This window comes from Pseudomonas sp. AMR01, from assembly GCF_041946035.1.
GTDB lineage: Bacteria > Pseudomonadota > Gammaproteobacteria > Pseudomonadales > Pseudomonadaceae > Aquipseudomonas > Aquipseudomonas antarctica_B.
The window spans coordinates 1-112,262 of record NZ_JAUTYR010000005.1 but is presented as its reverse complement, the minus strand read 5'-3'; the positions used below and the strand labels follow the sequence as shown (position 1 = coordinate 112,262).

Here is a 112,262-nt window from a genome sequence, read left to right as displayed (position 1 = left end):
TGAAGTCGGCACCTGGCTGACCGAGCACCCGCGCATCGAGAAAGTCTCGTTCACCGGCGGCACCGACACCGGCAAGAAAGTCATGGCCAGCGCTTCGAGCTCTTCGCTCAAAGAAGTGACCATGGAACTGGGCGGCAAGTCCCCGCTGATCATTTTCGACGACGCCGACCTTGATCGCGCCGCCGACATCGCGATGATGGCCAACTTCTACAGCTCCGGTCAGGTCTGCACCAACGGCACTCGCGTGTTCGTGCCAAAGCACCTGCAAGCAGCGTTTGAAGCCAAGATCGCCGAGCGTGTTGCGCGTATTCGCATCGGCAGCCCGCAAGACGAAAACACCAACTTCGGCCCGCTGGTCAGCTTTGCCCACATGGAAAGCGTGCTGGGTTACATCAGCAAGGGTAAAGAGCAAGGCGCCCGCCTGCTGTGCGGCGGCGACCGCCTGACCGAAGGCGACTTCGCCAAAGGCGCCTTCGTGGCCCCGACCGTGTTCACCGACTGCACCGACGACATGGTCATCGTGCGTGAAGAAATCTTCGGCCCCGTGATGAGCATCCTCACTTACGAGACTGAAGAAGAAGTGATCCGCCGCGCCAACGACACCGACTTCGGTTTGGCCGCAGGCCTTGTGACCAAAGACCTGAACCGCGCCCACCGCGTGATTCATCAGCTGGAAGCGGGTATCTGCTGGATCAACGCCTGGGGCGAGTCCGACGCAAAAATGCCGGTCGGCGGCTACAAGCAATCGGGTGTTGGCCGTGAGAACGGCATCAGCTCGCTGAACAACTTCACCCGCATCAAATCGGTACAGGTTGAGCTGGGCGATTACGCCTCGGTGTTCTAAACCACTGGAATGGCCCCTGTGGCGAGCGGGCTTGGCGAATCGTCGCACCGCCCGCGTTGGGCTGCGAAGCAGCCCCATTCCAGACACCGCCGTCTTTTCAGATAGAACTCGAGCGCTGACTTTGCGACTGCTGCGCAGTCGAACGGGGGACAAGCCCCCTCGCCACAAAAGCAGCCTGAACCAACTTTTAAGAGGGTGCATTTTATGTCCCAAGAATACGATTACATCATTGTGGGTGCCGGCTCCGCCGGTAACACCCTGGCGACCCGTCTGACCGAAGACGAAGGCGTCACCGTTCTGCTGCTGGAAGCCGGCGGCCCTGACTACCGTCTCGACTTCCGTACCCAGATGCCGGCCGCCCTGGCGTTCCCGCTGCAAGGCCGTCGCTATAACTGGGCCTACGAAACCGATCCAGAGCCACACATGGACGGCCGCCGGATGGAATGCGGTCGCGGCAAGGGCCTGGGTGGTTCCTCGCTGATCAACGGCATGTGCTACATCCGTGGCAACGCCATGGACTATGACAACTGGTCGAAACTGCCAGGTCTGGAAGACTGGACCTACCTCGATTGCCTGCCGTATTTCCGCAAGGCCGAAACCCGCGACATCGGCCCGAACGATTGGCACGGCGGCGATGGCCCGGTCAGCGTGACCACGCCCAAAGCCGGCAACAACCCGCTGTTCCAAGCGATGGTTGAAGCAGGCGTACAGGCCGGTTACCCGCGTACCGAAGACTTGAACGGCTACCAGCAAGAAGGCTTCGGCCCGATGGACCGTACCGTCACGCCTAACGGCCGTCGCGCCAGCACCGCGCGCGGTTATCTGGACACGGCTAAAAAGCGTTCGACTCTGACCATCGTCACCCACGCCCTCACCGACAAAGTCTTGTTCGAAGGCAAGCGTGCCGTCGGCGTGCGTTACCTGATCGGCGCCGCTGAAGAGCGTGTTGAAGCCCGCGCGCGCAAAGAAGTGTTGGTGTGCAGCGGCGCCATTGCTTCGCCGCAACTGCTGCAACGCTCCGGCGTCGGCCCGGCCAAGCTGCTGGAAAGTCTCGATATCCCGGTGGTCCACGACCTGCCCGGTGTCGGCGAAAACCTGCAGGATCACCTTGAGCTGTACCTGCAATATGCATGCACCCAACCTGTCTCGCTGTACCCGTCGCTGCTCTGGTACAACCAGCCGGCGATCGGTGCCGAGTGGCTGTTCAACGGCACCGGTATCGGCGCCAGCAACCAGTTCGAAGCCGGCGGTTTTATCCGTTCGCGTCCGGAATTCGAATGGCCGAACATCCAGTACCACTTCCTGCCGGTGGCGATTAACTACAACGGCAGCAAGGGTGTGAAAGAGCACGGCTTCCAGGCGCACATGGGTTCCATGCGTTCGCCGAGCCGTGGCCGCGTGCACCTGAAGTCGAAGAACCCACGGGACTACCCGAGCATCCTCTTCAACTACATGGCCACCGAGCAGGACTGGCAGGAATTCCGTGACGGCATACGCCTGACCCGCGAAATCATGCAACAGCCGGCACTGGACCAGTACCGTGGTCGCGAAATCAGCCCCGGTATTGAAGTGCAAACCGATGAACAGCTGGACACGTTCATCCGCGAGCACGCCGAAACCGCGTACCACCCGTCCTGCTCGTGCAAGATGGGCACCGACGAGATGGCGGTGGTGGATGGCGAAGGCCGCGTGCACGGCATGCAAGGCCTGCGCGTTGTGGATGCGTCGATCATGCCGATCATCACCACCGGCAACCTGAACGCGCCAACGATCATGATCGCCGAGAAAATCGCCGACAAGATCCGCGGCCGCCAGCCGCTGCCGCGCAGCACCGCCGACTACTACGTGGCAGGCGATGCGCCAGTGCGTGGCAAGCCGCTGCGTGAAGTGGGCCCGTTGGCGCAGTAACTGATACACCGCTAAACCTTGTGGCGAGCGGGCTTGCCCGCGTTGGGCTGCGCAGCGGCCCCAAAAATCTTGGGAGCGCTTCGCACTCCAGCGGGAGCAAGCTCCCTCGCCACAATCCTTCATCTGCCACAAATGCTTGCCTCTCCTTGATCAGCTCACCAGCCCAGGCCTACTCTGTCTGCCTGCCCGCGACGAGCCGCCCACAAGGAAGGCCCCATGTTCGACAAACACGCCACACTCAAACAGCATTTCAGTGCCCTGCGCACCCGTGCCGAGTTCTTCTCGCTGCGCTACGTTCGCGAATCCGGCCAGTACCTGTCGGTACGCAAAAACGTCGCCGAACCGCCCCACCTGAACCACGACGAAGGCGCGATGCTCACCGTGCGCCTCAACGGTGTGGAAGCCTACGCCGCGACCAACGACATTTCCCTGACGGGCCTGCAAGCCGCCCTTGAGCGTGCCGAACACCAAGCCCGGCAGATCAAGCCCCACGCCTTGCTCGACCTGCGCGACCAGCACGTCTCCAGCGACGTGGCCGACTACCTGTCGCCCGACCTCGACCAGCCCTTCCCGTCCCTGAGCGACTGCTACCACTTGCTCGGCAGCGAATCGGCCGCCGTGCCCAAAGACGAGCGCCTGGTGAACTGGGAAGTCAGCCTGGGCCTGACCCACGTCGAGCAGATCTACCTCAACAGTGCCGGCGCCGAACTGCGCCAGGCCCAGCGCTTTGTATTCCCCGGCGTCAACGTCACCGCCTACGACGGCAATGACAGCCAGACCCGCACCCTGGGTGGCAGCAACTTCGGCCAGCAAGGTGGCTTTGACGTGATCAGCCGCTTTGGCCTGGTGGGCGCCGCGCCGCGCATCGCCGACGAAGCCTTGCAACTGCTGCTCGCGCCGAACACACCCCACGGCCCGCGCGACCTGTTGTTGATGCCCGACCAGATGATCCTGCAGATCCACGAGTCCATCGGCCACCCGCTGGAACTCGACCGCATCCTCGGTGACGAGCGCAATTACGCCGGCACCAGTTTTGTGAAAGCCAGCGACTTCGGCCACCTGCAATACGGCTCGCCGTTGCTCAATGTGACCTTCGACCCGGATATCCCCGAACAGCTCGCCAGCTACGGCCATGACGACGAGGGCAGCGCCGCCAGCAAGCAATTCCTGATCCGCGAAGGGCTTTTGCTCAAACCCTTGGGCGGTGCGTTGTCGCAGTTTCGTTCGGGCATGAGCGGCGTGGCCAACAGCCGCGCCAGCAGCTGGAACCGCCCGCCGATCGACCGCATGGCCAACCTGAATATCGAGGCCGGCGACAAGAGCCTGCAACAACTGGTCGGCGGCATCGAAAACGGCATTCTGATGTCGACCAACCGTTCGTGGTCCATCGACGATGCGCGCAACAAATTCCAGTTCGGCTGCGAATGGGGCCAACTGATCGAAAACGGCGAACTCAAGGGCGTGGTGAAAAACCCGAACTACCGCGCGATTTCCGCGCAGTTCTGGCGCAACCTCAGCGCCGTCGGCGACGCCAGCACCTTCAAGGTGTTGGGCACGCCGAACTGCGGCAAGGGCGAGCCGAACCAGGTGATCCGCGTCGGCCACGCCTCGCCGGCCTGTGTGTTCAGTAACGTCGACGTATTTGGGGGAGATGCCTGATGACTAACTTCAAGGCACTGGTGAGTTGGCTCAAAGAAGCCGTCACCGACAAGGAACAATTTCACTTGGGCTACGCCGATGAAGCCTCCGAGTTCGTGCGTTTCAACCATGCTCAGGTGCGTCAGGCCGGGCAGGTACAACAGGCCAGTCTCAACCTTAAACTGATCGACGGCGGCCGCCACGCAGACTTGGGCATCACCCTGTCCGGCGAGCCGGAACTGGACCGCCAGCGCCTCGCCGATGGCCTGCAACAATTGCGCGAAACGCTGCCATTGCTGCCGCAGGACCCGTACCTGCTGCTCAATCACAACGCCTGGCAGAGCAACAACGAACAGACCCGGCCCTTGCCGGAACTGGCCCGGGTACTGGAAGACATCAGCCGCGCCGCCGACGGCGTGGACATGGTCGGCTTCTACGCCGCCGGCCCGATCACCCGTGGCTTTGCCAGCTCCGACGGCGCGTTTGGCTGGCACCGCGCGAACAGCTTCAACTTCGATTTCAGCCTGTTCCACGCCAATGGCGAGGCGGTAAAAGCCAGCTACGCCGGGCACACTTGGGACAGCGCCGAGTTCGCTGCGCGCTTCCAGCAGGCCCGCGAGCAGCTCGAATTTCTCGGCCGCCCATTGCACCCACTGGCGCCCGGCCAATACCGTGCCTACCTCGCCCCGGCGGCACTGGAAGAAATTTTCAGCATCATCACCTGGGGTGGCTTTTCCGCCCAGGCCATCGCCAGCAAAGGCAGCTCGCTGCAAAAGCTCTACGCCGGTGAGCAATCGCTGAGCCCGTTGGTGACGGTCAACGAGCAGATCAGCGGCTCGTTGAGCCAGGCATTTTCCACCGAAGGCTACCCGCGCGGTGACGTCACGCTGATCAAGGCCGGCAAGGCCGAGGGCCAGTTGATCAACTCGCGCAGCGCCGCCGAATACGGCCTGAGCACCAACGGCGCCAGCAGTGATGAATCCCCCAGCGCCTTGCAAGTGGCGGCGGGCAATTTGGCCCAGGCCGATATCCTCAAGCAACTGGGCACCGGGCTGTACATCAGCAACCTGTGGTACCTGAACTACTCCGACCTGCCCGCCGCCCGCCTGACCGGCATGACCCGCTTCGCGACGTTCTGGGTGGAAGACGGCGAGATCAAGGCGCCGGTCAGCACCATGCGCTTTGATGACAGTGTGTACAGCCTGCTGGGTTCGCAGCTGGAAGCGCTGACGGCGGAGCGCGAGCTGTTGTTGTCGGCGAGTACCTATAGCCAGCGCAATACCGCTTCCAATCTGCTGCCCGGCGCGCTGGTCAAGCGCCTCACGCTTACCTTGTAAACAACCACTTGCCCCGTCTTGTGTGGGGCTGACTTGTGTGGGAGCTGGCTTGCCTGCGATAGCATCACTGCGGTGCTACTGAGATACCGAGGTGTCTGCATCGCAGGCAAGCCAGCTACCACACAAGCCCTCTCCCACACTGTTTTGTGTTGATTTCCGACATCCCGCTTTACCCCTTCCTACCGCAAAATCTCATCTAACACTTATCACCGCTCGGCCTGTTGTCGCCTGTAAAAAACCTCGCTATAACGGTTAGTGGCATTCCGCCACCTAAACCCGCGTGCGCGCGTGTGTGTGCACGACCTTGCCCAGGATAGGGCAAGCTGGAGCGTTGACATGAATCATGGAAGTTTTGTCATTCACAGGCTGTTCAAGCACTACAACGTTCACATCGAAAGACTGGGTAACGACCCGAGCAAAAAAACCGTCCTGCTGGTCAACGGAGCCCTCTCCACCACCCGCTCATTTGCCCGCACCAGCAAATGCCTGGCGGAACACTTCAATGTGCTGCTGTTCGACCTGCCGTTCTCCGGCTACTCCCGCGAACACAACGCCGACCTCGACCTGGTGACCAAAGACGACGAGGTGCAAATCCTCAGGGCGCTGGTGGAGCGTTTTGAGGTCAACCACTTGGTGTCAGCCTCTTGGGGCGGCATCTCCACGCTGCTGACCCTGGCCCACAACCCGCCCTCCATCGAAAGCTCAGTGGTGATGGCGCTGGCGCCCAACCTTAACCAAGCCATGCTCGACTACGTGGAACGGGTGCGCGTGCTGATCGAGGCCGATGACAAATCCGCCGTCGGCCATTTGCTCAACGAGACGGTGGGCAAGTTCCTGTCACCGCGCCTCAAGCGCAACAACCATCGGCACCTGTCGAACATGGCCACCACCGAGTATCGCCAGGCGCGCTTTCATATCCATCAGGTGCTGGCCCTGGGCGATGGCAACTACTTGCCGACCCTCAAACAGATCGAAACGCCCGTGCATTTCCTCAACGGCACGCTGGATGAATACACCCCCGCCGCCGATGCGCAGTTGTTTAAAAGATACGTGGGCCGCAGCACGTTTGCGGTCGCCGAACATACCGGGCATTTACTGGATTTGGAGTCTCGCGAAGCCGCGTTGTCGGTACACCGGGCGCTGTTGGATTTTCTGGTGGGAGAGCACGCAACGTTGTCGGACTTAGACGAACAGCCAGTGGGAAAAGGAGTGACGGATGGCGCATAATCGCCAACACATAGCCTGCTAACAAAAGGTTCTCCATGCCGAATCCCGTCCCGCTCGATGCCAAGACCGCCCGCTGGTTACCCTGGGTCGTGGCGATTGCCTTCTTCATGCAGTCTCTGGACGGGACGATTCTCAACACGGCGCTGCCGGCCATGGCCCGGGACCTCGCGGAAAACCCGCTGCGCATGCAAGGGGTGGTGATCGCTTACATGCTCACCGTCGCCTTGCTGATCCCGGCGTCGGGCTGGGTAGCCGACCGCTTCGGCACCAAGAAGATCTTCTTTGGCGCAATCATGCTGTTCAGTATTGGCTCGCTGCTGTGCGCCCTGTCCAGCAGCTTGACCATGCTGGTGGGCGCGCGGGTGATTCAGGGCTTGGGCGGCGCCCTGATGTTGCCGGTCGGGCGATTGGTGGTACTGCGCGCCTATCCCCGCTCCGAACTGGTGCGCATCATGGGCTTCATCACCATTCCCGGCCTGCTCGGGCCTTTGCTCGGCCCGACGATGGGCGGCTGGATGGTGCAATACCTGACCTGGCACTGGATCTTCCTGATCAACCTGCCGGTGGGCATGATCGGCTGCTACGCCGTGTGGAAACTCATCCCCGACCTGCGCGGCAGCGAGCGCACGCGCTTTGACAGTATGGGCTTCCTGCTGTTTGGCGCGGCGATGGTGCTGATCACCATTGCCATGGAAGGCTTGGGCGAACTGCACCTGCCGCACCTGCGGGTGATGTTGCTGCTGTTCGGCGGGCTGGCGTGCCTGGCGGCGTATTGGCTGCGCGCCGGGCATATCGATAACCCGCTGTTTTCGCCGGTGCTGTTCAAGACGCGCACCTTTGCCGTGGGTATTCTTGGCAACCTGTTTGCGCGGCTGGGCAGCGGCGCATTGCCGTTTCTGGTGCCATTGCTGTTGCAGGTGGCGCTGGGTTATTCGCCGTCGGAAGCGGGCATGAGCATGTTGCCGTTGGCGGCAGCGGCGATGTTTGCCAAGTCCATTGCGCGCACGCTGATCGAACGCCTGGGCTACCGCGTGGTGCTGACCGGCAACACGCTGTTGCTGGGCATCATGCTCGCCAGCATGGGCCTGGTCAGCGAGCACACACCCTACCCGCTGCTGCTGTGCATGCTGGCAGTGTTGGGGGCGGTCAACTCCCTGCAATTTACCGCGATGAACACCGTCACCCTCATCGACCTCGACGACGCCCAGGCCAGCAGCGGCAACAGTTTGCTGTCGGTGGTCGCGCAATTGTCCTTGAGCCTCGGCGTAGCCTGCGCCGGTGCGCTGCTCGGCGGGTTCACCCTGGAGACCGGCAACGATGGCGTGGAAAGCGTGCTCGGCGCCTTCCAGCTGACCTTCCTAACCGTGGGCATCATGGCGATGCTGGCAGCGGCGATCTTCCTGCAACTGTCGCCTACAGACGGCAAACGGGTGGTCAGCCGCGAGCACGATATCGAGCATTAACAGGCTTCTCGTCTAGAACTTGCGGGGAAAATCCCACAGGACTGGTACACTGCGCGACATTTTGTTTTGCAGAGCCAGTCCCGTGACTACCATCGCCACCGCTTTTAATACTTTGCCCCTGTCCGCCGCCATGCTGGCTAACCTCGACTCGCTGGGTTATGTCGAGATGACGCAGATCCAGGCGCAAAGCTTGCCGGTGATCCTCAAGGGGCTGGACCTGATTGCCCAGGCCAAGACCGGCAGCGGCAAGACCGCCGCCTTCGGCATCGGCCTGTTGAACCCGATCAACCCGCGCTACTTCGGTTGCCAGGCGCTGGTGATGTGCCCGACCCGTGAGCTGGCCGACCAGGTTGCCAAGGAAATCCGCCGGCTGGCGCGTGCCGAAGACAACATCAAGGTGCTGACCCTGTGCGGCGGCGTGTCCCTCGGCCCGCAGATCGCCTCGCTGGAACACGGCGCCCACGTCATCGTTGGCACTCCGGGCCGCATCCAGCAGCACCTGCGTAAGGGCTCGCTGGTACTTGATGGCCTGAACACGCTGATCCTCGACGAAGCCGACCGCATGCTCGACATGGGCTTCTACGACGCCATCGAAGACATCATCAGCAAGACCCCGCCGCGCCGCCAGACCCTGCTGTTCTCGGCCACCTACCCGGTGAGCATCAAGCAGCTGGCCTCGAAATTCATGCGCGCGCCGCAGCAAGTGAAAGCCGAAGCGTTCCACTCCGACGACCAGATCGAGCAGCGTTTCTACGAGATCTCGCCGGAAGAACGCATGGACGCCGTGACCAAGGTATTGGCGCACTTCCGCCCGGCCTCCTGCGTGGCGTTCTGCTTCACCAAGCAGCAAGTGCAGGAAACCGTGGATCACCTGACGTCCAAGGGCATTTCAGCCGTCGGCCTGCATGGCGACCTGGAACAGCGCGACCGTGACCAGGTGCTGGCGATGTTCGCCAACCGCAGCACCTCGGTACTGGTTGCCACCGACGTGGCTGCGCGTGGCCTGGACATTGACTCGCTGGACATGGTGATCAACGTCGAACTGGCCCGTGACTCGGAAATCCACATTCACCGCGTGGGCCGTACTGGCCGTGCCGGTGAGACGGGCATCGCGATCAGCCTGGTCGCGCCGTCCGAAGCACACCGCGCCCAAGCCATCGAGCAACTGCAGAAGTCGCCGTTGAACTGGGACCAACTGGACAACCTCAAGCCGCAAAGCGGTGGCCCGTTGCTGCCCGTGATGAGCACCCTGTGCATCGCCGCCGGCCGTAAAGACAAGGTTCGCCCAGGCGATATTCTCGGCGCACTGACCGGTGACGCCGGCATTCCGGGTGCTCAGGTTGGCAAGATTGCGATCTTTGATTTCCAGGCATTTGTGGCAGTTGAACGCGGGATCGCCAAGCAGGCGCTGCAGCGTTTGAACGACGGCAAGATCAAAGGCCGCTCGTTGCGCGTGCGTATCCTGTAACGATCTCCCCCTTCAATGGAGATCTAGTGTGGGAGGGGGCTTGCTCCCGATGGCGGCCTGTCAGTGGGTATATTTCTGACTGACACACTGCCATCGGGAGCAAGCCCCCTCCCACATTTAACTGTATTCCAAATCAGAAAATGTATGAGGACACCGCTGTGCGCTCGACCGAAGTTGTGATCATTGGCGCCGGCGCCGCAGGTTTGATGTGTGCACTGACCGCCGCCGGGCGTGGGCGCAAGGTGATGTTGATCGACCACGCCAACAAGGCCGGCAAGAAGATCCTTATGTCGGGCGGTGGCCGCTGCAATTTCACCAACCTGTACACCGAGCCGGCCAATTTCCTCTCGCACAACCCGCACTTCTGCAAGTCCGCCCTGGCCCGCTACACACAGTGGGATTTCATCGGGCTGGTGGCCAAGCACGGCGTGCCGTACCACGAGAAGAAACTCGGCCAGCTGTTCTGCGACAACAAGTCCAGCGACATCCTCGGCATGCTGCTCGACGAATGCATCCAGACCGGCGTGAGTATGCACCTGGACACTTCGATCGAAGAAATTGCCAAAGTCGAGGGTGGCTACCAGTTGCAGACCACCTTGGGCGAACTGCGCTGCGAATCCCTGGTGATCGCCACGGGCGGCCTGTCGATTCCGACCCTGGGCGCCACAGGTTTTGGTTATCAAGTGGCCAAACAGTTCGGCCACGAATTGCTGCCAACCCGCGCCGGGTTGGTGCCGTTCACCATCACTGACCAGCTCAAGGATATGTGTGGCGAATTGTCCGGCACGTCTGTGGACTGCCTGGTGACCTGCAACGACCAGAGCTTTCGCGAGAATATCCTGTTCACCCACCGCGGCCTCAGCGGCCCGGCGATCCTGCAGATTTCCTCTTACTGGGAACCCGGCGACACGGTGCAGATCAACCTGCTGCCCGATCACGACGCTCACGACTGGCTGCAACAGCAACAGGCAGAACGCCCGAACAGCGAGCTGAAAACCCTGCTGGGCGAAATCTTCACCAAGAAGATGGCCAACCTGCTGGCAGAGACCTGGTTCGTGTCCAAGCCGATGAAGCAATACACCCACGCCGAAATCGCCGACATCGCGCAAAAACTCGGCAGTTGGCAGTTGGTACCGGCGGGCACCGAGGGCTATCGCACCGCCGAAGTGACACTGGGCGGGGTGGACACGCAGGAAGTGTCGTCCAAGACCATGGAATCGCTGAAAAGCCCGGGGCTGTACTTTATTGGTGAAGTGCTGGATGTGACCGGTCACCTGGGCGGGTTCAATTTTCAGTGGGCCTGGGCCTCAGGCTACGCCGCCGCGCAATACGCCTGAACAAACCGGATCAAAAAATGTGGGAGCGGGCTTGCTCGCGAATGCGGTGGTTCAGTCAAAGATGTGCCGACTGACACTCTGCATTCGCGAGCAAGCCCGCTCCCACATTTTTATTTGTAGTGTGCCAGGAATATTTTGCTGGCAGATGTGATCGCCACGCTTGCCGTGACGTCACTGATGGCTCAATTTAGCGGCATTGTCCCGGAAGACTCCAGACTTCATGTCATCGACCTCATTCAAGCAGTCCATGCGGCGCCTGTGGGCGCTGGATAAATTCAGTTACAGCGTACGGGTATTCATCGCCCTCACCGGCAGCATGGCGCTGTGCTGGTACCAGAATGAAATGAGGTTGCTGATCCCGCTGTTCCTGGGGATTATCGCCAGCGCCCTGGCCGAGACCGATGACAGTTGGCAAGGCCGCCTCAATGCCTTGGCGGTGACGCTGGTGTGTTTCAGTGTCGCCGCACTGTCAGTGGAGCTGCTGTTCCCTTACCCCTGGATCTTCGCAATCGCCCTGGCCCTGGCCAGCTTCTGCCTGACCATGCTCGGCGCCCTGGGCGAGCGTTATGGCGCGATTGCTTCAGCGACGCTGATTCTGTCGGTGTACACCATGATCGGCGTGGACCAGCGCGGCGGCGAGGTCACTGATTTTTGGCACGAGCCGCTGCTGCTGGTGGCCGGTGCCGCGTGGTACGGCGTGTTGTCGGTGCTGTGGCAGGCGCTGTTTTCCAACCAGCCGGTGCAGCAAAGCCTGGCGCGCCTGTTTCGCGAATTGGGGCGTTACCTCAAGCTCAAGTCCTCTTTGTTTGAACCGATCCGCCAACTGGATGTGGAAGCGCGCCGCCTGGAACTGGCCCAGCAAAACGGCCGTGTGGTCGCAGCGCTGAATGCGGCGAAGGAAATCATTCTGCACCGCGTAGGCAATGGCCGACCGGGCTCGAAGGTCAGCCGCTACTTGAAGCTGTACTTCCTCGCCCAAGACATCCACGAGCGCGCCAGCTCGTCGCACTACCCGTATAACGCGCTGGCGGAAGCCTTCTTCCACAGCGACGTGCTGTTCCGCTGCCAGCGCCTGCTGCGCCAGCAAGGCAAGGCCTGCCAGGCGCTGGCCGAGTCGATCCAGCTGCGCCAGCCGTTTATCTATGACGACAGTTTCGCCGAAGCCCTGGGCGACCTGAACGCCTCGCTGGAACACCTGCGCATCCAGAGCAACCCCGCATGGCGCGGCCTGCTGCGCTCGTTGCGCGCGCTGGCGGCGAACCTGTCCACACTCGACCGCCTGCTCGGCGACGCCAGCAACCCCGACTCCCTCGCCGATGCCACCGACAGCAGCCTGCTGGACCGTGCACCGCGCAACTTCAAGGAGATGTGGACACGCCTGCGCACCCAGCTGACGCCAACGTCCTTGCTGTTTCGCCACGCCCTGCGCCTGCCGCTGGCGCTGAGTATCGGCTATTGGATGGTGCACTTGATCCACCCTTCTCAGGGCTACTGGATCATCCTCACCACCCTGTTCGTGTGCCAACCGAACTACGGCGCCACCCGGCGCAAGCTTGGCCAGCGGATCATCGGCACGGCCATCGGCCTGACCATCGCCTGGGCGTTGTTCGACCTGTTCCCCAACCCGCTGGTGCAATCGATGTTCGCCATCGCCGCCGGCCTGGTGTTCTTTATCAACCGCACCACGCGCTACACCCTGGCCACCGCGGCAATTACCTTGATGGTGCTGTTCTGCTTCAACCAGGTGGGCGACGGTTACGGGCTGTTCCTGCCACGCCTGTTTGATACCTTGCTGGGCAGCCTGATCGCAGGCCTGGCGGTGTTCCTGTTCCTGCCCGACTGGCAAGGCCGCCGCCTGAACAAGGTGCTGGCCAATACCCTCACCTGCAACAGCATCTACCTGCGGCAAATCATGCAGCAATACGCCGCCGGCAAGAGCGACGACCTGGCCTACCGCCTGGCGCGGCGCAACGCGCACAACGCCGATGCGGCGCTGTCCACCACCCTGGCCAATATGCTGATGGAGCCGGGGCATTTTCGCAAAGAGGCGGACGTGGGCTTCCGCTTCCTGGTGCTGTCGCACACCTTGCTCAGTTATTTGTCTGGGCTGGGCGCGCACCGGGAAACGCAATTGCCGGCTGAAGTGCGCGAGCATTTGATCGAAGGCGCGGGTAATTCCCTGGCGGCAAGCATTGATGAAATCGCCACGGGGCTGGCGAACAAGCAGCCGATTGCGATTCAGAGTGATGCTGAAGAAGCGTTGGCGGCGGACCTGGAGCAGATGCCGGATGAGATCGATGAAGGGCAGCGGCTGGTGCAGACGCAGCTGGCGTTGATTTGCCGGCAGTTGGGGCCGTTGCGCACGCTGGGGGCGCATTTGATCAAAGACACCAGCGCGGCTTGAATCGCTATCGCGGGCAAGCCAGCTCCCACATTTGAACGTATTCGCAATTCAACAGGTGGGAGCTGGCTTGCCTGCGATGGGGCCCTGAAGAACCCTACATCCCATGGGCCTTCATCAACCGCGCATAACTGCCATCAACCTTCATCTTCGCAATCTCCCGGTCGAAACCGGCAACGATCTGCGCATGCTCAGGGTGCTTCAAACTGACCAAAATATGCAGGCTGTTCTCACTCAACGGCTTGTCCAGAAACTCCACCGTATTGCGCACCCGCAGTGACTCGCGGGCCAGGTAATACCGGGCAACGTATTCATCTTCCAACGTCAGCCGAACACGTTGCGCCGCGAGCATGCGCACGGCCATGGCGAAGTTATGCACAGGGACTTTCTTTAATTGCGTGTCTTGGTCAAACGGCGCCGAATAAGCATAGCCGCGCACCACAGCAATGGACTCGTCGTGCAGTTGTTCCAGGTTCTGATAATCGATGGGGTCATCGCGGCGCTTGATAAAGCGCACGCGGTTCAGCAGGTACTCGCCGGAAAACTGCCCCAGCTGTGTGCGGGCGTCGTCGTACCACGCGTTAACCAGCACATCGTAGCGGCCATCACCTACGCCCATCAGCGCACGCGCCCAGGGCACCTGCTCGAAATCGCTGGCGTACCCGGCGCGGGCCAACGCCGTGGTGACGATATCGGTGGCCAACCCGCCATTGATCAAGGTGGCATCGGTAAAGGGAGGCCACGCATCTGCTACCAGGCGCAAACGTTGTGCGAAAGCGGGTTGGGCCACTAGTAACAGTGCGATCAAAGCAACGGCACGAGAAAATCGCGGCATGCTCAAGGTCCTTGGCGGGCAGGCGATGGCCTGATAACAGTAGCTCATCCATGAGCTTTTACTGGAGATTACACAAAGAAGTCCGCGCCGATAGGGCTGAATGGTGGCGAATTGACGCCATTCACAAAAATGCTCAATTTAGACAGAGATGCCCGTCGCGCTTACTATCGGCACAGGCATTCACAAGAGAACACACCATGACCGTTGAATGGGTCTGCAAACATCACGTTGAGTTGGGCAAGGAACAGCTGTACGCCATTCTGCGTTTGCGCAACGAGGTGTTCGTCGTCGAACAGAAATGCGTTTATCAGGACCTCGACGGGCAGGACCTGTCGAGTGACACTCACCACCTGATGGCCTGGCAAAACGATGAACTGTTGGCGTACCTGCGCCTGCTGGACCCGCAGACTCAAGGCGGTGATGTGGTGATTGGCCGGGTCATCGTGGCGCCGGTGGCGCGCGGCACCGGGCTGGGCCATCAGATGATGGAAGAAGCCCTCAAGCAAATAGAAGATATCTGGCCCGAGACGGAGATTTTTCTATCAGCCCAGGCGCATTTGCAGGGGTATTACGGGCGCTATGGGTTTGTAGCGGCGGGTGAGGAATACCTGGAGGATGATATTCCACACATTGGTATGCGCCGGGCTTGAGGGCCTCTTCGCGAGCAAGCCCGCTCCCACATTGGATCGGGTTCACACGGTCAACATGTGGGAGCGGGCTTGCTCGCGAAAGCGTCCGCCCAGTCACCGCCAAATTCAGGGATACCCCAACACCTGCTTGATCACCGCCAGGTTCGCCTCGATCCACCGCCGATCAATCGCCCCCCAACTGCGAATCCGATAGTGCCCGGCATGGTTGCGGGCACCGTCTTCCTGTTCGAATTCACACACAATATCCAGGTCGGCCAGCGCCGCAATGGTGTCCTGCGCCGTGCGCCGGGGCATGCCGGTGGCGTCGGTCAACGCCGGCACGCTGCTCGCCAATTGGCTGTCAATCAAGTACGCCACGTACAGGCGGCGGTAGAAGCTGCTCTTGGTCTTGCTCACGTCCATGGTCGGTCGCCTGATGAGTTAGGGCTTGCCCTGCAAGTCGCGATACGTGAGGTACACCCGCAGGTCAAATTCCACCTGGTGGTAGCCCGGCATCATGTATTCGCAGAGTTTGTAGAAGGCCTTGTTGTGGTCCGATTCCTTGAAGTGCGCCAGTTCGTGAACCACGATCATGCGCAAAAACTGCGGCGCGGCCTCCTTGAACAGTGAGGCAATGCGAATCTCTTTCTTGGATTTGAGATTACCGCCCTGCACCCGCGAAATCGTGGTGTGCAGGCCAAGGGCGCGATGGGTCAGGTCGAGGCGGTTGTCGAACAGCACTTTGTCGATGGCTGGCGCATTGCGCAGGTGTTCCTGCTTCAGGGCCTGCGCGTAGCTGTACAACGCCTTGTCGCTTTGCACCCCATGGCGCTCGGGGTAACGCTGCTCCAGATATGCGCCCAACTGGTCCTTGGCGATCAGTTGGCGCACTTGTTCCTGAAGCGCTGCGGGATAGGCCTGGAGGTATTTCAGCGCGGTCATGGGGTCTGCAACACGGTTGGAATGGGCGCCAGTGTAGCGAATTCAAAGCAGACGAGGGTGGGACCAGGTGACCATTTCCTCCGCCATCAACGGCTGCGCCGCCCACGGCCCCTGTGCAAACGAGCAACCATTGGCCTTGAGCCAGCGAGCTTGTTCAAGGGTTTGCACGCCCTCGGCAATCACCACCACATCAAAATGCCCACACAGTTGAATGATGCTGCGGGCCATCGCCGCATCCCGCGTAGAGCCCGGCAGGCGAGCCACCAGTTGCGGGTCAAGCTTGAGCGTATCGAATTCCAGGTCGCGCAGATGGGCCAGGGAGCAGTGCCCCAACCCGAAGTCATCCAGGGCGATCCGGATGCCAATCTGACGCAACAACTTGAGCTGCTTGGCCGACTCATCCCGGTTACTCATCAGGCTGTCTTCGCTGATTTCCACCTCCAGTTGCCGGCCCTGCAACCCATGTCGTTCAAGGACCTGCTGCAGTTGAGTGGCCAGGTTGGGCATGTTGAACTGGCTGCTGCTCAGGCTCACGCTCAGCACCAACTCTTCATCGAATGTGGTTTGCCAGGCCTGACGCTGGGCCGCCACTTGCTGGTAGATCCACGCGCTCAACTGGCTGATGAGCCGCGCCTCTTCCAGCAACGGCAAGAACAGCCCCGGCGGCACATCGCCGACGCTGGGGTGCTGCCAGCGCAGCAACGCCTCGACGCCGCGCAAGCGTCCGTCCTCGAGCGATACCTGGGGCTGGTACACCAGGGTGAAATCCTTGTTCTGGATAGCGGTGCGCACGCTGTCTTCAAGCATCAAACGCGAGCGGGCGCGGCCGTTCATTTCCTGATCGTAGTAGCGATATTGCTGACGCCCGGCGCGTTTGGCTTCGTACATGGCGATGTCCGCTGCGCGCAGCAGGCCATTCAAATCCGAGCCACAGTCCGGGAACGTTGCAATGCCGATACTGGCGCCAAGCATCACATCCAGGCCGTCGACCTGCTGGCACACCGACACGCGCTCGATCAGTTTTTCCGCAATCTTTGCCGCCTGTTCCGGGAACTCCAGCTCCAGCAACGCGGTAAATTCATCACCGCCCATGCGCCCCAGAATGTCGTAGGAACGCAAACACGCCTGCATCTGCTCCGAAACCCAGCGCAATACCCGGTCACCCGCGTCGTGACCCAACGAATCGTTGACCCGCTTGAACCCGTCGAGGTCCAGGTACAACAGCACCAGCGCATTTCCGTTACGTTCGCTGCGCAGCAGGGTGTTCTCCACGGCCTGGTGGAAACCGCGCCGGTTCAACAACCCGGTCAGCGGGTCGGTCACGGCCTGGAACTCCAGTTGCTGGTGCAGGTGGCGCACCTCGGACATGTCCAGCACCGTGACCACCATCGCATGCTGCTCGGCGGGCAACGGTGCGCAGGACAACGCTACTGGCACTTGCTGGCCACGGCCGGTGCGCAAAATAGCGTCGTGCTGGCGCCACGTCTGGCCTTTGCGATACGCCTCGTACATGGGGAAACTCAGCCAGGCGGGCACGTGGGGTTTTTGCAGGAAACTCAGGAAGCTCTCACCCTGCAACTCCGCCATCGTGGCATTCAGCAGCCGTGAAATGGCCGGGTTGGCGTACTCGATCACACTGCCCTCGCCCACTACCAGAATGCCCTCGGCGGCGTTGTCGAGCACCGAGGCGTTGAAGGCGCGCGCGGACTCCAGGTCATGGCTCAGGCGCTGCAAGGCCCGGCGATTACGCTGGTGCTCGAGCAGAGCCTGCACTTTGGGCTTGAGGATAGTGGGGTCGAACGGTTTGAACAGGTAGTCAATCCCGCCGCTGGCATAGCCTTCCAGCACCGCAGCGGGCGATTGCGCGTTGGCGGTCAGGAAAATAATCGGGGTCATGCGCGTGCGCTGGCTGCCGCGCATCAGCCGGGCGACTTCAAAGCCGTCCATGCCGGGCATCATCACGTCGAGCAGCACCAGGTCCACGTCGTGCTCAAGCAGCAACTCCAACGCCTCCAGGCCTGAGCTTGCGGTGAGTACCTGCCAATCTTCCCGTTGCAAAAGCGCACGCATGCTGATGAGGTTTTCCGGGTAGTCATCGACCACCAGAAGAACCGAACTGCCATCGCCGAGGTGTGGAGCGCAATCCATGCTACGTCTCTTCCTTAAGAAGCTGCACCGGTCATGTCTTATAAAAAGACCGGACAAAAACTGAGGCCTCACTCTAGCCTCGGTTCTAAAAAAGCAGAAGTGACGTCAGTGCCATCATTGCGCCAAAGCTCAGGAAGCCGACTAACGGTAAGGCCCTACAGACCCCGTACCATGGGAAACATGGCTTTTTGGCATTCCGCTGACGCCAATAAATTGCCAGGCAAAGTTTAACAAGTGGTTTAACACGCACTATAAAGAACCTGTCTGGCCCACGGGCCAAAGCCTTCACCTCTGCAATAAGGCCAACGTCATGATCGACCTTTCCACCTGGAACCTGAGCATTCCTGTCGGCTCGCCGCCGGCGACCATCGACACCCCGAAGCTGATGAACGGTTTCAACGACCAGTACTTCCAGGCCGAAGGCAGCAATGTGCAATTCTGGACACCCGTGACCGGCACCCGCACCGAAAACGCTATTTACCCGCGCAGCGAATTGCGCGAAACCTATGCCGATGGCCGCCTGCGCAACTGGACCTACCCGGATGCCGACAACTTTTTGCGCGCCACCCTGACGGTGAATCAGGTGCCCTCCACGGGCAAGGTCGTGATTGGGCAGATTCACGCCTACGACAGCCAGAAGCCGTTGATCAAACTCGAGTACCAGTTCAAGGAAAAAACCCAGTCCGGCAACATCGTCGCCAAGGTGCGCATGCGCCCGGACGACGGCGAAGGCCGCGTGATCACAGTGGCGTCCAATGTGCCGCTGGAAAAAAGCTTCACCTACGTCATCAACCTCAACAAGGCCGGGCTGTTGAGCGTGTATGCCGCTGATGGTGAATGGAACGAGCGCATTGGCGCGGCGTGGGGCGCAAAGCCGTTGTATTTCAAGGCGGGGGTGTATGTGCAGGACAACAGCGGCAACAGCAAGGAAGGCGCGCGGGTAACGTTTGCGAAGCTGGACATTGATCACGAGTGAGCATCGCTCACTATCGTGTAGGTCTTATCCGAACGAACCAGAGATCAATCACTTTTTAGAACACGCCAATGATCCCTGTGGGAGCCGGGCTTGCCCGCGAGGGCGGTGTATCAGGCAACATCTTCAGTGACTGACCCGCCGCCATCGCGGGCAAGCCCGGCTCCCACAGGGGTTCTGCGTCCTACACGGCCGTTGCGACAAGCCAGATGGCCGCTTATAGTTCGCCCCGTCGCTGGCATTGAACAGCGATAGGGTTTCGCAGCCCTAACGATACGTGTGTAACCAAGCATCATGACTGCAACGATGAGCGCTTTTGCGCCCGACGTTTATCTTATGGTGGCTGTGTGTGGGAGACCTTCGGGTCTGCCGGGTTCCTCGTATCCTCGGTCTGCGAACCCGCACACAGCTACCACCCATTCGTTTCGCAGCGAACGGCGGTAGTCCTTTTAGATACGAGGAATATTTGCCATGAAGCCACAACAACCGCCCCGCCGCTTCTACCCCTGCACCGAAACCGCCACCGACTCCGCCGTACTGCTGATCGACAGCGAAGCCCCACTGCCCGACCTCCACGCCTGCCTGCGCGAGCGCCTCAACGCGGCCCTTGAACACCTCAACCTGATGGCCTGCTCCAGCCTGCCGGACTTCGCCGAGCGCGACCTAAATAACGTCGCCAACATTGCACGCATTCTGGTGCAGGACGTGAGCGACGTGTTCCGCGTGATCGAACACCGCGGTTTCGATACACCTGACGCCGCCTGATCAAATCCCGGCCACAAAAAAGCCCGCATCACTGTGGGCTTTTTAATTTCTGGATTAATACACGTCACCCGCAACCTGGCGACGTCCAACCCGCAACTATTTCAAACACCGTTGTGGACGCGGCCCAAAATTAAAAAGCCAAAAACACCCGCCTACCATTCGAAATAAATATAAGTAACTGTCATTTATAACAGGTCACACACAACAATTTACACGCTAGCCTCACAGACGAAACAGGAAAATCTTCACTGAAGAATAAACACGCTCATTCCAAAACTTAAAAACCTCGCACACAGGAACGGTGAATAATATGGGCCAGGATAATCCGAACGGAACTTACACAGGGACCGTAAATGATGCCATTGTGAGCAATGACGCCACCCTGACAATTACTTCATCAGATCCGCAGACAGGCACTATAAGTAAAGCCAGCATGGATTATTCCGGTCTCAAGTTTGAAGTTGATGGCTCTTTCATTTATGAAAACGTAATGGATGAGTCCGCTTTATCCTTAACGCTTCGAGCGCAAGCCGGCGAGCCGGCCAATGTCGTACTCAGTATTACTATGAGATCGCCCGACAGAGATTATTCCAAATTAGACGGTACCGTTAGTGTTGAGGCCGGCGGGCCAGATGCCGGCAAAGCCTACAACATTGCCCTTAAGAAAAGCTGACGCCTTTTCAAATGCAAAAAACCCGCCTTACGACGGGTTTTTTATATCGCTACAACTGTAGTTAATCAGTTGACCTTGGCGTTCAACTCACCTTTCAAGTAACGCTGGTACATCGCTTCCAGCGAGATCGGCTTGATCTTCGAAGCATTACCCGCCGTACCGAAGGCTTCATAACGCGCAATACACACGTCACGCATGGCGGTCACAGTGGCGCCGAAGAATTTACGCGGGTCAAATTCGCTCGGGTTGGTGGCCATCAGGCGACGCATCGCGCCGGTGGAGGCCAGGCGCAGGTCGGTGTCGATGTTGACCTTGCGCACGCCGTACTTGATGCCTTCAACGATTTCTTCAACCGGCACGCCGTAGGTTTCTTTGATGTCGCCGCCGTACTGGTTGATGATCGCCAGCCACTCTTGAGGCACCGAGGAAGAACCGTGCATCACCAGGTGGGTGTTCGGGATGCGCTTGTGGATTTCCTTGATGCGGTCGATGGCCAGCACGTCGCCGGTCGGCGGCTTGGTGAACTTGTAGGCGCCGTGGCTGGTGCCGATGGCGATGGCCAGGGCGTCGACCTGGGTCTTTTTCACGAAGTCGGCGGCTTCTTCCGGGTCGGTCAGCATTTGGCTGTGATCCAGCACGCCTTCGGCGCCGATGCCGTCTTCTTCGCCGGCCATGCCGGTTTCCAGGGAACCCAGGCAGCCCAGCTCGCCTTCAACCGACACGCCGCAGGCGTGAGCCATGGCCACGGTTTGTTGGGTGACGCGTACGTTGTATTCGTAGTCGGTTGGGGTTTTGCCGTCTTCGCCGAGGGAGCCGTCCATCATCACCGAGCTGAAGCCCAGTTGAATGGAGCGCTGGCACACGTCAGGGCTGGTGCCGTGGTCCTGGTGCATGCACACCGGGATGTGCGGGAATTCTTCGATCGCAGCGAGGATCAGGTGACGCAGGAACGGCGCGCCGGCGTATTTGCGGGCACCGGCCGAAGCCTGCACGATCACTGGGGAGTCGGTCTTGTCAGCGGCTTCCATGATGGCGCGCATCTGCTCAAGGTTGTTGACGTTAAAGGCTGGAACGCCGTAGCCGAACTCGGCTGCGTGGTCCAGCATTTGACGCATGCTGATAAGTGCCATTGTGTTGTCTCTCCCGGTAGAGGGTCGTTAATCGTGCAAGCCTGCCGTAGCGGCGGCTGCTATTCAAGTTATTGCAGATCAAGAAGTTAAGGCTTGAGCTGCTGAATCGTTATTGCTGACTCAAATCCCTGTTTGGAACCGAATCATGTGGGAGCTGGCTTGCTGTGGCGAGGGAGCTTGCTCCCGCTGGAGTGCGAAGCGCTCCCAAGATCTTGGGGCCGCTGCGCAGCCCAGCGAGAGCAAGCTCCCTCGCCACACAAGCCTGCTCCCACATTGGATCTCATCAAATTTGAGATCTTATTGGGCTTTACAACCGCGCCCAATCAAATCATCTGTGGCGACCCAGTAAACCAGGCCTTCCTCACCTTTTGTGTGAAACGCCAACTGGCCGTCGCTGTACAGCACGCCCGAGGCGGCAACGTCTTGTTTGAGGCGATACATCTGATCGGAACCGCCGAGGCGTACATCTACCTCGTTGCGGGCCGCATTGGCAAAGCGCCAGTTGACCTCGGCCTTGCTGTCGCAGGTCCAGGTGGTCCACTTGTCGGCAGGCTCTGCCTTGTTGCTGAACATGTTCATGCTGCTGCAACCGGCCAACAAGGCCAGGGCTGCCAGGGCGAAAACGCCTTTCATTGCCAATCCTCGAACGACGGCCCAGGGGCCGCCACTGCTGTCGGTTAGTTGATCAGACCCATCAAGGGCAACCCTGTTCCTGACCGTTGGGCGCGGCGTCGTATTCCTCGAGCCGCTCGTTGCCGATGCGCTTGTTGATCACCGGCATGGTCTCGGCCTGCCAGTCAGCCTGGTAGCAGCTTTTTTTCTGCGAAGGCCCGGGCTTTTCAGCTTCGGGTACCGCGCGTGGCGTGCTGCCGCAGCCGGCCAACAGGCCCGCTGCGATCACCAGTACCAACGACTTGATCATGGGAATGCTCCTTTTCCGGATCACGAGCCTTAGCCTTTGGCTCGGGTTTCCAGGACTTCAACGGCTGGCAGGACTTTGCCCTCGACGAATTCGAGGAATGCGCCGCCACCGGTAGAAATGTAGGAGATCTGGTCAGCAACGCCATATTTATCGATGGCCGCCAGAGTGTCGCCGCCGCCGGCGATGGAGAAAGCCGAGCTTTCGGCGATAGCTTTGGCCAGCACTTTGGTACCGTTGCCGAACTGGTCGAACTCAAATACGCCGACCGGGCCGTTCCACAGGATGGTCTTGGACGACTTCAGCAGTTCGGCGAAGTTGGCCGCGGTTTGCGGGCCGATGTCCAGGATCATGTCGTCGTCGGCCACGTCAGCAATCAGCTTGACGGTGGCTTCAGCGCTTTCAGCGAATTCCTTGGCAACTACCACGTCCACCGGCAATGGCACGCTGACCTTGGCGGCGATGGCGCGGGCGGTGTCGAGCAGGTCCGGCTCAAACAGGGACTTGCCCACCGGGTGGCCGGCTGCGGCCAGGAACGTGTTGGCGATGCCGCCGCCGACGATCAACTGGTTGCAGATGGCGCTCAGGCTGTTGAGCACGTCGAGCTTGGTGGAGACTTTGGAGCCGGCGACGATGGCAGCCATCGGTTGCGCCGGAGCGCCCAGCGCCTTGCCGAGTGCATCCAGTTCAGCTGCCAACAGTGGGCCAGCCGCTGCAACCTTGGCGAACTTGGCCACGCCATGGGTCGAACCTTCGGCGCGGTGTGCGGTGCCGAAAGCGTCCATCACGAACACGTCGCACAGGGCCGCGTATTGCTGGGCCAGTTCGTCGCTGTTCTTTTTCTCGCCCTTGTTGAAGCGCACGTTCTCGAACAACACGATGTCGCCCGGCTTGACGTCAACGCCGCCCAGGTAGTCAGCCACCAACGGCACGTCGCGGCCCAAAGCCTTGCTCAGGTAGTCGGCGACAGGCTTGAGGCTGTTTTCGGCGGAGAACTCACCTTCGGTCGGGCGACCCAAGTGGGAGCAGACCATCACGGCCGCGCCTTTTTCCAGGGCCAGCTTGATGGTCGGCAGCGAGGCCAGGATTCGCGCATCGCTGGTGACAACACCGTCCTTGACTGGGACGTTGAGGTCTTCGCGAATCAGTACGCGCTTACCTTGCAGATCGAGGTCGGTCATCTTCAACACGGTCATGGGTCGCAGTTCCTGAATTGACTTATTTAAAGGGCAGATTTGGATGAGGCGATGTGCAGATAGTGCTCTGCCACGTCGAGCATGCGGTTGGCAAAACCCCATTCGTTGTCGAACCACGCCAGGATGTTCACCAGCCGTGGGCCGGAAACGCGGGTCTGGCTGGCATCGACAATCGCCGAATGCGGGTCGTGATTGAAATCACAACTGGCGTGGGGCAACTCGGTGTAGGCCAACAGGCCTTTGAGCGGGCCGCTGGTGGCGGCGTCGCGCAAGATCCGGTTGACCTCAGTCGCGTCGGTGTCGCTGACGGTTTGCATGGTGATGTCCAGGCAGGACACGTTCACCGTGGGCACCCGTACGGCTTTGGCTTGAATTCGCCCGGCAAGTTCCGGTAACAATCTTTCGATGCCCCGGGCCAGGCCGGTGGACACCGGAATCACTGACTGGAACGCCGAGCGCGTGCGGCGCAGGTCTTCATGGTGATAAGCATCGATCACCGGCTGGTCGTTCATGGCCGAGTGAATCGTGGTGATCGACACGTAATCCAGGCCGATCGCCTGATCCAGCAGGCGCAACAGCGGCACGCTGCAGTTGGTGGTGCAGGACGCGTTGGACACCAGCAGCTCATCGCCGGTCAGGCAATCCTGGTTGATGCCGTAGACGATGGTGGCGTCGACATCCGCCTCGCTGGCCATCGGCTGGGAAAACAGCACACGCGGCGCGCCGGCGTCGAGAAAACGCTGGCCATCGGCACGGGTGTGATAGACACCGGAACATTCCAGCACCAGGTCGACGCCCAGTGCTTGCCAGTCGATGCCTTCGGGGGTAGCACTGCGCAAGACCTGCACGCAGTTGCCATTAATGTGCAGACAGTCGTCTTCAACCCGCACTTCGCCGGGGAAGCGGCCGTGGGTGGAGTCAAAGCGTGTCAGGTATTCGATGCTGGCCATGTCGGCCAAATCATTGATCGCCACAATTTCAAACCCGGCCGCCGCCCCTCGCTCGAACAGCGCACGCAAGACGCAACGACCGATGCGGCCGTAGCCGTTGAGTGCAACTTTGTAGGGACGCGGTTGAGGCATGGGGTTCTCGATTACCTTGGGTAATGGGGTGAATGTGCCGCCGCCTTCGCGAGCAAGCCCGCTCCCACATTCTGACCGCATTCTCATGCTGGAACTCGGTCAAGTGTGGGAGCGGGCTTGCTCGCGAAGAGGCCAGTCCAGCCACCCCAATTTACAGCCTTAGTCTTCCAGCAGCTCTTCAGCCTGACCCAGGATGTTTTCCAGGGTGAAACCGAACTCTTCGAACAAGGCTGGCGCCGGCGCCGACTCACCGTAGGTGGTCATGCCGATCACGCGGCCTTCCAGGCCCACGTACTTGTACCAGTAGTCGGCGTGAGCCGCTTCAATGGCGATACGCGCGCTGACCTGCAACGGCAGCACCGACTGCTTGTAGCCGGCGTCCTGGGCTTCGAACACGCTGGTGCACGGGATCGACACCACACGGACCTTGCGGCCTTGCTCGGTCAGCTTGTCGTATGCCTGAACGGTCAGGCCGACTTCGGAACCGGTGGAGATCAGGATCAGTTCCGGCTCGCCTTCGCAGTCCTTGAGCACATAACCGCCACGGCTGATGTCGGCGATCTGCGCGTCGGTACGCACTTGGTGCTGCAGGTTCTGACGCGAGAAGATCAGCGCCGAAGGGCCGTCCTTGCGCTCGATGGCGTGCTTCCAGGCCACGGCGGATTCCACCGCGTCGGCTGGGCGCCAGCAATCCAGGTTCGGTGTGGTACGCAGGCTGGTCAGTTGCTCGACCGGCTGGTGCGTCGGGCCGTCTTCGCCCAGGCCGATGGAGTCGTGGGTGTACACATGGATCACACGCTTCTTCATCAGCGCAGCCATACGTACCGCGTTACGTGCGTATTCCATGAACATCAGGAAGGTTGCGCCATAAGGCACCAGGCCGCCGTGCAGGGACACGCCGTTCATGATGGCGCTCATGCCGAACTCGCGCACGCCGTAGTACATGTAGTTGCCGCTGGCGTCTTCTGCCGACACACCTTTGCAACCTTTCCACAGGGTCAGGTTGGAACCGGCCAGGTCAGCCGAACCGCCAAGAAACTCAGGCAGCAATGGGCCAAAGGCGTTCAGGGTGTTCTGGCTGGCTTTACGGCTGGCGATGGTTTCGCCCTTGGCGGCGACTTCGGCGATGTAGGCCGAGGCTTTTTCCGAGAAGTCGGCAGGCAGGTCACCGGCCAGGCGGCGCACCAGCTCGTTGGCCAACGCTGGGAATTCAGCGGAGTAGGCAGCAAACCGCTGGTCCCACTCGGCTTCAGCGGCCAGGCCTTTTTCCTTGGCGTTCCACTCGGCGTAGATGTCAGCCGGGATGTCGAAGGGGCCGTGGTTCCACTTCAGTGCTTCGCGGGTCAGGGCGATTTCCGCGTCACCCAATGGGGCGCCGTGGCAGTCTTCTTTACCTTGCTTGTTCGGCGAGCCGAAACCGATGGTGGTCTTGCAGCAGATCAGCGTCGGCTGCTCGCTCTTGCGCGCGGTTTCGATGGCGATCTTGATTTCTTCCGGGTCGTGACCGTCGACGTTGCGGATCACCTGCCAGTTGTAGGCTTCGAAACGCTTCGGGGTGTCATCGGTGAACCAGCCTTCGACTTCGCCGTCGATGGAAATGCCGTTGTCATCGTAGAAGGCAATCAGCTTGCCCAGGCACAGAGTACCGGCCAGGGACGACACTTCGTGGGAAATGCCTTCCATCATGCAGCCATCACCCAGGAACACGTAGGTGTGGTGGTCGACAATGTTGTGGCCTGGACGGTTGAACTGCGCCGCCAAAACTTTTTCAGCGAGGGCGAAACCAACGGCGTTGGCCAGGCCTTGGCCCAGGGGACCGGTGGTGGTCTCGACGCCTGGGGTGTAGCCGAATTCCGGGTGGCCCGGGGTGCGGCTGTGCAGCTGGCGGAAGCTCTTGAGGTCATCAATGGTGACGTCGTAGCCGGTCAGGTGCAGCAGCGAGTAGATCAGCATCGAGCCGTGGCCGTTGGACAGCACGAAGCGGTCACGGTCGGCGAACGATGGGTTGCTCGGGTTGTGTTTCAGGTAGTCACGCCAAAGTACCTCGGCGATATCCGCCATGCCCATCGGGGCACCGGGATGGCCGCTGTTGGCTTTTTGCACGGCATCCATGCTGAGGGCACGAATGGCGTTGGCACGCTCACGACGGCTGGGCATCGCTGATCTCCTGGAGGTTGAATAAAAGAAACGGAAAAAAGGACCGGCATTTTCCCTCAGCCACCGCCTGCGGGCAATGACAGATAGTCACTTGGGGGTGTTTTTACTGCCGTTTGCAGCGTAACGCCTTGCAGAAAGGGCCTGCCGGTTCGTTCAAAGGTAATAGCGGCTGCTTATAACCGCCACTTATCGATCAATATCAAAACTTTTTGATATTGCCCTTGCGGGGATTTCCACCCGTCTCTAGACTGCTGGCCTTATGAACTTAACCGTGCCCTCCCTGCGTCCCGACGACGGCGATGAACTGGCAGCCTTATGCAAGGCCGCTGGCGATCCGTTGCGTTTGAACGTGTTGCGCGCACTGGCCAACGATTCGTTCGGTGTACTGGAGCTGGCGCGGATCTTCGCCATCGGCCAGTCCGGCATGAGCCACCACTTGAAGGTATTGGCCCAGGCCGACCTGGTTGCCACACGCCGCGAAGGCAATGCGATTTTTTACCGCCGCGCCCTGCCCCACACCGAATTGCTCGGCGGCAAGCTGCATGCCGCCCTGCTTGAAGAAGTGGACAGCCTGAGCCTGCCGAGTGACGTGCAGTCGCGTATCGCACAGGTTCACGGGCAACGCGCCGCCGCCAGCCAGGACTTTTTCTCACGGGTGGCCGAGAAGTTTCGCGCCCAACAGGACCTGATTGCCGGCCTGGCCCAATACCGCGAAAGCGTACTGGCGCTGCTGGACAAGCTGAGCTTCAGTGATGAAGCGACGGCGCTGGAAGTCGGCCCCGGCGACGGCGGCTTTCTGCCGGAACTGGCGCGCCGTTTTCAACAGGTCACGGCACTCGACAACAGCCCGGCGATGCTCGAACTGGCGCGCCAGCTCTGCGAGCGCGAGGCACTGGGCAACGTCAACCTGCAATTGGCCGACGCCCTGAATGACACCAGCCTGCGGGCCGATTGCGTGGTGCTGAACATGGTCTTGCACCATTTTGCCGCCCCCGCCGACGCCCTCAAGCAGATGGCCGGGTTGCTGCACCCCGGCGGTAGCCTGCTGGTTACGGATTTATGCAGCCACAACCAGAATTGGGCCAGGGAGGCCTGCGGTGATCTCTGGTTGGGTTTTGAACAGGACGATCTGGCCCGTTGGGCCACCGCTGCGGGACTCGTTCCCGGGGAAAGCCTCTATGTAGGTTTACGTAATGGTTTCCAGATTCAGGTCCGCCATTTTCAGCGGCCGGCTGGCGACACTCACCATCGGTAAATATCAGGAAAACATCGAGATGAGCGAATACTCCCTTTTCACCTCCGAGTCCGTGTCTGAAGGGCATCCGGACAAAATCGCCGACCAGATTTCTGACGCGGTGCTGGACGCCATCATTGCTGAAGACAAGTTCGCCCGTGTGGCGTGCGAGACTCTGGTGAAAACGGGCGTGGCGATCATCGCCGGCGAAGTCACCACGTCTGCCTGGGTCGACCTGGAGCAGATCGTTCGTGATGTGATCACCAACATCGGCTACAGCAGCTCAGACGTGGGCTTCGACGGTGCGACCTGTGCCGTGATGAACATCATCGGCAAGCAGTCCCCCGACATCAACCAGGGCGTTGACCGCGCCAAGCCTGAAGATCAGGGCGCAGGCGACCAGGGCCTGATGTTTGGCTACGCCAGCAATGAAACCGAAGTGCTGATGCCAGCGCCTATCACCTTCTCCCACCAGTTGGTGAAGCGCCAGGCCGAAGCCCGTAAATCCGGCCTGCTGCCGTGGTTGCGCCCGGACGCCAAGTCCCAAGTGACTTGCCGCTATGAAGGCGGCAAAGTCGTCGGCATCGACGCTGTTGTTCTGTCGACTCAGCACAACCCGGACGTGTCCTACAACGACCTGCGCGAAGGCGTGATGGAGCTGATCGTCAAGCACGTGCTGCCTGCCGAACTGCTGACCAAAGACACTCAGTTCCACATCAACCCGACCGGCCAGTTCATCATTGGTGGCCCGGTAGGCGACTGCGGCCTGACCGGTCGCAAGATTATCGTCGACAGCTACGGCGGCATGGCCCGTCACGGCGGTGGCGCGTTCTCGGGTAAAGACCCATCCAAGGTTGACCGCTCGGCGGCTTACGCCGGTCGTTATGTGGCCAAGAACATCGTCGCTGCCGGCCTGGCCGAGCGCTGCGAGATTCAGGTTTCCTACGCCATTGGTGTGGCCCAGCCTACGTCGATCTCGCTGAATACCTTCGGCACCGGCAAGATCAGCGATGACAAGATCGTCAAGCTGGTGCGTGAGATTTTCGACCTGCGCCCGTACGCCATCACCACCATGCTCGACCTGTTGCACCCGATGTACCAGGAAACCGCAGCCTACGGCCACTTCGGTCGTACCCCTGCGCAGAAGACTGTCGGCGACGACACCTTCACCACGTTCACCTGGGAAAAAACCGACCGAGCCAACGACCTGCGCACCGCCGCCGGCCTGTAATCGCTCACGGTACACACAGCCCCGCCGGGTTCGCCCGGCGGGGCTTTTTATTGGCCGTTACAGAAATCAGCTAACAATTTCGCCGTGCCACCAGGCTGTTTTGGGAGTGAGCGGATGACTTAGGCTGGGCACCCTTTTCGAGCAAGGATGCTCATGATGCGTTTACTGATAATTCTTTTACTCAGCGCCCTGCCCTTCCTGGCATGGGCCGAAGCGTGCCCCGACGACGCCCGGTCACAGGTCGGCGCCCTGGCCAAACAGATCAGCGAGTGGGATGACAGCTACCACCGGCTCGGCCAATCGCCGGTCAGTGATGAGCTTTACGACCAGGCTCGCCAGCGCCTTGCCCGCTGGCGCAAATGCGCGCCTGACCTCACTCGGGAAGCTGACACGCCCCTGAAGAGCTCACGCGGCACACTGCGGCACCCGGTCGCTCATACCGGCCTGGACAAACTGCCGGATGAGCCGGCGGTTAGCGATTGGCTTGGCACACGCCAACAGGTGTGGATTCAGCCCAAGGTCGACGGCGTTGCGGTGACGCTGGTCTATCGCCAAGGCCGGTTGAGCCAGGTCATCAGCCGAGGCGACGGCTTGCTCGGCCAGGACTGGTCAACTGCCGCGCGCACGCTTCCCGGCATCGTCCAGCAATTGCCGGACCCCATCGACCTGGTGCTGCAAGGCGAACTCTACTGGCGCCTGCCCGATCATGTGCAATCCACACGCGGCGGGCTGAGTGCCCGGGGCAAAGTAGCCGGGCTGATGAACCGCCGACAACCATTGAGCGACGCCGAGTGTGCCGGGATCGGCTTATTCGTCTGGGCCTGGCCCGACGGCACGGCAGACTTCAGTGAACGCCTGGCCACCCTGGCACGCCTGGGCTTCAGCGACACGGGGCGTTACAGCCAACCCGTTCAGACCATCGCCGAGGCCGCGCACTGGCGCACTTACTGGTACAACCACCCATTGCCTTTCGCCAGCGATGGCGTGGTGTTGCACCAGGCGGCGCGAGCGCCCGCCAAACGCTGGCAGGCCAGCGACGCTTACTGGGCAGTCGCCTGGAAATACCCGGCGGCCAAAGCACTGGCACTGGTGCGAGCGGTGAATTTCAAGATCGGCCGCACCGGGCGCATCACGCCCATCCTGGAGCTGGAACCGGTGCGGCTCGATGACCGGCAGATCAGCCGCGTCAGCGTTGGCTCGCTGAAACGCTGGCAGAGGCTGGATATACGCCCCGGCGATCAGGTGTCCATCAGCCTTGCCGGCCAGGTCATTCCGCGGCTGGAGCGGGTGATTCTGCGCAACGAAACCAGGGTGCAGGTGCCCGTGCCCGATGCCGCGGATTATCACGCCCTGAGTTGCTGGCAACTGGACCCCGGCTGCGAGGAGCAATTGCTCGCTCGCCTCGCCTGGCTCAGTGGCAACCAGGGCCTGGCCATGCCGCACATGGGGCGCGAGACCTGGAACGTATTGATCCAGGCCGGTCTAATCGCAGGCTTTCTCGATTGGTTGACCCTGGATGCGGCAGAGCTTGCTAACATTGATGGCTTCGGCGAGCGCAGCCGTGCGCGGGTGCTCGACAGCATTCAAAGTGCGCGGCAACGCCCGTTTGCACAATGGCTCAAAGCCTTGGGCGTACCGCCTGCGGCCCGCAACAACCTTGAAGGTGACTGGCAGACATTGGTCGCCAAAGACACCCAGGCCTGGCTGGCCAGTGATGGCATCGGCCCGGTTCGCGCAGCGCAACTGAGCGCTTTTTTTCGCGACCCGCACGTTCAGGCTCTGGCTGAAACATTACGTGTGGCGGGTATTGACGGTTTTTGAATCGACTCGAGCCCTTTTAACCAACGGCAGAATTCACCCTGCCATCTGATTGCGACATTTGGAGCCCTTTATGAAATTTCTCGCCCCGCTTGCCCTGTTAACCGTCGCAAGCTTTATGGCCACGCCGTTGCTGGCCGCCGAAGAAGCCCCGCAACTCAACGGCTGCGCTGCCAAGCGCCAGGCCATCAGCACCCAGATCGAACAAGCCAAGGCCCATGGCAACAGCGAACAGCAAGCGGGCCTGGAAAAAGCCCTGAGCGAAGTCACCGCCAACTGCACCGACGCATCCTTGCGCAAAGAGCGCGAGAACAAGGTGCTTGATGCCAAGCACGAGGTCAGCCGCCGTCAGGCCGACCTCGACAAGGCCATGAAAAAGGGCGACGCAGACAAGATCAACAAACGCAAAGACAAGCTTGCCCAGTCCCGCAAAGAGCTGCAGGACGCCGTAGAGGAACTCGACGAGTAAATGCGCTTAGTGGTCGCGAAACTGCTTATGGCAGGCGGTGCAGGCATCTTCAACCTTCTGCACGGCCGGCCCAAGGTTGCTGGTTTTGTAAGGCTGGACCTGGCTGGCGCTCACCAATTCACCGGTGGCCGTTTCAAGGTTTCGCGCCAACGCCTGGAAACGAGCCTGCTGCTGCCACACGTTGTCTTTGGCGCTGGTGTGATCGTCTTCGCGCACGCTCGGGAAATGCTTCCAGGGCTCATGGGACAACGCATCCAGCTTGACCGCGCCGTCGGCAAATTTTGCACCGTCGAACGGAATACGCCCACGCAACATGCCACCCAGGTCCTCGCTGGTCTTGAGCATTTGCTTGAAAATCGCCTTGCGCTGACCCAAGGGTGAATTCGGATCGACGCCACCACAGGCGGACAATATTAGGCAGGCCAGCAGAACTACGGTCAGTCTTTTAACAGTCATGTGGGTTTCAAGGTCACAGAAAATGGCGGCCAGTATCCTCGCCCCGCCTGCAAAGACCAATAGCCCTATTAATAATAAGGGTTGCCCGACGGCATCCAATGCCCGGGCAATCGCTACAGGAATTACTGGTATGAATGTCACGTTGAAACCCTGGAGCCGCCGACTGGCGTGGGCTCTACCAATGATCGCGCTGCTGGCCGGCTGCGATGGCGGCAAAGACACCGGCAAAAAAGACGACGCCGTGAAACCCCATGCTGTCGCCACCTATGTGAGTGCACCGTGGGAAGCCTTGCCAGCCGTGTCCGACAGCGATTTGCTGGCCGGGTTTGAATCCTGGCGCAGCGCCTGCCAACGCCTCAAGGCTGATCCGGTCTGGGGCGCAACCTGTGCCGCCGCCGCCACAGTGCCGGGAGACGCGCCGGCCGTTCGCGGTTTTCTCAAGGAGCGCCTGGATGTGTTCAGCCTGCGCTCGGCGGATAACACGCCGAACGGTTTGATCACCGGCTACTACGAACCGGTCTACCCCGGCAGCCTGACCGAAACCGCCACCGCCCACGTGCCGGTGTACGGCGTGCCGGATGATCTGATCATCGTCAACCTGGAAAGCATCTACCCCGAACTCAAGGGCAAACGCCTGCGTGGCCGCCTTGAAGGCCGCGTACTCAAGCCTTATGACGATGCGAGTACCATCAATGGCCAGGGCTCCACTGCCAAGCCGATTGCCTGGCTGACCGACCCGATGGACCTGCAATTCCTGCAAATCCAGGGCTCGGGGCGCATTCAACTGGCAGACGGGCGGCAACTTCGGGTTGGTTATGGCGACCAGAACGGCTACCCCTATCGCCCAATCGGCCGCTGGCTGGTTGAGCAAGGCGCACTGAAGAAAGAAGACGTGACCATGGGCGCCATCAGCGCCTGGGCCAAGGCCAACCCGCAGCGTATTCCTGAACTGTTGGCGAGTAACCCCAGCTACGTGTTCTTCAGCGCCCGCCCCGACAGCAATGAAGGCCCGCGTGGTTCGCTGAACGTGCCGCTGACGGCCGGCTACAGCGTGGCGGTGGACCGCAAGGTGATTCCGTTGGGCAGCCTGTTGTGGTTGTCGACGACCAAGCCGGATGGCTCGCCGATCACAAGGCCTGTGGCCGCCCAAGACACCGGCGGCGCGATCACCGGCGAAGTGCGCGCGGACTTGTTCTGGGGCACTGGCCAGGCAGCCGGGGAACTGGCAGGGAACATGAAGCAGCAGGGGCAGATCTGGATGCTGTGGCCCAAAGGCGCTGCGTTGCCGCAAGTGCCGGATGCACCAGCCGGAACCTGACACGCACCAAAAATCAGCTGTGGGAGCTGGCTCGCCAGCGCCCACAGAAGTGCGACGTCAGGCTTTAGATCGAGACAAAAAAGAAGCTCGCAATCAGCGCCATTCCCACCGCCCATACCAGCGACCGGAACATCGCCCAGTCCGCCAGGTAGCAAATGATGTACAGCAGGCGACTGGTGATAAACAGCACGGCCAGCACATTGATGGTCACCAGCGACGCGGTGCCGGCCAGGTGCGCAATGATCACCGCCGCCGCAAACGCCGGGGTCACTTCAAAGCTGTTGAGTTGCGCGTTGTGGGCACGCTTGGCGACGCCTTCGAGAGTATCCAGGAAGGCACGCGGGTCGTGGTTGTGCCGTGGTCCGAACTTGCCGCCGCTGAATTTCGCGACTCCCGTGCACAGATAAGGCAGAACAATTGCGATCAACACACACCAGAAAGCGACAGTCATCACTGATTCCTTTTGTCGTTTTAGTCAGACGTTAGAGTTTTAGCATCAAAAAAGCCGAGCCGCACTTACCCGCTATGAGCGGCGACGTGCCAAAAAGGTTCTATCAGGCTTTTGCCCGATACCTTGCAACATCAGGCCGCTGCTGCGGTCCATCCCCCCATCATGCTTGTTCCACCCCAACTTCCAAGGACCCCGGATGCTTGAACTTGTCGCCGCCTTCATTTGCCTCACCACCCTGCTCACGTATGTGAACTTCCGCTTTATTGGCCTGCCGCCGACCATCGGCGTGATGGTCACCGCCTTGCTGTTTTCCCTGATCCTGCAAGGCCTGAGCTTTATCGGCTACCCGGGCCTGGAAGAACGCATCCAGCAACTGATCGGCCAGATCGACTTCGGCGATTTGCTGATGAACTGGATGCTCTCGTTCCTGCTGTTTGCCGGCGCCTTGCACGTCAACCTCAGCGACCTGCGCAGCTACCGCTGGCCCATCGGCTTGCTGGCAACCTTCGGAGTATTGATCGCCACCGTGGTGATCGGCAGCCTGGCGTATTACATCTTTGCCCTGTTTGGCTGGCACGTAAGCTTCCTGTACTGCCTGCTGTTCGGCGCGCTGATCTCGCCCACCGACCCGATTGCGGTGCTGGGCGTGCTGCGAACTGCCAATGCCTCAAAACCACTGAAAACCACCATCGTCGGCGAGTCGCTGTTTAACGATGGCACCGCAGTCGTGGTGTTTACCGTGCTGCTGGGCATCGCGCAGCTGGGTGACACGCCGACCGTGGGCGCCACCGCCATGCTGTTTGTGCATGAAGCGATTGGCGGCGTAGCGTTTGGCGGGCTGATCGGTTACCTGGTGTACCTGATGATCAAGAGCATCGAACAGCACCAGATTGAAGTGATGTTGACTCTAGCCCTGGTGATCGGCGGCTCGGCAATGGCCACGGAGTTGCACGTCTCCGCGCCGATTGCGATGGTGGTGGCGGGTCTGATTATCGGCAACCTGGGCCGCAAGCTGGCGATGAACGACATGACCCGGCGCTACATGGACGGCTTTTGGGAGCTGCTCGATGACATGCTCAACGCCCTGCTGTTTGCGCTGATCGGCATGGAACTGCTGCTGTTGCCGTTTAACTGGCTGCACGTGTTTGCCGCCAGCTTGCTTGCCGTGGCTATTCTGCTCTCGCGCCTGCTGACCGTGGCCCCGGCGATCCTGCTGCTGCGCCGCTGGCGCACGGTGCCGCGTGGCACTATCCGTATTCTCACGTGGGGCGGCTTGCGCGGCGGGGTTTCAGTCGCCCTGGCCCTGGCCTTGCCGCTGGGTCCGGAGCGTGACCTTTTGCTGAGCATCACTTACATCGTGGTGCTGTCCTCAATCCTGTTGCAGGGTTTGAGCATCGGCAAGCTGGTCAAGCGCGTGACCCGGGACGAACCCCAGGCCACGCCTGAACATCACTGATCCTTTTTGACCTGCTGCGGATGCCTCGGGTCCGCAGCGTTTTTACTCGGCAGGCTGCTTTCACTGCGAATCTGCGCATGGCTGATCAATGCAAAGATAAAGCTGCCGCCTATGATGTTGCCGGCCAGGGTCGGCCCGGCGAACACCAGCCAGAAATCCCTCCACGGCAATTCGCCAGCAAACACCAGATAAGACACCTCCGCCGAACCGACGACAATGTGGGTAAAGTCCCCCAATGCCATGAGGTAGGTGATCAGGACAATGATGAACATCTTGGCGCTTTCCATGGAGGGGATCATCCACACCATGGTGGCGATCATCCAACCGGAAATAATGCCCTTGGCAAACATCTGGCCTGGGTCGTTCTCCATGATCTTGCGTCCGATCTCCAGAAAGGCCATGTCGGTCTTGGTATCGAAGATCGGCAGGTGCAGCATCACGTAGGCCACCAGCAAGGTGCCGCACAGGTTGCCCACCAGCACCACCGTCCACAGTCGCAGCAGGCGTCCGGCATTGGCCAGGGTCGGTTTGCTCATCACCGGTAGCACGGCGGTCAGGGTGTTTTCGGTGAACAGTTGCTGGCGCGCAAGGATCACCGCCAGAAAGCCTGCGCAATAGCCGAAGCTGGCGATCACCTTGAATTCCTCACCGTCCGGCAAGCGCGAGTTGAGCAACCCCATGGCCATCAGCGACAAACCCATGGTCAAGCCGGCGGCCAGCGCCGACCACCACAGGGCCGCCACATTGCGCTCCAGTTCCTGGTCGCCCTGGGTGCGGATGATTTCATGCAGTACCGCCGCGCGGGGCGGCTGGTTTTTGTCTACGTCCTGTTGCTCTTCCTGCGACAGGTTGGGGGTTTTACCGTCTTCTTGAGTAGCCATGGTCTTACCTGAACGGGGGGGCTGTGTTCAGGTACGACCTATCACCCATCAATAGCGTTCACTGGCCGGCCACAGGATTATTCGCTGATGCCGTCCCCGGTGAACTGGTCTTTCACGTATTTGATTTCAGTGCGGCCATGAGGCGCCGGCAGGCCGTCCTCGCCCAGGTTGACGAAGACCATTTTTTCCACGGTCAGGATGCTTTTGCGGGTGATCTTGTTGCGCACTTCACAGGTCAGAGTGATGGATGTGCGGCCGAACTCGGTGGCGGTGATGCCCAGTTCGATGATGTCGCCCTGGCGCGAGGCGCTGACGAAGTTGATTTCGGAGATGTACTTGGTCACCACGCGCTGGTTGCCCAACTGGACAATCGCGTAAATGGCCGCTTCTTCGTCGATCCAGCGCAGCAGGCTGCCACCGAACAGGGTGCCATTGGGGTTGAGGTCTTCGGGTTTTACCCATTTGCGGGTGTGGAAGTTCATGGTCACTCCAAAGCGTCTTGCGAAATGATGGACAACATCATGGCAGAGCCCGGCCCCAAGCTCTATGAGCCATTGCCTATCATGCCCATGAGCGATCTTCATCCGGCCGACAGAAAGGCTTGGGAAGTGCCGCGTACACGGCTATAATCCCCAACGTTTCAAAACGGTCATCTCCAGTTGATACCGTTCTCCCGCCACCTGTCCGAGGGGCGCTGCAGCAGGTTCTTCCTGTCAGGCTCGGATGGGGCGTTGTCCGGCCTGGTTTATACGGCCTGATACTAAACGCACAACGGCGCCCATTCGCACACTACGAATGGAGGCTCTTCATGAGCGCTGTCAACACGCCTGCAGATTTCACCGACTACAAAGTCGCCGACATGTCCCTTGCTGCATGGGGCCGTCGTGAAACCTTTATTGCTGAATCCGAAATGCCTGCCCTGATGGGTCTGCGCCGCAAATACGCCGCTGAGCAGCCACTCAAAGGCGCGAAAATCCTCGGCTGCATTCATATGACCATTCAGACTGCCGTGCTGATCGAAACCCTGGTTGCCCTGGGTGCCGAAGTACGTTGGTCGTCCTGCAACATTTTCTCCACGCAAGACCAGGCTGCTGCTGCCATTGCTGCTGCCGGTATCGCGGTGTACGCCTGGAAAGGCGAAACCGAAGAAGAGTACGAGTGGTGCCTGGAGCAGACCATCCTCAAGGATGGCGCGCCGTGGGATGCCAACATGATCCTCGACGACGGCGGCGACCTGACCGAGTTGCTGCACAAGAAATACCCGCAGATCCTCGACCGCGTCCACGGCGTGACCGAAGAAACCACCACTGGCGTACACCGCCTGCTGGACATGCTGGCCAAGGGCGAGCTGAAAATCCCGGCCATCAACGTCAACGACTCGGTGACCAAGAGCAAGAACGACAACAAGTACGGCTGCCGTCACAGCCTGAACGATGCGATCAAGCGCGGTACTGACCACCTGCTGTCGGGCAAGCAAGCCCTGGTGATCGGTTACGGTGACGTGGGCAAGGGTTCGGCCCAGTCCCTGCGTCAGGAAGGCATGATCGTTAAAGTCTCCGAAGTTGACCCGATCTGCGCCATGCAAGCCTGCATGGACGGCTTTGAACTGGTTTCGCCGTTCATCGACGGTATCAACGACGGCACCGAAGCCAGCATCGACAAAGCTCTGCTGGGCAAGATCGACCTGATCGTGACCACCACCGGTAACGTGAATGTGTGCGATGCGAACATGCTCAAAGCCCTGAAGAAGCGCGCTGTTGTCTGCAACATCGGCCACTTCGACAACGAAATCGACACCGCTTTCATGCGCAAAAACTGGGCATGGGAAGAAGTGAAGCCGCAGGTACACAAGGTTCACCGTACCGGCGCTGGCGATTTCGACCCACAGAACGACGACTACCTGATCCTGCTGGCTGAAGGCCGTCTGGTGAACCTGGGTAACGCCACTGGTCACCCAAGCCGCATCATGGATGGCTCGTTCGCCAACCAGGTACTGGCGCAGATCTTCCTGTTCGAACAGAAATACGCCGATCTGTCGCCTGCCCAAAAAGCCGAGCGCCTGACCGTGGAAGTACTGCCGAAGAAACTCGACGAAGAAGTGGCCCTGGAAATGGTCCGCGGCTTCGGCGGCGTGGTGACTCAACTGACCAAGACCCAGGCCGACTACATCGGCGTGACCGTTGAAGGTCCGTTCAAGCCGCACGCTTACCGCTACTGATATGCCTGCTGCCTGCTCTCTCTGCGAGAGCGGGCTTTTGTGGGAGCGGGCTTGCTCGCGAATGCGGTGGGCCAGTCACCGAATATATTGACTGACACACCGTATTCGCGAGCAAGCCCGCTCCCACATTAAATCGGTGCATGACTTGCGGTTTTATGAGTTTCCAAGGGTATTAACCATGTCCCAAGACCGTCGCTACAGCTTCGAGTTCTTCCCGACCAAGACCGATGCTGGGCATGAAAAACTGATGGCCACTGCCACGCAGTTGGCCCGTTACAACCCCGACTTCTTTTCCTGCACCTACGGCGCCGGCGGCTCGACCCGTGACCGCACGATCAACACCGTGCTGCAGCTGGAAAGCCAGGTCAAAGTGCCCGCCGCTCCGCACTTGTCGTGCGTGGGCGACAGCAAGGACGACCTGCGCGGCCTGCTGACTCAGTACAAGAGCGCCGGCATCAAGCGCATCGTTGCCCTGCGTGGCGACCTGCCGTCCGGCATGGGCATGGCCAGCGGTGAGCTGCGCTACGCCAATGACCTGGTGAGCTTCATCCGCGAAGAAAGCGGCGATCACTTCCACATCGAAGTGGCGGCTTACCCGGAGATGCATCCCCAGGCGCGCAATTTCGAAGACGATTTGCAAAATTTCGTGCGCAAGGCCAACGCCGGCGCCAACAGCGCAATCACCCAGTACTTCTTCAACGCCGACAGCTACTTCTACTTCGTCGAGCGTGTACGGGCGATGGGCGTGAACATCCCGATCGTGCCGGGCATCATGCCGATCACCAACTACAGCAAGCTGGCACGTTTCTCCGACGCGTGCGGCGCTGAGATCCCACGCTGGGTGCGCAAGCAACTGGAAGCTTACGGCGACGACGTCAAGAGCATCCAGGCGTTCGGCGAGCAGGTCATCAGCGAAATGTGCGAGCGCTTGTTGCAAGGTGGTGCGCCAGGGTTGCACTTCTACACCCTGAACCAGGCTGAACCGAGCCTCGCCATCTGGAACAACCTCAAGCTGCCACGCTGAGGTTTTCCCGCAGTGCCCAAGGCCCTCGTCATGACGAGGGCCTTTTTTGTTTCTGCGCCCTGCCCGCTGATGCGTGTGCCAGAGCTTCTCTTTGCGGCAAGGGCGTCGTAATCTCCGGGCATGCCCGTCATTCTCAAGTTGTTGACCGCCGTGCTTTTTACTCTCCTGAGCCTCAGCGCTTTCGGCGAGAAACTGCGCATTGTCACCGAACCCTGGGCGCCCTACGTGTACGAAGACCAAGGCACCATGCGCGGGCTGGACTTTGAAACCACCGTGGCGGTGTTCCAGCGCCTGGGTGTTGAGGTGGAGTGGCAATTTCTACCGTGGAAACGCTGCCTGGCCATGCTCGACCAGGGGCACGCGGATGGCGCACTGGATATTTTTCACAGCCCTGACCGCGACGCCTTGCTGCTGTACCCGAGCGAGCCACTGTCTGACGTCGAATTCGTGCTGTTCTACGCCAACAACCGCCCGCATCCGGTAGAGACACTCGACGACCTGCGCGGCCTGACCATCGGCACCTCGCCGGGCTATCTTTATGGCGATGCGTTCAGCGAATCCAGCCTGTTCAGCAGAGAACCTGCGCCCAGCCATGAGGCCAACTTCGGCAAATTGTCGTTGGGACGTATCGACCTGCTGATCACCGACCGCCGGGTAGGCCAGCATGTGATCAAGGCGCTGGGCCTGGAAGGCGAGGTCAGCCAGGCGCCGCTGGTGGTCAGCCGCCAGCAGCAGTTTCTGGCGGTGCGCCGTGGTGCGGGCATGGACCTGCTGGTGCAGCGCTTCGCCGCCGAGCTCAAACGCTTCAAGCAGGAACCGGCGTACGCCACCTTGAGTGCCAAATATGGGGGAATCCAAGCCATTACGGCGTCAGAACACACCGTTGAGCAGCAGGAAAGCGGCGCGCCGTGATTGCTCTGTTATACTCCGGCCTTTCCGCCAGGCTTACGCCCGGCCGCTGAGGTCTTGAAAAAGGCACCCAACCCAGCTACTGCGCAGCTTTCCAGCCCGCGCGAGCCAGTGGAGTGCCCGCCAGACGCAGCAGGACCGGACGGGATTGCGCTCCCCTAAGCGCCATTCACGCCCGGCAAGATTATCCCTTTGGGCCAAGCCCTAACTAAAACAGGATTACTCATGTCCTTTGCTTCCCTCGGTCTCTCCGAGGCTTTAGTCCGCGCCATCGAGGCAGCGGGCTATACCGAGCCTACTCCGGTGCAACAGCGGGCCATTCCCGCCGTGTTGCAAGGTCGCGACCTGATGGTTGCGGCTCAGACAGGTACTGGTAAAACCGGCGGCTTCGCCCTCCCGATTCTGGAGCGGTTGTTTCCCAATGGTCATCCGGACAAATCCCAGCGTCATGGCCCGCGCCAACCGCGCGTACTGGTCCTGACCCCAACCCGCGAACTCGCCGCCCAAGTGCACGACAGCTTCAAGCTGTATGCCCGCGACCTGAAGTTCGTCAGCGCCTGCATCTTCGGCGGCGTCGGTATGAACCCACAGGTTCAGGCCATGTCCCGTGGTGTTGACGTGCTGGTAGCGTGCCCGGGTCGTTTGCTCGACCTGTGCGGCCAGGGCAGCGTCGATTTGTCCCACGTGGAAATCCTCGTGCTGGACGAAGCCGACCGCATGCTCGACATGGGCTTTGTCCATGACGTGAAAAAGGTCCTCGCCCGCCTGCCGGCCAAACGTCAGAACCTGCTGTTCTCGGCAACGTTCTCCCAGGACATCACTGCCCTGGCCGGCAAGTTGCTGCACAACCCGGAACGCATCGAAGTCACGCCGCCGAACACCACGGTTGAGCGTATCGAACAACGCGTCTTCCGCCTGGCGGCCAGCCACAAGCGTGCGCTGCTGGCGCACCTGATCACCGCCGGTGCCTGGGAACAAGTGCTGGTGTTTACCCGCACCAAGCACGGCGCCAACCGCCTGGCAGAGTACCTGGACAAGCACGGCCTCACCGCCGTCGCCATCCACGGCAACAAGAGCCAGAACGCGCGCACCAAAGCATTGGCCGACTTCAAGGCCGGTGAAGTACGCATCCTGGTTGCCACCGATATCGCCGCCCGCGGCCTGGATATCGACCAATTGCCACACGTGGTCAACTTCGAGCTGCCAAACGTCGACGAAGACTATGTGCACCGTATCGGCCGTACCGGCCGCGCCGGTCGTTCGGGTGAAGCCATTTCCCTGGTTGCACCGGACGAAGAAAAACTGCTGAAAAGCATCGAACGCATGACCAAGCAGAAAATTGCCGACGGCAACCTGATGGGCTTCGATGCCAGCGCCGTGGAGGCCGAAAAGCCTGAAGTGCGCGAGCGTCCGGACGTGCGTAACCCGCGCAACCCACGCGGTCCGAAGGGCGATGGCCCGAACGGCGGCGGTGGTGGCGGTGGTCGTCGCGACAAGGGCAAAGACAAAGGCGGCAAGGAAAAGGCGCCTGCCAACGGCCGTGGCGAACGCCCGGCCCGTGAGCAGAAACCCCGTGAAGGCACCCCGGCCCGCGAACAGCGCCAGCCGAGCCAGCTGCCACGCGCCGCCGCCGACCGTGCGCCGGACGAGTTCCTTGACGACGATATCGATAACTTCGGTAACCGCGCAGACTACGTGCCTCAGGCCAAACCCGCCCAAGGCCGTGGCCGCCGTCCGGGTGCGCAGGCTCCGGGCGCAGGTGCTGGCACCGGTTCCGGCGCACCCCGTGGCGGCCAGCCACAGGGCGCTCGTCAGAACGGCCCGCGCAACAGCAGCGGCGGTACCACCGGTACTCCGCCGGCCAAACGCAGCGGCCCGCGCAACGGCGCACCGCGTGACGGCCAAGCGCGTCGCGAAGACGCGCGCAGCAGCAACAACCGTCGCCCGGCCCGTGACGACCAGCCTCGTTCGTCCGAGCCAGCGGTGCAGAACCCGCGCGGCGGCCCGGCACCGAAGATCATCCACAAGGAGTCGAAAGCTGACCGCTTCCCGACACCCGAGCAGTTGGACCAACTGCCAGGCCGTCCTCGTGGTGAAAAACCAGCGCTGCTGACCCGCAACCGCTAAGTCACCAGGCTGTAAAAAAACGCCCCGATTGTTCGGGGCGTTTTTGCATCTGACGGTTAACGTGTTATTCGGCAACTTCACCGGCTTTGTGAAACAGTTTGGCGAAGATCATCCAGCGGCCGTCAACTTTCATCAAATTCAAATAGTCGACCATTACGTTATTGAACAACCGCAAGCGCACTTTGACGATGGCCATTTCCGGCGACATCACGTCAATCATCAGCACTTCATCCAGCTGTGGAAAACCGCCTTGCTGCGGCGACTCACGGCCCTGCACCATGGTCCGGTACTCATCAAAAGGCCGAACAACCACCGCAGCATTCTGCGCGCTGTACAACATGCAGCCACGATGAAACACCTGATCAAACGTGTTTAATTCCTGGGTTTGCAACACAGTGAAGTAGTCTTTCAAAAAGGCTTGGATTTCAGTAATCACGGTTAATAACTCCCGATATTTCAACATGACGTTAGTTAAACCACTAACAAGACGCCGATTATCGGTAGCCCACTCACTTCACGTATAGCGGCTATTATTAGGCTTTTCCGTGAAAGGAATTCACCTATTGAAGCTCCCTCCCCTCGCTGCACTGCGTGCGTTTGAAGCGTTGGCTCGGCTGGGCAAGGTGAACCTGGCGGCGCTCGAGCTGCACGTGACGCATAGCGCCGTCAGCCATCAGATTCGCTCACTCGAAGACTATTTGGGCATCGCACTGGTTTCGCGTGAAAAACGGTTCCTCGTGTTGACGGATGAAGGCCGCGTTTATGCCTACCAGATCAGGCAGGCGCTGGGCGAAATTGCCGGCGTTACCGAAAAACTGCTGGCGAAAACCAGGCATCCGCAACTGACGCTCTCGGTGCTGCCGTCCTACGCCATGTATTGGTTGCTGCCGCGCCTGCACGGGTTCATGACCGCCCACCCCGGGCTGCGCCTGAAGCTGGAGTCGAGCATGGAGTTCGTCAGCTTCGAGCAGGGCCTGATTGACTGCGCCATCCGCTTTGGCCATGGCCAATGGCCGGACGTGCAGTGCGAGCCCCTGATGGCTGACGCCTTGCTCGTAGTTGCAGCCCCGCACTTCAATGCCGGCGCGCTGCCAGACACAGCGCAAGCCATCCTCGAACAACCGCTGCTGCACGCCAGTGAAAGCTGGCCAGTCTGGCTCAGCGCCGCCGGCGTGGAGGGGCAGCGCCCGCCTGCCTCGCTGGAATTCACTGACTCAACGTTGATGCTCGAAGCCGTCAGACTCGGATACGGCGTCGCGCTCACCCGACGATCCATTGCCCATTCACTGATTCAGCGCGGGGAGCTGGTCAAACTGACAACGGTCGAACCTGCGCACTCTTCACGCTACTACCTGGTCTGGCCTGCCGGCAGTCAGCGTTCAGCGCAATTGATCACGCTGCACGCCTGGCTCAAAGACCAGATCGTGGAATATCAGGCCAGCCTGTAAAGCAATGGCAGTACGCCAGACAGCAAAACGCCGACCCTGAGGTCGGCGCTTCGATTAAACGGCGACTATTACTTCGCTTTGACACCTTCCAGCGAGATGTCCAGGTCCACGGTCTGGGAAGACGGGCCTGGGCCTTTGATGCCGAAGTCGTTCAGTTGCAGCGTGGTGGTAGCGTTGAAGCCAGCACGTTCGCCGCCCCACGGGTCCTTGCCTTCGCCGTTGAATGTGGCCTTGAAGGTCACAGGCTTGGTCACGCCGTGGAACGTCAGGTCGCCGGTCACGTCAGCAGTTTTGGCGCCGGTGGACTTGACCGAGGTAGATACAAACTTGGCGTCAGCAAACTTGGCAACGTCCAGGAAATCCTTGCTGGCGATGTGCTTGTCACGTTCTGCGTGGTTGGACCACAGGCTGGCGGTTTTCACGTCGACGGCAATTTTGCTGTCTTCAGGTTTGGCCGAGTCCCAGCTGAAAGTACCGTCCCAATCCTTGAAAGTACCGTGGATGTAGCTGTAGCCCAGGTGGCTGATTTTCCAGTCGATGAAGGCGTGTTGGCCTTCTTTGTCGATCTTGTAGTCAGCCGCCATCGCCGAGCCGGCGGACAACAGGGCAGAACCGATGGCCAGGGCCGCGAGAGTCTTTTTCAACATGCTTTCTATTCCTTGTGAGTCGAGGTTGAACATCAGGCTTTGCGCCCCAGCATTCGCGTGAGGGTCGCATCACGATCGATAAAGTGGTGTTTCAACGCAGCCACGCCGTGCAAGCCGGCGAACACTACCAACACCCAGGCGAGGTACAGGTGCACCAAGCCAGCGTTGTCTGCCTGATCCGGTAGCCCGGAAATCACCGCAGGAATTTCGAACAGGCCAAACACCGAAATACCGACACCGTCTGCGGTGGAAATCAGGTAACCGGCAATCATCACGGCAAACAGCGCCAGATACAGGAACGCGTGGCCACAGGCCGCGCCGATACGGGTTAAACGGCTGTAACTGGCCAACGGCGGTGGTGGCGGGCTGACGAGGCGCCAGACAATGCGCACCAGCATCAGGGCGAACAGCGTGATGCCAATGCTCCTGTGCAGATCGGGCGCGTCTTTGCGCCAGACGTCGTAGTAATCGAGGCCGACCATCCACAAGCCCAGCGCGAACAAACCAAACACCACCAGGGCTACGCCCCAGTGCAACACCATGCTGACCCAACCATACCGGGCCTTTGAATTACGTAGCTGCATGTCCCAAATCCCGTGAGTGCTGTGCCCAAGACTAGCGATTTATCTATCGAATTAAAGCCTAAAAATTCGCTTTGAAATATCGAGAAATATGATCTTGAGATTATGCACAATACGTTAACAACCGATTAAGGACTATTCCCAGTAAACGTGACAGATCGTCCTGCGTTTACTGCCAATTCACGCTTAATGGGTTGTGACACAGTCGCCCATTGCATAGGCTTGCGCGATTGTTACGCCTGCGCTGGCTGCAGGACCGCTTCGAGGAGATAAAACGATGGGCTTGAACAACCAGTGGATGCAACGCGACCTTGCGGTGCTGTGGCATCCCTGTACCCAGATGAAAGATCACCAGCAACTGCCGCTGATCCCGATCAAGCGCGGTGAAGGCGTGTGGCTGGAAGACTTCGAAGGCAAGCGCTACCTCGACGCCGTCAGTTCCTGGTGGGTCAATGTGTTCGGCCACGCCAACCCGCGCATTAATCAGCGCATCAAGGATCAGGTCGACCAACTGGAACACGTGATCCTCGCCGGCTTCAGCCATCAGCCGGTGATCGAGCTGTCCGAGCGCCTGGTCAAGATGACGCCCGAGGGTCTGACGCGGTGTTTCTACGCCGATAACGGCTCATCGTGCATCGAAGTCGCGCTGAAAATGAGCTTTCACTATTGGCTCAACCGTGGCCTGCCGAACAAAAAGCGTTTCGTCACCCTGACCAACAGCTACCACGGCGAAACCATCGCCGCGATGTCGGTGGGCGACGTGCCGCTGTTTACCGAAACGTATAAAGCGCTGCTGCTCGACACCCTTAAAGTGCCGAGCCCGGATTGCTACCAGCGCCCCGAGGGCATGAGCTGGGAAGAACACTCGCGCACCCTGTTCCTGGCCATGGAACAGACCCTTGCGGAAAACCACGACACCGTCGCCGCCGTGATCGTCGAGCCGCTGATCCAGGGCGCCGGCGGCATGCGCATGTACCACCCGGTGTACCTCAAACTGCTGCGCGAAGCCTGCGACCGCTACGGCGTGCACCTGATCCACGACGAAATCGCTGTGGGTTTCGGCCGTACCGGCACCATGTTCGCCTGCGAGCAAGCCGGCATCCGCCCGGACTTCCTGTGCCTGTCCAAAGCGCTGACCGGCGGCTACCTGCCGTTGGCCGCCGTGGTCACCACAGATGATGTGTACGACGCCTTCTACGACGACTACTCGACCCTGCGCGCCTTCCTGCATTCCCACAGCTACACCGGCAACCCGCTGGCATGCGCGGCGGCCCTGGCGACTTTGGATATTTTCGAAGAAGACAACGTCATCGAAAACAACAAGGCCCTGGCCCAGCGCATGGCCACCGCCACCGCGCACTTGGTTGACCACCCGCACGTGTCGGAAGTCCGCCAGACCGGCATGGTGCTGGCCATCGAGATGGTGCAGGACAAAGCCACCAAAACCGCCTATCCATGGCAGGAACGCCGTGGCCTGAAAGTATTCGAGCACGCCCTGGAACGCGGCGCGCTGTTGCGCCCGCTGGGCAGCGTGGTGTATTTCCTGCCGCCGTACGTGATCACGCCCGAGCAGATCGACTTCCTGGCCGAAGTGGCCAGTGAAGGCATCGATATGGCCACCAACAGCAACGTCAGTGTGTCAGTGCCCCAAGACTTCCACCCAGGCTTCCGCGACCCGGGCTAACAAAAAATCAAAGGCAAACGGGCCACAATTGATACACACCATGGTTTGCTAAATTTTCCAGAGAACAGAAATGAGACTGTCCCGCTTTTTCACCGACACCCCGCTGAGCATCGGCGATCACGAGCTGCCTGAAGCCCAGGCGCATTACATCAGCCGTGTGTTGCGCATGACCGAAGGCGACGCCGTGCAGCTCTTCGACGGCTCCGGCCAGGAATTTCGCGGCACGCTGCTGGAAGTCGGTAAAAAGCGCGTCACCGTGCAGCTCACCGAAAGCTTCGCCGGCCAGACCGAATCGCCGCTGCACATCCACCTCGGCCAGGGCCTGTCCCGGGGCGAGCGTATGGATTGGGCGATTCAGAAAGCGACCGAACTGGGCGTCAATGCGATCACGCCGATTTTCACCGAGCGCTGCGAAGTCCGCCTCAAGGACGAACGCGCCGACAAACGCCTGCTGCACTGGCGCCAGGTGGCGATCAGCGCCTGCGAGCAATGCGGGCGCTCCACGGTGCCGGTGATTCACCCACCGCTGTTACTGGCGGACTGGCTGAAGCAGACCGAGGCGGATTTGAAACTGGTGCTGCACCCGGTGGCAGAACCGATGATCAGCCACGCCAAGCCGTCGAGCCTGGCCTTCCTGATCGGGCCAGAAGGCGGGCTGACTGACGCCGAAGTCGACACCGCCAGCGGCGCCGGCTACCACGCCGCCCGCCTCGGCCCACGCGTGCTGCGCACTGAAACAGCGCCAGTTGTAGCGCTGGCAGTCGCCCAACAACTCTGGGGCGATTTCTAAACCCGACCTTTGCAAACCCAATCAAAAATGTGGGAGCGGGCTTGCTCGCGAATGCGGTGTATCAGCTTGCATATGCATCGACTGAACCACCGCATTCGCGAGCAAGCCCGCTCCCACATTTGGATGTGTGTTGGCTGCTAGAGCACGTAACGCATGATCGCCACAAAATGCAGCAAACTGCCGCCGATCACGAATAAATGCCATATCCCATGGGAATGCCGCAGGCGATCCTCCAGGGCAAAAAAGATAATCCCGACGGTGTACAACACCCCGCCCGACGCCAGCCACACAAACCCCGCCATGCCCAGCGCGGCAATCAGCGGCTTGACCGCCACCAGCACAATCCAGCCCATCACCGCGTAAATCACGATCGACAGAATCCGAGCCTCGGAGCGCGGCTTGATCTCTTGCAGGATGCCGATCACCGCCAGCCCCCACACAATCCCGAACAGCGTCCAGCCCCAGGGCCCGCGTAATGTCACCAGGCAAAACGGCGTGTAACTGCCGGCGATCAACAGGTAGATCGAAAAGTGATCGACCTTCTGCATGATCTCTTTACGTCGCCCCTGAACGCTGTGATACACCGTCGAGGCGCTGTACAACACCAGCAGCGTAAAGCCATAAATCGCCACGCTGACGATCTTCCAGGGGCTGCCATCCAGGCTCGCCACCACCAACATCCACACTGCGCCAATAAACGCCGCGACTGCACCGAGCAAATGGCTCCAGGCGTTGAATCGTTCACCGTGGTACATCTGTCACTGACCTCCTCTAACCGTTAACGATGGGCTGGCTAGCGTCCAACCTTGTGCATAAGAGTGCAAGCGGCTTATGACGATCCGGGGACGCCGCACGGTTTTGCGGGCACAATCGAGCGCATTCGAACCCGAGCCACGGCCATGCTGATCGACGAAGAATTCACCCTCAAAAAACTGGAAATCTTCCTGGCGTTCATGCGCACCGGCAACCTGGCCCGCGCCGCCGCCGAGCTGAACACCAGCAACGTCAGCGTGCACCGCGCCATCCACTCCCTGGAAAATGCCCTGCGCTGCCCGCTGTTCAAACACGAAGGCCGCAACCTCACGCCGCTGGAAAGCGCCTACGTGTTGGAAGAGCGCGCGCAGAAACTGGTGGCCGACGTGGTCGACAGCGTGCGCCTGACCCGCGAAGCCGCGGGCTTCTCCGCCGAGCGTTTCAAGCTCGGCTCGCTGTACTCGCTGACGGTCAAGACCGTGCCGCAACTGATCATGGGCTTGAAAATCCGCCGCAGCGAGCTCAACATCGACCTGATCCTGGGCTCCAACTTCGACCTGCTCTACAAGCTCAAGAACATGGAAGTGGACGCCATCCTCATCGCCCTCGACGAACGCGCCAACGACCCCGATTGCGAGCAGATCGCGCTGTTTACCGACGACATTTTTCTCGCCACCCCGGCCGACTCGCCCTTCGACCGCGAACAACAGATCGACCTCGCTGACGTGCGCGACGCCACCTTTATCACCCTCACCCAAGGTTTCGCCACGCACCAGGATGGCAATCAGGTGTTCAAGCAGGCGGGGTTCGAGCCGAAGGTGGCGATGCAGGTGAATGACATCTTCACCTTGCTGAGCATGGTCAGCTCGGGGGTGGGTTATGCGCTGCTGCCGGGGCGGATTGCGGCGGTGTATGAGAACCGCGTGAAGCTGATACCGCTGCAACCCCGGTATCGGTTGCAGCAACACATTGGCGTGGTGTTTTTGAAGGCCAAGGAGCGTGACCCGAATTTGCTGGCGCTGTTGGCGGAGTGCCGGATGTATGCCAATCGCCAAGTGACAGACTGACAGACCGCTTTCGCGAGCAAGCCCGCTCCCACATTTGGACTGCATTCCAAATGTGGGCATGCGAACCCGATCCAATGTGGGAGCGGGCTTGCTCGCGAAGGCGCCGGACCAGACAACGCAAATCCCGAAGTTAACCGACCAGTCCGCGAACAATGAAGTACAACACCGAAGGCCCCAGCAAGCACCCAAGCCCGGTGTGAAACGTCGCCGTCAGCGCGCCATACGGCACCAAGCGCCGATCCGTCGCGGCCAAGCCTGCGGTCACGCCGCTGACAGTCCCCGCCAACCCACCAAACACCATCGCCGAACGCGGGTTATCCAACCCCATCCAGCGCGCCGCCACCGGCGTGCCGACCATCACCAGAATCGCCTTGATCAAGCCGGTGGCAATCGACAACGCCATCACATCCGACGTCGCGCCAATCGCCGCACCGGTCACCGGCCCGACGATATACGTCACGGCGCCGGCGCCAATGGTGGTCATGCTGATCGCATCGCGATAACCAAACGCCCACGCCATGCTCGCGCCCACAATAAACGGCAGAACCGTGCCCAGCAGCAGCGCAATCACACCAATCAACCCGGCCTTGCGCGCTTCGGTGGCTTGCACTTCAAACGCCGTGGCGACAATCGCAAAGTCACGCAGCATCGCGCCGCCCATCAACCCAATCCCCGAGAACAGCGCCATATCCGCCAGGCCTTTCTGCCCGCCGGTCAGCGTGCCGCCCACCCACGCCAGCACCAGCCCGATGACGATGGCAATCGCCGAGCCGTGAATGCGCCCGAACGTCAGGCGCTTGGACAGCACCACGGAAATCCACATCACCACGCCGACCACGGCAAAGGCCGTGACCAGGCCGTTATTCTCCAAGCCTTTCTGGATAAGAGGCCACATATCAGCGACCTCCCGCAGCGACGATCAGCGGCTCTTCGGCGGGCAACGGTTCGCCCTTGTGAGTACGACTGATCAAGGCAATGGTGCAGCCGCACACCACCACCGAACCGATGGCCGCCAGCACCGCGACCGGGCCGCCGTGCAGTGCCGTGACCACGTTTTGCTGCGCGGCCATCGCGACCACCACGGGGATGTACATGGCGCCCCAGAAGCCCACGCCCATTTCGCAATCCTTGGTCATGCCGCCGCGTTTTTGCATCCACAAGCGCGCGCAGATCAGCAGGATCATCGCGATGCCCACCCCGCCCACGTTGGATTTAACACCCAGCAACACGCCGAGCATGTCGCCTAGAATCACGCCCGCCAGCATGCAGATCGCCAGCAATGCCACACCGTAAATAATCATGGTTGTCGTCCTCAAAGTGCTCGTTCGAAATTGTTGTTTTTGTGCTTCGAAAGCTTTGGGTGGTGCTTTATCGGTGGCGGCGCTCCTCCTCTTGCAGCAGGGCCTGCAAGGTGTCCAGGCGCGCGCCTTCGCAGGCGATCACGGTGCCTTGTTCAAACACCCGGCGCGACAGGCCGGTAAGCACCGCGCCCGGCGGCAGTTCGATTTGCAGGCGCACGCCGCGCTCGTAGGCGCTTTGCACAGTGCCGCGCCAGTCGACGACGCGGCACATGTTGAAGGCCAGGTCGTCGCGCAATTGCTCGGGGTTGTAGATCGGCCGCGCGCGGGTGCTGCTGAGGTAGGTGATACGCGGCGTCTTGAGTGTGACAAAGGCTTGCGCCAACGCCTGGGCCGGTTGCTCCAGCAACGCGCAGTGGGACGGCACGCTCACCGCCAGGCGCTTGGCGACGCCATTGCCTTTGATGCGGTTGGCGACGCGCTTCATGGCTTCGTTGCTGCCGGCAATCACCGTTTGGTTGTCGGCGTTGATATTGGCCAGGTAAACCGGGGTTTCGGGGCTGTGGACTTCGGCCAAAACGGTTTCGACGGTGGATAAGTCCGGGCCGATTAGCGCGGTCATTCCATAGCCTTGTGGGTAAGCGCTTTGCATCAGGTCGCCACGCAGGCTGACCAGTTTCACGGCGTCGGCAAAGTCCAGGGCTCCTGCAATCACCGCCGCCGGGTAGGCACCGATGGACAGGCCCGCGACGTAATCCGGTCTGTGTTGCAGCAAGCGGGCGTTGGCCACGCCGGCGATCAACAGGCACAGCTGAACCGCCCGCGTCGACTCAAGGGCTTTCGCAGAATCGAGCGCGCGAACGTCTTCCCCCAAGGCCTCACTGGCTTGATCCAGCACATCGGCGGGCAAAGGCTGGAGCATGCCCGGCCGTTGAGCGCCCTGCCCTGGAAACACCAGAAGGCTGCTCATTCCACGGCCTGCCAGGGGTCCAGCACCAAGTGCGCGCCGCTGGCGGTTTTCAGCAATACACGGCGCGATCCACCGGCCCACTCGCGCAAGGCGATGGCGCCAAACGGGGTTTGCAGTTGCAGGTCCACGGCGCATGGCGCGGTGTTGAGGATTGCCAGCAGATTTTCTGCATCACCTCGCGTCAGCCGCTGCGGCGTGCGCAGAATCAAATCCAGATCACTCTGCTCATGCAGCGCTTCAATACCTGTGGCCAGTTCAAAACCTGCACTGCCCGTCACGCCCCAGTTTTCGCCCGCCAGCACTGGCCGCAGTGCTGCGAGTGCGCGCACTGCGGGCAAATCCCGTGGCGAAATAACGCCGCACAAGGCTTCCGGCTCCACGCGGCGTTGCACGGCAGCCACCGGCATCACGGCGGCAAACCGTTGTTCACGCAGACGCCCGCGCACGCCAACCGCCACGCAGCCCGGCACGGCGACGGCGCGACGCACCACCACTGGCTGGCCGGCGCTGATCGCCTCCAGCGCCCAGGCTGGGGCGTCAGCAGGCAGATGCGCCGGGGTCATGCCCCAGAGCAAATCGTGCGCGTTCACCACTGCTCCCGCAGCAGTTGGCGCACATGGCTTGAAGCCGCGCGATTGGTGGCGCCGAGACGGCTGCTCAAATCGCAGCCATCGACGTCCTTGATCGCATTCAGCAGGCAATCGCTGACCCGCGCCACATCGTCCGGCGTGGGCTGTTCAATCTGGCTGACCGACAGCGTCTCCCAGAGCAAACCGAGGCTGGCGTAACTCTCGATGTCATAGGCCATCGGCGGCACGCTGGCGGCCAGGGCTTCCAGTTCTTCGACGCTGCGCAAAGTCACCCGCGCGGCCGAGGCCTTGCCCATGGCGTGCACCATCACGCCGGGGTCGCGCAGGGCGATCAGGCGGTTGGCCTGGTAACCGTGGGCGAGAAACGCGCCGGACATGGCCTTGCCCACCAGCAGCGCGATCACCGGGTGCCCGGCGAGACGAGCGCGGGCGTAGCTGTCGGCGGCGCTGGCCAGTGCCTGATGGATGCCGAGGGCTTCTTCGCGACGCCCATAAGCCTGGCTCGGCACATCGACGATGGCGATGATCGGGCGCTTGTCGCCAAGGGCGATGGCTTCATCCACCGCTTTGGCGAGGCCCCAGCCTTCGAGCAAACCGACCTCGCCATTGCGTGCGCGGGGGAAGCGGTTGTGTGGGTCGGAGACCACGGCGATGAAGCGCACGGCTTGCTGGCCCAGCACGCCGTCGGCGACTTTCAGCGAGTCCGGCAAACCCTCAACGGGGGTTGCGCCAGCGCTCAATGCGTTGAACCACTGCAACCCTCTCACGAGCGTTCTCCTTGATACAGCGCGCGCACCGTCGCCGGGTCGATCTGCGGCGTGGCGTCGAGTTCAGCCAGGCGCGCGAGGTAGAACTCGGCCTGACGGCTGCGTTGTTGAGTCGGCAAACCTTGTTGCAGCAATTCGGTGACAGTCTGTTGGATGTGCGCAACATCGTCCGCCACATAACTGTCGGCCAAGCCGCTGTTGAACCGTTGCTCGCCGCCGGTAAGGCTCCAGATGAAAGGCCGGTCGCGGGAGTCGTATTCTTCCAGGCCCGCTTCCTGCTCGATCACTTGCGGACCATTGAGGCCCAAACGCGCTTCGCGGGTAACCACGAGGTAGCTGCACAGGCCCGCCGCGATGGACATGCCGCCAAAGCAACCGACGCTGCCCGCCACCACGCCGATCACCGGCTGGTATTGGCGCAGGTCGACAATCGCCGCATGAATATCGGCAATCGCGGCCAGGCCCAGGTTGGCTTCCTGCAAGCGCACGCCACCGGTTTCCAGCAGCAATACGGCGCGAGTCGGCACACCTTTGCGGTTGTCTTCGGCCGCCAGCTCAAGGGCGCCAGCGATTTTCGCGCCGCCGACTTCACCGAGGCTGCCGCCCTGAAAATTGCCTTCGATGGCAGCGATTACCACTGGCAAGCCGTCGATGCTGCCCTTGGCGATCACCACGCCGTCATCCGCCTGCGGCACCACGCCCTGGCGGCTGAGCCACGGCGACATGACGCGTTGAAACGGGTCGATCAGTTCACGAAAAGAACCAGCATCCAGCAAGGCCTTGGCCCGTTGCCGCGCACCGAGTTCGACGAAGCTGTGTTTGTTGAGCAAGTCAGTCATGGCCGATTTCCTCGAAACCCTGCTCCAGGCGCAAACGCACCACGCCGGGGGTGGCGCCGAAATCGTGGATATCGATCTTCAAGGCGGGTGGCGTCTGTTCCAGGAAGATGCGCTCGAACAGATTTTGCCAGCGTTGCTCGGCGCCATTGACCGAGGTCTGCACCTGAATGGTCAGCGTGCCGGGCGTGCCCGGTTCCAGCAGCACTTCCAGGTCGCCGGAGCCGACGCAACCCACCAACGCGCGGCCTTTGGGCGGCTGCCCGGCGGGGAATTCAAAGGATAAGGTTTCCATCAAAACGCTCCGTCGAGGCGGTCGATAAACAGGCAGGCGGCCAACAGGTCGGCGGCGCCGCCGGGGGAGGCATTCAGCGCCAGTAAGTGTTGGTCGAGTTCGTGCAACTGGCGCCGCCCGGCGAGGGTTGCGCTGCCGCCCGCGTCGAGTACGGCTTGGGCGCCGCGCTGCATGGCGTTGATGCCGTCGGGGCCTGCGCGGTAGAGCACGCAGGTGTCGGCCAGGTCGGTCATGATGGCGAGCAAGGCATCCAGACGCGCGTTCTGTTCGCCGGCGTTTTGCAGGCGGCTTTTATGCAGTTGCGGCAGGCCGCGTTGCACCACCGAGGGGAAACCAAGTTGGGCTTCTTCACGGGCGCCGCGCGCGCCGTAACGTTGGGCAACCTGCGCGCCGTGGCTCATGGGTTGAGGCGCGTAGCGGTCGTTGAGCAGGGCCAGTTTTGCGGCCGTCAGCGTGACAGCGCGAGGCTCCAGCGCTGCGGCTGCAGTGAGCAAACCGAGGGCCCAGATCGCACCGCGATGGGTGTTCACGCCATTGGTTGTGATGAGCATCGCCTGTTCACCTTCGCGGCCAATCCGCCCGAGGGCTTCGCGCAGGGGCAAGCCGATCTCGCCACATTCAATAGCCGCTTCGGCCATTTCCTTGAACATCGGCCATAACGACAACGCCGACGCGTGCATCAAACCCAGGTGTAAATCGCTGTGGGCGCCGCTGCCGCGACGGTCCACCAGAGCAGGTTTGGGCGACAAGTCGGCCTCATCGATTAATGCATCGACGGCCATGTCTGCCAGGCGATCAGCGAGGCTGAGTTCATGCAGTTTGAGGGCGCGCATTTACCAGCTCCTGAACTTGGCGGGCGGGTTGTACAGGCCACCGGACCAGTCCACCAGGTCGGCCACACTTTTGGCGGCCAGCAATTCGCGGGTGGCGTCGGTGCGGCGGATGCCGAGGTCTTCGGGCAAGGCGATCAAGCCTTCACGGCGCATGCGCGCGGTGTCTTTGGGGTTGTGGCGCAGGCCGATGGCGGTTACCCCGGCGACGGCGGCGATCATCGCCTGGCGCTCTTCCAGCGAACGCGCCTTGTACAGGTAGGCGATGCCTTCTTCGGTGAGCAAGTGGGTAACGTCGTCGCCGTAGATCATGATCGGCGCCAGCGGCATGCCGCTTTTGCGCGCAACTTCCACCGCGTCGAGGGTCTCGACGAAGGTCGGTTTGCCGCCTTCCTGGAAGGTTTCGACCATTTGCACCACGAGCTTTTTACCGCGTTCAAGCAAGGCTTGCGGGGCATCGTCGTGGCGCATATCCAGCCACGCCGGGGTGCCATGGCGACGGCCGCGCGGGTCGTGGCCCATGTTCGGCGCGCCGCCAAAACCGGCGAGGCGGCCACGGGTGACGGTGGAAGAATGCCCGTCGCCGTCGACTTGCAGGGTGGCGCCGATAAACAGGTCCACCGCGTATTGGCCAGCGAGTTGGCAGAACATCCGGTTGGAACGCATCGAGCCATCGCGGCCGGTGAAGAACACATCAGGCCGCGCGGCGATGTAGTTTTCCATGCCCAGCTCGGTGCCGAAGCAATGCACGCTTTCGACCCAACCGCTTTCAATCGCGGGGATCAGGGTTGGGTGTGGGTTGAGGGTCCAGTTGCGGCAAATCTTGCCCTTAAGGCCCAGGGATTCGCCGTAGGTCGGCAGGATCAACTCGATGGCGGCGGTGTTAAAACCGATGCCGTGGTTGAGCGACTGCACATTGTGTTTTTCGTAGATGCCACGGATCGCCATCATCGCCATCAGCACATGCACCGGCTTGATGTGGCGCGGGTCGCGAGTGAACAGCGGCTCGATGTAGAACGGCTTGTCGGCCACCACCACAAAATCCACCCAGCTCGCCGGGATGTCGACGCGAGGCAAGTCCGTCACGTCGTCCACCAACTGGTTGACCTGCACGATGACAATGCCATCGCTGAACGCCGCGGGCTCGATCAGCGCTGGCGTGTCTTCGGTGCTGGCGCCGGTGTAGATATTGCCCGAGCGGTCAGCCATGAAACCGGCGGACAGCACGACGTTGGGAATCAGGTCCACCACCAGCCGCGCGTAGAGTTCGATGTAGGTGTGAATCGCGCCGATTTCCAGTTGGCCGTCTTCCAGCAACTGGCTGATGCGCAGGGATTGGGTGCCCGCAAAGGAAAAGTCCAGCTTGCGAGCGATGCCCTTTTCAAACAGGTCCAGGTGCTCGGAACGGCCGACACTGGGCATGATCATGTGCAAATCGTGGAGCTTGGCCGGGTCGGCCTTGGCCAGGGAGCGCGAGAGAAAATCGGCCTGTTTCTGGTTGTTGCCTTCCAGTACCACACGGTCGCCGGGCAGGATCAGCGCCTCAAGCGCCTCGACGATTTTGTCGCTGGGCAACACCGCCCCGTCTGCGAAATGCTTGACCAGCCCGAGCCGCCGCTGCTTCTCGTCGCGCCGCCGCGTCCAGCGCGAGTCAGGGGTGATGGTTGTTGTCATGGTCGCTCCACGGGGTTTGCTGTCGTGGGGCTACCTTAGGAGTGAATTTAGTGACCATCAATCAAGCGCGGCGGTGGATCGTTACGGTTGCAGTAACGGACCATCAGCAAATAAGGACCTTGAGCCAAGTGAAGATCAAAAATGTGGGAGCGGGCTTGCTCGCGAAAGCGGTGGTTCAGTTGCATATGTACCAACTGACACACTGCATTCGCGAGCAAGCCCGCTCCCACATTTGTTCGGCTGTGTTTGCTAGATGGGGTTGCCCCCAATCAGATTGATCTTGTCCTGCTGCACCACCCGCTGCACAAAACTGTTCCCGGCATTCCATTTGCCGATCCAGTCTTGAGGGGTGTACAGCGTCGGGTTGATGGTGCGGCCCAGTTGCTCTTCAAGCGGCATGAGCTGCTCCATGACGTCACTGTAGTTGAGGCTTTCGCCGATCAGCATGAGATCTATGTCACTGGATGAGTGCGCATCGCCCTTCGCGATGGAGCCGTAGATAAAAGCCCAGGTCAGTTGTTCGGCGAATGGCGCCAATGCATTGCGCAAGGGCTCGTCCAGGCTCAGCGTTTTGCGCACGATGGCGAGCAATTCCGAGTAGATCGGGCACTGGGGGTTGGCTTGGTAATGGGTCTGGTTGCCTTGGCGCGTCTGGCTCAAGATGCCGGCCAACTGCAAGCGCTCCAGTTCGCGGGTGAGGCTGCCCTTGCCCACCTTGGCCCAGCGAGCGATTTCATTGGTGAAGAAGCTTTGGTCCGGTTTTTTCCAAAAAGCAGGCCCAGCACTTTTTGCTGGGTCGCGGTGAAAAGTGCTGTGCTGAGTGGCAAGGTTTGCATGGCAGTGGCCAGGGAGTCCCAAAAAGGGAACGATAGGTCCCTTTTTGGGAACGATCAAGTAGTCTGTGGCAGATCGCCCTCGGTCAGAAGCACAAATTCTCATGTGGGAGCTGGCTTGCCTGCGATGGCGGTGGGGCAGCCAAGGAAGCTTCAACTGACAGATTGCTATCGCAGGCAAGCCAGCTCCCACATTTGTTCGGCGGCGCCCGTTAGATATCAGTCCCAAAAAGGGAACGATAAGTCCCTATTCGGGACCGACTTAGGACTTGGGTGAAGGGGTGACTTGCTCCAGCGCTCTGTCCACCAGCAACTGCCCTAACGCTGCCATTTGTTGAATAGCCAACAATATCGCGCGTTGGGAGTGATCCAGGTCGAAAGCGAGGTTGCAGGTCATGGCGTTCAGCGAGGACAAGGTTTCGCTGGCGTTGACGAGCAGGGTTTCAGTGTCTTGGTGGGGGTTTACGGTGAAGAGGCTGACAGGCGGATTAGGAGTAGGTTTTTTAATCATGATTTACAGCTCCGATATGTGATGGAGACTGCCCTCATCCGCTTGCACGCAAATAAGGTGGCAGCTGTGCGCAGGTGTGCAAGACCGGGCATATCGGACCCCGGCAGACCCCGAAGGATCTCCCACGCACAGCCGCCATAACAAATACAGCAGGCATAAAAAACGCCCGTGAATGGCTATGGGCGCTGGTGCGCCGACATGTAACCGGACTTGCACGTCCGTGTCACCGTTTTTTGCGATGACGAAGCGAAGACTATCCGCCATGACTGCCCGCAACAGGTTCATGCACAGCCCGAAATCTTGCAGGAAAAATCCGACGCGCCCCCACCTTGATCGTTCCGACGCGGAACGATCAGCATCACAAAGTCATTTCCACTTTCACAATCCCAAGACCCTCCAGGGCATAGCTGCTGTACTCATACACGCGCCCATGAATAGCCAAATGGAGAACACCGCCTTCCACAGCTACGTGCACATCGGGCTCTTTTGTTTTCAAAAAAGGATGCGCCGACACCAATGCAGCAAGTATCTCCTGATCACTCCCCAAGTTTTCATGGACGTAGTATCTGTAGGAAAAGCCCACCGTCGCACCGCCCTGGCTATCTCGCGCCCCATAGATCGAGGTGCCGTTCCCCAAAGAATGTTTCAACACCACTTCGTCCAGGTCAGGTGTACCGGATGACATGATCCAGCTACCCCCGATGTAGATCAGGCAAACCACCAGCAAGCAATTTCGCAGCATGGGTACGAGCGCCTTAATGGCCTTGAGAAATTGCATACTCAATACCTCTCCTTATCCAATATTGGTCTCGCGGATCATCGCCGAAAGGATCACCACCCCACCATGATCCAAAGTCCGGTCGTGTAGTTTTTGCAAACGTTTGAGCGACACCTGCAGCACGTAACAGAACATGGTCTGGAATACCCAGCACCGTGCCCGTGGCCCCATAATTGAAGTTACCAAAAGCCTCGTACTGACGCCCCCGCTTCTTGTAATTCCATGGCCCGGCAGCCCTGACCTGAGAGTAGAACCAGGAATAGGCAAATGCCGAGCCTGACTTGAGATGAACACTCTTGCACTTGGCTGTCGCCATATTTTCGAGAATGGAAACACCGGACGGCATTAACGGTACGGCCATTTGCTAGTCCTTGCTGGCAGTGAGGAGCGCAGAACCTAGCACCCCACTTAGGACTGAACATCCCACAGAATCCAGATACAGAACTCGCCTACAGCCTCTCCATCCTATTCCGACATTTGTATGATCGATCTGGACCAGAGTAAGAAGACCCGGAGGGTAGATAGGAAGGTTCGTACACTGCTTTAGGGTTGATGCTCGGAACTGTCCTGTCTAGCCTTCTTGGCTGAATGTCCATCACCGCAGGACGAATCAACATGCCCATGCACAACCCACCTCACCCCGGAGAAATCCTGCTTGAAGATGTGATCCCGGCCTTGGGCATCACCATCACCGAAATGGCACGGCGCCTCGGGTTTGCCCGTGAGACGTTTTCAAGGATCTTGCATGGCCATGCGCCTGTGAGCCCGGACTTGGCGGTGCGGCTTGAACGAGCAGGAGTGAGTACGGGGCAGTTATGGCTAGCGATGCAAAGTGGCTATGACTTATGGCAGGCCGAGCATCGGGAGCAGCCGGTGATCGAGCGATTTGCGCAGATTGAGTAGTAGCCAGGATTTTGCAGGCACAGAAGATCAAAGGTGGGAGCGGGCTTGCTCGCGAAGGCGGTGGGTCAGGTCAATAAATATCAACTGACAGACTGCCTTCGCGAGCAAGCCCGCTCCCACATTTTGATCTTCATGGATTTTGAAAGGGAGGTTCAGGCCAGACCGGATTCGACCAGCAGCGCTTCCAGCCCCATGAGGTCGGGCACTTTTGCCACGTGCTCGCCGACCTGCACTGCGGCCAGTTCCAGCGGGCAGAGTGGCACGTCCACGTAGCTCAGTTGGCTGTCGAGCTTGTATGACCGTGGAATCCCCTGAATCACCAGCGCAATAAACTTCAACGTCGGCCGCCCGCCCAGTGCGTTCAGCACCACGATCCTTGAGCGTTCCCCCGTCACGATCGCCTCGCCGCACACCGCTTCAAAGCTGATCAACGGCAATTGCCGATCACGCCAGGTCACCTGCCGCAGGTACCACGGCGGTGCGTCGCTGGCGGGTTCGCCGCGTTGAAAGTCGATGAGTTCGGCGACGGCGACATTGGGCAGCACCAGGTTGCGATCCGCCAGGGGCAGCAACAGGCCAGTGAGTTGGCTGGTGCGGTGGTCAAGCATGGGACTTGCTCCAGTAGGCGATGCTTTCCAGCAGCACCGACTCTTGGTACGGCTTGCCGAGGTAGTCGTTGACGCCGATGGCCATGGCGCGGTCGCGGTGTTTCTGGCCGGTGCGCGAGGTGATCATGATGATCGGCAGGCGCATCAGGCGTGGGTCGTTGCGCACTTGAATGGCCACTTCGAAGCCGTCCATGCGCGGCATTTCGATGTCGAGCAGCATCAGGTCCGGGGTGTGTTCTTCGAGCAGGGCGATGGCGTCGATGCCGTCTTTGGCGGTGAGCACGTTCATGCCGTTGCGCTCCAGCAGGCGGCTGGTGACCTTGCGCACGGTGACCGAGTCGTCCACCACCAGCACCAGCAGCGGGCGCTTTTTCAGGGGGTCGTTGAGGATCAGCGGCGCGTCGTCCGTCTGCGCGGGCAGCACCGGTTGCCGTGCGCGAATGTGCGCCAGCAAGTCGATGATCAACACCACGCGGCCGTCGCCCAAAATGGTCGCGCCGGACACGCCCTGCACGCCCGCAAACTGCGGCCCCAGGCCCTTGACCACAATCTCCCGCGTGCCCGCCATGGCATCCACGTGCACCGCCACGCGCCGCTCGTTGCACTGCACCAGCAGCACTGGTACCGGCTGGTATTGGCCTAGCAGTTTCGGGCGGCTGACGGTGTGCAGCAAGTCGCCGAGGTAGAACAATTCATAGCGCTGGCCGGCGTATTCATAACGTGGCGGGTCTTGCTGATAATGCCCGGCCAGCTCATGGGGCAACACGCGCACCAGCCCTTCGATGGTGTTCAGCGGGATCGCGTATTGGTCGTCCGCGCACTGCACCATCAGCGCGCGGTTGACCGACACGGTGAACGGCAGACGAATGCGAAAGTGCACGCCCGCGCCCGGCGTCGAATCAATCACCATAGAGCCGCCGAGTTGGCGCACTTCTTCGTGCACCACGTCCATGCCGACGCCGCGCCCGGAAATCTGCGTGATCTTTTCCGCCGTGGAAAAGCCCGGCTGCAGGATGAACTGCAACACGTCGCGGTCGCTGATCTCCTGACTGGGCGTGAGCAAGCCGCGCTTGATCGCCTTGCGCCGCACAGCCTCCAGCGGCACACCGGCGCCGTCGTCACGCATGTCGAAAACGATATCGCCGCCTTCGTGGGTCAGGTCCAGGCTGATGCGGCCCTTCTCTGGCTTGCCGGCCAACAGCCGAGCTTCGCGGGACTCCAGGCCATGGTCGACGGCATTACGCAGCATGTGCTCCAGCGGCGCGACCATGCGTTCCAGCACGTTGCGGTCCATTTCGCCTTCGGCGTTGCCGACGATGAATTCCACGTCCTTGCCCAGTTCTTCCGCCACCTGACGCACGATGCGTTTGAGGCGCGGCAACATGCGCTCGAACGGCACCATGCGCGTGCGCATCAGGCCTTCCTGCAACTCGGTGTTGATGCGCGCCTGTTGCTGCAACAGGTTGTGCGCGTCCCCATTGCGACGGTCGAGGGTTTCCTTGAGGTCGAGCAAGTCGGAGGCCGATTCGGACAGCGCGCGCGACAGCTGCTGCAACTGCGAATGGCGGTCCATTTCCAGCGGGTCGAATTCTTCATACCCCAGGCGCTCGGCCTCGGCTTGTTGACGACTGAGAATGCGGCCCTGGGTTTCGGTGTCGAGGCGACGCAACTGGTCGCGCATACGCTCAATGGTGGTTTCCACCTCGTTGAGGGCGATACGGGCATCGTTGACTTGCTGTTCGATGCGGCCACGGAAGATCGAAGTCTCGCCGGCCAGGTTGACCAGGTCATCCAGCAAATCGGCGGAGATTTTTACCATGTCGGCGCCGGGGTCAACCGCCGCCTCGGCTTTGCTCGCGGGTAATGCCACGGGGGCTAGTGGCTCATCGCTAGGGTGCAGCAGGCTTTTGATGCGCTCGATGAGCTTGTCCACCGAGCCCACCGGCAAGCCATCCGCCACGGCGTCGATCATCTGTGCGAGACGGTCATGGCAACCTTGCAACAGCCCAAACAGCTCGGGCGACGGCGCGAGCAAACCTGCGGAAAGCCCTTCGTAGAGAAACTCCAGCTCATGGGCCAGGTCGCCAATCGGGCCGATCTCGACCATGCGCGCGCCACCCTTGAGGGTGTGCAGGTCGCGCAGCAGGGTTTCAACGTCCTGGCGATTGCTCGGCTCGGCTTGCCAACGCTGCAGCGCGCTGCTGGAGCTGTCGAGAATGTCGGCGGCTTCTTCGAGGAAGATATCCAGCAATTCAGGATCGGCGCCCTGAGTTTGCGGTGCGGGCGTTGGCGCCGCCGGCGTGTTGCTGTGACGCAGCGCACGCGCTTTGGCTACCCACGCTGCGCTGTCGCTCAAGGGTTGGTGGCCTTGCAACTCATCCAACTGCACGGCGAGCTGTTCATGGCAGCCCATCAGCACCTGAGACAGCTCGACAGAGTAGCTGTAACGGCGGTCCACCAAGCCTTCGTACAGGCATTCCAGCTCGTGGGCCAGCTCCGCCACCGGGCCGATTTCGGCCATGCGCGCGCCGCCCTTGAGGGTGTGCAAATCCCGTTGGAGCGAGGACAACGGCGCCGGGCTGTCGGGGTCCAGCAGCCAGCGCTTGAGCGACTGCCCGGCGCTGTCGAGGATGTCCACGGCTTCTTCCAGGAAAATCTCGGCGATCTCGTCGTCCATCGCCGTTTCGTGCTCGAGCTTTGCGGTGGCCGCGCCCAGTTCGGAGATGCTCAGCGCGCGGCTGCCGTCGCTTTTGATCAAGCCGGTGGCGGACGGGTCCAGCGCTTCATCCAGCAATTCGCGCAAGGCCGCGACTCGCGCCGGTGCCGGGCCGATTTCCTGGCCGGCAGCCAACTGATCGAGCATGTTGATCAGCGCTTCATGGGCGTGCTCGGCCTCATGGAAAAACCGCTCGCTGACCGCCAGGCTGCTCTCTTCCACGGCGCCATACAGGTCGAGCAAGGCTTCGCACAGCTCGTCAATGGTGTGCAGCTCGGCAATGTGCGCGCCCTCCCCCAGCGTGGTCAATTCATCCAGCAGCGCGGTCAGTTCCTGGCGCTCGCCGGGGTGCTGCTGCCAGCGGCGCAGCAGGCTTTCGGCGTCGAGCAGGATGTCCATGCCCTGAGCGAGGAAGTTGGCGATCAACTGGGGGTCACGCTTGATGCGCAGGCCGGTGTTCGGGGCGTCGAGCAGTGCTTGAAGCTGAGCGTCGAGCAGGCTTTGGGTCCGGCTGATCAAGTCGTCGGCGCCTTTGATCGGCGCCAGCGGATCGCGGTCCAAATCCCGCAGCCCGCGCTGGAACAGGCTCTCGGCCTCCAGCAGCAACTCCACTTCATCCAGGTCCAGCGCCAGGCGGTGGGCTTTGTATTCGCGGGTCAGGTGGTCCAGCGGCCGCGCCAGCTCGGCAATCGGCAGCACGCCCGCCATGTAGGCGCTGCCCTTGAGGGTGTGCAGGGCGCGTTGCAGTTCATCGCTGACTTGCAGAGGCACGTGCTCGGCGGCCTGTTGCAGAAAGTGGTTGAGGCTCTCCAGATGGCTTTGGGCTTCGTTGCGGAAGATCTCCAGCAGCATCGGGTCGTGGGGTTCGGTAGCCGACGCTTGAGTGCCACTGGCCAAGGCGTGGGCGCGGGCGGCCAGGGCGTCGACTTCATCGCGCTGGCGCTGGTCGTCGATGGCGAAGTCGGCAATCAACTCGGGCAGCAAGGCCACAGCTTCGTCCAGCACCTGTTGCACGTCCGGGTCTAGGGCCACGCTGCGTTCCAGCACACGATTAAGCAGGTTTTCCAGCGCCCAGGCCAGCTCGGCCAGCACCAGCGCACGGACCATGCGGCCACTGCCTTTGAGGGTGTGAAAGGCGCGGCGCATTTCGCCCTGCGCCGTTTTGTCGGCGCTGTTGGGCAGATGGCGGTGCAGCACGTCGAGGACTTCGTCGGTTTCTTCCAGGAAGACTTCGCGCAGCTCATCGTCGATGGGTTCTTCACCGGGCGGTGGCGGCAGCAAGATGCCGGGGCGCTGCAGCGCCGGCGGGTTCAGGCGCGAGGTGGGGCTGGCCAGCGCGTCGAATTGGGACTGGCTGGGCGCGATGTCGGTAGACAGCACGCCATCCGGCGCGGCCAACGCCTGGCGCCAGGGCTTTTCGACGGGCAAGTAGCCCAGTGCGGCGAGGCCCTGGATCGCCAGCTCCAGGACTTTTTCACCCGCTGCATCGGGGTCCTGAAGCATGCGTTCCAGGTAGTATTCCAGGCTGCTGATCACATCAGCAAAGTGGCCCAGTTGCACCTCGGAAGGCGCGGCCTCACCGGCCATCAACTGTTCATCGACGTAATCGGTGCACCCGCGCATCAGGCTCGCCGCCCGTGGCAGCGGGATCATCGCCAGCGCGCCGCGTACCTGGCTGAGCAACTCGGGCAGGGATTCCAGGCGCTGGCGGTCCCAGTCAGCTTCCACGCAATCGATCACCAACTCTTTGGCTTGGCGCAGGCATTGGCAGGATTCACGGATGACCAATTGGTGAATCTGGGTCAGGTCGGTGGTGGGCAGGCGGCTTTCTTCGCGGCTCTGCGGTTCCACCGTGCCGACCATGCCGGCCAGCGTGGCCTCGACGTAAAGCAAGGCGCCGGCGACGTCCATGAGCACCGCATCGTTGGGTTCGCGCTGCCCCTGGACCAGGCTCAACACCACGGCGAGCTGGTCGATGATGACTTTGCGCGGCTGGCCGAAACCCAGCACTGCCAGGGTATCGGCGATCTGCCGCAGCGGCGCCAGCAACGCATCAAGGTCGTTGATGTGCTGGCGGTCGCTGCGCACGAACAGGTCGAGGCGTTCTTTCACGCGCACCAGTTCTTCACACAGGGCACCGAGTACCGAGCCCATGGCATTGCGGTCCGGCCCGGCGAGGCGCGCACGTTCGGCATCGACCACGGCGCTGTCGGGCAAGGCTTCATCGAGCCCATAGCGCTCTTTCAAACTCTGCATGCGCGGCGTCGGCCGGGTCACTTTGGCGACGTAGAACAACAGGCTTTTGAGCAACTCATCCGGCGCGGGCTGGTTGATCCCGTCGATGCCCTGGGCCAGCAAGCGCTTGAGCTGTTTGCCACTGGCCTTGAGCAAGCTGCGCAGCGCCGGGCTGTTGGCGATCACGCCGGTGAGCATGCCTTCGACCAGTGCCGAGGTGACTTGCCACAGCGGCAATAACGGCGCGCCCTGGCACAGCGCTTCAAGGCGGGCGAACACCCGCGCCATGTCTTCCAGGTTGCTCGGGCCGTGGTCTTCACGCAGCAGCCCGGCCAGGGCTTGTTGCAGCAGTGGGTGCCACTGGCGCAAGTGTTCGTGCAGCTCGGGCGACGCGCGTTGCGCGAGCGCTTCATCGGGCAGCGGCGCGATCGTCAGCAGTTGCGGGCTGAACAGGCTGGTTTCCGAGAGCAGGCTTTCACCGCGCGCACTGCGCAGGTCGTTGAGCAGCGGTAACACCACCAGCGGCAGGTCGCGGCGGGCGCTGTGCACGCGGTCGAGGTACAGCGGCAGTTGGCCGAGGGCCTGTTGCAGCAGGCGGATGCTCTCATCGCGCTGGCTGACGCGCCCGCCTTGCAGGGCGAGGACGAGTTCTTCGATCTCCTCGGCCAGCAACGCCGCGCCGTAGAATTCGACCATCAGCAGCGCGCCGTGCACTTGGTGGACGCCGCCCAGGCACTCGCTGATGGCATCGCCGTCGTTTGTTTCGACGTAGGCGTCGAGCGCCGAACGGGCCTGTTTCAGGGTTTCGGCAATGTCGCCCTTGACCCATTCGAGGGCCACGTAGTCGTGCCGATCAACCATAACTGCTCCGCTAAAAATTCATGAATTGCCGGTGTTATCAGGACCTCCAGGCCAATGGAGATCCAATGTGGGAGCGGCGGTTCGACGCTTCGGCTTGCTCGCGAATGCGGTGGGCCAGTTAACATATCAGGTGGCTGATACACCGCATTCGCGAGCAAGCCCGCTCCCACATTTTGATTGTATTTCAATCATCGACTTGCTTAGCCGCAGGGAGGGTGAAGCCTGACACCGACCTGCGCAACTGGCTGGCCATCTTCGCCAAATTACCGATGCTCTCGGCAGTCGCGGTAGAGCCCGACGACGTCTGCGTGGTGATCTGCTGAATCACATTCATGGTCAGGGAAATCTGCCCCGCCGATGACGTCTGTTGCTGCGCCGCATTCGAAATGCTCTGAATCAACGCCGCCAGGGTTTTCGACACGCCTTCGATCTCTTCCAGCGCCACACCCGCGTCCTGCGCCAAGCGCGCGCCACGCACCACTTCGGTGGTGGTTTGCTCCATTGAAATCACCGCCTCATTGGTGTCGGTCTGGATCGCCCGCACCAGTGTTTCAATCTGCCGCGTAGCCGCTGAAGAGCGCTCGGCCAGCCGCTGCACTTCATCCGCGACCACCGCAAAACCCCGCCCGGCGTCCCCGGCCATGCTCGCCTGGATCGCGGCATTGAGGGCGAGGATGTTGGTCTGGTCGGCAATGTCGTCGATCAGGCTGACGATGTCGCCAATTTCCTGGGACGACTCGCCCAGACGCTTGATGCGCTTGGCGGTGTCCTGGATCTGTTCGCGAATGTTGTCCATGCCGTGGATGGTGTTGTGCACCACCTCGTTGCCCTTGTTGGCAATTTCCACCGAGCGCTCCGCCACCGCCGAAGACTCGGCGGCGTTGGCGGAAACCTGGTCAATGGATTGGGCCATCTGGTTGATCGCCGTGGAGGCCTCGGCAATCTGCTGGGCCTGATGCTCCGAGGCTTGGGCCAGGTGCATGGCGGTGGCCTGGGTGTCCTGCACCGCGCCGGCAACCTGGCCGGCGGTGAGGTTGATGGTGGCGACCAGATCGCGCAGCTGGTCCACGGAATAGTTGATCGAATCGGCGATGGTGCCGGTGAAGTCTTCGGTGACCGAGGCGGTCACGGTGAGGTCGCCGTCGGCCAGGTCTTCGATTTCATCCAGCAGGCGCATGATCGCGTTCTGATTGCGCTCGTTCTTCTCGGCTGTTTCACGCAGCTGGCGGTTGGTCTCGCGCACCATCACCAGGCCGATGAGGATGATCGACGTCAGCGCCAACAGGCCCAGCACGTAGCCGCCGATGGTGTCGAAACTGCGCCCGTCCGCGAGGTTTTCAAACCCGGTGGCCAGGTGCGAGGCTTCATCGAGCAGGGTTTGCGACAGGTTGAAAATATTGCTCGCCGAGGCGCGCACCTGGAACAACTGCGGCGAGGTTTCGAGGATTTCATCCACGGAGCCGGAGACAAATTCGAACAGTTCGGCGATTTCCGCCAGCCGTGCGCGGGCGTCAGGGTCTTCGACTTGGCTGATGCGCAGGCCCGGGTTGCCCTGGAGCATGCCGTTCAGCACCTGGCCGAAACGATTGGCGTCGCGGCCAAAGGCGTCGGCGGCCTGCACGGCGGTTTCGTCGCCGGCGAGCACGGTGTTTACGGCGCCGAGAATCCGCTCGGCCAGCAGCGACTGGCGCTGGGCCACCGCCACCTGGCTGGCCGGGGCGCCGCGTTGCAGCAGGATGTCGACGACTTTTTCGGACTCCATCTGCAATTGCGGCACGGTTTCGGCGAGGGTCGCGGCCACTTGATGCAACGACAGCACGGTCTGCTCGCTGGCGAGGATCGCGTCGGTGTTTTTCAACAACGCTTCCCAATCGGTCTGCACCGCGCGCATTTCGGCGCGCACGGCATTCGGCGCCGCCGGGAGGCCGGTCTCGATGTCGCCTTTTTTCAGGTAACCCCAGCGCTGGGCGAAATCATTGCGCGCATCGCCCAGCAGCTTGAACGCGGCGGCCTTGCCGGCAGCAGCTTCGGTGGCGTTCTTGGCAATGCGCTGGGACAACACGCGCAATTCACCGGCGTGGCCGATGTACTGTTTGTCGTAAGTCGATTGGGTGTTGAGGTACGCAAAGTTGGCGAACAGCAACATGATGAACACGATCAGCGCGATAAACAGCACGATGATCTGCGAGCGGCTGCGCGACGCGGCCTGAGGTTTGAGCGGGGTGACGGTGGTCATGCGGCAACATCCATGAAGCCTGGGGCCTGGGCTAAAGCGAAGGGGCTGAAGACCTGCCAGAGCGGGTCGCCGTCGAAGCTGCCCTGAATAAACGGCGCGCTGGGAGTGGCGCTGGTCAACAACGCGTCTTGTGCGAAATGCTGCATGCCCACCACCTCGTCCACCAGCAGCCCCACAAACAGGTCGTTGAATTCCACCACCAGCACTCGCCGTTGCTTGCGCGCCCGTGACAGTTCAAGGCCGAGAAAACCGCCCAAATCCATCACCGGCAGCAGGCGCCCGCGCAGGTTGGCCACGCCCTTGACCCAGGGTTTGACGCCCGGCATCAAGGTGCAGCGCGGCTCGTGCAACACCTCGGCGACTTCGCCCATGGGCGCCACGTACAAGTGCGGCCCCAGCCGAAAGCCAATCCCGCTCCAGCGCTGCAGGCGGGCTTCCTGGGACGGCAGGTCGACGGCCAGCAGACGGCAGCGGCGGTCGATGTCCAGCAACAGCTCAAAGGCGGTTTGCGACTCGGTCATGATGGCGTGCCGTCAGCCGGCCAGCACCTTGTTCAGGGTGGCAATCAGGGTTTCTTCGTCCACCGGCTTGGTCAGGTAATCCTTGGCACCCTGGCGCGCGCCCCAGATTTTGTCGGTTTCCTGGTCTTTGGTGGTGATGATGATGATCGGGATGCCGTTGGTTTCCGGCTCCTTGGAGAGCTGGCGGGTGGCCTGGAAGCCATTGAGGCCCGGCATCACGATGTCCATCAGCACGGCGTCGGGTCTTTCCTGGCGGGCCAGGGCCACGCCGTCCGCGCCGTTTTCGGCCTTGAGAACCTGATGACCGTGCTTTTCAAGCATGCCGGTCAGTTTGTACATTTCGGTCGGCGAATCGTCGACGATCAGAACACGTGCCATGGTTTTCCCCACTACATTGGTGGACGCCGGCCTTTTTAAGGCGGTGTCAGTGTGCTTGTTCTACTGCGGCGAAGGCAGGCACGTAGGCCTTGATCGCGCTCAGCAGCTCTTCCTTGCTGAAAGGCTTGGTCAAAAATTGATCGACACCCACGGTGCGCCCCTTGGCCTTGTCGAACAAGCCGTCCCTGGACGACAACATGATCACCGGGATCGACTTGAACGCCGGGTTGTTCTTCACCAGCGCGCAGGTCTGATAGCCATCCAGGCGCGGCATCATGATGTCGACAAAAATAATGTGCGGGTGATGATCAACAATCCGGGCCAGGGCATCGAAACCGTCGATGGCCGTGATGACGTCGCAGCCCGCGTTCTTCAACAGGGTTTCAGCGGTGCGGCGGATCGTTTTTGAATCGTCGATCACCATCACTCTCAAGGCGTTGGAATGCTGTTCCATATCTGCTCTACCATCGCCACAGCGAATCGGTTTTCGGTGTGTACTGCCTGATGTCTCACAGGATGAACGCCGCAAGCCTTGGAATTCAAGGGCTGCTGCGCCGTGGCAGTCTTTTTAGCACAGTCTCGGGGGTGCAATCTATCGAGCGACCGGCCCGGTGGTTTTTCCTTGACCCACAACAGCCGCAGCGCCACTCTGACGCCACTTTTATGCGCCCTAATTTGCTAGAGGAAATCCCCCATGAGCGTTCGCGTCGGCATTGTCATGGACCCTATCGCCAGCATCTCCTATAAAAAGGACAGTTCGCTGGCCATGCTCCTGGCCGCTCAGGCCCGCGGCTGGACCCTGTTCTATATGGAGCAGCGCGACCTTTACCAAGGCGACGGTGAAGCCCGTGCGCGCATGCGCCCGCTGCAGGTGTTTGCCAACCCTGAAAAGTGGTTCGAACTGGCGGATGAGATCGACAGCCCGCTGGCCGACCTCGATGTGATCCTGATGCGCAAGGACCCGCCGTTCGACATGGAATTCGTCTATTCCACCTACCTGCTGGAGCAGGCCGAGCGTGCTGGCGTGCTGATCGTCAACAAGCCGCAAAGCCTGCGCGACTGCAATGAAAAGCTGTTCGCCACGCTGTTCCCGCAGTGCACGCCGCCCACCGTGGTCAGCCGCCGCGCCGACGTGCTGCGTGAATTCGCCGCCAAGCACGGTGATGTGATCCTCAAGCCGCTGGACGGCATGGGCGGCACGTCGATCTTCCGCCACCGCGCGGGCGACCCGAACCTGTCGGTGATCCTGGAAACCCTGACCGTGCTGGGCACCCAGCAGATCATGGGCCAGGCGTACATTCCGGCCATCAAGGACGGCGACAAGCGCATCCTGATGATCGACGGCGAGCCGGTGGACTATTGCCTGGCGCGCATTCCAGCGGCTGGCGAAACACGCGGTAACCTGGCGGCCGGTGGTCGCGGTGAAGCGCGCCCACTCACAGACAAGGATCGCTGGATCGCCGCCCAAGTCGGCCCGACCCTGCGCGAAAAAGGCCTGCTGTTTGTAGGATTAGACGTAATCGGTGAGAACCTCACTGAAATCAACGTCACCAGCCCGACCTGTATTCGCGAGATCGACAACGCATTTGGCACGAACATCGGCGAAATGCTGATGGCGGCCATTGAGCGCAAGCTACAAGCCAAGTGACATAGAACAGCCGGACACGAACCAACATTGCGTTATCATGCGCCACCTGTGAAACGCGCGATGTTGGTTTTTTTGTCATGACACTCCCGTCCGATCTGCCCCCCGAACTCTCCCATAGCGGCGTGCGCCCGGCTGATCGGCTCGGATTTACCCTGTTCCTCGCTGCATTGATCCACCTTGCCTTGATCCTCGGCCTGGGTTTCACTTTTGCCGAACCCAAGCAAATCAGCAAAACCCTGGAAATCACCCTCGCCACGTTCAAAAGCGAAAAGAAGCCCGAAAAGGCTGACTTTCTCGCTCAGGAAAACCAGCAAGGCAGCGGCACGCTGGACAAAAAAGCCGTGCCCAAGACCACTGAAGTGGCGCCTTTCCAGGACAACAAGGTCAATAAAGTCACCCCGCCGCCCACGCCCAAGCCCGAGGTGAAGCAGGCCGCGCCCAAGGCAGCGGTGACGACTGTCGCGCCCAAGCCGCAAAAAGCCCCGACCCAGCGCGAAAAAACCAAGACCGAGCCGACGCCTGAGCCAGTTAAACCGGCGCCAACCTTCGACAGTTCGCAGCTGTCCGACCAGATTTCCAGCCTTGAGGCCGAACTGGCCAATGAACAGCAGCTGTACGCCAAGCGCCCACGTATTTACCGCCTGAACGCGGCCTCGACCATGCGCGACAAGGGCGCCTGGTATAAGGACGAATGGCGCAAGAAGGTCGAGCGCATCGGCAACCTCAACTACCCCGATGAAGCGCGGCGCCAGCAGATTTACGGCAATTTGCGTCTTTTGGTGTCAATCAACCGAGACGGCACGCTGTATGAAGTGCAGGTACTAGAGTCCTCCGGCCAGCCGCTGCTGGACCAGGCCGCCCAGCGCATCGTGCGCCTGGCCGCGCCTTTCGCGCCGTTTACCGGCGACCTGAACGACATCGACCGCCTGGAAATCATCCGCACCTGGAAATTCGCCCGAGGCGACCGCCTCTCGAGCAACTGATCGTTCCCACGCTGCGGCAACGGCTGCGGGCTTGTTGTGGCGAGCGGGCTTGCCCCGCGTTGGGCTGCGAAGCAGCCCTAATAAGCCCCCCATTCTTCCAGTAAGTCTGCAGCGGCAGGTTTTGGGGCCGCTTCGCGCCCCAACGCGGGGCAAGCCCGCTCGTCAAAGCAAGCCGGCTCGTCACAACGGTCCATCATTTAAGGCCCGGCGCAGCTTGTCAGTTCGCCCCTCCAACGCCACACTAGTGGACATGAAAAATGTCAGCCCGACCTACCTCAAGCACCAATTCCTGATTGCCATGCCCCACATGGCCGACCCGAACTTTGCGCAAACCTTGACCTACATCGTCGAGCACACGGCCAATGGTGCGATGGGCTTGGTGGTCAACCGTCCGCAAGAGCTGAACCTGGCGGACATCCTTGAGCAGCTGCGACCGGAAATCGACCCGCCAGCCCGTTGCCAAAGCGTGCCTATTTACACGGGCGGGCCGGTGCAGACCGATCGCGGTTTTGTGCTGCACCCCTCCGGGCCGAAGTTCCAGGCCACGGTCGACCTTGACGGCGTGTCGCTGTCCACGTCCCAGGATGTGTTGTTCGCCATCGCCGACGGCGTAGGCCCTGAGCAAAGCGTGATCACCCTCGGCTACGCCGGCTGGGAAGCCGGGCAACTGGAAGCCGAATTGGCGAGCAATGCCTGGCTGACCTGCCCGTTTGACGCCGACATCCTCTTTAACACCGCCAGCGAACTGCGCCTGGAAGCGGCCGCCGCCAAGCTGCGGGTCAACCTCAGCCTGCTGACCAGCCAGGCGGGGCACGCCTGATGGCCTTGCGTCTGATCCTCGGTTTTGACTACGGCACCAAACAGATCGGCGTTGCGGTCGGCCAGGTCATCACCGGCCAGGCCCGCGAGCTGTGCACCCTGAAAGCCCAGAACGGCGTGCCGGACTGGAATCAGGTTGAAGCCCTGATCAAGGAATGGAAGCCCGACGCGGTTGTCGTCGGCCTGCCCCTGAACATGGACGGCACCCCCAGCGAGATGTGCCTGCGCGCCGAAAAATTCGCCCGCCGCCTCAATGGCCGCTACAACCTGCCCTTCTATACCCACGATGAACGCCTGACCACCTTTGAAGCCAAGGGTGAGCGCCGCGACCGTGGCGGGCAAAAAGGCAGCTACCGCGACAACCCCGTGGACGCCATCGCCGCCGCCTTGCTGTTGCAGGGTTGGCTGGATGAAAACACCGCTTTATTTGAATCCTGACTGACGCGGCTTGCCGCGTCTTTTTACGTTTGAGCCCGGACCTTGCCGCTATCCCGCCGCGCGAGGCCTTGAAGGAGCCACCATGAGCCTGCCCAATCCCGCCGAACTGATCAGCCAGATGGCGACGAGCCTCACCGCCCATCTGCAACACCGCGCCATCAGCGAGCCGCGTTTTATCGGCATCCGCACCGGCGGTGTGTGGGTGGCCCAAGCCTTGCTGGAGGCAATGGGCAGCGACTCGCCGCTGGGCACGCTGGACGTGTCGTTCTACCGCGACGATTTCAGCCAGAACGGCCTGCACCCGCAAGTGCGCCCGTCGGCCCTGCCGTTTGAAATCGAAGGCCAGCACCTGGTGCTGATCGACGACGTGCTGATGAGCGGCCGTACCATCCGCGCCGCCATGAACGAGCTGTTCGACTACGGCCGCCCGGCCAGCGTGACTCTGGTGTGCCTGCTGGACCTGGAAGCCGGCGAACTGCCGATCAGCCCGGATGTGGTCGGCGCTACCCTGTCGCTGCAAGCCCATCAACGGGTAAAATTGTCCGGTCCCACGCCGCTCGAACTCGAACTGCAAGACCTTGCCCTTTAAACCGCCTTGTACAGAGTCCCCGCGATGACGCCTCTAGATGCCAAGCGACCGCTGCAGCTCAATGCTCAGGGCCAGCTGCAACACTTCTTGTCCCTCGACGGTTTGCCCCGCGAACTGCTCACCGAAATCCTCGACACGGCCGACTCGTTCCTCGAAGTCGGCGGCCGGGCGGTGAAAAAAGTCCCGCTGTTGCGTGGCAAAACCATCTGCAACGTGTTCTTCGAGAACTCGACCCGCACCCGTACCACCTTTGAACTGGCGGCCCAGCGGCTGTCGGCCGACGTGATCACGCTGAACGTGTCCACCTCGTCGGCGAGCAAGGGCGAAACCCTGCTCGACACCCTGCGCAACCTCGAAGCCATGGCCGCCGACATGTTCGTGGTGCGCCACGGCGACTCCGGCGCCGCGCACTTCATCGCCGAGCACGTGTGCCCGCAGGTGGCAATTATCAACGGCGGCGACGGCCGTCACGCCCACCCGACCCAGGGCATGCTCGACATGCTCACCATTCGTCGGCACAAGGGCAGCTTTGAAAACCTCTCGGTAGCCATCGTCGGCGACATCCTGCACTCGCGGGTCGCGCGTTCGAACATGCTGGCCCTGAAAACCCTGGGTTGCCCGGATATCCGCGTAATTGCGCCGAAAACCCTGCTGCCGATCGGCATCGAGCAATACGGCGTGAAGGTCTACACCGACATGGCCGAAGGCCTCAAGGATGTGGACGTGGTGATCATGTTGCGCCTGCAACGCGAACGCATGTCCGGTGGCCTGCTGCCGAGCGAAGGCGAGTTCTACCGCCTGTTCGGCCTGACCACCGCGCGTTTGGCCGGTGCCAAGCCGGATGCCATCGTGATGCACCCAGGCCCGATCAACCGCGGCGTGGAGATTGAGTCGGCAGTGGCCGACGGCCCGCAATCGGTGATCCTGAATCAGGTCACTTACGGCATCGCGATCCGCATGGCGGTGTTGTCCATGGCCATGAGCGGGCAAACCGCGCAACGTCAATTCGAGCAGGAGAACGCCCAGTGAAGCTCAGCATCCTCGGCGCCCGCGTCATCGACCCAGCCAGTGGCCTGGATCAAATTACCGATTTGCACCTGGAAGCCGGCAAGATCATCGCCATGGGCGCGGCCCCGGCCGGTTTCAGCGCGAGCGACAGCATCGACGCCAAAGGCCTGGTCGCCGCGCCGGGCCTGGTCGACCTGAACGTCGCCCTGCGCGAGCCGGGCTACAGCCGCAAGGGCAACATCAACAGCGAAACCCGCGCCGCCGCCGCCGGTGGCGTAACCAGCCTGTGCTGCCCGCCGCACACCAAGCCGATCCTCGACACTTCGGCGGTGACCGAGCTGATCCTCGACCGCGCCCGCGAAGCCGGCAATTGCAAAGTGTTCCCCATCGGCGCCCTGAGCAAAGGCCTGGAAGGCGAACAACTCGCCGAGCTGATCGCCCTGCGCGACGCCGGTTGCGTGGCCTTTGGCAACGGGTTGGAAAGCTTTCGCAGCACCCGCACCCTGTGCCGCGCCCTGGAATACGCGGCCACTTTCGACCTGACGGTGATCTTCCATTCCCAGGACCGCGACCTGGCCGAAGGCGGCCTGGCCCATGAAGGCGCCGTGGCCAGCTTCCTCGGTTTGCCGGGCATTCCGGAAACCGCTGAAACTGTGGCCCTGGCCCGCGACCTGCTGCTGGTGGAACAAAGCGGCGTGCGCGCGCACTTCAGCCAACTGACCAGCGCCCGCGGCGTTGCGTTGATTGCCCAGGCGCAGGCGCGTGGTTTGCCGGTGACAGCGGATGTGGCGCTGTATCAGCTGATTTTGACGGACGAGGCGTTGATCGACTTCTCCAGCCTGTACCACGTGCAACCGCCGCTGCGCACCCGCGCCGACCGTGACGGTTTGCGCGCGGCGGTGAAGTCGGGTGTGGTGTCGGCGATTTCCAGCCACCACCAGCCTCACGAACGCGATGCCAAGCTGGCGCCGTTTGGCGCGACTGAGCCGGGCATCAGCAGTGTTGAGCTGTTGCTGCCGTTGGCGATGACCTTGGTCGAAGACGGTTTGCTGGATTTGCCGACGCTGCTGGCGCGCCTGAGCTCAGGCCCGGCCCAGGCGCTGCGGCTGCCGGCGGGTAAGTTGGCGGTGGGTTCGGCGGCGGATCTGGTGCTGTTTGACCTGGCCAGTTCTACAGTGGCTGGTGAGCATTGGCTGTCGAAGGGTGAAAACTGCCCGTTCATCGGCCATAGCCTGCCGGCTGCCGTGCGCTACACCTTGGTTGACGGACGAATCAGCTACCAGGCCTAAAGCGGGCACGGTAGAAAATGTGGGAGGGGGCTTGCTCCCGATAGCGCTGGGTCAGTCGACGTTTATGTGACTGATACACCGCTATCGGGAGCAAGCCCCCTCCCACATTTGGTTCCCCACAAGTTTTAACGTCCGCTGTTGCGCTCGGCATTGCGGATCGACACCTGCGTATTCAACGTCCAGAAGTCATACAGCACACCCACCAGGAACAAACCGCCGGTCAGCAGGTAGATCAGGCCGGTGATCCATTTGCCCTGGTACATGCGGTGCACGCCGAACACTCCCAGAAACGCCAACAGAATCCACGCCACGTTGTATTCAATCGGCCCGGCGGTAAAACGCAGGTCCGCTTCGCGGTCCATGGCCGGGATCAGAAACAGGTCGATCAGCCAGCCAATACCCAGCAGCCCAAAGGTGAAAAACCAGATCGTCCCGGTGACCGGCTTGCCGTAATAGAAGCGATGCGCGCCGGTGAAGCCGAGAATCCAGAGCAAGTAACCGATCACTTTGCTGTGGGTGTCTTGCTGGGAATAATCCTGTCGATAGGTGTTCATGAACTACCTCTTTTGCCCTGATAGATAAAAATTTTCATTTTCTTTGTGACTTTTTTACGGGCGCCCGACGTACGGCCAATGGTATCTTCCTCGCCGCAAAGCCTTATGCCACCTGACTTCTGTCGGACAATTGCGACGATTCGCCGCGTTTTTGCTGAAGTTGACCACAGGGTTCAGTCGACAAACGGCCTGAGAACGACACCAAAAGCTGATATAAAGTTGCGCGCAAACCTAAAAGAGCCACGCCTAATGCGACCATTTTTCAAGACATGGCTAACCATTTGCCTATTAATGCCACTGGCCGCCCACGCCACCAATCGTGAGCAACGACTTCCTAACGTTAACGGTTTCACCCCTAAAGTTCACAGCACACCTGGCACCGCCAAATCGGTAAAGCTGACCGTCAACCGCCCCACTGTAGTGAACAACACTCATGGCAAGCACGGTAAAACAGCCCCAGGCTTGATGGCCGTCAACACCAAACAAAGCAGCAATGTCCTCAGCCGCGCCGTTAACGTGCTCGGTACCCCTTATCGTTGGGGCGGCAGCAGCCCAAGTAAAGGGTTCGACTGCAGTGGTTTGGTGAAATATGCGTTTAACGACGTAAAAGCGGTGGATTTGCCACGCACCTCCAACGCTATGGCTGCCGGCCACGGGTTGAAAGTTGATCGCAAAGACCTCAAACCGGGCGACCTGTTGTTCTTCAAATTGAAGAGCCGCCAGGTTAACCACGTTGCCATCTACCTGGGCAACGACCGTTTTATCCACGCACCGCGCCGTGGCAAGTCGGTCAGCATCGACACGCTGAAAAAGCCGTTCTGGGACAAGAACTACGTGATCGCCAAGCGGGTTCTGCCGAAAGAGCAGAACAACAACCTTCGGGTTGTTCAGCGCTGATCTAAATCTGGAATGCAGTAAATGTGGGAGGGGGCTTGCTCCCGATAGCAAAGTGTCAGTCGGCATTTAAATGACTGACCCACCGCAATCGGGAGCAAGCCCCCTCCCACATTTGACTTTCATTGTCCGCAATACCTCATATATCCCCAGGCACCCTCGCCTTCTCCCGCGCATCCTCCCGGCTGATCAGCCCTTCGCTGACCAACGCCTTCAAGCTCATGTCCAGCGTCTTCATCCCCAACGCCCCACCGGTTTGAATCGCCGAGACCATTTGCGCCACCTTGTCCTCGCGGATCAAATTCCGAATGGCCGGCGTGCCCAGCATGATTTCATGGGCGGCCACCCGACCGCCGCCGAGCTTCTTCACCAATACCTGCGAAACCACTGCCTGCAGCGACTCCGACAGCATCGAGCGCACCATTGCCTTTTCTCCCGCCGGGAACACGTCCACCAGCCGGTCCACGCTCTTAGCCGCCGACGAAGTGTGCAGGGTGCCAAATACCAGGTGCCCGGTCTCAGCCGCCGTCAGCGCCAGCCGAATGGTTTCGAGGTCGCGCAGCTCGCCCACCAGAATCACGTCCGGGTCCTCACGCAACGCCGAACGCAGGGCCGCTGAAAAGCTGTGGGTGTCGCGGTGCACCTGGCGCTGGTTGATCAGCGCGGTTTTTGGCCGGTGGATAAATTCGATAGGGTCTTCCAGCGTGAGGATGTGCTGGCGCCGATGCCTGTTGAGAAAGTCGATCATCGCCGCCAGCGTGGTGGATTTGCCGGAGCCAGTAGGCCCGGTCACCAGCACCAGCCCACGGGGCAACTGGGCAATACGCTGGAACACCGCTCCCAGCCCGAGGCTTTCCAGGCTCTGAACCTCGCAAGGAATAGTGCGAAACACCGCCCCCATGCCGCGATCCTGCTGGAACACGTTGGCCCTGAACCGCCCCACGCCCGGCAGCTCGAACGCAAAATCCGTTTCAAGAGATGTTTCGAAATCCTTTTGCTGGTGCTGATTGAGTAAAGGGCTCAATAGGTCCGCTACTTGCGTAGGGGACAGCACCGGCGCATCCAGCGGCCAGACCTCGCCGTCGATTCTCAGCATCGGCGCCAGGCCGGCCGACAAATGCAGGTCGGAGGCGCCACGGCGCACGCCTGCCGTCAACAATTCAGTGATATCCATAGGGCTTTCCATTTCCAGTAGAATGCCGCGGACTCCATATCCACGGGTGCATCTTGAATGTCGACGATAGCAGACAACATTGGCCAGGTTAGCCAGCGCATCCGCGCCGCGGCCCACGCCGTGCAGCGCGACGAAAGCAGCATCCACCTGCTGGCCGTGAGCAAGACCAAACCCGCGCAAGCGGTGCGCGAGGCCTATGCCGCCGGGATGTGCGATTTTGGCGAGAACTATCTGCAGGAAGCCTTGGGCAAACAGGCCGAATTAACTGACCTGCCCTTGAGTTGGCACTTCATCGGCCCCATTCAATCGAACAAGACTCGCGCGATCGCCGAGAACTTCGCTTGGGTGCATTCCGTGGACCGCCTGAAAATCGCACAACGCCTCTCCGAGCAACGCCCGGCCGACCTGCCGCCGCTGAACATCTGCATCCAGGTCAACGTCAGTGGCGAAGCCAGCAAGTCCGGCTGTACGCCCGCCGACCTGCCGGCGCTGGCAGAGGCGATCAGCGCCCTGCCGCGTTTGAAACTGCGTGGGTTGATGGCAATCCCCGAGCCGACCGACGATCGCGCCGAGCAAGACGCAGCATTCGCCACCGTGCGCGACCTGCAAGCCAGCTTGAACCTGGCGCTGGACACTCTTTCCATGGGCATGAGCCACGACCTTGAGTCGGCCATTGCCCAAGGCGCCACCTGGGTGCGGATCGGTACCGCGCTGTTTGGCGCCCGCGACTACGGCCAGCCGCTAAATGGCTGACTTCCATTTGAGTAAGGACCTGTCATGAGCGACACGCGTATTGCCTTTATCGGCGCCGGTAACATGGCAGCCAGCTTGATCGGCGGCCTGCGGGCCAAAGGCCTGCAAGCCCAGCAGATTCGCGCCAGCGACCCGGGCGCCGACACCCGCGCCCGCGTCAGTGCCGAACACGGTATCGAAACCTTTGCCGACAACGCCGAGGCCATTCAAGGCGTGGATGTGATCGTGCTGGCGGTCAAGCCGCAAGCCATGAAAGCCGTGTGCGAAAGCCTGCGCCCGAGCCTGCAACCCCATCAATTGGTGGTGTCGATTGCCGCCGGTATCACGTGCGCCAGCATGAACACCTGGCTCGGCGCCCAGCCCATCGTGCGCTGCATGCCCAACACCCCGTCGCTGCTGCGCCAGGGCGTGAGCGGTTTGTATGCCACGCACGAAGTCACGGCCCAACAGCGTGATCAGGCTCAGGATCTGCTGTCCGCCGTGGGCATCGCGCTGTGGCTGGAACAGGAACAGCAACTGGACGCGGTTACCGCCGTGTCCGGCAGTGGCCCGGCGTATTTCTTTCTGTTGATCGAAGCCATGACTGCCGCCGGTGTGAAACTCGGCCTGCCCCACGAAGTGGCCGAGCAATTAGCCGAACAAACGGCTCTGGGCGCTGCGAAGATGGCGGTGGCCAGCGACGCAGACGCCGCTGAACTGCGCCGCCGGGTGACCTCGCCGGGTGGCACCACACAAGCGGCCATTGAATCGTTTCAAGCCGGGGGCTTTGAAGCCCTGGTGGAAAAGGCACTGGGTGCCGCTGCACATCGTTCGGCCGAAATGGCCGAACAGCTGGGCAAATAGTCGTCCCCTGCAACTGGACTAGATAGGAAACAAACATGCTCGGAATCAATGACGCTGCCATTTTTATCATTCAGACCCTGGGCAGCCTGTACCTGCTGATCGTGCTGATGCGTTTTATCCTGCAACTGGTGCGGGCGAACTTCTACAACCCGCTGTGCCAGTTCGTGGTCAGGGCCACGCAACCGCTGCTCAAGCCACTGCGCCGCGTGGTCCCGAGCATGTTCGGGCTGGACATGTCGTCGCTGGTGCTGGCGCTGCTGCTGCAAATTCTGTTGTTCGTGGTGATCCTGCTGTTGAAAGGCTACGTGGCCCACACCGTGCTGCTGTTGCCATGGGGCCTGATCGGCATTTTCTCGCTGTTTTTGAAGATCATCTTCTGGTCGATGATCATCAGCGTGATCCTCTCGTGGGTCGCACCGGGCAGCCGCAGCCCTGGCGCTGAACTGGTGGCGCAGATTACCGAGCCGGTGCTGGCGCCGTTCCGTCGGCTGATCCCGAACCTGGGTGGCCTGGATATCTCGCCAATCTTCGCGTTTATCGCGATTCAGCTGCTGCAAAGCTGGTTGATTCCGCGTTTGGCGTACTTTGCGAACATGCCAACAGAGCTGTTTGGCCTGATCTGACACGGTCCCCTGTGGGAGCGGGCTTGTGTGGGAGCCGGGCTTGCCCGCGATGCAGGCACCTCGGTGTGTCAGTGACACCGCGGTGATGCAATCGCAGGCAAGCCAGCTCCCACACAAGTTCACTCCCGCATTGTGTATCTGCGGGTTTGCTTGCCGCTGGGGTTCCCGCTCTTTAGACTTACGCCTCATTTAAACGAGAGCAGGGTCGATGCCAACTGCCTTCCCCCCCGATTCTGTTGGACTGGTCGTGCCCCAAGTGGCGCACTTCAGCGAACCACTGGCCCTGGCCTGTGGCCGTTCGCTGCCAGCCTACGACCTGATCTACGAAACCTACGGCCAACTGAACGCCACGGCGAGCAACGCCGTGCTGATCTGCCACGCCCTGTCCGGCCATCACCACGCCGCCGGCTTCCACTCCGTCGACGAGCGCAAGCCCGGCTGGTGGGACAGCTGCATCGGCCCCGGCAAGCCCATCGACACCACCAAATTCTTTGTGGTCAGTCTGAACAACCTCGGCGGCTGCAACGGTTCTACCGGCCCGAGCAGCATCAACCCGGAAACCGGCAAGCCGTTCGGCGCCGACTTCCCGGTGCTGACCGTGGAAGACTGGGTGCACAGCCAGGCGCACCTCGCTGACCTGCTGGGCATTCACCAATGGGCGGCGGTGATCGGCGGCAGCCTGGGCGGCATGCAGGCGTTGCAATGGACCATCACCTACCCGGACCGCGTACGCCATTGCCTGGCCATCGCCTCGGCGCCAAAACTGTCGGCGCAGAACATCGCCTTCAACGAAGTGGCGCGCCAGGCGATCCTCACCGACCCCGAGTTTCACGGTGGTTCGTTCCAGGAAGCCGGCGTGATCCCCAAGCGTGGCTTGATGCTGGCGCGCATGGTCGGGCACATCACCTACCTGTCCGATGATTCCATGGGCGAGAAATTCGGCCGTGGCCTCAAGAGCGAGAAGCTCAACTACGACTTCCACAGCGTCGAGTTCCAGGTGGAAAGCTACCTGCGCTATCAGGGCGAGGAGTTTTCCGGGCGTTTTGACGCCAACACCTACCTGCTGATGACCAAGGCGCTGGACTACTTCGACCCGGCGGCGAACCACGACGACGACCTGGCGAAAACCTTCGAGGGCGCCACAGCCAAGTTCTGTGTGATGTCGTTCACCACCGATTGGCGTTTCTCCCCGGCGCGCTCGCGTGAATTGGTGGACGCGTTGATGGCTGCGCGCAAAGACGTCTGCTACCTGGAGATCGACGCTCCGCAAGGCCACGACGCCTTCCTGATTCCGATCCCGCGTTACTTGCAGGCCTTTAGCAACTACATGAACCGGATTACTGTGTGAGAACGCCATGAGAGCCGACCTGGAAATCATCCAAGACTGGATCCCCGCCGGCAGCCGCGTGCTCGACCTTGGCTGCGGCGATGGCGAACTGCTGAGCTGGCTGCGGGACAACAAGCAAGTCACCGGCTATGGCCTGGAAAACGACCCGGACAACATTGCCCAGTGCGTGGCCAAGGGCATCAACGTGATCGAGCAGGACCTGGACAAAGGCCTGGGCAACTTTGCCAGCAACAGCTTCGACATCGTGGTGATGACCCAGGCCCTGCAGGCCGTGCACTACCCGGACCGCATTCTCGACGAAATGCTGCGCGTGGGCCGCCAGTGCATCATCACGTTCCCCAACTTCGGCCACTGGCGTTGCCGCTGGTACCTGGCCACCAAAGGCCGCATGCCGGTGTCGGACTTCCTGCCGTACACCTGGTACAACACGCCGAACATTCACTTCTGCACTTTCGAAGACTTCGAAGCCTTGTGCGGCGAGCGTGAGGCCAAGGTCATCAACCGCCTTGCCGTCGATCAACAACACCGCCACGGCTGGGCGAGTAAGCTATGGCCCAACCTGTTGGGCGAAATTGGTATTTACCGGGTCAGCAGCCCTGGCCTGACCGACCACAAGATTGCCGTCTAATCATTTTCAAGAGGGACGCTCATGAGTCGTTTGGCTATTTTTTTACTGACCACCTTGCTTGGCGCCAACGCCATGGCCGCCGACGTTATCGACCCTAACCGCACCAAGGAATTTGGCGACATTACCGTACGCTACAACACGTTTACCTCAAGCTTCCTGCAACCGGAAACGGCCCAGGCCGTGGGCGTGGTGCGCAGCAAGAACAAGGGCTTGATCAACGTGTCGGTGTTCAAGGGCGTAACCCCGGTGGTGGCGCAAGTGACCGGTACCATCAAAGACCTGAGCGGCAAGAGCGAAGTGCTGACGTTCAAGCAAATCACCGAAAAAGGTTCGACCAACTACCTCGCGCCTTACTCCGTGCCACAGCAGGAGTTCAAGACTTTCACCATCAACGTTGAAACCGGCGGCAAAGCCCACGGTTTCAGTTTTGTCCAAGAACTGTTTCCGGCCGAATGATGAACCTCACCCAACTCGTACTCGCCAGCCATAACGCCGGCAAACTCAAAGAACTTCAGGCCATGCTCGGCGAGTCCGTGCAACTGCGCTCGATTGGCGAGTTCAGCCAGGTGGAGCCGGAAGAAACCGGCCTGTCGTTTGTCGAGAACGCCATCCTCAAGGCACGCAACGCGGCACGCATTTCCGGCCTGCCCGCCCTGGCGGACGATTCCGGGTTGGCGGTGGATTTCCTCGGCGGCGCGCCGGGTATCTATTCGGCGCGTTATGCCGACGGCAAAGGCGACGCGGCGAATAACGCCAAGTTGCTCGACGCCCTGAAGGATGTGCCGGACGCCGAGCGCGGTGCACAGTTCGTCTGCGTGCTGGCCCTGGTGCGCCATGCCGACGACCCGCTGCCGATTCTCTGCGAAGGCCTGTGGCACGGGCGCATCCTGCATGCAGCCAGTGGCGAACATGGCTTTGGCTATGACCCGCTGTTCTGGGTGCCGGAGCGCAATGTTTCAAGCGCCGAACTGAGCCCGGCCGACAAGAATCAGATCAGCCACCGCGCCCGCGCCATGGTGTTGCTGCGCCAGCGTCTGGGCCTGAACTGAAATGACCCAGAACACCTCTGCGCAGCCGCTGATTCACGGCGGCGCGCAAACGCCTCGGGCGGCTTTGCCTGTGCTGCCGCCCCTGGCGCTGTACATCCACATTCCGTGGTGCGTACGCAAATGCCCGTATTGCGACTTCAACTCCCACACCGCCAGCAAGGTGCTGCCGGAAGAAGCGTATGTGGACGCGTTGCTCGCCGACCTGGATCAAGACCTGCACGCGGTTTACGGCCGTGAACTGAGTTCGATCTTCTTTGGCGGCGGCACGCCGAGCTTGTTCAGCGCCCCTGCGCTGGGCCGTTTGCTCAAGGGCGTGGAAGCACGGATCCCGTTTGTCAGCGACATCGAAATCACCCTGGAAGCCAACCCCGGGACGTTCGAGCAAGAGAAGTTCGTGGCGTACCGCAAGCTTGGTATCAATCGGCTGTCAATCGGCATTCAAAGTTTCCAGCAAGAAAAGCTTGAAGCGTTGGGCCGCATTCACAACGGCGACGAAGCCGTGCGCGCCGCCGGCATGGCCCGCCAGGCCGGGTTCGATAACTTCAACCTGGACTTGATGCACGGCTTGCCCGATCAGTCCCTGGAAGATGCGCTGAGTGACCTGCGCCAAGCCATCGCCCTGAAACCAACACACCTGTCGTGGTACCAACTGACCCTGGAACCCAACACGGTGTTCTGGAACCAGCCGCCCGCGCTGCCCGGAGACGACACGCTGTGGGACATTCAGGAAGCCGGTCAGGCGCTGCTCGCCGAGCACGGCTACGCGCAATATGAAGTCTCGGCCTACGCCCAAGCGGGTCGCCCGGCGCGGCATAACCTGAATTACTGGAGCTTCGGCGACTTTATCGGTATCGGCGCCGGCGCCCACGGCAAGCTCAGCCATCCGGACGGGCGCATCGTGCGCACCTGGAAAACCCGCGCGCCGAAGGACTACCTTAATCCGGCCAAAAGCTTCCAGGCGGGGGCGAAAGAACTGACTAACGAAGAGCTGCCGTTCGAGTTTCTGATGAACGCGTTGCGCCTCACCGAAGGTGTTGATTCAGCGCTGTACGCCGAGCGCACCGGCCTCGACCTGGCCAGCCTCGACGAAGGCCGTCGCGAGGCAGAACAAAGTGGCTTAATGCAGGTCGAACCGTCACGCCTGGCGGCCACCGACCGCGGGCAACTCTTTCTCAATGACCTGTTGCAGACGTTTTTGAGCTGATCGCTCTTAAGGAAATCGAATGGATTTGGTACTCGACCTGCTCGCCACCGTATCCCGCTGGAGCCGCAGCAACCTGTCGGAAATTTCCCTGGCCCTTGTCGGCTGTTTGCTGGTGCTGTTTGGCGCTGACATCAAAGGCTGGGTGGAAGCGCGACTTGGCAGCATCGCTGGCGCGTTGCGCGTTCCGTTGATGGCGTTGCTGTGCCTGATCGGCAGCGGCGCGGCGTTGATCTATGCCACGCCATGGATTGTGCGCGGGTTGAGCCAGTTCAATAACTACAGCCTGGCGCCGGTGCTGGTGGTGGTGCTGGTGTTGATTGGCGTAGTAGCCGACCGCCGCTGATTTAAAGCCCAACACAAAACAAATGTGGGAGCTGGCTTGCCTGCGATGCAGACACCTCGGTGTATCAGTGATACCTAGGTGATGCTATCGCAGGCAAGCCCGCTCCCACATTTTTTGCTCGCGTATTGTCAGTCGACCTTCTCGAACTTCAAATCCCACACCCCATGCCCCAATCGCTCGCCTCGGCGTTCGAACTTGGTGATTGGGCGCTCGGCCGGGCGTGGCACGCATTTGCCGTCTTCGGCCAGGTTGCGGTAGCCAGGCGCGACGTCCATCACTTCCAGCATGTATTCGGCGTACGGTTCCCAGTCGGTGGCCATGTGCAGAATGCCGCCCACCTTGAGCTTGCTGCGCACCAACTCCGCGAAGGAAGCCTGGACGATGCGGCGCTTGTGGTGACGGGATTTGTGCCACGGGTCGGGGAAAAATAGCATGAGGCGGTCGAGGCTGTTGTCGGCGATGCAGCGGTTGAGCACTTCGATCGCGTCGCAGTCGTAAACCCGCAGGTTCGTCAGGCCCTGAGTGAGCACGCCGTTGAGCAGCGCGCCGACACCCGGACGGTGCACTTCAACGCCGATGAAATCCTGTTCCGGCGAGGCTGCGGCCATTTCCAGCAGGGAGTGGCCCATGCCAAAACCGATTTCCAGGGAACGCGGGGCCGAACGGCCGAACACCTGATCGTAGTCCACCGGCGCGTCGGCCAGCGGCAACACGAACAGCGGCGTGCCTTGCTCCAGGCCCTTTTGCTGGCCTTCGGTCATGCGGCCGGCGCGCATCACAAAACTCTTGATGCGGCGGTGCTTGGACTCGTCGCCTTCTTCCACGGTGTTCGGCGTTTCGTTTGATTCAGTCATCAATGGCTCTTACTTGATCAGACCATCCAGCGGCGAGGAGGCGCTGGCGTAGAGTTTTTTCGGCATACGGCCAGCGAGGTAGGCCAGACGGCCCGCCACGATGGCGTGGTTCATGGCTTCGGCCATCATGATCGGCTGCTGGGCGTGGGCGATGGCTGAGTTCATCAGCACTGCATCGCAGCCCAGTTCCATGGCGATGGTGGCATCGGAGGCAGTGCCCACGCCCGCATCCACCAGCACCGGGATTTTGGCTTCTTCGAGGATGATCTGCAGGTTGTAGGGGTTGCAGATGCCCAGGCCGGAACCGATCAGACCGGCCAGCGGCATCACGGCGATACAGCCGATTTCAGCCAGTTGGCGCGCGATGATCGGGTCATCGCTGGTGTAGACCATCACGTCAAAACCTTCCTTGACCAATGTTTCTGCGGCCTTGAGGGTTTCGATCACGTTGGGGAACAGGGTTTTCTGGTCGGCCAATACTTCCAGCTTCACCAGGTTGTGGCCGTCGAGCAGCTCACGGGCCAGGCGGCAGGTGCGCACGGCTTCAATGGCGTCGTAGCAACCGGCGGTGTTCGGCAGGAAGGTGTAGCGGTCCGGCGACAGCACTTGCAGCAGGTTCGGCTCGCCTTCGATCTGGCCGAGGTTGGTGCGGCGCACGGCAAAGGTGACGATCTCGGCGCCCGAGGCTTCGATGGCCAGGCGGGTTTCTTCCATGTCGCGGTACTTGCCGGTGCCAACCAGCAGGCGGGACTGGTAGGTACGACCGGCCAGGACGAAGGGCTTGTCGCTACGAACGATGCTCATGGGAAATCCTCGAAATGGGGTGAGGTTCTGCAGAATTCAGCAAGCTGCGCGACTAGCCGCCGCCGATGGCGTGGACCACTTCGACCTGGTCACCCTCAGTGAGCGCGGTCTCGGCATGCTGGCTACGCGGGACGATATCCAGGTTGCGCTCCACTGCGACGCGACGCCCGGTTAAATCCAGACGGGTCAGCAGGGCCGCAACGGTTTCACCGTCGGGCAGTTCAAGGGGTTCGCCGTTCAACTGAATGAGCATGCCGCAAGCCGCCATCGTTTTTAGGGGCCAGCATTCTAGCCCGATTGGCGTTGCCGGCCCAAGCCCCCCGGTCAGATGGGCTGCAATCGCCAGGCGGCCAAACCGAGCAGGAACCAGCCGAGCAGGAACGCCAGCCCGCCAAACGGCGTGATGATGCCGAGCTTGCTGAAGCCAGTCAGCGTCAACACGTACAGGCTGCCGGAGAACAGCAGGATACCGACGGCAAACGAGATACCCGCCCAGCCAATCAATCGGCCAGGAATGTGCGCGGCCAGCAGCGCCACGCCAAACAGTGCCAACGCGTGGACCAATTGGTAGGTGACGCCGGTGTGAAAGATTGCCAGGTACTCGGCACTCAGGCGGTTTTTCAGGCCGTGGGCGGCAAAAGCGCCAAGGGCGACGCCGGTAAAGCCGAAAAAGGCAGCCAGCATCAGAAAGCTACGCAGCATGAGGAACTCCAGTCAGACTCATCGGGCAGGGTCTGTATAATGATCCGCTCAACGGGTTCGGCCAAGCCATCTCTATGCTGCGTCTCCTCTTCAAACGCTTTCTCAACGTCGTGAAATGGTTTGCCATCGCCAGTGTGCTGTTGGTGTTGCTGTTTCGCGTCGTGCCGCCGCCGTTTACCGCCTTGATGGTGGAGCGCAAGGTCGAATCATGGTTCGACGGCGAGCCGATTGACCTGCAGCGCACCTGGGTGCCGTGGGATGAGATCTCCGACGACCTTAAAGTGGCGGTGATGGCCGGTGAAGACCAGCGTTTCCCGCAGCACTGGGGCTTTGATTTCGACGCGATCCAGGCGGCGATCCTGCACAACGAGCGCGGCGGTTCTATTCGCGGCGCCAGCACGTTGAGCCAGCAGGTGTCGAAAAATCTGTTCCTGTGGACCGGCCGCAGCTATCTGCGCAAGGGCCTGGAGGCTTGGTTTACCGGGCTGATCGAAGTGTTGTGGCCCAAGCAGCGGATTCTTGAGGTGTACCTCAACAGCGTGGAATGGGATGACGGCGTGTTTGGCGCGGAGGCGGCGGCGCGGCATCACTTTGGGGTGAGTGCCAAAGGGCTTTCACGGCAACAGGCAAGCTATCTGGCGGCGGTGTTGCCCAATCCACGGGTGTGGAGTGCCAGCCATCCGACGGCGTATGTGGCAAGGCGGGCGGCTTGGATTCGGCAGCAGATGAGCCAGTTGGGCGGAGATGGTTACCTGGTTGAGCTGAACAACTCCAGAAAAGCCCCCTGGTCTGACTGACACGACAGACAAACAAATGTGGGAGCGGGCTTGCTCGCGAATGCGGTAGTTCAGCCAATACTCGCGGTGACTGACACTCCGCTTTCGCGAGCAAGCCCGCTCCCACATTGAACCGATTTGGACTTGAGACTTTCTGGACACAAACAAAAATGCCCCGATCTTTCAATCGGGGCATTTTTTATTGCTGTGTTTTAAGCAGCGATCGACAACTTCAGCTTGTTCATCGCGCTTTTCTCAAGCTGACGAATCCGCTCGGCCGACACGTTGTACTTCTGCGCCAGGTCGTGCAGCGTGGCTTTTTCTTCTGCCAGCCAGCGCTGGTAGAGGATGTCACGGCTGCGGTCGTCCAGCACTTCCAGCGCTTCGTGCAGGTTGTGGTTGGAGTTGTCGCTCCAGTCCGCATCCTCCAGTTGACGCGCCGGGTCGTACCGGTGGTCTTCCAGGTAGTTGGCCGGCGATTGGAAGGCGCTGTCGTCGTCCGCTTCAGCGGCCGGGTCGAAGGCCATGTCATGGCCGGTCAAGCGGCTTTCCATCTCGCGCACTTCACGGGGCTCCACGCCGAGGCTTTCGGCCACGCGGTGGACTTCCTCGTTGTTCAGCCACGCCAGGCGTTTCTTCTGGCTGCGCAGATTGAAGAACAGTTTGCGCTGGGCCTTGGTGGTCGCCACTTTCACGATGCGCCAGTTGCGCAGGATGAACTCGTGGATTTCCGCCTTGATCCAGTGCACGGCAAACGACACCAAACGCACGCCCATCTCAGGGTTGAAGCGCTTTACAGCCTTCATCAGGCCAACGTTGCCTTCCTGGATCAGATCAGCCTGAGCCAGGCCGTAGCCGCTATAGCTACGGGCGATATGTACAACAAAACGCAGGTGGGCGAGCACCATCTGCCGAGCCGCCCCCAAATCCTGCTCATAGTAGAGACTCTCGGCCAGTTCACGCTCCTGCTCAGGCGTCAGCAATGGAATGCTGTTCACCGTATGCACATAGGCTTCCAGGTTTGCACCTGGGACCAGCGCATAGGCAGGTTGCAAAGAAGTGGTCATACGAAACCTCCGACTTACATAACTCGTGCAGTTCAGCACTGCGAAAATTGACCGAGAACCGTAGGACAAGTTCCCTAAACCACTGATACGGTCAATACAATCGAAACCACATTAATCTGACATTAACGATTTCAAACTACTTCGGTGCCAGCTCACGTAAATGCCGCGCCACCGCAATCCACGCACCGATATACCCCAACAATACTGCGCCAAGCAAGAGGCTCAGACCATCGGCGACCGGCACGCCGGCCAAGGCAAAATCGCTGCCGTAGAGTCCGGCCAGCCCGACAACCGCGTCGTTCAGCCAGTCCAGGCCAAACGCCAGCACGCCCCAGGACAAAAACCCGGCACCCAAGCCATAAAGCGCGCCCATGTACAGAAAAGGACGACGCACATAACTGTCCGTGCCGCCGACCAGTTTAATCACTTCTATCTCGGTGCGACGGTTTTCAATATGAAGACGAATGGTATTACCTATCACCAAAAGTAATGCAGACACCAACAGCACCGTCAGGCCGAACACGAAGCGGTCGCCCAGCTTGAGGATCGCCGCCAGGCGCTCTACCCAGACTAGATCAAGTTGCGCCTGTTGCACCTTCGGCATTTCTGCGAGTTTTTGTCGCAGGGCTTCAAGCGCGGGTTTGTCGACTTCATTCGGCGTCACCAGCACCACGCCCGGCAGCGGGTTCTGCGGCAGCTCTTTAAGCGCCTCACCCAGGCCGGACTGCTGCTGGAACTCCTCAAGGGCCTGATCGCGACTGATGTACTCGGCATCCGCCACGCCCGGCAGGTTCTTGATGTCATCTCGCAAGGATTCGCCGTCTTTGGCGCTGGCGTCGATGTTCAAGTACAGGGAAATCTGCGCCGCGCGCTGCCAGGAACCGCCCAGGCGCTCCACATTATTAAGCAGCAGCGACAAACCCATTGGCAGGCTCAAGGCCACGGCCATCACCAGGCAGGTGAAAAAGCTGCCGATCGGCTGTTTGCCCAGACGCCGCAGGCTATCGAGCAGGCTAGCGCGATGGCTTTCGATCCAGGCGCGCAGCAGCGTGCTGAAGTCCGGGCCGTCGTCTTCGTCTTTTTTCTTCTTTTTCGGTTGCGGGTCGGCCGGTTTCGGCGCCACGCGTTCGGACACTTTAGGGCTGCGGGTGGCACTCATACACCGGCCTCCCCGTCACCGATCAGACGGCCGCGCTGCAGGGTGAGCATTCGGTGACGCATGCGCGCAATCAGTGCCAGGTCGTGACTGGCGATCAGCACGCTGGTGCCCAAGCGGTTAATGTCTTCGAAAACACCCATGATCTCGGCCGCCAGACGCGGGTCGAGGTTACCGGTAGGTTCATCCGCCAGCAGCAAGGCCGGGCGGTGGACGATAGCGCGGGCAATGCCGACGCGCTGTTGCTGCCCGGTGGACAGGTCGCCGGGGTACAAGTCGGTCTTGTCCGAGAGCGCCACGCGCTCCAGGGCCGAATCCACCCGCTTGATGATTTCAGCCTTGGACAGCCCGAGAATCTGCAATGGCAGGGCAATGTTGTTGAACACCGTGCGATCAAACAGCAACTGGTGGTTCTGGAACACCACGCCAATCTGGCGGCGCAGAAACGGAATTTGCGCATTGCTGATGGTGGCCAAATCCTGGCCGGCCAGCAGCAGCTTGCCGGTGGTCGGGCGTTCCATGGCCAGCAGCAGGCGCAACAGCGTACTTTTGCCGGCGCCCGAGTGACCGGTTACAAACAAAAACTCGCCGCGACGCACGCGAAAGCTCAGCTCATGCAAGCCCACATGCCCGTTGGCGTAGCGTTTACCGACCTGCTCGAATCGAATCATGAACGCTCCCGCTCGGCGAAAAGTGCCTGTACAAAGGGTTCGGCTTCAAAGGTGCGCAGGTCGTCGATGCCTTCACCGACGCCGATGTAACGAATCGGCAACCCGAACTGTTTGGCCAGGGCGAAGATCACGCCGCCCTTGGCCGTGCCGTCGAGCTTAGTCAATGCCAGACCGGTCAGTTGCACCGTCTGGTTGAATTGCTTGGCCTGGCTGATGGCGTTCTGGCCGGTGCCGGCGTCGAGCACCAGCAACACTTCGTGCGGGGCGTCGGCGTCGAGCTTGCTGATCACGCGGCGCACTTTCTTCAACTCTTCCATCAAGTTGTCTTTGGTGTGCAGGCGACCGGCGGTATCGGCGATCAACACGTCAATGTTGCGCGCCTTGGCGGCTTGCACGGCGTCGAAGATCACCGAGGCGGAATCCGCGCCGGTGTGCTGGGCGATCACCGGGATCTTGTTGCGCTCACCCCAGACTTGCAGCTGTTCCACGGCAGCGGCGCGGAAGGTGTCGCCGGCGGCGAGCATGACTTTCTTGCCTTCCAGTTGCAGCTTCTTGGCCAGCTTGCCGATGGTGGTGGTCTTGCCGGCGCCGTTTACGCCAACGACCAGGATCACGAACGGCTTGTTCGGCGTGATCACCAGCGGCGCTTCAACGGGTTTGAGCATGGCGGCCAGTTCGGCCTGCAGGGATTTGTACAGCGCATCGGCGTCGGTCAGCTGTTTGCGCGCGACCTTCTGGGTCAGGCTCTGGATGATCACGGCGGTGGCTTCGACGCCCACGTCGGCGGTCAGCAGGCGGGTTTCGATGTCTTCCAGCAGTTCGTCATCGATGACCTTTTTGCCGAGAAACAGGCTGGCCATGCCTTCGCCGATGCTGGCGCTGGTTTTGCTCAGACCTTGCTTGAGGCGGGCGAAGAAACCGGTTTTGCTGGTTTCAGCGGGGGTAGCGACGGGCTCTGGCTCTGACGCTGGCTCGACCTCAACAACGGCGGGCGCAGCAATGACCGCAACAGGCGCAGGCTCTACGACGGCTGGCTCAGGCACTTCAATGATGGCTGGCGGCGTTTGGACTACAACGTCTTCAACCGGCTCAACCACCACCGGAATCGGCGGCGCCACGTGCTCGGCCTGTACATCTTCAACCAACGCCACGGGCTCTTCAGCCACCGGCAACTGCGGCCACGGCTTGTGCTCAGGCTCAGGTTCAAGCACCGGCTGCAACACCGGCTCAGCCAGGGTCAGCACGATCGGCGCCGGCGTTTCAGCGACCGGTTCGGCTTCCACTACAGGTTCAAGGATAGGCTCAGGTTGAACCTGCGGCTGTTCGACGACGGTTTCCTGCGGCTTTTTGCGCAGCCATCCGAACAGGCCTTTTTTCTCGCCAGCCGCAGCTGGGCTCTTCTTGTCGTCGTTGGAACCAAACATGGAGGACGGCTATCTCAAAGTGGCGATGCGCCAGGGCGCCTCGGTAAATAAATTCGATGCAGAACAGACTGCTTTAAGGCTCGCTTGTTCATGCGCAACATTCTGTAAGGCGTAAAATAAAGGCCTTAACGAATCGTTTCAATAAAGGACTGAAGCGACAAAATCCGCGAAAAGTAGAAGATCGTCGGAGAAAAACAACGCCATTTCCTACATTCCTACGACCGAATCCGGGACAAGATGACCGCCGCAGTGGCCGTGTCCAAACCGGATCAGTATCCTAGCACCTCCTCGCCCGCCGACGCTAAGACCAAGCGGGCAGCCCAACAGGTTTAAAAACGAATGAATGCTCTAGCCCGCCGCGCTGCAGGCCTGCTGCTCGGCACAGTTTGTCTGCCCCTTTCAGCTTTGGCTGCCGACCCACAACCCACCCATGAATTCACCCTCGATAACGGCCTGAAAGTGGTCGTGCGCGAAGACCATCGCGCGCCGGTGGTGGTTTCCCAGGTCTGGTACAAGGTCGGCTCGAGCTACGAAACCCCGGGCCAGACCGGTTTGTCCCACGCCCTGGAACACATGATGTTCAAGGGCAGCGCCAAAGTCGGCCCTGGCGAGGCCTCGCTGATCCTGCGCGACCTCGGCGCCGAAGAAAACGCCTTCACCAGTGACGACTACACCGCCTACTACCAAGTGCTGGCCCGTGATCGCCTGGGCGTCGCGTTCGAGCTGGAAGCCGACCGCATGGCCAGCCTGCGTCTGCCGGCCGACGAGTTCAGCCGTGAAATCGAGGTGATCAAGGAAGAGCGTCGCCTGCGCACCGACGACAACCCGCTGTCCAAGGCCTTTGAACGTTTCAAGGCCATGGCCTACCCGGCCAGCGGCTACCACACGCCGACCATCGGCTGGATGGCTGACCTTGAACGCATGAAGGTCGAAGAACTGCGCCACTGGTACCAATCCTGGTACGTGCCAAACAACGCCACGCTGGTGGTGGTCGGCGACGTGACTCCGGACGAGGTGAAGACCCTCGCCCAGCGTTATTTCGGCCCGGTCCCCAAGCGTGATGTGCCACCGGCCAAGGTGCCCCAGGAGCTGGCCGAGCCGGGCGAGCGCTTGCTGACGATGCATGTGCAAACCCAACTGCCGAGCGTGATTCTCGGATTCAACGTGCCGGGCCTGGCCACCGCCGAAGACAGGCGCTCGGTACAAGCCCTGCGCCTGATTTCCGCCCTGCTGGATGGCGGTTACAGCGCGCGTATCTCCGAGCAACTTGAGCGCGGTGAAGAACTGGTTTCCGCCGCGTCCACCAGCTACGACGCTTACACCCGTGGCGACAGCCTGTTTACCCTGAGCGCTACGCCAAACCAGCAGAAGAAAAAGACCATTGCCCAAGCCGAGGCCGGCCTGTGGCGCTTGCTGGATGAGTTGAAAGCCAAACCACCGACCACCGAGGAACTGGAGCGTATCCGCGCCCAAGTGATAGCCGGCCTGGTTTACCAGCGTGACTCCATCACCAGCCAGGCCACGGCCATTGGCTCGCTGGAAAGCGTTGGCCTGTCCTGGAAGCTGATGGACACCGAGCTGGCCGACCTGCAAAGCGTGACCCCGCAAGACATCCAGAACGCCGCGCGCACCTATTTCACCCGCGAACGTCTCAGCGTCGCCCATGTTCTGCCTGAGGAGACCGCTCATGAGTGATCGCAAAAGCAGCCGCCTGATCTTCCCCGGCCTGGTGGCCGTCACCCTGATCGCCGCAGGCGCCGTGTACTTCCTGCGCCCGAGCGAGTCGGTTGCCAGCCCTGCGCTGGAAAAAGCCCAGTCGGGCAACAAACTGCAATCCCTGGCGGAACTGGACGGCAAGGCGCCGACCAACCGCAAGCTTGACGTGCAAACCTGGACCACCGCCGAAGGCGCCAAGGTGCTGTTCGTCGAAGCCCATGAATTGCCGATGTTCGACATGCGCATCCTGTTCGCCGCCGGCAGCAGCCAGGACGGCAACACGCCCGGCGTGGCACTGCTGACCAACGCCATGCTCAATGAAGGCGTGCCGGGCAAGGATGTCAGCCAGATCGCCAGTGGCTTTGAAGGCTTGGGCGCTGACTTTGGCAATGGCGCGTTCCGCGACATGGCGCTGGTCTCCCTGCGCAGCCTCAGCGACAGCGACAAGCGCGATGCCGCCCTGGCGCTGTTCGGCGAGGTGATCGGCAAGCCGACCTTCCCCGCCGACTCACTGGCGCGCATCAAGAACCAGATCCTCGCCGGTTTTGAGTATCAGAAACAGAACCCGGCCAAACTGGCCAGCCTGGAGCTGTTCAAGCGCTTGTACGGCGATCACCCTTACGCTCACCCGAGCGAAGGCACGCCTGACAGCGTTCCGGCGATTACCCTGGCGCAATTGCAGGCGTTCCACGCCAAGGCGTATGCCGCTGGCAACGCGGTGATCGCGGTTGTAGGCGACCTGACGCGCGCCGAAGCTGAAGCCATGACGGCCAAGGTATCGGCGTCGCTGCCCAAAGGCCCGGCGCTGTCGAAGATCGCGCAGCCGACCGAGCCGAAAGCAGGCCTGAGCCATATCGAGTTTCCGTCCAAGCAAACGCACTTGCTGTTCGCGCAACTGGGCATCGACCGCTCAGACCCGGACTACGCAGCCTTGTCCCTGGGCAACCAGATTCTTGGCGGCGGTGGCTTCGGCACCCGTTTGATGAGCGAAGTGCGCGAGAAACGCGGCCTGACCTATGGCGTCTACTCCGGCTTCTCGCCGATGCAAGTGCGCGGCCCGTTTATGATCAACCTGCAGACCCGCGCCGAAATGAGCGGCGGTACGCTGCGTCTGGTGGAAGACGTGCTGGCCGATTACCTGAAGACCGGCCCGACGCAAAAGGAACTGGATGATGCCAAGCGTGAGCTGGCCGGCAGCTTCCCGCTGTCTACCGCGAGCAACGCCGACATCGTCGGGCAGCTGGGCGCCATGGGTTTCTACAACCTGCCGCTGAGCTATCTTGAGGATTTCATGAAACAATCCCAGGCCCTGACCGTAGAGCAGGTCAAGGCTGCCATGAATAAACACTTGAGCGCCGACAAGATGGTCATCGTGACCGCCGGCCCGACGATTGCGCAAAAGCCACTACCGCCCCCCACTGATAAACCCGCCGAGCAGCCGCTCGGGGTTCCGGAGCATTAATGGCCAGTTCATCTCGCCCGAAAAAACCCGTCCACAACGTTCATAACGGTGTAGGCCAGCTGCGCATCATTGGCGGTGAATGGGGCAGCCGCAAGCTGAGCTTCCCCGACGTCGTGGGCCTGCGCCCGACGCCGGACCGTGTGCGTGAAACCCTGTTCAACTGGCTCGCGCCATACATCGGCGGGGCCAAGGTGCTCGACCCGTTCGCGGGCAGCGGCGCGCTGTTCCTCGAAGCGCTGTCCCGTGGCGCAGCCTTGGGCCAGGCGCTGGACGCCAGCAATGTCGCAGTGTCCAGCCTCAAGGAGCACTTGGGCACCCTGCGTTGCACCACCGGGCAGGTGCAAACCGCCGACGCGCTGCGCTACCTGGAAACCCAGCCGGCCAGCCAATACGACGTGGTGTTCCTCGACCCGCCATTCAACCAGAACCTGTTGCCGACCGTGTGTGCGTTGCTGGAAGAACGCCAATGGCTGGCGCCGGATTCGTGGATCTACACTGAAAGCGAGACCGCGCCTTCGACCCTCGGGCTGCCGGGCGCCTGGCGCCTGCACCGGGAGCAGAAGTCGGGCCGGGTGTATTACGCGTTGTGGCACCGCTTTGTCGAAAGCGCTGCCTGATCCATTTGTGGCAAGCGGCCGTATTGTGGTGAGCAGGCTTGTTGTGTCAAACGGGCTAATTGTGGCGAGCGGGCTTGTTGTGGCGAGCGGGCTTGCCCCGCGTTGGGCTGCGCAGCAGCCCTAAAACCTGCAACCGCGCTCTGCCTGAATAAATGCAGCGATCTTGATAGGGCTGCTGCGCAGCCCAACGCGGGGCAAGCCCGCTCGCCACAACAAGCCCGCTCGCCACAGAAAGCCGGCTCGCCACAACTGAGCCTGCTTGCCACAACCGAGCTCCACCGTCACAGGTAAGTGCGTTTGCCCACAGAGAGTTTCATGAAGCCTTCTTCCGACCTGTTCACCCCCGCCTTCGGCCTCGGCAACCCCCATCTGCAAACGCTATGGGGCCCACTGTGGCGCCCCACCACCCACATCGAACGCCAACGCGAGCGCCTGTGGCTGGACGACGGCGACTTTCTTGACCTTGACTGGCACGGCCCGCATTACGCCCAGGCGCCGCTGGTGTTGGTGCTGCATGGGCTGACCGGCTCATCCAACTCGCCTTACGTCGCCGGCCTGCAAAAAGTCCTCGCCGCGCAGGGCTGGGCCAGTGCGGCGTTGAACTGGCGCGGCTGCTCGGGCGAGCCTAATTTGCTGGCGCGCAGCTATCACTCCGGCGCCAGCGAAGACCTGGCGGCAGCGATTGCCCACCTGCGTGCCAAGCGGCCGTTGGCGCCGCTGTACGCGGTGGGTTATTCGCTGGGCGGCAATGTGTTGCTCAAGCACCTGGGTGAAACCGGCGAGGCATCCGGGCTGCAAGGCGCGGCGGCGGTGTCGGTGCCGTTTCGTCTGGACCAGTGTGCGGACCGTATCGGCCTGGGTTTTTCGCGGGTGTATCAAAAGCACTTCATGCGCGAAATGCTCGCGTATATCCGCGTCAAGCAACGCCGTTTTGTGCAGGATGGTCGGGCTGACGGGCTGAAAACCCTGGAAGGCCTGGGCTCGCTGGAGAAGATGCGCACGTTCTGGGATTTCGACGGGCGGGTAACTGCGCCGCTGCATGGTTTCCTCAGTGCCGAGGACTATTACCGTCGTGCGTCGAGTCGGTACTACCTGGGCGACATCCGCACACCAACCCTGATTATCCAGGCTGCGGATGACCCGTTTGTATTCGCTCACAGCTTGCCCGAGGCGAGTGAGTTGTCGGAGTGCACCGAGTTTGAGTTGCTGGCCAAGGGTGGGCATGTGGGATTTGTGGACGGTTCGCTGAAGCGACCAAGCTATTACTTGGAGCGCCGAATTCCCCAATGGCTGCTGACACAACACGGTTAAAACTGTGGGAGCGGGCTTGCTCGCGAATGCGGTTTGCCAGCCAAAAATGTATCGACTGACACTCTGCATTCGCGAGCAAGCCCGCTCCCACATTTGATTCGGTTTACATAGCCGATAACTCAGTCACCCGTCGCAATCTGCCGCGCCGGATCCGTAATCCACTCACTCCACGACCCCGCATACAACTTGCCCAACGGGTAACCCGCCAAACTCAATGCGAACAGGTTATGACACGCCGTCACGCCTGAGCCGCAGTACGCAACCAGTTCGTCCGGCGAACGCCCCTGCAACTGCTCGGCAAACCGCTGCTTGAGCTGCTCCGCCGGCAAAAAACGCCCGTCACTGCCCAGGTTTTCGTTAAACGCCGCGCATTGCGCACCGGGGATATGCCCGGCGATCGGGTCGATGGGTTCCACGTCGCCACGAAAGCGCGCTTGGGCGCGGGCATCGATCAGCGTCAGGCCCGGCTGGCCGAGGCGTTTTTGCAAATGCTCGGCGTCCAGCAATAGGTGATTGTCCGGCGTACCGGAAAAAGTCCCCGGCTCGATCACCGGTGCATCCAGGCTCAGAGGGAAACCGGCCGAGTGCCAGGCCTTGAGGCCGCCGTCCAGAATAAACACGCCATCGCGCTTGCCCAGCCAGGCGAGCAACCACCACGCCCGGGCGGCGAAGGCGCCTGGGCCGTCGTCGTACAGCACCACGTCGGTGTCGGCATTGATGCCCCACGCGCGCAACTGTCGAACCAGGGTATCGGCCGCCGGCAACGGATGACGGCCGGTCACGCCTTTGGTCACCGGGCCACTGAGGTGGCGCTCCAAATCAGCGTATTGCGCACCTTCGATATGCCCTTCGGCATAACTGCAGCGCCCGTAATCCGGGTCTTCCAGGGCAAAACGGCAATCCAGGGTCACCAGCCCTCCGTCCTTCTGGCGCTCGGCCAGTTGCTGGGGGCTGATCAGTTGGGCAAGCGGCATGACGGACTCCTGTGAACAGATTCGAGAAAGGCCCTACTTCACGTCTTCCAGTGCCTGATTCAACGGCACATAAAACTCTTTGAACAAGGCATCTACCGCCTCTTTCGCCTGGGGCGTGACGAACCCCGCCTCCAGCAACAGCACCTGATACACCCCGCGCTTGATTGCTTCGGCGCTCAAGTGGGCGGAATTTTCATTGGTGGTGCACAGGAAACGCACCCAGGAGGTGAGGATGATCCAGGCATTGAGCGTCAGGGCTTCAGTTTGCACCGGGTCCATATTGAGGATGCCGGCGTCGACAAACCCTTGGTAAATCGCAGCGGCTTGACTCAGGCAGCGCTGGGAGAAGCGCCGGTAGCTGGTGGCCAGTTCCGGGTCACTGTCCAGCATGTGTTCGAGGTCGCGGTGCAGGAAACGGTAACGCCACATGCCCGCCAGCACGGCTTGCAGGTAAAAGCGCTTGTCTTCGACCGTGACGGCTCGGCCCTCGGGCGGGCGCAGGAAGCTGTCTACCAGGGCTTCGTATTCACGAAACAGCACGGCGATAATCGCCTGCTTGTTGGGGAAGTGGTAGTACAGGTTGCCCGGGGAAATTTCCATGTGAGCGGCAATATGGTTGGTGCTGACACTGCGCTCGCCCAACTGGTTAAACAGCTCCAGGCTGGTTTGCACAATGCGTTCGCTGGTCTTAACTCGTGGCGCCATAGGGATCAGCTTCCATACACGTGATGAAGCATCTTACGGTCTATCCTCAACGGGATGAATCCCCATGTTGATGCAACGACATTTGACAACTTAGAGCAATAACTCTAAAAATCCAGGCAGACCTATAACAATCGGGAACTGCGCCATGCCTGCCAACGTCGCCTATCTGCACGATCCCCAGGCACTGGATCAACTCCAACACCTGTTCGATGCCCAACGCCGAGCCTATGCCGCCAACCCGATGCCACCGGCCGCGCAACGTCAACAATGGCTCAAAGCCTTGCGCGATTTGCTCAGCGACGAACGTCAGTCGTTAATAGCCGCGATCAGCAGTGACTTCAGCAATCGCAGCGCAGATGAAACCCTGTTCGCCGAACTTATGCCCAGCCTGCACGGCATTCACCATGCCAGCAAACACCTCAAGGGCTGGATGAAACCTTCCCGGCGGGCGGTGGGCATTGCGTTCCAGCCGGCGTCGGCCAAAGTCATTTATCAGCCATTGGGCGTGGTCGGCGTGATCGTGCCGTGGAACTACCCGCTGTATTTGGCCATTGGCCCGCTAGTGGGCGCCCTCGCCGCCGGTAATCGGGTAATGCTCAAGCTCAGCGAATCCACGCCTGCGACCGGTGAACTGCTCAAGGCGCTGCTGGCGAAAGTCTTCCCCGAGGACCTGGTGTGCGTGGTGCTCGGCGAAGCCGACGTGGGCATGGCGTTCTCCAGGTTACGTTTCGATCACCTGCTGTTCACCGGCGCCACCAGCATCGGCAAGCACGTGATGCGCGCCGCCGCCGAAAACCTGACCCCCGTCACGCTGGAACTGGGCGGCAAATCGCCGGCCATCGTTTCCGCCGACGTGCCGCTCAAGGACGCTGCCGAGCGCATCGCTTTCGGTAAAGCCCTGAACGCCGGGCAAACCTGTGTGGCGCCGGACTACGTGCTGGTGCCGGAAGATCGCGTTGAAGGTTTCGTCGAGGCTTACACCACCGCCGTGCGCAGGTTTTATCCCACGCTCGTCGACAACCCGGACTACACCGCCATCATCAATGAACGGCAACTGGCCAGGCTCAATGCCTACATCAAGGACGCCACGGACAAGGGCGCCACCCTCATTCCCCTCTACGACCAAAGCCAGGCAAGGCGCATGGCTCACAGCCTGTTGCTGAACGTCAGCGATGAGATGACGGTGATGCAGGATGAAATTTTCGGTCCGGTGCTGCCGATCGTGCCCTATCGCGGCATTGACCAGGCGTTTGCCTACATCAACGCGCGGCCGCGCCCACTGGCCCTGTACTACTTCGGCTACAACAAGCGCGAACAGAACCGCGTACTTCACGAAACCCATTCCGGCGGCGTGTGCCTGAACGACACGTTGCTGCACGTGGCTCAGGACGACATGCCGTTTGGTGGCATCGGCCCGTCGGGTATGGGCCATTACCACGGCCATGAAGGGTTTCTGACGTTCAGCAAGGCCAAGGGTGTGTTGGTCAAGCAACGCCTGAACGCGGCGAAATTGATTTACCCGCCTTACGGTAAATCCATCCAAAAGCTGATCCAGACGTTGTTTATCCGCTGATGCCCCACTCATGGGATCAAAACAATGAACCCCAGCCTGACTGATTCACCTGCGCTGTCGCGGCGCGGCGTTTTGAAAATCGGCCTGTGCGCCAGCGCGTTCCTGGCCACCGCCGGGCTGGGCGCAAGCCTCAGTGGCTGCTCCAGCAGCACGCCGGCCACTGGTTTTGCCATGTTGCGCAGCAGTGACTTGCCGTTTTTACGCGCGGTGATCCCGGTACTGCTCGAAGGCGCGGCCAGCGCCGAGGAAGTGGTTGCCGGCATCGAAGACACCCTGAAAAAGCTCGATTACAGCCTGCAGCACCTGTCGCCAGAGATGCTAAAGCTCACCCAGCAATTGTTTGACGTGCTGGGCATGGGCATCACCCGAGGCCCGTTAACCGGTATTTGGGGCAGCTGGGAAAACGCCAGCGCCGAGCAAATCCGCAGCTTCCTGCACCGCTGGGAAAACAGCTACCTGAACCTGCTGCGCATGGGCCAGGGCTCGCTGCTCAAGCTGGTGATCATGGCCTGGCACTTCCGGCCTGCGGCGTGGGTGCATTGCGGCTACCCCGGCCCACCAAAGGTCTAACTTTGGCAACTCAATCAAAAATGTGGGAGCGGGCTTGCTCGCGAAAGCGGTGCATCAGTACCGAATTTGTTGACTGTTGCACCGCTTTCGCGAGCAAGCCCGCTCCCACATTTGGATTGCAACTTCGTCGCCACTGATTCGTATAAAAATAAGAGAGCAAACCCATGCCCGTACCCGATCTGTTCCGCGACGGCCTGGCCCGTGGCTGGAAAACCCACAACGGCGCCGCCCTCGGCAGCGACCTGACCCTGGAAACCGACGTGGCGATCATCGGCAGCGGCGCGGGTGGCAGTACCACGGCGGAAATCCTCAGTGCCGCTGGCTACAAGGTGTTGCTGATCGAAGAAGGCCCGCTCAAGACCAGCAGCGACTTCAAGCTGCTTGAAGACGAGGCCTACGCCAGCCTGTACCAGGAAGGCATCGGCCGCATGAGCAAGGACGGCGCGATCACTATCCTGCAGGGCCGGGCGGTGGGCGGCACCACGCTGATCAACTGGACGTCCAGTTTCCGCACGCCCGACGCCACCCTCGCCCACTGGGCCAGCGAATACGCGGTGAAGGGCCACAGCAGCCTGGAGATGGCACCGTGGTTCGAGAAAATGGAACAGCGCCTGGGCATCGCGCCCTGGGCCATTCCACCCAACGCCAACAATGATGTGATCCGCAAAGGTTGCGAAAAACTCGGCTACAGCTGGCACGTGATCCCGCGCAATGTACGCGGCTGTTTCAACCTGGGGTATTGCGGCATGGGCTGCCCGGTCAACGCCAAGCAGTCGATGCTGGTGACCACCATTCCATCGGCCCTCGAAAACGGCGGCGAGCTGCTCTACCTGGCCCGCGCCGAGCGCCTCAATTACAGCGGCGACACCATCAGCAGCCTCGACTGCGTGGCGATGGACGGGCGTTGCGTGGCACCCACCGGGCGCAAAATTACGGTCAAGGCCAAGCATTACGTGCTGTCGGGCGGCGGCATCAACAGCCCGGCACTGCTGATGCGCTCGGACGCGCCCGACCCGCATTCACGGCTCGGCAAGCGTACCTTTCTGCACCTGGTGAATTTCTCCGCAGGGCTGTTCGACGAGGTGATCAACCCGTTCTATGGCGCGCCTCAGTCGATTTATTCCGACCACTTCCAATGGCTGGATGGCACCACCGGCAAAATGTCTTACAAGCTGGAGGCGCCGCCCCTGCACCCGGGCTTGGCGAGTACGTTGTTCGGCGGCTACGGCACGCAAAACGCGCTGGACATGCGCCAACTGCCTCACACCCACGCCATGCTCGCATTACTGCGCGACGGGTTTCACCCCGACAGCCCCGGCGGCACCGTGGAGTTGCGCGGGGACGGCACGCCGGTGCTGGATTATCAGGTATCGGCTTACGCCTGGGACGGCCTGCGCCGAGCTTTTCATACCATGGCCGAGATTCAGCTCGCGGCAGGTGCCAAGTCGGTCAAGCCGCTGCACCACGATGCGCGCTACGTGACCACGTTGGCCGGAGCCAAAAGCATGATTGACGGGCTGAGCCTGGAACTGCATCGCACCACGCTGGGCAGCGCCCATGTGATGGGCGGTTGTGCCATGGGCGAAGACCCGAAACATGCAGTCGCCGACAGCCTCGGCCGCCATCACCAACTGCGCAACCTGTCGATCCATGATGGCTCGCTATTCCCCACCAGCATTGGGGCTAACCCGCAATTGTCGGTCTACGGGTTGACTGCGCAACTGGCGAGCGCATTGGCCGAACGTCTGAAAACAGCGTGAAAAAACACGCTATTCGCGGTGTCTATACGGCTTTCTTATGCATAAGTTGACTTGGCCGACCGGGAAGGCTGCGATACCATCCGGTTCCCCAACGGACTCCGCCAGGACGACGCGATGAACCGAGTGTTGTACCCAGGTACTTTCGACCCGATTACCAAAGGCCATGGCGATCTGGTCGAACGCGCCTCGCGCTTGTTCGACCATGTGATCATCGCGGTCGCGGCCAGCCCCAAGAAAAACCCGCTGTTTCCCCTGGAACAGCGCGTGGAGTTGGCGCAGGAAGTCACCAAACACTTGCCCAATGTGGAAGTGATGGGCTTCTCAACCCTGCTGGCGCATTTTGCCAAAGAGCAGAACGCCAACGTGTTCCTGCGCGGCCTGCGCGCCGTGTCGGATTTCGAATACGAATTCCAGCTGGCCAACATGAACCGCCAACTGGCGCCGGACGTGGAAAGCCTGTTCCTCACGCCGTCGGAACGTTATTCGTTCATTTCCTCGACGTTGGTCCGTGAAATCGCAGCTCTGGGCGGCGATATCACCAAGTTCGTGCACCCAGCTGTGGCAGATGCGCTGACGCTGCGCTTCAAGAAGTAGAGGCTTGTTGTGGTGAATGGGCTTGCCATGGTGGGCGGGCTTGCTGTGGCGAGCGGGCTTGCCCCGCGTTGGGGCGCGCAGCGGCCCTGAAACCAGGCGGCGCGGTCTATGCTGAAACTATGCGGTGTCTTTACTGAGGCCGCTTCGCAGCCCAACGCGGGGCAAGCCCGCTCGCCACAACAGGCCCGCTCGCCACAACAAGCCTATTCACCACAACAAGCCCGCTGGCCACAGGTCAGACCTGCTCGCACTGCGGGCGCCAATACGGCACAATTGCGCGCATTAGTTTTCAGATGCCTTGGCTGACAGCCCTGGCAGGAGTTTCCATGTCCCTGATCATCACCGACGATTGCATCAATTGCGACGTCTGCGAACCCGAGTGCCCGAACGCCGCGATCTCCCAGGGTGAGGAGATCTACGTGATCGACCCCAACCTGTGCACTCAGTGCGTCGGCCACTACGACGAGCCGCAGTGCCAACAAGTGTGCCCGGTGGATTGCATTCCGCTGGATGAAGCGCATCCGGAATCGGAAGAGCAGTTGATGGAGAAGTACCGGAAGATTACCGGTAAGGCTTGAGGCTTTTTAGTGCCTGCCAGGGCCTCATCGCAGGCAAGCCAGCTCCCACATTTAGAATTGTGAATACATTCAAAGGTGGGAGCTGGCTTGCCTGCGATGGCGATATCAACCATCACACCGTCATCAGCTCTGGCACTTAGGGCAAAACACACTCGCCCGCTGCCCCAACACCACATTGCGCAATTCTGTCCCGCAGACCTTGCACGCCTCGCCGCCCCGGCCGTACGCGTACAATTCCTGCTGGAAATACCCCGGCTGCCCGTCGCCGCCGATAAAATCCCGCAACGTCGTGCCGCCACGTTCGATGGCCGCCGCCAGCACGCGCTTGATCTCGATCGCCAGCTTCAAATAACGCCCACGGGAGATACCGCCGGCGGCCCGACGCGGATCAATCCCCGCCGCAAACAACGCCTCCGTCGCATAGATATTACCCACGCCTACCACCACCGCGTTGTCCATGATGAACGGCTTCACCGCCATCGAACGCCCCCGGGACAGCTGGAACAGGCGCTCGCCGTCAAACAGGTCAGTCAACGGCTCCGGCCCCAGGCGAATCAGCAGTTCGTGGTTGTGCGGGTCCTGGCTCCAGAGCATCGCGCCAAAACGCCGCGGGTCGGTGTAACGCAGGGCCAGGCCCGACTCCAACTCAATGTCCACATGCTCATGCTTGAGCGCCGGCAAACCGGCTTCCACCAAACGCAAATTGCCCGACATGCCCAAATGGCTGATCAAGGTGCCCACTTCGGCGTTGATCAGCAGGTACTTGGCTCGCCGCTCCACTAGCACGATGCGTTGCCCGGACAGGCGCACATCGAGGTCTTCGGGGATCGGCCAGCGCAAGCGCCGCTCACGCACCACCACGCGGCTGACGCGTTGGCCTTCAAGGTGCGGTGCAATGCCCCGCCGGGTGGTTTCGACTTCTGGTAACTCGGGCATGCATACCTCTTGCAGAAAGGGTCAGTTCGCGCCCAGTTCGCGGATCGACAACTTCATGCTTTCGAAGTCGTAGTCCGACAGGCCCACGTAATCCAGCACCAGATGGCCGATGGCGTTCCACTCATGGTCCACCGCCTGGTTGCCCAGCACGCGATACGACGAGCAAATATGCTCGGCCATTTTCAGGATCGCCAGCAGGTTTTTAAGCTGCGGATTGCGCGTGGATTCATCGCTGAAAACTGCCAGGGCGTTGTGGTGATTGGCAATAGCGTCGGTCACATGCTCCGGCAAGCGCCAGGACTTGGCGGTGTAATAGCCGACCACCGCATGGTTGGTGTGAAACGCGTTGTTCTCGGTATCGACCACACGGCAATCCGGGCCGGCGTTGGCGTACGCCTCTTCCAGCACGGCCATGTATTTGGGGAAGCGCTTGAGCATCAGCGGCACGCCGCAATCGTGGAACAGGCCCAGCGCATACGCTTCGTCGACAGCTTGGGAGCCGGTGCGCTTGGCCAGGGTCAGGCAGGTCATGGCCACATCCTGGGCGGTGTCCCAGAAGCGGTTGAGGGTGACGATGGTGTCGTCGCTCATCTCGCCCCTGATCGACAGCGCGTTGATCAGGTTGATGATCGAACGGCTGCCCAGCAGGTTCACCGCGCGCTGGATCGAGGCAATCTTGTTGCTCAGGCCGAAATACGACGAGTTGACAATTTTCAGCAAGGCACCGGACAGGCCCGGGTCCTGGGAGATCAGCCGCGCGATCACTTCCAGGTCCGGGTCGGGCATGTATTGCTCCATCTGCAAATCCACCATGATTTGCGGTTGGGGCGGCACGCTGATGCCTTGCAGGGCCTGCTGGATCTGCTCGGGAGAAAGCTCTTGGGACATAAGTACACACTCTGGGCTAGGCGCGGATTCTAACCTCTATGGGAACCTGACCGACACCTCAAAGCCAGATTGAAATGGGATCAAATGTGGGAGCGGGCTTGTGTGGGAGCTGGCTTGCCTGCGATAGCATCACCTCGGTTCCTTCACATACCGAGTCGCCTGCATCGCGGGCAAGCCCGGCTCCCACAGGATCATCACAGCCCACATGTCCGGCGGCGCCACGGTTTCCTGCACAACACGGTATACTCCCGCTCTTTTTTCCGGAGCGACGTCATGTCCCTGCCAAGCCTGCGTCTCAAAGCCAACGCCGATCGTCGTTTGCGTAACGGCCACCTGTGGGTCTACAGCAACGAAATCGACGTGGCCGCCACCCCACTTCACGGCTTCCAGGCAGGCGACCAGGCCATTCTGGAAGCAGCCGGCGGCAAGACCCTGGGCATCGTGGCCATGAGCCCGAACAACCTGATCTGCGCCCGCCTGCTGTCGCGCGACATCAAGTTGCCTTTGGACAAATCGCTGCTGGTGCACCGCATCAACGTCGCCCTGTCCCTGCGTGACCGCCTGTTCGACAAGCCGTTCTACCGCTTGGTCTACGGCGACTCCGACCTGTTGCCAGGCCTGGTAGTCGACCGTTTCGGCGACATTCTCGTGGTGCAGATCGCCTCGGCGACCATGGAAGCGCACAAGGAAGACGTGATCGCCGCGCTGACCCAAGTGCTCAAGCCGAGCGGCATTCTGTTCAAGAACGACTCCGCCGCGCGTGATGCCGAAGGCCTCAACCGCTACGTCGAAACCGTGTTCGGCCTGGTGCCGGAGTGGGTTGCGCTGGAAGAAAACGGCGTGAAATTCGAAGCCCCGGTGATTCAGGGCCAGAAAACCGGCTGGTTCTACGACCACCGCATGAACCGCGCGCGCCTGGCCCCGTATGCCAAAGGCAAACGCGTGCTCGACCTGTACAGCTACATCGGCGGCTGGGGCGTACAGGCTGCAGCCTTTGGCGCCAGTGAAGTGTTCTGCGTCGATGCTTCGGCCTTCGCCCTCGACGGCGTGGAGCGCAACGCGGCACTGAACGGTGTTGCCGAGAAGATGACCTGCATCGAAGGCGACGTGTTCGAAGCCCTGAAGGAACTGAAAGCCAGCGAAGAGCGTTTCGACGTGATCGTCGCCGACCCACCGGCCTTCATCAAACGCAAAAAAGACATGAAAAACGGCGAAGGCGCCTACCGCCGCCTGAACGAGCAAGCCATGCGCCTGCTCAGCAAAGACGGCATCCTCTTCAGCGCTTCGTGCTCCATGCACCTGCCGGAAGACGACCTGCAAAACATCCTGCTGACCAGCGCCCGCCACCTGGACCGCAATATCCAGATGCTCGAACGCGGCGGCCAGGGCCCGGACCACCCGGTGCACCCGGCGATTGCCGAGACGCGGTATATCAAGAGCATTACTTGCCGGTTGTTGCCTAATAGCTAAGCAGCGCTGCGCTCTGTAATAGAGCGCAGATCAAACTGTGGGAGCGGCGGTGCGACGATTCGACTTGCTCGCGAATGCAGAGTGTCAGTCGGCACATTCTTCGACTGATACACCGCTTTCGCGAGCAAGCCCGCTCCCACATTGTATTGCGGCGCGTCGGAAGCATTTTTCCTAACGATGCAAGCCACTTCAATCAGGGAAATGTCTCTCAATATTTTGATTGAATTCCATTTTTCGCAGACTAGTATTCGTCTCTGGAATTACTCCGGAAAACAAAAACAATGTCTGGGCCGTACCTCTCCCGATTCATCCTCATCACCTGCATTTCCCTGATCAGCTTCTTCCCGATCAATATCCTGCTGCCCTCATTCCCCGCCCTGGCTGCACGGTTCGACACACCAACTGCCGATATTGCACTGTCCATCAGCCTGTTCACGCTGGTCTTCTCGGTCTCTCAGCTAATCGCCGGCCCGCTGTCGGATAAGTGGGGTCGCAAAGGGGTACTGATCGGCTGCATCACACTGTCGATCCTCGGAGCTATTGGTTGCGCACTGGCTTCGGACTACCTGACCTTCCTGCTGTTTCGCGGCGTGCAGGCCATGGGCTGTGGCTTCTTTGTGCTCGGCCACGCGCTGGTAGAGGATCTATTCGAAGAACAAGACCGCGCCCGCGTGCGCCTCTATTACATGACCCTGAGCGGTTCGTTTGTGGCGCTGTCACCGCTGGTTGGCTCCTGGCTGCAAACCACCTTCGACTGGCAAGGCAGCTTCTATGGCTTTGCGTTGATGGCACTGGGGATGCTGATCCATGCGTTCTGCATTCTGCCGTCCAAATCCGCCAGCCCGCATCGGGCGCCGGTGTCGATCTTCGGCACGCTCAAGGCCGTCGCACGCAATCGAGACTTTCTGCGCTACTGGTGGATCGCCGCGCTGGTGTTTGCCTGTTACTTCGCGCTGATCAGCGTGACACCGATGATTTTCATGGATGCCTTTAAGCTCTCCGAATACCAGTACGCCTTGGTGCTGATGGTGTACGGCGCGGCGTACCTGCTCGGCGGCGTGGCAGCCTCGTACTTGCAAAAACACATCTCGCTGTCCCGCCAGATCAACCTCGGCCTCGGCTTGCTGCTGGTTGCCGGCGTGCTGTTAACACTGATCATCAGCTTCGAGGCCATCACCACCGTGACCCTGCTGATCCCGATGCTGATCAGCGCCCTGGCGGTCACGCTGGTTCGACCGGCCGCGATTTCTGCGGCCATGTTGCTGTTCTCAAACAGCGCGGGCACGGCGGCATCGGCTGGCAACAGCATCATGTTTCTCACCGCAGCCGTCAGCAGCGCCGCCCTGGCGCAGGCTGGCAGCCATATGTTGATGACTATCGCGATCAGCTTTATCGCTTTCAGCTTATGGGGTTGGCTGACAAATGCGCGGGTCAGCCGCTGATGCCCCGCCACACGTCCCGTAACCGCTAACTTCACAGTGGCGGCCATTCCCTCCCGCCGCCAGCGGTGTAGAATCGACGCTATTCATCGCCAGTCATCCCCCGGCGGGTTTATGAGCTCAAGGCCCAAGCACGCGGCGATCCCGCGACGCGAGTGGCAACTTTTGGACACACGGCCATTTTTCGGGTGTTCCAGACGTCAATAGAAGCTCACTCCCTTTGATACCGATTAGCCGCCCGGAGTGCTCCAATGCCTGATTACCGCTCGAAAACATCCACCCACGGCCGCAACATGGCCGGCGCGCGCGCACTGTGGCGCGCCACGGGGATGAAAGATGACGACTTCAAGAAGCCGATCATCGCGATTGCCAACTCGTTCACCCAGTTCGTACCGGGCCACGTCCACCTCAAGGACCTGGGCCAACTGGTCGCCCGCGAGATCGAACGCGCCGGCGGTGTAGCCAAGGAATTCAACACCATTGCCGTGGACGACGGCATTGCCATGGGCCATGACGGCATGCTGTATTCCCTGCCGAGCCGCGAGATCATCGCCGACTCCGTGGAATACATGGTCAACGCCCACTGCGCCGACGCCATCGTGTGCATCTCCAACTGCGACAAGATCACCCCCGGCATGCTGATGGCCGCCCTGCGCCTGAACGTCCCGGTGATCTTCGTGTCCGGCGGCCCGATGGAAGCCGGCAAGACCAAACTCGCCTCACACGGCCTGGACCTGGTCGACGCTATGGTCATCGCCGCCGATTCCAGCGCCTCTGACGAGAAGGTCGCGGAATACGAGCGCAGTGCCTGCCCGACCTGCGGTTCGTGCTCTGGCATGTTCACCGCCAACTCGATGAACTGCCTGGTCGAAGCGCTGGGCCTGGCGTTGCCGGGCAACGGTTCCACACTCGCCACCCACAGCGATCGCGAGCAGCTGTTCCTGCAGGCTGGCCGCACCATCGTCGAGCTGTGCAAGCGTTACTACCACGACAACGATGAGTCGGTGTTGCCGCGTAACATCGCCAACTTCAAGGCGTTCGAAAACGCCATGACGCTGGACATCGCCATGGGCGGCTCTACCAACACCATCCTGCACTTGCTGGCCGCCGCGCAAGAAGCCGAGATCGATTTCGACCTGCGCGACATCGACCGCCTGTCCCGTCACGTGCCGCAACTGTGCAAAGTCGCGCCGAACATCCAGAAGTACCACATGGAAGACGTGCACCGCGCCGGCGGGATCTTCTCGATCCTGGGCTCCCTGGCCCGTGGCGGCCTGTTGCACACCGACCTGCCGACCGTGCACAGCAAGACCCTCGCCGAAGGCATCGCCAAGTGGGACATCACCCAGACTGACGACGAAGCCGTGCACACCTTCTTCAGGGCCGGCCCGGCGGGCATCCCGACGCAAACCGCGTTCAGCCAGTCGACCCGCTATGAAACCCTGGATGACGACCGTGAAAACGGCTGCATCCGCAGTGTCGAGCACGCCTACTCGCAAGAAGGCGGCCTGGCCGTGCTGTACGGCAACATCGCGCTGGATGGCTGCGTGGTGAAAACCGCCGGTGTGGATGAGTCGATCCACGTCTTCGAAGGTCGCGCCAAAATCTACGAAAGCCAGGATAGCTCGGTGCGCGGCATCCTCGCCGACGAAGTCAAAGAAGGCGACATCGTGATCATCCGCTACGAAGGCCCCAAAGGCGGCCCGGGTATGCAGGAGATGCTCTACCCGACGTCCTACCTGAAATCCAAAGGACTGGGCAAAGCCTGCGCCCTGCTTACCGATGGCCGCTTCTCCGGCGGCACCTCGGGCCTGTCCATCGGCCACGCTTCGCCAGAAGCCGCTGCCGGCGGCGCGATTGGCCTGGTGCAGGATGGCGACAAGGTGCTGATCGACATTCCGAACCGCTCGATCAACCTGTTGATCAGCGACGAAGAACTGGCGGCACGCCGGGTTGAGCAGGACAAGAAGGGCTGGAAACCGGTTGAAAAGCGTCCGCGCAAAGTAACGACCGCGTTGAAAGCCTATGCCCTGCTGGCCACCAGTGCCGACAAGGGTGCGGTGCGTAACAAGGCGATGCTCGACGGCCTGTAAGCCTGGCCAAAAAAAATGCCCCGCCAAGTGCGGGGCATTTTTTTGCCTGGAGAAAATCCCCCAGACAGATGGAGATCATCTGTGGGAGCTGCGGTGCGACGATTCGACTTGCCTGCGATTAGCGGTGTGCCAACCCACACATGAATTGCCTGTAACACCGCCTTCGCGAGCAAGCCCGCTCCCACAGTTGATCGAGTTCCAACTTGAGAATGCGATCGAATGTGGGAGCTGGCTTGCCTGCGATAGCGGTGTGCCAACCTACACATGAATTGCCGGTAACACCGCCTTCGCGAGCAAGCCCGCTCCCACAGTTGACCGAGTTCCAACTTGAGAATGCGATCGAATGTGGGAGCGGGCTTGCCTGCGATAGCGGTGTGCCAACCTACACATGAATTGCCTGTAACACCGCCTTCGCGAGCAAGCCCGCTCCCACAGTTGATCGAGTTCCAACTTGAGAATGC

Annotated in this window: 108 protein-coding genes, 1 pseudogene and 1 riboswitch (1 of these 110 running past the window's edge); of the genes and pseudogenes, 58 read left to right on the top strand and 51 right to left on the bottom strand. The window is 61.0% G+C overall.

The genetic code is table 11. From position 1 onward, the window contains the following. From betB to yccS, 9 genes are all read left to right on the top strand, one after another. Positions 1 to 844, top strand: the 3' portion of a protein-coding gene (betB, locus tag Q7C20_RS07070) for a betaine-aldehyde dehydrogenase (protein WP_375066538.1). It extends 629 nt beyond the left edge of the window; only the last 844 of its 1,473 coding nucleotides appear in the window; its start codon lies off the left edge, out of view; it ends in the stop codon at positions 842 to 844. 204 nt (positions 845 to 1,048) lie between these two features. After that, entirely contained in the window at positions 1,049 to 2,752 is a 1,704-nt protein-coding gene (gene betA, locus Q7C20_RS07065) for a choline dehydrogenase (protein WP_375066537.1), read from the top strand. Between the two features lie 216 nt (positions 2,753 to 2,968). Further along, entirely contained in the window at positions 2,969 to 4,411 is a 1,443-nt protein-coding gene (locus Q7C20_RS07060; RefSeq protein ID WP_375066536.1) for a TldD/PmbA family protein, read from the top strand. Next, positions 4,411 to 5,727 carry a TldD/PmbA family protein gene (locus Q7C20_RS07055; RefSeq protein ID WP_375066535.1) on the top strand — a complete coding sequence of 439 codons (1,317 nt, stop codon included), beginning with the start codon at positions 4,411 to 4,413 and terminating at the stop codon, positions 5,725 to 5,727. Before Q7C20_RS07060 ends, Q7C20_RS07055 begins: the two co-directional genes overlap by 1 nt. Before the next feature lie 336 nt (positions 5,728 to 6,063). Continuing rightward, positions 6,064 to 6,954 (top strand): alpha/beta fold hydrolase, encoded by an 891-nt coding sequence (locus tag Q7C20_RS07050; protein ID WP_375066534.1) that lies wholly within the window; start codon positions 6,064 to 6,066, stop codon positions 6,952 to 6,954. A 35-nt stretch (positions 6,955 to 6,989) separates the two neighbouring features. Then, positions 6,990 to 8,417 carry a multidrug transporter subunit MdtD gene (gene mdtD, locus Q7C20_RS07045; RefSeq protein ID WP_375066533.1) on the top strand — a complete coding sequence of 476 codons (1,428 nt, stop codon included), beginning with the start codon at positions 6,990 to 6,992 and terminating at the stop codon, positions 8,415 to 8,417. Positions 8,418 to 8,547: 130 nt separating this feature from the next. Beyond that, the gene (gene dbpA, locus Q7C20_RS07040; protein ID WP_231982804.1) at positions 8,548 to 9,885 is read left to right on the top strand and encodes an ATP-dependent RNA helicase DbpA; all 1,338 of its coding nucleotides are present in this window, start codon (positions 8,548 to 8,550) and stop codon (positions 9,883 to 9,885) included. A 158-nt stretch (positions 9,886 to 10,043) separates the two neighbouring features. Beyond that, the gene (locus tag Q7C20_RS07035) at positions 10,044 to 11,222 is read left to right on the top strand and encodes an NAD(P)/FAD-dependent oxidoreductase (protein WP_375066532.1); all 1,179 of its coding nucleotides are present in this window, start codon (positions 10,044 to 10,046) and stop codon (positions 11,220 to 11,222) included. A 220-nt stretch (positions 11,223 to 11,442) separates the two neighbouring features. Continuing rightward, positions 11,443 to 13,626 (top strand): YccS family putative transporter, encoded by a 2,184-nt coding sequence (gene yccS / locus Q7C20_RS07030; RefSeq protein WP_375066531.1) that lies wholly within the window; start codon positions 11,443 to 11,445, stop codon positions 13,624 to 13,626. 94 nt (positions 13,627 to 13,720) lie between these two features. Here the strand turns inward: yccS and Q7C20_RS07025 are convergent, their stop codons facing one another. Continuing rightward, positions 13,721 to 14,458: a substrate-binding periplasmic protein gene (locus Q7C20_RS07025; protein ID WP_375066530.1), complete on the bottom strand. Its 738-nt coding sequence runs from the start codon at positions 14,456 to 14,458 to the stop codon at positions 13,721 to 13,723. Between the two features lie 197 nt (positions 14,459 to 14,655). On the opposite strand from Q7C20_RS07025, the gene Q7C20_RS07020 reads away from it, so the two are divergent. Beyond that, on the top strand, positions 14,656 to 15,108 hold the full coding sequence (locus tag Q7C20_RS07020; protein WP_375066529.1) for a GNAT family N-acetyltransferase: 453 nt from the start codon (positions 14,656 to 14,658) through the stop codon (positions 15,106 to 15,108). Positions 15,109 to 15,213: 105 nt separating this feature from the next. Here the strand turns inward: Q7C20_RS07020 and Q7C20_RS07015 are convergent, their stop codons facing one another. Genes Q7C20_RS07015 through Q7C20_RS07005 form a run of 3 tightly spaced genes read right to left on the bottom strand, consistent with a single transcriptional unit; the run spans position 15,214 to position 18,177 of the window. Continuing rightward, positions 15,214 to 15,510 carry a helix-turn-helix domain-containing protein gene (locus tag Q7C20_RS07015; RefSeq protein ID WP_375066528.1) on the bottom strand — a complete coding sequence of 99 codons (297 nt, stop codon included), beginning with the start codon at positions 15,508 to 15,510 and terminating at the stop codon, positions 15,214 to 15,216. Positions 15,511 to 15,528: 18 nt separating this feature from the next. After that, entirely contained in the window at positions 15,529 to 16,029 is a 501-nt protein-coding gene (locus Q7C20_RS07010) for a M48 family metallopeptidase (protein WP_348059764.1), read from the bottom strand. A 42-nt stretch (positions 16,030 to 16,071) separates the two neighbouring features. Further along, complete coding sequence (locus Q7C20_RS07005) at positions 16,072 to 18,177, bottom strand: putative bifunctional diguanylate cyclase/phosphodiesterase (RefSeq protein WP_375066527.1); 2,106 nt, start codon at positions 18,175 to 18,177, stop codon at positions 16,072 to 16,074. Positions 18,178 to 18,487: 310 nt separating this feature from the next. On the opposite strand from Q7C20_RS07005, the gene Q7C20_RS07000 reads away from it, so the two are divergent. From Q7C20_RS07000 to Q7C20_RS06990, 3 genes are all read left to right on the top strand, one after another. After that, positions 18,488 to 19,153, top strand: a complete 666-nt coding sequence (locus Q7C20_RS07000; protein ID WP_348059760.1) for a polysaccharide lyase family 7 protein — start codon at positions 18,488 to 18,490, stop codon at positions 19,151 to 19,153. Between the two features lie 468 nt (positions 19,154 to 19,621). Then, the gene (locus Q7C20_RS06995; RefSeq protein ID WP_348059758.1) at positions 19,622 to 19,915 is read left to right on the top strand and encodes a fructose-bisphosphate aldolase; all 294 of its coding nucleotides are present in this window, start codon (positions 19,622 to 19,624) and stop codon (positions 19,913 to 19,915) included. A gap of 310 nt (positions 19,916 to 20,225) precedes the next feature. Then, positions 20,226 to 20,588, top strand: coding sequence for a hypothetical protein (locus tag Q7C20_RS06990; RefSeq protein ID WP_375066526.1), 363 nt, complete (start codon positions 20,226 to 20,228; stop codon positions 20,586 to 20,588). A gap of 65 nt (positions 20,589 to 20,653) precedes the next feature. On the opposite strand, the gene fba is transcribed toward Q7C20_RS06990, so the two are convergent. The 6 genes from fba to tkt all read right to left on the bottom strand — a co-directional run bounded on the left by fba (position 20,654) and on the right by tkt (position 27,072). Continuing rightward, positions 20,654 to 21,718, bottom strand: a complete 1,065-nt coding sequence (fba, locus tag Q7C20_RS06985; RefSeq protein WP_003177554.1) for a class II fructose-bisphosphate aldolase — start codon at positions 21,716 to 21,718, stop codon at positions 20,654 to 20,656. Between the two features lie 297 nt (positions 21,719 to 22,015). Further along, positions 22,016 to 22,351, bottom strand: a complete 336-nt coding sequence (locus Q7C20_RS06980) for an MliC family protein (RefSeq protein WP_375066525.1) — start codon at positions 22,349 to 22,351, stop codon at positions 22,016 to 22,018. Positions 22,352 to 22,412: 61 nt separating this feature from the next. Then, a complete protein-coding gene (locus tag Q7C20_RS06975) occupies positions 22,413 to 22,640 on the bottom strand; it encodes a hypothetical protein (RefSeq protein ID WP_348059747.1) in 228 nt (75 codons plus the stop codon). 29 nt (positions 22,641 to 22,669) lie between these two features. Then, complete coding sequence (locus Q7C20_RS06970) at positions 22,670 to 23,833, bottom strand: phosphoglycerate kinase (RefSeq protein WP_375066524.1); 1,164 nt, start codon at positions 23,831 to 23,833, stop codon at positions 22,670 to 22,672. Positions 23,834 to 23,859: 26 nt separating this feature from the next. Further along, positions 23,860 to 24,915, bottom strand: coding sequence for an erythrose-4-phosphate dehydrogenase (gene epd, locus Q7C20_RS06965; protein WP_375066523.1), 1,056 nt, complete (start codon positions 24,913 to 24,915; stop codon positions 23,860 to 23,862). Between the two features lie 159 nt (positions 24,916 to 25,074). Next, a complete protein-coding gene (gene tkt, locus Q7C20_RS06960) occupies positions 25,075 to 27,072 on the bottom strand; it encodes a transketolase (RefSeq protein WP_375066522.1) in 1,998 nt (665 codons plus the stop codon). A 259-nt stretch (positions 27,073 to 27,331) separates the two neighbouring features. Between tkt and Q7C20_RS06955 the strand changes: the two genes are divergently transcribed. The 4 genes from Q7C20_RS06955 (at position 27,332) to Q7C20_RS06940 (ending at position 31,824) form a co-directional block, all read left to right on the top strand. Further along, a complete protein-coding gene (locus Q7C20_RS06955) occupies positions 27,332 to 28,327 on the top strand; it encodes an ArsR/SmtB family transcription factor (protein ID WP_375066521.1) in 996 nt (331 codons plus the stop codon). 19 nt (positions 28,328 to 28,346) lie between these two features. Next, on the top strand, positions 28,347 to 29,537 hold the full coding sequence (gene metK, locus Q7C20_RS06950; RefSeq protein ID WP_375066520.1) for a methionine adenosyltransferase: 1,191 nt from the start codon (positions 28,347 to 28,349) through the stop codon (positions 29,535 to 29,537). A 153-nt stretch (positions 29,538 to 29,690) separates the two neighbouring features. Next, positions 29,691 to 31,358: an NAD-dependent DNA ligase LigB gene (ligB, locus tag Q7C20_RS06945; protein WP_375066519.1), complete on the top strand. Its 1,668-nt coding sequence runs from the start codon at positions 29,691 to 29,693 to the stop codon at positions 31,356 to 31,358. 70 nt (positions 31,359 to 31,428) lie between these two features. Then, on the top strand, positions 31,429 to 31,824 hold the full coding sequence (locus Q7C20_RS06940) for a DUF1090 domain-containing protein (RefSeq protein ID WP_375066518.1): 396 nt from the start codon (positions 31,429 to 31,431) through the stop codon (positions 31,822 to 31,824). Between the two features lie 6 nt (positions 31,825 to 31,830). Here the strand turns inward: Q7C20_RS06940 and Q7C20_RS06935 are convergent, their stop codons facing one another. After that, the gene (locus Q7C20_RS06935; protein WP_375066517.1) at positions 31,831 to 32,280 is read right to left on the bottom strand and encodes a c-type cytochrome; all 450 of its coding nucleotides are present in this window, start codon (positions 32,278 to 32,280) and stop codon (positions 31,831 to 31,833) included. Between the two features lie 130 nt (positions 32,281 to 32,410). Between Q7C20_RS06935 and Q7C20_RS06930 the strand changes: the two genes are divergently transcribed. Continuing rightward, the gene (locus Q7C20_RS06930) at positions 32,411 to 33,598 is read left to right on the top strand and encodes a murein transglycosylase A (RefSeq protein WP_375066516.1); all 1,188 of its coding nucleotides are present in this window, start codon (positions 32,411 to 32,413) and stop codon (positions 33,596 to 33,598) included. 64 nt (positions 33,599 to 33,662) lie between these two features. Here the strand turns inward: Q7C20_RS06930 and Q7C20_RS06925 are convergent, their stop codons facing one another. Beyond that, on the bottom strand, positions 33,663 to 34,049 hold the full coding sequence (locus tag Q7C20_RS06925; RefSeq protein ID WP_375066515.1) for an MAPEG family protein: 387 nt from the start codon (positions 34,047 to 34,049) through the stop codon (positions 33,663 to 33,665). Positions 34,050 to 34,245: 196 nt separating this feature from the next. On the opposite strand from Q7C20_RS06925, the gene Q7C20_RS06920 reads away from it, so the two are divergent. Continuing rightward, positions 34,246 to 35,505 (top strand): sodium:proton antiporter, encoded by a 1,260-nt coding sequence (locus Q7C20_RS06920; protein ID WP_348061523.1) that lies wholly within the window; start codon positions 34,246 to 34,248, stop codon positions 35,503 to 35,505. On the opposite strand, the gene Q7C20_RS06915 is transcribed toward Q7C20_RS06920, so the two are convergent. Together Q7C20_RS06915 and Q7C20_RS06910 are read right to left on the bottom strand one after the other, a co-directional pair. Then, entirely contained in the window at positions 35,499 to 36,386 is an 888-nt protein-coding gene (locus Q7C20_RS06915; protein ID WP_375066514.1) for a formate/nitrite transporter family protein, read from the bottom strand. The genes Q7C20_RS06920 and Q7C20_RS06915 overlap by 7 nt on opposite strands. A gap of 77 nt (positions 36,387 to 36,463) precedes the next feature. Then, positions 36,464 to 36,868 carry a hotdog domain-containing protein gene (locus Q7C20_RS06910; RefSeq protein WP_348061527.1) on the bottom strand — a complete coding sequence of 135 codons (405 nt, stop codon included), beginning with the start codon at positions 36,866 to 36,868 and terminating at the stop codon, positions 36,464 to 36,466. Positions 36,869 to 37,066: 198 nt separating this feature from the next. Then, positions 37,067 to 37,173: riboswitch (S-adenosyl-L-homocysteine riboswitch) on the top strand. A 21-nt stretch (positions 37,174 to 37,194) separates the two neighbouring features. On the opposite strand from Q7C20_RS06910, the gene ahcY reads away from it, so the two are divergent. The 4 genes from ahcY (at position 37,195) to Q7C20_RS06890 (ending at position 42,664) form a co-directional block, all read left to right on the top strand. Continuing rightward, positions 37,195 to 38,604, top strand: coding sequence for an adenosylhomocysteinase (ahcY, locus tag Q7C20_RS06905; protein ID WP_375066513.1), 1,410 nt, complete (start codon positions 37,195 to 37,197; stop codon positions 38,602 to 38,604). A gap of 178 nt (positions 38,605 to 38,782) precedes the next feature. After that, a complete protein-coding gene (gene metF / locus Q7C20_RS06900) occupies positions 38,783 to 39,628 on the top strand; it encodes a methylenetetrahydrofolate reductase [NAD(P)H] (RefSeq protein WP_375066512.1) in 846 nt (281 codons plus the stop codon). Between the two features lie 120 nt (positions 39,629 to 39,748). Beyond that, positions 39,749 to 40,540, top strand: coding sequence for a substrate-binding periplasmic protein (locus tag Q7C20_RS06895; RefSeq protein WP_375066511.1), 792 nt, complete (start codon positions 39,749 to 39,751; stop codon positions 40,538 to 40,540). 222 nt (positions 40,541 to 40,762) lie between these two features. Then, the gene (locus Q7C20_RS06890; protein WP_375066510.1) at positions 40,763 to 42,664 is read left to right on the top strand and encodes a DEAD/DEAH box helicase; all 1,902 of its coding nucleotides are present in this window, start codon (positions 40,763 to 40,765) and stop codon (positions 42,662 to 42,664) included. Positions 42,665 to 42,728: 64 nt separating this feature from the next. Here Q7C20_RS06890 and Q7C20_RS06885 read toward each other — a convergent pair whose 3' ends face one another. Then, entirely contained in the window at positions 42,729 to 43,100 is a 372-nt protein-coding gene (locus Q7C20_RS06885) for a nuclear transport factor 2 family protein (RefSeq protein ID WP_348062556.1), read from the bottom strand. 127 nt (positions 43,101 to 43,227) lie between these two features. Here Q7C20_RS06885 and Q7C20_RS06880 point away from each other — a divergent pair, with 127 nt between their 5' ends. Beyond that, on the top strand, positions 43,228 to 44,112 hold the full coding sequence (locus Q7C20_RS06880) for a LysR substrate-binding domain-containing protein (RefSeq protein WP_375066509.1): 885 nt from the start codon (positions 43,228 to 43,230) through the stop codon (positions 44,110 to 44,112). 68 nt (positions 44,113 to 44,180) lie between these two features. Here the strand turns inward: Q7C20_RS06880 and Q7C20_RS06875 are convergent, their stop codons facing one another. Beyond that, positions 44,181 to 44,759 (bottom strand): YceI family protein, encoded by a 579-nt coding sequence (locus tag Q7C20_RS06875; RefSeq protein ID WP_348062558.1) that lies wholly within the window; start codon positions 44,757 to 44,759, stop codon positions 44,181 to 44,183. A gap of 32 nt (positions 44,760 to 44,791) precedes the next feature. After that, a complete protein-coding gene (locus tag Q7C20_RS06870; RefSeq protein ID WP_375066508.1) occupies positions 44,792 to 45,343 on the bottom strand; it encodes a cytochrome b in 552 nt (183 codons plus the stop codon). Positions 45,344 to 45,617: 274 nt separating this feature from the next. Between Q7C20_RS06870 and Q7C20_RS06865 the strand changes: the two genes are divergently transcribed. Together Q7C20_RS06865 and Q7C20_RS06860 are read left to right on the top strand one after the other, a co-directional pair. After that, positions 45,618 to 47,024, top strand: a complete 1,407-nt coding sequence (locus Q7C20_RS06865) for an adenosylmethionine--8-amino-7-oxononanoate transaminase (RefSeq protein ID WP_375066507.1) — start codon at positions 45,618 to 45,620, stop codon at positions 47,022 to 47,024. 70 nt (positions 47,025 to 47,094) lie between these two features. Beyond that, on the top strand, positions 47,095 to 47,814 hold the full coding sequence (locus tag Q7C20_RS06860) for a 16S rRNA (uracil(1498)-N(3))-methyltransferase (RefSeq protein ID WP_375066506.1): 720 nt from the start codon (positions 47,095 to 47,097) through the stop codon (positions 47,812 to 47,814). A gap of 137 nt (positions 47,815 to 47,951) precedes the next feature. Here Q7C20_RS06860 and Q7C20_RS06855 read toward each other — a convergent pair whose 3' ends face one another. After that, complete coding sequence (locus Q7C20_RS06855; protein WP_348061634.1) at positions 47,952 to 48,569, bottom strand: hemolysin III family protein; 618 nt, start codon at positions 48,567 to 48,569, stop codon at positions 47,952 to 47,954. A gap of 144 nt (positions 48,570 to 48,713) precedes the next feature. Here Q7C20_RS06855 and Q7C20_RS06850 point away from each other — a divergent pair, with 144 nt between their 5' ends. Next, the gene (locus tag Q7C20_RS06850; protein WP_348061636.1) at positions 48,714 to 49,634 is read left to right on the top strand and encodes a LysR substrate-binding domain-containing protein; all 921 of its coding nucleotides are present in this window, start codon (positions 48,714 to 48,716) and stop codon (positions 49,632 to 49,634) included. A gap of 130 nt (positions 49,635 to 49,764) precedes the next feature. On the opposite strand, the gene madM is transcribed toward Q7C20_RS06850, so the two are convergent. The 13 genes and pseudogenes from madM to Q7C20_RS06785 all read right to left on the bottom strand — a co-directional run bounded on the left by madM (position 49,765) and on the right by Q7C20_RS06785 (position 59,377). After that, positions 49,765 to 50,529 carry a malonate transporter subunit MadM gene (madM, locus tag Q7C20_RS06845; RefSeq protein WP_348061638.1) on the bottom strand — a complete coding sequence of 255 codons (765 nt, stop codon included), beginning with the start codon at positions 50,527 to 50,529 and terminating at the stop codon, positions 49,765 to 49,767. A gap of 1 nt (position 50,530) precedes the next feature. After that, positions 50,531 to 50,935, bottom strand: a complete 405-nt coding sequence (gene madL / locus Q7C20_RS06840; protein WP_348061640.1) for a malonate transporter subunit MadL — start codon at positions 50,933 to 50,935, stop codon at positions 50,531 to 50,533. Between the two features lie 67 nt (positions 50,936 to 51,002). Further along, on the bottom strand, positions 51,003 to 51,902 hold the full coding sequence (gene mdcH, locus Q7C20_RS06835; protein WP_375066505.1) for a malonate decarboxylase subunit epsilon: 900 nt from the start codon (positions 51,900 to 51,902) through the stop codon (positions 51,003 to 51,005). Next, positions 51,899 to 52,495, bottom strand: coding sequence for a malonate decarboxylase holo-ACP synthase (locus Q7C20_RS06830; RefSeq protein ID WP_375066504.1), 597 nt, complete (start codon positions 52,493 to 52,495; stop codon positions 51,899 to 51,901). The genes mdcH and Q7C20_RS06830 overlap by 4 nt, the downstream gene beginning before the upstream one ends. Further along, positions 52,489 to 53,259: a biotin-independent malonate decarboxylase subunit gamma gene (gene mdcE, locus Q7C20_RS06825; RefSeq protein WP_375066503.1), complete on the bottom strand. Its 771-nt coding sequence runs from the start codon at positions 53,257 to 53,259 to the stop codon at positions 52,489 to 52,491. The genes Q7C20_RS06830 and mdcE overlap by 7 nt, the downstream gene beginning before the upstream one ends. After that, positions 53,256 to 54,098, bottom strand: coding sequence for a biotin-independent malonate decarboxylase subunit beta (locus Q7C20_RS06820; protein ID WP_375066502.1), 843 nt, complete (start codon positions 54,096 to 54,098; stop codon positions 53,256 to 53,258). Before Q7C20_RS06820 ends, mdcE begins: the two co-directional genes overlap by 4 nt. Next, the gene (locus tag Q7C20_RS06815; protein ID WP_348061649.1) at positions 54,091 to 54,390 is read right to left on the bottom strand and encodes a malonate decarboxylase subunit delta; all 300 of its coding nucleotides are present in this window, start codon (positions 54,388 to 54,390) and stop codon (positions 54,091 to 54,093) included. Before Q7C20_RS06815 ends, Q7C20_RS06820 begins: the two co-directional genes overlap by 8 nt. Continuing rightward, on the bottom strand, positions 54,390 to 55,223 hold the full coding sequence (locus Q7C20_RS06810) for a triphosphoribosyl-dephospho-CoA synthase (protein WP_375066501.1): 834 nt from the start codon (positions 55,221 to 55,223) through the stop codon (positions 54,390 to 54,392). The genes Q7C20_RS06815 and Q7C20_RS06810 overlap by 1 nt, the downstream gene beginning before the upstream one ends. Then, positions 55,224 to 56,894 (bottom strand): malonate decarboxylase subunit alpha, encoded by a 1,671-nt coding sequence (gene mdcA, locus Q7C20_RS06805; protein ID WP_375066499.1) that lies wholly within the window; start codon positions 56,892 to 56,894, stop codon positions 55,224 to 55,226. A 249-nt stretch (positions 56,895 to 57,143) separates the two neighbouring features. Then, positions 57,144 to 57,730: pseudogene (locus Q7C20_RS06800) on the bottom strand (nucleotidyltransferase domain-containing protein). A 259-nt stretch (positions 57,731 to 57,989) separates the two neighbouring features. Continuing rightward, positions 57,990 to 58,235 (bottom strand): DUF6124 family protein, encoded by a 246-nt coding sequence (locus Q7C20_RS06795; protein ID WP_375066630.1) that lies wholly within the window; start codon positions 58,233 to 58,235, stop codon positions 57,990 to 57,992. A gap of 361 nt (positions 58,236 to 58,596) precedes the next feature. After that, a complete protein-coding gene (locus Q7C20_RS06790) occupies positions 58,597 to 59,016 on the bottom strand; it encodes a hypothetical protein (protein WP_375066497.1) in 420 nt (139 codons plus the stop codon). After that, positions 58,994 to 59,377, bottom strand: coding sequence for a polymorphic toxin type 44 domain-containing protein (locus Q7C20_RS06785; protein WP_375066495.1), 384 nt, complete (start codon positions 59,375 to 59,377; stop codon positions 58,994 to 58,996). The genes Q7C20_RS06790 and Q7C20_RS06785 overlap by 23 nt, the downstream gene beginning before the upstream one ends. Positions 59,378 to 59,631: 254 nt before the next feature. On the opposite strand from Q7C20_RS06785, the gene Q7C20_RS06780 reads away from it, so the two are divergent. Then, on the top strand, positions 59,632 to 59,919 hold the full coding sequence (locus Q7C20_RS06780; protein ID WP_375066493.1) for a HigA family addiction module antitoxin: 288 nt from the start codon (positions 59,632 to 59,634) through the stop codon (positions 59,917 to 59,919). A 152-nt stretch (positions 59,920 to 60,071) separates the two neighbouring features. Here the strand turns inward: Q7C20_RS06780 and Q7C20_RS06775 are convergent, their stop codons facing one another. The 6 genes from Q7C20_RS06775 to pilG all read right to left on the bottom strand — a co-directional run bounded on the left by Q7C20_RS06775 (position 60,072) and on the right by pilG (position 69,928). Then, positions 60,072 to 60,527, bottom strand: a complete 456-nt coding sequence (locus tag Q7C20_RS06775) for a chemotaxis protein CheW (RefSeq protein WP_375066491.1) — start codon at positions 60,525 to 60,527, stop codon at positions 60,072 to 60,074. Further along, positions 60,520 to 66,339: an Hpt domain-containing protein gene (locus tag Q7C20_RS06770; RefSeq protein ID WP_375066489.1), complete on the bottom strand. Its 5,820-nt coding sequence runs from the start codon at positions 66,337 to 66,339 to the stop codon at positions 60,520 to 60,522. The genes Q7C20_RS06775 and Q7C20_RS06770 overlap by 8 nt, the downstream gene beginning before the upstream one ends. A gap of 184 nt (positions 66,340 to 66,523) precedes the next feature. Further along, entirely contained in the window at positions 66,524 to 68,575 is a 2,052-nt protein-coding gene (locus Q7C20_RS06765; protein ID WP_375066487.1) for a methyl-accepting chemotaxis protein, read from the bottom strand. Further along, a complete protein-coding gene (locus Q7C20_RS06760; protein ID WP_375066485.1) occupies positions 68,572 to 69,096 on the bottom strand; it encodes a chemotaxis protein CheW in 525 nt (174 codons plus the stop codon). The genes Q7C20_RS06765 and Q7C20_RS06760 overlap by 4 nt, the downstream gene beginning before the upstream one ends. 12 nt (positions 69,097 to 69,108) lie before the next feature. Beyond that, entirely contained in the window at positions 69,109 to 69,474 is a 366-nt protein-coding gene (gene pilH, locus Q7C20_RS06755) for a twitching motility response regulator PilH (protein ID WP_348061786.1), read from the bottom strand. Between the two features lie 46 nt (positions 69,475 to 69,520). Then, entirely contained in the window at positions 69,521 to 69,928 is a 408-nt protein-coding gene (pilG, locus tag Q7C20_RS06750; RefSeq protein ID WP_375066483.1) for a twitching motility response regulator PilG, read from the bottom strand. A gap of 240 nt (positions 69,929 to 70,168) precedes the next feature. Here pilG and gshB point away from each other — a divergent pair, with 240 nt between their 5' ends. The 7 genes from gshB (at position 70,169) to Q7C20_RS06715 (ending at position 76,248) form a co-directional block, all read left to right on the top strand. Further along, on the top strand, positions 70,169 to 71,122 hold the full coding sequence (gene gshB / locus Q7C20_RS06745; RefSeq protein ID WP_017253947.1) for a glutathione synthase: 954 nt from the start codon (positions 70,169 to 70,171) through the stop codon (positions 71,120 to 71,122). Positions 71,123 to 71,199: 77 nt separating this feature from the next. After that, positions 71,200 to 72,105 carry an energy transducer TonB gene (locus tag Q7C20_RS06740; protein ID WP_348057011.1) on the top strand — a complete coding sequence of 302 codons (906 nt, stop codon included), beginning with the start codon at positions 71,200 to 71,202 and terminating at the stop codon, positions 72,103 to 72,105. A 250-nt stretch (positions 72,106 to 72,355) separates the two neighbouring features. After that, a complete protein-coding gene (locus Q7C20_RS06735) occupies positions 72,356 to 72,925 on the top strand; it encodes a YqgE/AlgH family protein (protein WP_348057015.1) in 570 nt (189 codons plus the stop codon). Beyond that, complete coding sequence (ruvX, locus tag Q7C20_RS06730) at positions 72,925 to 73,362, top strand: Holliday junction resolvase RuvX (RefSeq protein ID WP_003213744.1); 438 nt, start codon at positions 72,925 to 72,927, stop codon at positions 73,360 to 73,362. Before Q7C20_RS06735 ends, ruvX begins: the two co-directional genes overlap by 1 nt. Positions 73,363 to 73,444: 82 nt before the next feature. Next, positions 73,445 to 73,951, top strand: coding sequence for a bifunctional pyr operon transcriptional regulator/uracil phosphoribosyltransferase PyrR (pyrR, locus tag Q7C20_RS06725; RefSeq protein WP_375066479.1), 507 nt, complete (start codon positions 73,445 to 73,447; stop codon positions 73,949 to 73,951). Positions 73,952 to 73,975: 24 nt separating this feature from the next. Next, entirely contained in the window at positions 73,976 to 74,980 is a 1,005-nt protein-coding gene (locus Q7C20_RS06720; RefSeq protein WP_348057007.1) for an aspartate carbamoyltransferase catalytic subunit, read from the top strand. After that, positions 74,977 to 76,248, top strand: a complete 1,272-nt coding sequence (locus Q7C20_RS06715; RefSeq protein WP_375066477.1) for a dihydroorotase — start codon at positions 74,977 to 74,979, stop codon at positions 76,246 to 76,248. The genes Q7C20_RS06720 and Q7C20_RS06715 overlap by 4 nt, the downstream gene beginning before the upstream one ends. A 125-nt stretch (positions 76,249 to 76,373) precedes the next feature. Here the strand turns inward: Q7C20_RS06715 and Q7C20_RS06710 are convergent, their stop codons facing one another. Continuing rightward, entirely contained in the window at positions 76,374 to 76,802 is a 429-nt protein-coding gene (locus Q7C20_RS06710; RefSeq protein WP_375066475.1) for an NINE protein, read from the bottom strand. A gap of 249 nt (positions 76,803 to 77,051) precedes the next feature. Here Q7C20_RS06710 and Q7C20_RS06705 point away from each other — a divergent pair, with 249 nt between their 5' ends. Continuing rightward, positions 77,052 to 77,699 (top strand): C40 family peptidase, encoded by a 648-nt coding sequence (locus tag Q7C20_RS06705; RefSeq protein WP_348057001.1) that lies wholly within the window; start codon positions 77,052 to 77,054, stop codon positions 77,697 to 77,699. A gap of 136 nt (positions 77,700 to 77,835) precedes the next feature. Here the strand turns inward: Q7C20_RS06705 and Q7C20_RS06700 are convergent, their stop codons facing one another. Then, the gene (locus Q7C20_RS06700; RefSeq protein ID WP_375066473.1) at positions 77,836 to 78,870 is read right to left on the bottom strand and encodes a type IV pilus twitching motility protein PilT; all 1,035 of its coding nucleotides are present in this window, start codon (positions 78,868 to 78,870) and stop codon (positions 77,836 to 77,838) included. A gap of 57 nt (positions 78,871 to 78,927) precedes the next feature. On the opposite strand from Q7C20_RS06700, the gene Q7C20_RS06695 reads away from it, so the two are divergent. The 9 genes from Q7C20_RS06695 (at position 78,928) to Q7C20_RS06655 (ending at position 85,661) form a co-directional block, all read left to right on the top strand. Continuing rightward, positions 78,928 to 79,623, top strand: a complete 696-nt coding sequence (locus tag Q7C20_RS06695; RefSeq protein WP_375066472.1) for a YggS family pyridoxal phosphate-dependent enzyme — start codon at positions 78,928 to 78,930, stop codon at positions 79,621 to 79,623. A 24-nt stretch (positions 79,624 to 79,647) separates the two neighbouring features. After that, positions 79,648 to 80,466 carry a pyrroline-5-carboxylate reductase gene (proC, locus tag Q7C20_RS06690; protein WP_375066471.1) on the top strand — a complete coding sequence of 273 codons (819 nt, stop codon included), beginning with the start codon at positions 79,648 to 79,650 and terminating at the stop codon, positions 80,464 to 80,466. Positions 80,467 to 80,501: 35 nt separating this feature from the next. Next, positions 80,502 to 81,089, top strand: a complete 588-nt coding sequence (locus tag Q7C20_RS06685) for a YggT family protein (protein ID WP_375066470.1) — start codon at positions 80,502 to 80,504, stop codon at positions 81,087 to 81,089. A 208-nt stretch (positions 81,090 to 81,297) separates the two neighbouring features. Further along, positions 81,298 to 82,437: a homoserine O-acetyltransferase gene (locus Q7C20_RS06680; RefSeq protein WP_375066469.1), complete on the top strand. Its 1,140-nt coding sequence runs from the start codon at positions 81,298 to 81,300 to the stop codon at positions 82,435 to 82,437. 7 nt (positions 82,438 to 82,444) lie between these two features. After that, complete coding sequence (gene metW, locus Q7C20_RS06675) at positions 82,445 to 83,065, top strand: methionine biosynthesis protein MetW (protein ID WP_016972957.1); 621 nt, start codon at positions 82,445 to 82,447, stop codon at positions 83,063 to 83,065. A gap of 21 nt (positions 83,066 to 83,086) precedes the next feature. Further along, entirely contained in the window at positions 83,087 to 83,521 is a 435-nt protein-coding gene (locus tag Q7C20_RS06670; protein WP_348056988.1) for a DUF4426 domain-containing protein, read from the top strand. Further along, a complete protein-coding gene (rdgB, locus tag Q7C20_RS06665; protein WP_078739574.1) occupies positions 83,518 to 84,114 on the top strand; it encodes an RdgB/HAM1 family non-canonical purine NTP pyrophosphatase in 597 nt (198 codons plus the stop codon). The genes Q7C20_RS06670 and rdgB overlap by 4 nt, the downstream gene beginning before the upstream one ends. A 1-nt stretch (position 84,115) precedes the next feature. Further along, a complete protein-coding gene (gene hemW / locus Q7C20_RS06660) occupies positions 84,116 to 85,318 on the top strand; it encodes a radical SAM family heme chaperone HemW (RefSeq protein WP_375066468.1) in 1,203 nt (400 codons plus the stop codon). A 19-nt stretch (positions 85,319 to 85,337) separates the two neighbouring features. After that, positions 85,338 to 85,661, top strand: coding sequence for a DUF3392 domain-containing protein (locus Q7C20_RS06655; protein ID WP_034133991.1), 324 nt, complete (start codon positions 85,338 to 85,340; stop codon positions 85,659 to 85,661). Between the two features lie 128 nt (positions 85,662 to 85,789). Here Q7C20_RS06655 and trmB read toward each other — a convergent pair whose 3' ends face one another. The 4 genes from trmB to Q7C20_RS06635 form a co-directional block, all read right to left on the bottom strand. Continuing rightward, positions 85,790 to 86,515: a tRNA (guanosine(46)-N7)-methyltransferase TrmB gene (gene trmB / locus Q7C20_RS06650; RefSeq protein ID WP_017737956.1), complete on the bottom strand. Its 726-nt coding sequence runs from the start codon at positions 86,513 to 86,515 to the stop codon at positions 85,790 to 85,792. Positions 86,516 to 86,524: 9 nt separating this feature from the next. Next, the gene (locus Q7C20_RS06645) at positions 86,525 to 87,319 is read right to left on the bottom strand and encodes a thiazole synthase (RefSeq protein WP_348056980.1); all 795 of its coding nucleotides are present in this window, start codon (positions 87,317 to 87,319) and stop codon (positions 86,525 to 86,527) included. A gap of 52 nt (positions 87,320 to 87,371) precedes the next feature. After that, a complete protein-coding gene (gene thiS, locus Q7C20_RS06640; RefSeq protein WP_375066467.1) occupies positions 87,372 to 87,572 on the bottom strand; it encodes a sulfur carrier protein ThiS in 201 nt (66 codons plus the stop codon). 71 nt (positions 87,573 to 87,643) lie between these two features. Beyond that, positions 87,644 to 88,021, bottom strand: a complete 378-nt coding sequence (locus tag Q7C20_RS06635; protein ID WP_375066466.1) for a DUF423 domain-containing protein — start codon at positions 88,019 to 88,021, stop codon at positions 87,644 to 87,646. A 74-nt stretch (positions 88,022 to 88,095) separates the two neighbouring features. Between Q7C20_RS06635 and mtgA the strand changes: the two genes are divergently transcribed. Beyond that, positions 88,096 to 88,818, top strand: a complete 723-nt coding sequence (gene mtgA, locus Q7C20_RS06630; protein WP_375066465.1) for a monofunctional biosynthetic peptidoglycan transglycosylase — start codon at positions 88,096 to 88,098, stop codon at positions 88,816 to 88,818. A gap of 191 nt (positions 88,819 to 89,009) precedes the next feature. Here the strand turns inward: mtgA and rpoH are convergent, their stop codons facing one another. The 4 genes from rpoH to ftsY all read right to left on the bottom strand — a co-directional run bounded on the left by rpoH (position 89,010) and on the right by ftsY (position 93,115). Beyond that, positions 89,010 to 89,864, bottom strand: a complete 855-nt coding sequence (rpoH, locus tag Q7C20_RS06625; RefSeq protein WP_003176698.1) for an RNA polymerase sigma factor RpoH — start codon at positions 89,862 to 89,864, stop codon at positions 89,010 to 89,012. A gap of 136 nt (positions 89,865 to 90,000) precedes the next feature. Then, complete coding sequence (gene ftsX, locus Q7C20_RS06620) at positions 90,001 to 91,023, bottom strand: permease-like cell division protein FtsX (RefSeq protein ID WP_348056972.1); 1,023 nt, start codon at positions 91,021 to 91,023, stop codon at positions 90,001 to 90,003. Next, a complete protein-coding gene (gene ftsE, locus Q7C20_RS06615) occupies positions 91,020 to 91,691 on the bottom strand; it encodes a cell division ATP-binding protein FtsE (protein WP_017476533.1) in 672 nt (223 codons plus the stop codon). The genes ftsX and ftsE overlap by 4 nt, the downstream gene beginning before the upstream one ends. Beyond that, positions 91,688 to 93,115: a signal recognition particle-docking protein FtsY gene (gene ftsY, locus Q7C20_RS06610; RefSeq protein WP_375066464.1), complete on the bottom strand. Its 1,428-nt coding sequence runs from the start codon at positions 93,113 to 93,115 to the stop codon at positions 91,688 to 91,690. Before ftsY ends, ftsE begins: the two co-directional genes overlap by 4 nt. Positions 93,116 to 93,454: 339 nt before the next feature. Here ftsY and Q7C20_RS06605 point away from each other — a divergent pair, with 339 nt between their 5' ends. The 4 genes from Q7C20_RS06605 to Q7C20_RS06590 all read left to right on the top strand — a co-directional run bounded on the left by Q7C20_RS06605 (position 93,455) and on the right by Q7C20_RS06590 (position 98,221). Continuing rightward, the gene (locus Q7C20_RS06605) at positions 93,455 to 94,810 is read left to right on the top strand and encodes a M16 family metallopeptidase (protein WP_375066463.1); all 1,356 of its coding nucleotides are present in this window, start codon (positions 93,455 to 93,457) and stop codon (positions 94,808 to 94,810) included. After that, a complete protein-coding gene (locus Q7C20_RS06600) occupies positions 94,803 to 96,293 on the top strand; it encodes a M16 family metallopeptidase (protein WP_375066462.1) in 1,491 nt (496 codons plus the stop codon). The genes Q7C20_RS06605 and Q7C20_RS06600 overlap by 8 nt, the downstream gene beginning before the upstream one ends. After that, positions 96,293 to 96,910, top strand: coding sequence for a 16S rRNA (guanine(966)-N(2))-methyltransferase RsmD (gene rsmD / locus Q7C20_RS06595; protein WP_348056966.1), 618 nt, complete (start codon positions 96,293 to 96,295; stop codon positions 96,908 to 96,910). Before Q7C20_RS06600 ends, rsmD begins: the two co-directional genes overlap by 1 nt. Before the next feature lie 315 nt (positions 96,911 to 97,225). Continuing rightward, on the top strand, positions 97,226 to 98,221 hold the full coding sequence (locus tag Q7C20_RS06590) for a hydrolase (protein WP_375066461.1): 996 nt from the start codon (positions 97,226 to 97,228) through the stop codon (positions 98,219 to 98,221). Between the two features lie 119 nt (positions 98,222 to 98,340). Here the strand turns inward: Q7C20_RS06590 and Q7C20_RS06585 are convergent, their stop codons facing one another. Next, positions 98,341 to 99,195 carry a sulfurtransferase gene (locus Q7C20_RS06585; protein ID WP_375066460.1) on the bottom strand — a complete coding sequence of 285 codons (855 nt, stop codon included), beginning with the start codon at positions 99,193 to 99,195 and terminating at the stop codon, positions 98,341 to 98,343. 33 nt (positions 99,196 to 99,228) lie between these two features. Then, on the bottom strand, positions 99,229 to 99,900 hold the full coding sequence (locus Q7C20_RS06580; protein ID WP_348056960.1) for a TetR/AcrR family transcriptional regulator: 672 nt from the start codon (positions 99,898 to 99,900) through the stop codon (positions 99,229 to 99,231). A gap of 145 nt (positions 99,901 to 100,045) precedes the next feature. Between Q7C20_RS06580 and Q7C20_RS06575 the strand changes: the two genes are divergently transcribed. The 5 genes from Q7C20_RS06575 (at position 100,046) to Q7C20_RS06555 (ending at position 104,975) form a co-directional block, all read left to right on the top strand. After that, the gene (locus Q7C20_RS06575) at positions 100,046 to 101,473 is read left to right on the top strand and encodes a coniferyl aldehyde dehydrogenase (protein ID WP_375066459.1); all 1,428 of its coding nucleotides are present in this window, start codon (positions 100,046 to 100,048) and stop codon (positions 101,471 to 101,473) included. Between the two features lie 24 nt (positions 101,474 to 101,497). Then, the gene (locus Q7C20_RS06570; protein ID WP_375066458.1) at positions 101,498 to 102,043 is read left to right on the top strand and encodes a twin-arginine translocation pathway signal protein; all 546 of its coding nucleotides are present in this window, start codon (positions 101,498 to 101,500) and stop codon (positions 102,041 to 102,043) included. A gap of 164 nt (positions 102,044 to 102,207) precedes the next feature. Then, positions 102,208 to 103,803: a GMC family oxidoreductase N-terminal domain-containing protein gene (locus Q7C20_RS06565; RefSeq protein WP_375066457.1), complete on the top strand. Its 1,596-nt coding sequence runs from the start codon at positions 102,208 to 102,210 to the stop codon at positions 103,801 to 103,803. A gap of 114 nt (positions 103,804 to 103,917) precedes the next feature. After that, a complete protein-coding gene (coaD, locus tag Q7C20_RS06560; RefSeq protein WP_348056952.1) occupies positions 103,918 to 104,397 on the top strand; it encodes a pantetheine-phosphate adenylyltransferase in 480 nt (159 codons plus the stop codon). 326 nt (positions 104,398 to 104,723) lie between these two features. Continuing rightward, on the top strand, positions 104,724 to 104,975 hold the full coding sequence (locus Q7C20_RS06555; protein ID WP_008364838.1) for a YfhL family 4Fe-4S dicluster ferredoxin: 252 nt from the start codon (positions 104,724 to 104,726) through the stop codon (positions 104,973 to 104,975). 123 nt (positions 104,976 to 105,098) lie between these two features. Here the strand turns inward: Q7C20_RS06555 and mutM are convergent, their stop codons facing one another. Beyond that, the gene (gene mutM / locus Q7C20_RS06550) at positions 105,099 to 105,911 is read right to left on the bottom strand and encodes a bifunctional DNA-formamidopyrimidine glycosylase/DNA-(apurinic or apyrimidinic site) lyase (RefSeq protein ID WP_375066456.1); all 813 of its coding nucleotides are present in this window, start codon (positions 105,909 to 105,911) and stop codon (positions 105,099 to 105,101) included. Between the two features lie 21 nt (positions 105,912 to 105,932). Beyond that, positions 105,933 to 106,745 carry an HDOD domain-containing protein gene (locus Q7C20_RS06545; protein WP_348057013.1) on the bottom strand — a complete coding sequence of 271 codons (813 nt, stop codon included), beginning with the start codon at positions 106,743 to 106,745 and terminating at the stop codon, positions 105,933 to 105,935. Positions 106,746 to 107,072: 327 nt separating this feature from the next. On the opposite strand from Q7C20_RS06545, the gene Q7C20_RS06540 reads away from it, so the two are divergent. The 3 genes from Q7C20_RS06540 to ilvD all read left to right on the top strand — a co-directional run bounded on the left by Q7C20_RS06540 (position 107,073) and on the right by ilvD (position 111,801). Next, positions 107,073 to 108,269, top strand: coding sequence for a class I SAM-dependent rRNA methyltransferase (locus Q7C20_RS06540; protein ID WP_375066455.1), 1,197 nt, complete (start codon positions 107,073 to 107,075; stop codon positions 108,267 to 108,269). 281 nt (positions 108,270 to 108,550) lie between these two features. Further along, positions 108,551 to 109,711, top strand: coding sequence for an MFS transporter (locus Q7C20_RS06535; RefSeq protein WP_375066454.1), 1,161 nt, complete (start codon positions 108,551 to 108,553; stop codon positions 109,709 to 109,711). Positions 109,712 to 109,959: 248 nt separating this feature from the next. After that, positions 109,960 to 111,801: a dihydroxy-acid dehydratase gene (gene ilvD, locus Q7C20_RS06530; protein ID WP_375066453.1), complete on the top strand. Its 1,842-nt coding sequence runs from the start codon at positions 109,960 to 109,962 to the stop codon at positions 111,799 to 111,801. Positions 111,802 to 112,262: the final 461 nt, after the last annotated feature.

Excerpts from the sequence above, each read along its gene's own strand:
- betA (WP_375066537.1), top strand. The coding sequence starts at position 1,049 with ATGTCCCAAGAATACGATTACATCATTGTGGGTGCCGGCTCCGCCGGT.
- Q7C20_RS07060 (WP_375066536.1), top strand. The coding sequence starts at position 2,969 with ATGTTCGACAAACACGCCACACTCAAACAGCATTTCAGTGCCCTGCGC.
- Q7C20_RS07055 (WP_375066535.1), top strand. The coding sequence starts at position 4,411 with ATGACTAACTTCAAGGCACTGGTGAGTTGGCTCAAAGAAGCCGTCACC.
- Q7C20_RS07050 (WP_375066534.1), top strand. The coding sequence starts at position 6,064 with ATGAATCATGGAAGTTTTGTCATTCACAGGCTGTTCAAGCACTACAAC.
- mdtD (WP_375066533.1), top strand. The coding sequence starts at position 6,990 with ATGCCGAATCCCGTCCCGCTCGATGCCAAGACCGCCCGCTGGTTACCC.
- dbpA (WP_231982804.1), top strand. The coding sequence starts at position 8,548 with ATGCTGGCTAACCTCGACTCGCTGGGTTATGTCGAGATGACGCAGATC.
- yccS (WP_375066531.1), top strand. The coding sequence starts at position 11,443 with ATGTCATCGACCTCATTCAAGCAGTCCATGCGGCGCCTGTGGGCGCTG.
- Q7C20_RS07025 (WP_375066530.1), bottom strand. The coding sequence starts at position 14,458 with ATGCCGCGATTTTCTCGTGCCGTTGCTTTGATCGCACTGTTACTAGTG.
- Q7C20_RS07020 (WP_375066529.1), top strand. The coding sequence starts at position 14,656 with ATGACCGTTGAATGGGTCTGCAAACATCACGTTGAGTTGGGCAAGGAA.
- Q7C20_RS07015 (WP_375066528.1), bottom strand. The coding sequence starts at position 15,510 with ATGGACGTGAGCAAGACCAAGAGCAGCTTCTACCGCCGCCTGTACGTG.
- Q7C20_RS07010 (WP_348059764.1), bottom strand. The coding sequence starts at position 16,029 with ATGACCGCGCTGAAATACCTCCAGGCCTATCCCGCAGCGCTTCAGGAA.
- Q7C20_RS07005 (WP_375066527.1), bottom strand. The coding sequence starts at position 18,177 with ATGGATTGCGCTCCACACCTCGGCGATGGCAGTTCGGTTCTTCTGGTG.
- Q7C20_RS07000 (WP_348059760.1), top strand. The coding sequence starts at position 18,488 with ATGATCGACCTTTCCACCTGGAACCTGAGCATTCCTGTCGGCTCGCCG.
- Q7C20_RS06995 (WP_348059758.1), top strand. The coding sequence starts at position 19,622 with ATGAAGCCACAACAACCGCCCCGCCGCTTCTACCCCTGCACCGAAACC.
- Q7C20_RS06990 (WP_375066526.1), top strand. The coding sequence starts at position 20,226 with ATGGGCCAGGATAATCCGAACGGAACTTACACAGGGACCGTAAATGAT.
- fba (WP_003177554.1), bottom strand. The coding sequence starts at position 21,718 with ATGGCACTTATCAGCATGCGTCAAATGCTGGACCACGCAGCCGAGTTC.
- Q7C20_RS06980 (WP_375066525.1), bottom strand. The coding sequence starts at position 22,351 with ATGAAAGGCGTTTTCGCCCTGGCAGCCCTGGCCTTGTTGGCCGGTTGC.
- Q7C20_RS06975 (WP_348059747.1), bottom strand. The coding sequence starts at position 22,640 with ATGATCAAGTCGTTGGTACTGGTGATCGCAGCGGGCCTGTTGGCCGGC.
- Q7C20_RS06970 (WP_375066524.1), bottom strand. The coding sequence starts at position 23,833 with ATGACCGTGTTGAAGATGACCGACCTCGATCTGCAAGGTAAGCGCGTA.
- epd (WP_375066523.1), bottom strand. The coding sequence starts at position 24,915 with ATGCCTCAACCGCGTCCCTACAAAGTTGCACTCAACGGCTACGGCCGC.
- tkt (WP_375066522.1), bottom strand. The coding sequence starts at position 27,072 with ATGCCCAGCCGTCGTGAGCGTGCCAACGCCATTCGTGCCCTCAGCATG.
- Q7C20_RS06955 (WP_375066521.1), top strand. The coding sequence starts at position 27,332 with ATGAACTTAACCGTGCCCTCCCTGCGTCCCGACGACGGCGATGAACTG.
- metK (WP_375066520.1), top strand. The coding sequence starts at position 28,347 with ATGAGCGAATACTCCCTTTTCACCTCCGAGTCCGTGTCTGAAGGGCAT.
- ligB (WP_375066519.1), top strand. The coding sequence starts at position 29,691 with ATGATGCGTTTACTGATAATTCTTTTACTCAGCGCCCTGCCCTTCCTG.
- Q7C20_RS06940 (WP_375066518.1), top strand. The coding sequence starts at position 31,429 with ATGAAATTTCTCGCCCCGCTTGCCCTGTTAACCGTCGCAAGCTTTATG.
- Q7C20_RS06935 (WP_375066517.1), bottom strand. The coding sequence starts at position 32,280 with ATGACTGTTAAAAGACTGACCGTAGTTCTGCTGGCCTGCCTAATATTG.
- Q7C20_RS06930 (WP_375066516.1), top strand. The coding sequence starts at position 32,411 with ATGAATGTCACGTTGAAACCCTGGAGCCGCCGACTGGCGTGGGCTCTA.
- Q7C20_RS06925 (WP_375066515.1), bottom strand. The coding sequence starts at position 34,049 with ATGACTGTCGCTTTCTGGTGTGTGTTGATCGCAATTGTTCTGCCTTAT.
- Q7C20_RS06920 (WP_348061523.1), top strand. The coding sequence starts at position 34,246 with ATGCTTGAACTTGTCGCCGCCTTCATTTGCCTCACCACCCTGCTCACG.
- Q7C20_RS06915 (WP_375066514.1), bottom strand. The coding sequence starts at position 36,386 with ATGGCTACTCAAGAAGACGGTAAAACCCCCAACCTGTCGCAGGAAGAG.
- Q7C20_RS06910 (WP_348061527.1), bottom strand. The coding sequence starts at position 36,868 with ATGAACTTCCACACCCGCAAATGGGTAAAACCCGAAGACCTCAACCCC.
- ahcY (WP_375066513.1), top strand. The coding sequence starts at position 37,195 with ATGAGCGCTGTCAACACGCCTGCAGATTTCACCGACTACAAAGTCGCC.
- metF (WP_375066512.1), top strand. The coding sequence starts at position 38,783 with ATGTCCCAAGACCGTCGCTACAGCTTCGAGTTCTTCCCGACCAAGACC.
- Q7C20_RS06895 (WP_375066511.1), top strand. The coding sequence starts at position 39,749 with ATGCCCGTCATTCTCAAGTTGTTGACCGCCGTGCTTTTTACTCTCCTG.
- Q7C20_RS06890 (WP_375066510.1), top strand. The coding sequence starts at position 40,763 with ATGTCCTTTGCTTCCCTCGGTCTCTCCGAGGCTTTAGTCCGCGCCATC.
- Q7C20_RS06875 (WP_348062558.1), bottom strand. The coding sequence starts at position 44,759 with ATGTTGAAAAAGACTCTCGCGGCCCTGGCCATCGGTTCTGCCCTGTTG.
- Q7C20_RS06870 (WP_375066508.1), bottom strand. The coding sequence starts at position 45,343 with ATGCAGCTACGTAATTCAAAGGCCCGGTATGGTTGGGTCAGCATGGTG.
- Q7C20_RS06865 (WP_375066507.1), top strand. The coding sequence starts at position 45,618 with ATGGGCTTGAACAACCAGTGGATGCAACGCGACCTTGCGGTGCTGTGG.
- Q7C20_RS06860 (WP_375066506.1), top strand. The coding sequence starts at position 47,095 with ATGAGACTGTCCCGCTTTTTCACCGACACCCCGCTGAGCATCGGCGAT.
- Q7C20_RS06855 (WP_348061634.1), bottom strand. The coding sequence starts at position 48,569 with ATGTACCACGGTGAACGATTCAACGCCTGGAGCCATTTGCTCGGTGCA.
- Q7C20_RS06850 (WP_348061636.1), top strand. The coding sequence starts at position 48,714 with ATGCTGATCGACGAAGAATTCACCCTCAAAAAACTGGAAATCTTCCTG.
- madM (WP_348061638.1), bottom strand. The coding sequence starts at position 50,529 with ATGTGGCCTCTTATCCAGAAAGGCTTGGAGAATAACGGCCTGGTCACG.
- madL (WP_348061640.1), bottom strand. The coding sequence starts at position 50,935 with ATGATTATTTACGGTGTGGCATTGCTGGCGATCTGCATGCTGGCGGGC.
- mdcH (WP_375066505.1), bottom strand. The coding sequence starts at position 51,902 with ATGAGCAGCCTTCTGGTGTTTCCAGGGCAGGGCGCTCAACGGCCGGGC.
- Q7C20_RS06820 (WP_375066502.1), bottom strand. The coding sequence starts at position 54,098 with ATGACTGACTTGCTCAACAAACACAGCTTCGTCGAACTCGGTGCGCGG.
- Q7C20_RS06815 (WP_348061649.1), bottom strand. The coding sequence starts at position 54,390 with ATGGAAACCTTATCCTTTGAATTCCCCGCCGGGCAGCCGCCCAAAGGC.
- Q7C20_RS06810 (WP_375066501.1), bottom strand. The coding sequence starts at position 55,223 with ATGCGCGCCCTCAAACTGCATGAACTCAGCCTCGCTGATCGCCTGGCA.
- mdcA (WP_375066499.1), bottom strand. The coding sequence starts at position 56,894 with ATGACAACAACCATCACCCCTGACTCGCGCTGGACGCGGCGGCGCGAC.
- Q7C20_RS06790 (WP_375066497.1), bottom strand. The coding sequence starts at position 59,016 with ATGCAATTTCTCAAGGCCATTAAGGCGCTCGTACCCATGCTGCGAAAT.
- Q7C20_RS06785 (WP_375066495.1), bottom strand. The coding sequence starts at position 59,377 with ATGGCCGTACCGTTAATGCCGTCCGGTGTTTCCATTCTCGAAAATATG.
- Q7C20_RS06780 (WP_375066493.1), top strand. The coding sequence starts at position 59,632 with ATGCCCATGCACAACCCACCTCACCCCGGAGAAATCCTGCTTGAAGAT.
- Q7C20_RS06775 (WP_375066491.1), bottom strand. The coding sequence starts at position 60,527 with ATGCTTGACCACCGCACCAGCCAACTCACTGGCCTGTTGCTGCCCCTG.
- Q7C20_RS06770 (WP_375066489.1), bottom strand. The coding sequence starts at position 66,339 with ATGGTTGATCGGCACGACTACGTGGCCCTCGAATGGGTCAAGGGCGAC.
- Q7C20_RS06765 (WP_375066487.1), bottom strand. The coding sequence starts at position 68,575 with ATGACCACCGTCACCCCGCTCAAACCTCAGGCCGCGTCGCGCAGCCGC.
- Q7C20_RS06760 (WP_375066485.1), bottom strand. The coding sequence starts at position 69,096 with ATGACCGAGTCGCAAACCGCCTTTGAGCTGTTGCTGGACATCGACCGC.
- pilH (WP_348061786.1), bottom strand. The coding sequence starts at position 69,474 with ATGGCACGTGTTCTGATCGTCGACGATTCGCCGACCGAAATGTACAAA.
- pilG (WP_375066483.1), bottom strand. The coding sequence starts at position 69,928 with ATGGAACAGCATTCCAACGCCTTGAGAGTGATGGTGATCGACGATTCA.
- gshB (WP_017253947.1), top strand. The coding sequence starts at position 70,169 with ATGAGCGTTCGCGTCGGCATTGTCATGGACCCTATCGCCAGCATCTCC.
- Q7C20_RS06740 (WP_348057011.1), top strand. The coding sequence starts at position 71,200 with ATGACACTCCCGTCCGATCTGCCCCCCGAACTCTCCCATAGCGGCGTG.
- Q7C20_RS06735 (WP_348057015.1), top strand. The coding sequence starts at position 72,356 with ATGAAAAATGTCAGCCCGACCTACCTCAAGCACCAATTCCTGATTGCC.
- ruvX (WP_003213744.1), top strand. The coding sequence starts at position 72,925 with ATGGCCTTGCGTCTGATCCTCGGTTTTGACTACGGCACCAAACAGATC.
- pyrR (WP_375066479.1), top strand. The coding sequence starts at position 73,445 with ATGAGCCTGCCCAATCCCGCCGAACTGATCAGCCAGATGGCGACGAGC.
- Q7C20_RS06720 (WP_348057007.1), top strand. The coding sequence starts at position 73,976 with ATGACGCCTCTAGATGCCAAGCGACCGCTGCAGCTCAATGCTCAGGGC.
- Q7C20_RS06710 (WP_375066475.1), bottom strand. The coding sequence starts at position 76,802 with ATGAACACCTATCGACAGGATTATTCCCAGCAAGACACCCACAGCAAA.
- Q7C20_RS06705 (WP_348057001.1), top strand. The coding sequence starts at position 77,052 with ATGCGACCATTTTTCAAGACATGGCTAACCATTTGCCTATTAATGCCA.
- Q7C20_RS06700 (WP_375066473.1), bottom strand. The coding sequence starts at position 78,870 with ATGGATATCACTGAATTGTTGACGGCAGGCGTGCGCCGTGGCGCCTCC.
- Q7C20_RS06695 (WP_375066472.1), top strand. The coding sequence starts at position 78,928 with ATGTCGACGATAGCAGACAACATTGGCCAGGTTAGCCAGCGCATCCGC.
- proC (WP_375066471.1), top strand. The coding sequence starts at position 79,648 with ATGAGCGACACGCGTATTGCCTTTATCGGCGCCGGTAACATGGCAGCC.
- Q7C20_RS06685 (WP_375066470.1), top strand. The coding sequence starts at position 80,502 with ATGCTCGGAATCAATGACGCTGCCATTTTTATCATTCAGACCCTGGGC.
- Q7C20_RS06680 (WP_375066469.1), top strand. The coding sequence starts at position 81,298 with ATGCCAACTGCCTTCCCCCCCGATTCTGTTGGACTGGTCGTGCCCCAA.
- metW (WP_016972957.1), top strand. The coding sequence starts at position 82,445 with ATGAGAGCCGACCTGGAAATCATCCAAGACTGGATCCCCGCCGGCAGC.
- Q7C20_RS06670 (WP_348056988.1), top strand. The coding sequence starts at position 83,087 with ATGAGTCGTTTGGCTATTTTTTTACTGACCACCTTGCTTGGCGCCAAC.
- rdgB (WP_078739574.1), top strand. The coding sequence starts at position 83,518 with ATGATGAACCTCACCCAACTCGTACTCGCCAGCCATAACGCCGGCAAA.
- hemW (WP_375066468.1), top strand. The coding sequence starts at position 84,116 with ATGACCCAGAACACCTCTGCGCAGCCGCTGATTCACGGCGGCGCGCAA.
- Q7C20_RS06655 (WP_034133991.1), top strand. The coding sequence starts at position 85,338 with ATGGATTTGGTACTCGACCTGCTCGCCACCGTATCCCGCTGGAGCCGC.
- trmB (WP_017737956.1), bottom strand. The coding sequence starts at position 86,515 with ATGACTGAATCAAACGAAACGCCGAACACCGTGGAAGAAGGCGACGAG.
- Q7C20_RS06645 (WP_348056980.1), bottom strand. The coding sequence starts at position 87,319 with ATGAGCATCGTTCGTAGCGACAAGCCCTTCGTCCTGGCCGGTCGTACC.
- thiS (WP_375066467.1), bottom strand. The coding sequence starts at position 87,572 with ATGCTCATTCAGTTGAACGGCGAACCCCTTGAACTGCCCGACGGTGAA.
- Q7C20_RS06635 (WP_375066466.1), bottom strand. The coding sequence starts at position 88,021 with ATGCTGCGTAGCTTTCTGATGCTGGCTGCCTTTTTCGGCTTTACCGGC.
- mtgA (WP_375066465.1), top strand. The coding sequence starts at position 88,096 with ATGCTGCGTCTCCTCTTCAAACGCTTTCTCAACGTCGTGAAATGGTTT.
- rpoH (WP_003176698.1), bottom strand. The coding sequence starts at position 89,864 with ATGACCACTTCTTTGCAACCTGCCTATGCGCTGGTCCCAGGTGCAAAC.
- ftsX (WP_348056972.1), bottom strand. The coding sequence starts at position 91,023 with ATGAGTGCCACCCGCAGCCCTAAAGTGTCCGAACGCGTGGCGCCGAAA.
- ftsE (WP_017476533.1), bottom strand. The coding sequence starts at position 91,691 with ATGATTCGATTCGAGCAGGTCGGTAAACGCTACGCCAACGGGCATGTG.
- ftsY (WP_375066464.1), bottom strand. The coding sequence starts at position 93,115 with ATGTTTGGTTCCAACGACGACAAGAAGAGCCCAGCTGCGGCTGGCGAG.
- Q7C20_RS06605 (WP_375066463.1), top strand. The coding sequence starts at position 93,455 with ATGAATGCTCTAGCCCGCCGCGCTGCAGGCCTGCTGCTCGGCACAGTT.
- Q7C20_RS06600 (WP_375066462.1), top strand. The coding sequence starts at position 94,803 with ATGAGTGATCGCAAAAGCAGCCGCCTGATCTTCCCCGGCCTGGTGGCC.
- rsmD (WP_348056966.1), top strand. The coding sequence starts at position 96,293 with ATGGCCAGTTCATCTCGCCCGAAAAAACCCGTCCACAACGTTCATAAC.
- Q7C20_RS06590 (WP_375066461.1), top strand. The coding sequence starts at position 97,226 with ATGAAGCCTTCTTCCGACCTGTTCACCCCCGCCTTCGGCCTCGGCAAC.
- Q7C20_RS06585 (WP_375066460.1), bottom strand. The coding sequence starts at position 99,195 with ATGCCGCTTGCCCAACTGATCAGCCCCCAGCAACTGGCCGAGCGCCAG.
- Q7C20_RS06580 (WP_348056960.1), bottom strand. The coding sequence starts at position 99,900 with ATGGCGCCACGAGTTAAGACCAGCGAACGCATTGTGCAAACCAGCCTG.
- Q7C20_RS06575 (WP_375066459.1), top strand. The coding sequence starts at position 100,046 with ATGCCTGCCAACGTCGCCTATCTGCACGATCCCCAGGCACTGGATCAA.
- Q7C20_RS06570 (WP_375066458.1), top strand. The coding sequence starts at position 101,498 with ATGAACCCCAGCCTGACTGATTCACCTGCGCTGTCGCGGCGCGGCGTT.
- Q7C20_RS06565 (WP_375066457.1), top strand. The coding sequence starts at position 102,208 with ATGCCCGTACCCGATCTGTTCCGCGACGGCCTGGCCCGTGGCTGGAAA.
- coaD (WP_348056952.1), top strand. The coding sequence starts at position 103,918 with ATGAACCGAGTGTTGTACCCAGGTACTTTCGACCCGATTACCAAAGGC.
- Q7C20_RS06555 (WP_008364838.1), top strand. The coding sequence starts at position 104,724 with ATGTCCCTGATCATCACCGACGATTGCATCAATTGCGACGTCTGCGAA.
- mutM (WP_375066456.1), bottom strand. The coding sequence starts at position 105,911 with ATGCCCGAGTTACCAGAAGTCGAAACCACCCGGCGGGGCATTGCACCG.
- Q7C20_RS06540 (WP_375066455.1), top strand. The coding sequence starts at position 107,073 with ATGTCCCTGCCAAGCCTGCGTCTCAAAGCCAACGCCGATCGTCGTTTG.
- Q7C20_RS06535 (WP_375066454.1), top strand. The coding sequence starts at position 108,551 with ATGTCTGGGCCGTACCTCTCCCGATTCATCCTCATCACCTGCATTTCC.
- ilvD (WP_375066453.1), top strand. The coding sequence starts at position 109,960 with ATGCCTGATTACCGCTCGAAAACATCCACCCACGGCCGCAACATGGCC.